We start from the raw sequence: 115,343 nt of genomic DNA, 5'->3' as shown, positions 1-115,343 counted from the left end.
GTCGTCATTTCACTTCAGCCTCCGTTACAGCCCTAGTGGCCCTCATGATTGCGAATCATTTTTATGACATTTTACCGCTTCCCAATCAATCATTGTTCTGGGCGGGAGTGCTAATCGTGCTTGGAGTAAGTATGCTGACTCATACTAACAGAACTTGGAATGGGAAAAAATGGTGGCATGATGGTGAAAAGACCATTCTGACAGACAAGGAAGTCGCTTTTGGAGCAGGTACATTTTACAAGCAAGACCAAGAATTAGTAGAAGACCAGTTTGAAGTCGGATTTGGGAATGCCAAAATCTATTATGATAATGCGGAGATGTTAGGAGATAGCGCAACCTTGAAGATAGAAGTCGGATTTGGGAATGCAGTTATCTATGTGCCCCAACACTGGAGAGTGGACCTAAAGGTGGAAACTTTTTGTGGTGCGGCCAAGGCAGATGCTCCTGTAGCCCCAACCAGCAAAACCTTGATTATCCGTGGAGACGTAGCTTTCGGGAAACTCGGTGTCGTCTACGTCAAATAAAAAAAGTCTTCCAATTCCCTTGCCAAAAATAAGAAAGTGTGATAACATAGTACGGTATGTGGTGCTAGCACATCCGCTATATTAGATCTAATAGGAGGAAAACACAATGGCTAAAGTATGTTACTTTACAGGTCGTAAGACTGTATCAGGAAACAACCGTTCACACGCGATGAACCAAACTAAACGTGCCGTAAAACCAAACCTTCAAAAAGTTACTGTTCTTATCGATGGTAAACCTAAAAAAGTTTGGGCTTCAGCTCGTGCTTTGAAATCAGGAAAAGTAGAACGCGTTTAATAAACATGAAAAGACCTACAGGGTCTTTTTCTTTTGCTCGAAAGCTGAAATCATTTGAAAAATCAAGCAAATATCCGATGATACATCATTCTGCTTTTACAGTTGGGCTGAAATATGATAAAATAGAGTATCAACTATTTGAGGTAAAAAAAATGACTGTAAAAATTAATACAAAAGATGGTCAAGTCGAACTGACAGATGATGTAATCGCTACTGTCGTAGGTGGTGCAGCAACTGAAATTTTTGGTGTAGTCGGTATGGCTAGTAAAAATGCCCTCAAAGATAATTTCCAAGCCCTTCTTGGTAAGGAAAATTATTCAAAAGGTGTAGTCGTTAAAGCAGCTGAAGACGGTAGTATTGCAGTTGATGTATATACTGTATTGAGCTACGGTACAAAAATCAGTGAAGTTTCAAAAAACATCCAAGAACGTGTTCGCTTTAGCCTAGAGAACCAACTTGGAATCACTGCTCAAACTGTGAATGTCTACATTCAAAATATCAAAGTTGTAGGAGAATAATCGTGTCAAATATTACTACAAGCTTATTTCAAGAAATGGTACAGGCTGCTTCAACTCGTTTGAACAAGCAAGCCGAATATGTCAATTCATTGAACGTCTTCCCAGTTCCAGACGGAGATACAGGAACAAACATGGGAATGACGATCGAAAATGGTGCTAAAGAAGTAGCAGACAAACCAGCTTCAACTGTTGGTGAGGCTGCAAGTATCTTGGCTAAAGGTCTTTTGATGGGTGCGCGTGGAAACTCAGGAGTTATCACTTCTCAGCTTTTCCGCGGATTTTCACAAGCCATCAAGACAAAAGAAGAGTTAACAGGAAAAGACCTAGCTCTTGCTTTCCAATCAGGTGTTGAGGTTGCCTACAAGGCTGTTATGAAGCCTGTTGAAGGAACAATCTTGACTGTATCACGTGGAGCTGCTATCGGTGCTAAGAAAAAAGCAGAACAGACAGATGACGCAGTTGAAGTTATGCGTGCAGCCTTGGAAGGAGCTAAAGCAGCCCTTGCTAAAACTCCAGAAATGCTTCCAGTATTGAAGGAAGTTGGAGTTGTGGACTCAGGTGGTCAAGGTTTGGTCTTCATCTATGAAGGATTCCTTTCAGCTCTTACTGGTGAATACAGTGCATCTGAAGACTTTGTAGCGACTCCAGCCAATATGGGTGAGATGATCAATGCAGAACACCACAAATCTGTAGCCGGACATGTAGCAACTGAAGACATTACCTTTGGTTACTGTACTGAAATCATGGTTGCCCTCAAGCAAGGTCCAACTTATGCTAAAGAGTTTGACTACGAAGAATTCCGTAACTACTTGAACGAACTTGGGGATTCTCTACTTGTTGTCAATGATGACGAAATCGTTAAAGTTCACGTCCATACAGAAGATCCAGGACTTGTTATGCAAGAAGGTCTTAAATATGGTAGCTTGGTCAAGGTTAAAGTAGATAACATGCGTAACCAACACGAAGCTCAAGTGGAAAAAGAAGCTCAAGTCAGCAAGCCAGCTGAAGAAAAAGAATATGCTCTTATCGCAGTAGTAGCTGGACAAGGATTGGCAGACATCTTCCGTGCTCAAGGTGTGGACTATGTCATCGAGGGTGGACAAACCATGAACCCTTCGACAGAAGACTTTGTCAAGGCTGTTGAGAAAGTTAATGCTCGTAACATCATCTTCTTGCCAAACAACAAAAACATCTTCATGGCAGCTCAATCTGCAGCTGAAGTATTGGAACAACCAGCTGTTGTAGTAGAAGCTCGTACAATTCCTCAAGGATTGACTAGCCTTCTAGCATTTGACCCAAGCAAGTCTATCGAAGAAAACCAAGAACGCATGACTGCAGCCCTTGGCGACGTTGTCAGCGGTAGTGTAACAACAGCCGTTCGTGACACGACTATCGATGGTCTAGAAATTCATGAAAATGACAATCTTGGTATGGTGGATGGTAAGATTCTCGTATCAAATCCTGATATGCACCAAACCTTGACTGAAACATTGAAACATATGTTGGACGAAGACAGTGAAATCGTAACTTTCTATGTCGGAGAAGACGGAAGTGAAGAATTGGCTAACCAAATTGCTCAAGAAATCGCAGAAGAATTCGAAGATGTCGAAGTAGAAATCCACCAAGGTCAACAACCGGTTTATCCATATCTTTTCAGTGTGGAATAAAGATTAAATAATAGAAAAAAGAAAGTTGAGAAATCAACTTTCTTTTTTTGTGACATTTGTCATATTTCCTCATGACAGAAGTTTCTAGTGATTCTACCTTCAAAGAATTATACTAGATGTATCAAATGGAGGAAGAAAAAATGAAAGATAAAGTAATTGTCGCAATGAGTTTAGTAGCAGCAGGAGTCATGACTTATCTCATGTTTTCAGGATTGGATGAAGGCTTCTATCATTTTCCTTGGGAGCTATTTGCAGGATTTGGAATCATGTCTTGGCTTATCCGAGAAGGTTTGAAATTAGTCTCAGATGTGAAAAAGGAGTTTGAAAAATGAAAAAAGCGATTCTCTATCTTTTTATTGGACTATCACTAGTGGTATGGTTGGTAGAAATGTTTACAGGTTGGTTTGATCAAGCCTTCCTTCACCAAGCCATTCGCGGTGCCTGGGGATTAGGATTTATGATTTTTATCGCCTTTCCGATGGGAAAGGAGTGGCTGAAAGGAGAATATCATGAACATGATTAAGGTAGAAAGCCTAAATAAAAACATCAAGGGCAAGGCTATTTTGAAGGATATTTCCTTTGAGGTAGCTGAAGGTGAATGCGTCGCTTTGATTGGGCCCAATGGTGCTGGAAAGACAACACTCTTAGACTGTTTGCTTGGAGATAAACTGGTCACCAGCGGTCAAGTATCCATCCAAGGCTTGCCAGTGACGAGTTCTCAGTTAGACTATATTAGAAGCTACCTGCCTCAAGAAAATGTCATCGTTCAGAAATTAAAGGTCAAAGAGTTGATTGCTTTCTTTCAAAGCATTTACCCAAATCCCTTGAGCAACCAGGAAATCGATCAACTATTGCAGTTTGACCAGCAACAAAAAGAGCAATTCGCAGAAAAATTGTCAGGTGGGCAAAAGCGTCTCTTCTCTTTTGTCTTGACCTTGATTGGCCGACCAAAGCTTGTCTTTTTAGATGAGCCGACTGCTGCCATGGATACTTCAACCCGTCAACGCTTTTGGGAAATTGTTCAGGATCTAAAAGCGCAGGGAGTAACTATTCTCTATTCGTCCCATTACATCGAAGAGGTAGAGCATACAGCGGACCGAATCTTGGTCTTGAATAAGGGAGAGTTGATTCGCGATACAACACCTCTAGCCATGCGCAGTGAGGAGATTGAAAAGCACTTTATCCTTCCTCTAGCATACAAGGAAGTTATTGAGCAGTCTAACTTGGTTGAAAACTGGTCACAAAAACAAGATGCTCTACAAGTAGTCACACGCGAAGCAGATGCTTTCTGGGAACTGTTAGTCCGAGCAGGATGTAGGATTCAAGAAATTGAAGTCAATAATCGTAGCTTGTTGGATACAATCTTTGAAGAAACACAAAAGGGAGATGACTAAGATGAAACGATGGATCGCACTAAACAAGATAGAATTTCTATTGACCAAACGGCAATTAGTCTATTATCTATTATCCGTAGGGATGCCGACAGCCTTCTATTTATTCTTTTCAGGCATGTACCAGGACACACCAGGTGGACCAGATAATTTTATGCGTGATTACCTCATCTCCATGACGGCTTTTTCCATGATGTCGACAGCTATGTTTTCATTCCCAGCTGTTTTACATACCGATAAAATCAACAACTGGCAGAAAACATTACGCCATACTCCGGTAAATATGGTAGAATATTATCTATCAAAGATAACAAGTATGATGGTTGATTATCTGGTCTCAATCCTGGTTGTTTTCTCAGTTGGGCACTTGGTCAGAGGTGTGGATATGCCTCTAGGAAGCTGGATTGGGGCTGCGTTCTTGCTGATAGTAGGAAGTATTGCCTTTGTAGCGCTTGGCTTGATCCTGACTCTCTTACCGTCCAGTCAGCTGATGTCTGTCGTGGGCAATCTTCTCTATCTAGGCTTGGCTGTTTTAGGCGGACTCTGGATGCCCATCTCTTTATTTCCAGACTGGATGCAAGCAATCGGAAAGTGCCTACCAACTTATCAGTTGATGGAGTTGCTCAAGACCTTCTTAAACGAGAGTGGCATCAATTTATCAGCCACAGTTTATCTACTTGTTTTTTCAGCAGTTTTATTTGGTTTGACTATTTACCTTCAAGGTCATAAGGAGAATGCTTAATGCTTGAAAGACTGAAAAGCATAGATTATATGTATTGGGCCAGTTTGATTTTTATGGTTTTTCCCATCGTTCCTGTAGTGACTGGGGAGCTTCCTAGCTGGCATTTGTTGATTGATATTCTATTTGTCTTGGCTTACTTAGGTGTTTTAACCACCAAGAGTCAGCGTTTATCCTGGCTCTGTTGGGTTATCATGCTAGCCTATGTAGCTGGCTATACTGCCTTTGTTGGTGTAAATTATATCTGGTTCTTCTTTTTCCTTGCCAATCTCTTAATTTATCATTTCGGCGTACGTAGTTTTAATTCTTTACATGTCCGAACTTTTCTCCTTGCTCAAGTCCTTGTTGTGGGGCAACTTTTGATTTTTCAGGAAGTTGAAGTTGAGTTTCTAGTCTATCTACTTGGAATTCTCACTTTTATCGATTTAATGACTTTTGGCTTGGTTCGGATTCGCATTGTGGAGGATTTGAAAGAAGCGCAGGCCAAGCAAAATGCCCAGATAAATCTCTTGTTAGCTGAAAATGAACGCAGTCGTATCGGTCAGGATTTGCATGATAGTCTGGGACATACCTTTGCGATGCTGAGTGTCAAGACAGATTTAGCCTTGCAGTTGTTTCAGATGGAGGCTTATCCACAGGTGGAAAAGGAATTAAAAGAAATTCACCAGATCAGCAAGGATTCCATGAATGAAGTGCGAACCATTGTGGAAAATCTGAAATCACGGACCCTAGCTTCAGAGCTTGAGACTGTTAAGAAGATGCTAGAAATTGCTGGGATTGAGGTTGAGGTTGATAATCAATTAGACAAGGCTAGTTTGACCCAGGATGTAGAGTCGACGGCTGCTATGATTTTGTTAGAACTGGCGACCAATATCATCAAGCATGCCAGAGCTGAAAAAGCCTATCTAAAACTGGAACGTACAGATCAGGAGTTGGTCCTGACAGTTAGAGATGATGGGAAAGGTTTTGCAACTGTAAAAGGGAATGAACTTCATACAGTCCGTGACCGTGCAGGAGCCTTCTCAGGTCAAGTAGAGCTGGTCAGTTTGAAAGATCCCACAGAGGTGCGCGTGCATCTGCCTTATAAGGAGAGAAAGTAGATGAAAGTATTAGTCGCAGAAGATCAAAGTATGCTTAGAGATGCCATGTGCCAGCTCTTAAGCTTTCAGCCAGATGTGGAGGCTGTCTTGCAGGCAAAAGATGGAGCCGAGGCTATTGAGGTTTTGGGGAAAGAAGCAGTAGACATTGCCATCCTTGACGTCGAAATGCCAGTAAAGACGGGACTAGAAGCGCTCGAGTGGATCAAACAAGAAGTGCCTAAAACAAAGGTGGTTATCGTTACGACCTTTAAACGCCCAGGTTATTTTGAACGAGCGGTCAAAGCAGGAGTCGACGCCTATGTCTTGAAAGAGCGAAGCATCGCCGAACTCATGCAAACCCTGCATACGGTGTTAGAGGGACGCAAGGAATATTCTCCAGAGCTGATGGAAGTCATGATGACCCATCCCAATCCCTTGACTGAGCAAGAAGTCGCTGTTTTGCATGGAGTTGCCCAAGGCCTCTCCAACCAAGAAATTGCGGATAAGCTCTACCTCTCAAACGGCACCGTCCGTAATTACATGACCAATATCCTCTCCAAACTAGGCGCCAGCAACCGAACCGAAGCAGCCAAAACTGCCGAAGAAGAAGGCTGGTTGTGAGGGGGGAGAAAGAAAACATCTCTTAGAAATAGATCTAAGAGATGTTTTTGTGTTATTCAAGTCTATTTGGCTACCCAGCCGATAGCATCGTGTGGTGGGTTTTCGGTGTCAATCCAGATAAATTCAATACCGATTTCACCATTTTTAAACTTGGTCAATCGAATGCCGTTGATTTCTAGTTCATTGAGTCTTTGACCTGTCAAAACTTCTCGTTCCTTCAACTGGAAAACACCACGCAAGATCCAATTTCCAAGAATTTCTTGCTTATCAGTTGACTGAATCGCCTTACCAGCTTCTTGGTTGATATAGGCATTGATGACATCACCAGAAGGTAAAAATCTTAGTTTAAAGGTTCTTTCCTCTTTGGATAGAGCTAGTTTTTTAGTCCCAGGTTCAAAAGTCCCAAATCCAGGGCCAAAGAAGTCGGGCCTTTCGTCATGGAAGTTCTTGGAGTCAGGTAGGGGAATGTAAACCTCGCTAACTGGACGATAAACTAGCTGTTCAATTTCTTTAATGAGTTTTTCATTGCCAGTATTATGGGCAAAGTGAATCAAGTTCTCACGAATCGCCTTCATCTTAGCTTTTTCTTCCTTGCTAGTCCATTTTTTCAAGAGGATTTCTTCTAGGGAGAAGGTCACAAAAGCTAGTTCTTCTGGAGCCAGACTGTCCTTAAATTTATCCTGAATCTTTAAAATTCGTGGGAGACGATCTTTTTTGGCTAGTTTTGAACCACCATTAAAGGCATTGAAACCAGAGTTTTCTTCTACATTTCCATGTTTGTCTGTGATTACCCAAGACACCGTTTCTAAGATATGGGATTGTTCCTTTTCAGCTGTTAGCAAATGAAGATTTTCAAAGAGAGAAAAAGGATCTTCGATGTAATGAACGTCCCAAGTATCTACCACAATGTCTTTATTGTTAAAAGTCATGTGGAGCTGGCTGTCAGCTGCTGTGTACTTGTAGTGGTGTTGCCCATCTGTAAATCGGAAATTAGTTGGATTGTTTTTGGTAGTTGATCCTTCAATGACCAGATTATCGATATCAACTGGTAAATAAGATGTTTCACCGACAAAAATCCTTGGATTTTCTCCCTTTGGTGTTGGCATTAGAACGTGATAAACAGCTTCAACATTGACTGAGTCAGAGTTGAATCCCTTGATTTGCGCCTTAGAAGATTCGATTCTCTGATTCCTCAAAGTCGCAATCTTTCGAGCTAACTCTTCATAGCGTTGATAATTTTCCTTGTCTGCAGCTTCTTTATCCGCTGAAATATCCGCATGAAACTTGATATCACCCAACAAGTCCGTCCATGATTGAGAATCTTTCTTAAACTGAGCGATTTTTTGGTCTCCTGAATTAATCCCAAAAGACTTGATACCCACTAGGTATTTATGATTTTCATCTACAACGACGGAAGCATCATAGGAAGTATTGGCAATATCTTCCCCTACGGCATTAAAGGCTTTTTGAAAAACAGTCTCCTGAAATTTGGAGTTGACAATCGGAGCCACATAATTCTCTGTTTGTTCCTCGTCTTCGGATTCTGCCTTTTGAGAGAAAGCCTGGCTCAAGCTAGCGAAGTTGGTAATTAAGGTTTTGTATTTGTCTTTTTGTTCAGACTTTAGATGTTCCCACATAAGCGCCCTCTTTTCTATTTTCAGTATATCAAAAGAAGATTAGTTTTTCACTAATCCTCTTATATATTCGTTAATTAATACTGTAAAATTCGAGTTTGCCTTGTTTTTTTACAAGTCTCAAATATTCTTCATCTGATAGAATTGCTAAACCATCGTCATAAGACTTGATTTTTTCAAGAGCCTGGTCATAACTATCCACAAAGTCCTTGACATAGGATTGGCCTTCAAATTGCCCATTCATCTTGGTGTAGATAATGGCAAATTTTCCAGAGCGGTCAAGCTGAGATTGTCCTCGGCTCTCATTTAAAGCCTTAGCAACTTTCTCTGCAATGCGTTTAATTACGGGAACAACGACACTGTTTCCAGCTTGCTTGTAGAGCTGACCGTTAGAAACCCCCTCTGGGATTTTAAAGGATTTAGGATATCCTTGAACGTTAAAAGTTTCTTTGGGAGTCAACTTACGAATCTCACCACTGTCCGTCAGGATCAGAGGAACATTGTGACCGCCTGTTCCCATATTAGCTGTCAAGGTAGGGACGACTCCGTTTTTATTTTCACGAACATATTGACGGCGCCATTGGTAGACCGTATCTTGACTGGTCACTTCAAACTTTAACTGGTCGTAGAAATTTTGCTTGCCTTCACGGTAGTAGTAGACCTCGTCTAGCTGATCACCAAAGTTAATCACATCCTGAAGAGTTGTAGTCAGCTTGATTTCCTCTGGGAATTCAAACAAGTCATAAGCTTCCTTGGTATCAAAGCCAACAATGTAAATCCGCTCACGGTTTTGTGGGATATTTCCATAGTCTTTCCCATTGAGAACCTTCCACTTAATGAAGTAGTTGTTCTCGGTCAAGGCTTCACGAATAACCTTAAAGGTATTGCCATGGTCATGACCGACCATATTCTTGACGTTTTCGATGAAAATGGCACGAGGTCTGCATCCCTCAATCATGCGAAGTAATTCAAAGAAAAGATCGCCACGATCATCATCAAAGCCCTTGCGATAACCCGCAATACTAAAGGCCTGACAAGGGAAACCTCCCATAATCACATCCACGCGCTCAGCTGGAATGTCTTCTGGCTGAACATCGTGAATATCACGACCATCCAAATAGATATCAGGATGGTTTAACTGATAAGTCTGACGCGCATACTTATCAAATTCATTGGCATACACCACTCTGAACTCGTTGGTCTGTTCAAATCCCAACTCAATTCCCCCAACACCTGAGAAGAAAGCTGCAATGTTGTACTTCTCAGAGCGGTTCGAACTTACAGAATTTGTCATGTAGTAACCTGCTTTCTAAAATAAAAGATATATGGCTCTATATAGTTTATAAAAAATATTGTTCTAATTCAAATTTTTCAATTCCTTGCTTTGAAAGTATGTACTCTCTTAAATGTTGATTTGCTCTTGGATTATAAAAATCATCAAACTCTATGTTTTGAATTTGGTTATCCTTTTTTAGCGTGTTATATAGATTTTTACTTAATCCTAGTTGCGAAATTTGCAACTCTTTTATGTCATTTGTTCCAAACATAAACAAATTATACAAATCATCAGAGATAATATTAAATTCTCTTAATGAATTTACTAATAAGCCAATTTCAAAATCTACAAATTCATCATCGATTTGTAGTTTAATAATGGCGATGTTATACATATCATATTCTCTAGTTTTATAGTCATTTAAATCTATATAGACTTTTGCCCTGGAATCATTATAATCATTCGACTGATATGCCTTTTCTCCAAATTGGCTACCAACATATTGCATGAAATTTTTATCATGATCCGAAGGAGAACTTAAAATATCTTTCCAATATGATACTAAATTATTTACTCTATCCTTTAGAGGAGAATAGGCGCTTGGAATAAAACCTGAATAATAATTAATCGTAGGTTCAAACCGCAAACGTTTGACATTGTTATTCGGATGAAAATACCTATAGTCTATATCTCTATCGACACCTTCAGAAACAAAATTATCAAAAAAAACTTCCTTAACTTTAAGCAAAATTTCTTTGTAGACATTATCAGCATTATGGATAATTTCTGTTTTATTTATAATTTTCTCTAATTTTATTAAACCTAAATCAGTATAATTTAATAGTTGCTGAGCTCCAGATCTCGTGAGACGAGAAATAAAACTAGGATTATCAAAATCATTAACTATATTACTTTCTAAAGCTAAAATTTTCTCAGAATTTTCTAAATTAGATCTATTTACTACAGAATTTTCTAACAGTGGATTTTTTACAGAATCCTTAATATTACTTCGTAAAGATTCAACTGTTTTCTTTAATTGACCATTTCTATTTTGAGGATAGCTATCAAGTTCCACAAAGTGTACAGGAACTAAGATTTTATTTAGTTCACCATTATTTGAAAAAATCTCATTTAATCTATTGACTCTACCAACTAAGTTTATTAGTTCATTAGTAGCTGAAAAACCTGAAATAAAGAATAAAGAGTCGATAGGCATATTCATACCAGCGAGAATAACTGAATTGGCAATTAAATGTTTAATTGAAGTATCATCTCTAAAACATTTCAGAAGATAATTCCTTATATTATTTGGTAGTCTACCATGTAAATATAGAATTCCTTTTGATAAAAATTCAATTAGCTTAAATTTAGGATGAACTATATACTTCAATTCTTCAATTAAATTACCGAGTGAATTTGGTAACTCATCATACTCAGGTAATTGGTCAAATAATTCTTTAGCGTAATGTTCTATATAAATAGGCCTATATAAATAATGCAAATTTTTTTTGTAATTTTTACTACAGTTAACAATATATTTTAAATTATTTTCCGTATTAGGTAATTTAAAAAAGTAACCCAGATATTGCTCGAAGACAAACTGTTCATTGGAATTACTAACATATCTTATATCTAAAACCTTCAAATTATTGTTAATTTTATACTGCTCTACATCCCCTTCTTCATTTTTTAACAATAAATTCTTAACATTTTGAATTAGAGGTGAAAAATAGTATATATTTAGTCCAGGATTTAGTTTCTTGTTGAGTTTAAGTAATCTTGCTAATAATAGGCTTCTATTTGCATGTTTCAAACCGAAATCAAAGTTAAACAGTTCATGCGCTTCGTCTATATAGAGAGAATCGAATATTAAGTTTTGTTCAATTAATCGCAACGCTCTCTCCTGTGTAACAATTGCAAGTACTCGTCGATCAGAATCATTATAATTCTGTTCATGAGTTATAATTTTCCTATTTAATTCTCTTAACTTTTTTGCTTCTCGGAGTACTTGGTCAATCAACGCTTTAGTAGGTACTATAATTCCAATATTGTCCAACTCATTATTTTTTAAAATATGTTGATAAATTATTTCGCTTTTTCCATATGATGTTGGAGCAATAAAAGCAAATGTTTTATTTTCTGAAGTAATTATTTCCTTAGATACTTTATCTTGTTCAAACGTGTTCATTTTATCACCATTTGAGAATTGAGCAAGTTTTAAATCCGAAAGAAAATAATTCAATATTCCTTCATCTACCAAACCACTTTTTAAAAGTTTTCGTGCAATTGGATAATAACCAAAATTAACTGAAAAATCGTATAGAGCTCTGTAATCTTTGATTTTAAAGCATGTTCTAACAATAATTGAATACGCAAACTCTATATAATAACTTCTGGATCTGTTTTTTTCAAATTCTTCAATAAATAACAATGATATTGCAAATAAATATTCTGCGTCTCGATTAGTTAATTTCTCTTTTATAAACAATAATTCTAAGATAGTATTTACAATCTCTTCTCTTTTAGAGAGTGTTGTCAATGTACTTTTTCCATCGCTACTCATCAATGATTTCCTCTAAGTATTCCAAAAATATTTCAATAGTTTGTAAATTAATTGCGATAATTATTTCATCTTTTGATTGATGATTTTTTATAAAATTATTTAAGGTAGAAATCTCAAAATTAATTTCATTAATATGATGGTTCCCTCTCTTATCTGGTATAATCGTCGATCCTATAATAACGTTATTATCCTCAATTTTAAAATAATTTCCATTAGTATAATCTGTTGATAATTCCGCAACTTTTTGAACTAAACTATGTGGTGATTGAGCAATCTTTGTATGATTATATGCATTCCGCCACGGATTATTGATTTTTTCATTTTCACCAGATAATTGCTTCTTTAACCCATTGTATGCTCTATATACTGTATTCCTATGACTGTTATTATGTCCTATCTGACTAGATTTACTCTCTAACAACCAGAATCTTTCACCCTCAAGTACAAGACCGTCAAACCCTTTTTTAGCAGAATTTTCCTCTAAATTTCTAAAGCAATATTCTTGAGAAAAACCTTTCGTTCTCAATAAACATATGACGACTAATTCCGCTATTGCTCCATTTCTTTTGTTAATGTCAATTCTTCTAAGATAATTTAGCAATTCTCTTGCTTCTTCCTTCAAAGATAAGGAACTTTCACGTCCCGAAATAATCGTTAACAAATTCTCTTTAATAAAAGTTTTATCCGTTTCAGATAACTGTTCAATAGCTAGTCTTAAATAACGGTAATTCTTCTCACTACGTTCAAACTCAATATCTGATATAGACAATTTAATAACCTACTTTAACACTTTATTTTCCATTATACCAAAAAAACACGGCATTCCGCCGTGTTTTGATAGATTAATATTATTTTTTTAAGGCATTAATAATGTTTCTCGTAAGTTTTTTACCCGCACCTTGATTTTTGGGATGAGTCCGTAGATATGCGTGGACTTTAGTACCAGTATCAGAACGAGTATATCCATTTGTATTGACAATTTTGTTTTGTAAGATTTTCTTAAGAATTCCCATTTTGCTTACCCTAAAAATTTCAAATTAGTTTCTTCATCTCATCAATACGCGCAACGGTCGCGTCGTATTTGGCTTGGTAGTCGGCTTGTTTGTCGCGTTCTTTTTGGACGACTTCTGGTTTGGCGTTGGCTACGAAGCGTTCGTTAGAGAGCTTCTTACCGACCATATCCAGTTCTTTTTGCCATTTAGCGAGTTCCTTGTCGAGACGAGCGAGTTCTTCTTCGACATTGAGGAGGTCTGCCAGTGGCAAGTAGATTTCTGCTCCTGTGATGACGCTTGACATAGCAAGTTCAGGTGCAGGGATGTTTGATGCGATTTCCAAGTGTTCTGGATTTGTGAAGCGTTTGATGTAGTTAACATTGCTGTTAAAGAAAGCTTCCAAGTCGCTATCGCTTGTCTTCACAAGGATGGTGATTGGCTTGCTTGGTGCAACATTTACTTCAGCACGCGCATTACGAACAGCACGGATCAAGTCTTTGAGACTTTCTACCCCAGTGTGGGCTACGAGGTCTTCAAAGGCTGGGTTTACAGTTGGGTATTCCGCTGTAACGATAGAGCCTTCTGAGATTTGTCCAAAGATTTCCTCTGTCACGAATGGCATGATTGGGTGAAGGAGACGAAGGATCTTGTCCAAAGTGTAAAGGAGAACAGAACGTGTGATGACTTTCTCTTCTTCGTTATCGCTATAAAGGACTTCCTTGGTCAACTCAACATACCAGTCCGCAAACTCGTCCCAGATGAAGTTGTAGAGGATGTGTCCAGCTACCCCAAATTCAAACTTGTCAAAGTTTTCAGTGACTTTTCCGATGGTTTCATTGAGGTTGTGGAGAATCCAACGGTCAGTGACATTTCCAGCTTCCTTGTTAACAACTTTTTCCACATTGGCAGTTGCTTGCTCAAGGGTCAAACCTTCGTTGTTCATGAGGATGTAGCGAGAGATGTTCCAGATCTTGTTGATGAAGTTCCAAGAAGCATCCATTTTCTCATAAGAGAAGCGCACGTCTTGACCTGGTGCAGAACCGTTTGAAAGGAACCAACGGAGGGCATCGGCACCATATTTCTCGATAACATCCATTGGGTCAATCCCGTTACCGAGTGACTTAGACATCTTGCGTCCTTGCTCGTCACGAATGAGACCGTGAATCAGGACGTTTTGGAATGGCTGACGACCAGTGAATTCCAAAGATTGGAAGATCATACGAGACACCCAGAAGAAGATGATATCATAACCAGTCACCAAGGTTGAAGTTGGGAAGTAACGTTTGAAGTCTTCTGAGTCGACATCAGGCCAGCCCATAGTTGAGAATGGCCAAAGGGCAGAACTGAACCAAGTATCCAAGACGTCTTCGTCTTGAGTCCATCCGTCGCCTTCTGGAGCTTCTTCGCCGACGTACATTTCACCCTCAGCATTGTACCAAGCAGGGATTTGGTGACCCCACCAGAGCTGACGAGAGATTACCCAGTCATGGACATTTTCCATCCATTGAAGGAAGGTATCGTTGAAACGAGGTGGGTAGAATTCGACCTTGTCCTCTGTGTCTTGGTTGGCAATAGCATTTTTCGCCAATTGGTCCATCTTGACAAACCATTGTGTAGACAAGCGTGGCTCAACCACAACACCTGTACGCTCTGAGTGACCAACACTGTGGACACGTTTTTCAATTTTAACGAGGGCACCGATTTCTTCCAACTTAGCAACGACTGCCTTACGAGCTTCGAAACGGTCCATGCCTGCAAATTCAAAGGCAAGCTCGTTCATAGTTCCGTCGTCGTTCATGACGTTGACTTGTGGCAAGTTGTGGCGTTGACCAACCAAGAAGTCGTTTGGATCATGGGCAGGCGTGATTTTCACGACACCAGTACCAAACTCAGGATCTGCGTGCTCATCTCCAACGATTGGGATGAGTTTATTAGCGATTGGAAGGACGACGTTTTTACCAATCAAGTCCTTGTAGCGTGGGTCTTCTGGATTGACTGCAACGGCAACGTCTCCAAACATAGTCTCAGGACGAGTAGTCGCCACTTCAAGGGCGCGTGAGCCATCTTCTAGCATGTAGTTCATGTGGTAGAAGGCACCTTCGACGTCCTTGTGGATCACCTCGATATCAGAAAGGGCTGTACGGGCTGCTGGGTCCCAGTTGATGATAAACTCACCACGGTAGATCCAGCCTTTCTTGTAAAGGTCCACAAAGACCTTGCGAACGGCTTTTGACAAACCTTCGTCAAGGGTGAAACGCTCACGAGAGTAGTCTACAGAAAGCCCCATCTTGCCCCATTGTTCCTTGATGGTAGTGGCATATTCGTCTTTCCATTCCCAGACTTTCTCAAGGAATTTTTCACGACCTAGGTCATAACGGCTGATGCCCTCACCACGCAAGCGCTCCTCAACCTTAGCCTGAGTCGCAATCCCCGCGTGGTCCATACCTGGAAGCCAAAGCGTATCAAAACCTTGCATGCGTTTTTGACGTATGATAATATCCTGCAAAGTCGTATCCCAAGCGTGACCAAGGTGAAGTTTACCAGTTACGTTTGGTGGTGGAATTACGATTGAATAAGGCTTAGCCTTTTGATCGCCTGAAGGCTTGAAAACATCCGCGTCAAGCCATTTTTGGTAACGACCAGCCTCAACCTCGGCTGGATTGTATTTAGGTGAAAGTTCTTTAGACATGTGTTTGTCCTTTCTCTATTATTTTTATTTTATTTTGAATCTGCTTAGCAACTTCTTCTGCAGACAAATTCGTATTATCAATTTTCAGGTAGTGGTGAAGACCACTCGGTTGCTTTTGAGAATTAAGTTGATCTGTTTTATCAGTCTCTAAAATTTCTCTTTCAGATACCTCAAAATTCCGTTTCAAGGGTTTGTATTTCAACCGATTCTCCGTCCGATTGCGACGTAAGCGCTCCTCAAGAGACGTTTCTAATTCAACAAAGAGAATCTCTTGATGATAATCATTTAATAAATCTTGAATATTCTTCAAATACATCAGATGGTATTGATTTGAAAAATCAGTTACACCTGTTAAAATCACCGACCGATGATGCCTGGCGCTTGTTCCAAGAAAAGAAAAGTTAACGCTACGAACAAATTCCCACATTTCTTCCGTAAAATCCTGATAGATTTCGAGTGCAAAATCAATGGGTTGATGGTTGAAAAAGAGAGTCGCACCGGTGAGTTTCGAAAGTTCCTGACCAATGGTCATTTTCCCTGCAGCTGGAGCCCCAATGATGAAAACATGCATCAATCCACCTCCCACTCACTCTTCAGCAATCCGTATCTCAAATCATCACAGCGATTCCCTTGGGCATCTTTGCGGTCTCGGATTCTAGCTTCAAGGGTAAAGCCAAGCTTCTCAGCGACACGTTGACTTTGGATATTGTAGCCAAAGCAAGACAATTCTACCTTATGAAGCCCCAGTTCTTTAAAAGCTAAATCAATCAAGGCACGCGCTGCTTCAGGAACATAACCGCGGCCCCAATAGTCTGGGTGCAAGGTATAGCCAATCTCTAGCACATCATCTTCGTGGCGATGGGGGAAATCGACAGAACCAATGATTTTATCGGTCCCTTTAATCACAATTCCATAGCCTGCTGGGAGATTATCCTTTTGATTACGCTCGGGAAGGATATGTTCTAGGTAATAAATCTCATCTTCCAAGGTTTTGACAGGTGGAAACCCTGCTGGGTAAGAGACTTCTGGACGACTGGCATAGCCAAAGATATCCTCAGCATCCTCCACAGTACGGACTCGTAAGACTAGACGCTTGGTTTCGATTCGTTCTGGCAGTTCAGCTCTTTTCATTCTTCTTCCTCGCTTTCTTGATAAAGCTCCCCATGGGATCGACTCGGTCATCTAGATAACGGTAAACGCGCTGATGGCCGTCCCCCATAAAGTAAGTCGGCGCAAAACGGTCATTTTTAAAATGCCCCTTGTCATCTAAGAGCTTTGGATCAGCCAGTCGCTCAAGAATCTTAGCAAAGATATGGCAGATGCCATCTTCCTCGATAATCCTATCCACCTGGCAATCCAATACGACTGGACAGGCCTCCAAAATCGGAGCCTGAGTCAGTTCAGAAATCTCATAGTCAAGCCCCAGGTGTTTCAATTTCTCCCGATGGCTGATGAAGCCAGCCTGCTCCATCTCAAGCATGAGGTTTTCATCAGGGATGTTTACGGTAAACTGTTGATAATGCTTAATCTGGTCGGCTGCATTTTCCTCAGCACCAACACCGATGACCAGCCAATCGCCCAGACTATAAGAGGAGCTGCAGGTTGTGATATTGTACCCAAAGTTCTGGTCCTGATACCCTAAGATGAAGATAGGAAAACCATAGTAGAGTTTACTTGTTTTGAAAGATTGTTTCATGACAACTTCCTTTGGCTAAGGGTGTAAAAGAAAAATCGCCCCTGTCATTAATCTGACAGGGACGAATGTGTTTATCCGCGGTACCACCCAATTTCGGGCAGATGCCCGCATCTCTTGTCTTTTAAACAAAAAGACATTTATATTTCAATTTTTAATTTCAACTCACTAGCAACCAGTTTTGACACATTTGTGGACTTCTCAGCTCCGCCACTTTCTGTAAAATGTGGGACTCAAAACACCTCTAATGGCTATATTTTAACAAGTTTTTGACGGAAATGCAAGGAACAAGAAAGATTACTTGAACTTGATGCCGTTTTCTTTTAATTTCTTGATTGTAGCTGGACCGATTCCTTTCAAAGCAAGGAGTTCTTTTTCTGTCCAGTTTTTGAAGTCAGCAGCAGACTTGATCCCTTCATCGTAGAAAGTTTTAGCACGGTCAAGTGGAAGTCCGCCTAGGTCAGCTGCGAAATCTTCAACAGAAGTTGTAAGCTTGTGGGCTTGCTCTTTAGTTGCTTCTACAGCTTTTTCTACTTGCTTAGAGACTGCTTTTCCAGCCTCGCTTGCTGCTTTTTCAGCATGCTTCACAACTTTTTTTGTTTCTTCGACAACCTTGTTCACAGCATTTGAAAGTGCGCCTGAACGACGAAGGCTGTTTCTTAATTGTTTTTTACGTTGTAGTTTTTTTGACATGATAAGATCCTTTCAATAAAAAACCCTTGTGACTGAACAAGGATAAATCTTTATGTTTTATTGTACCAACTTTCTCTGTGAAATGCAAGGCTTGTTAGTTTAGAAAGATAGGAGTTCTATATGGAATTCCGCCTTAGAATAAGAGAATATGATAGAAGAAAAGCGAAAAATATGGTATAATGAAACGATAGATTTTTGAATAGGAATACAATCATGTTTGGATTTTTAAAAAAAGATAAAGTAACAGAAACACCAGCAGTGGTGCCAGCACATATCGGAGTTATCATGGATGGTAATGGTCGTTGGGCTAAAAAACGGATGCAGCCACGTGTCTTTGGGCATAAGGCTGGGATGGATGCTCTGAGAACAGTAGCCATTGCTGCTAGTGATATGGGTGTCAAGGCTATGACAGTTTATGCCTTCTCGACTGAAAATTGGACACGTCCAGACCAGGAAGTCAAGTTTATCATGAACTTGCCTGTTGAATTTTATGATAAGTATGTTCCCGAATTGCACCAAAAGAACATGAAGATCCAAATGATTGGGGAAACCGATCGCTTGCCGAAACAGACTTTTGAAGCTTTGAAAAAGGCAGAGGAGTTGACTAAGTTGAACACAGGTTTGATTCTTAACTTTGCCCTTAATTATGGTGGACGAGCTGAGATTACACAAGCGGTCAAATTGATTGCACAGGATGTTTTGGATGCCAAGGTGAATCCAGGCGATATTACAGAAGAGTTGATTGGGGAATACCTCTTTACAGGGCATTTGCCTAAGGTCTTGCGTGATCCGGACTTAATCATTCGAACGAGTGGGGAGCTTCGCTTGAGCAATTTCTTGCCTTGGCAAGCAGCTTATAGTGAACTTTATTTCACAGATGTTTTGTGGCCTGACTTTGATGAGGAAGCTTTGAAAGAAGCTATTGCAGAGTATAATCGCCGCAATCGTCGATTTGGAGGAGTTTAGGAAGAAGTTATGAAAAAGGATTTATTAAAGAGAACCATATTTGCCGCTCTTGCTTTAGCAATCTTTATCCCGCTCTTGGTGATTGGTGGGCTTTGGTTACAGATTGCTATGGGACTTCTAGCTATGCTAGGGGTGCACGAGTTGCTTCAGATGAAAGGGTTAAACACCATGACACCTGAGGGTTTGCTGACCTTGTTAGCGACTTTTGCACTGACAATCCCCCTAGAAAACTACTTGACATTTTTACCTGTAGATGGGAATGTTGTCGCATATGGTGTTGTGATTTTTATCATGTTAGGTTGCACTGTTTTTAGCAAGAATTACACCATTGAGGATGCTGTATACCCGATTGCCATGAGTTTCTATGTTGGTTTTGGCTTTAATGCTTTAGTGGATGCTCGAATCGCAGGTTTGGATAAAGCCCTCTTGGCCCTCTGTATCGTATGGGCAACTGATAGTGGTGCTTACTTGGTCGGAATGAATTTCGGTAAGAGAAGATTGGCTCCGAGAGTCTCTCCGAACAAATCAATCGAGGGAGCCTTTGGTGGAATTTTAGCTGCCATGCTTGTTACTCTTATCTTTATGTTAGTGGATAATACAGTTGCCCTTCCTTATGGCATTTACAAAATGACGCTCTTTGCTATTTTCTTTAGTATTGCAGGGCAATTGGGTGACTTGATTGAGAGTGCCATGAAACGCCATTTTGGTGTCAAGGATTCGGGGAAATTTATCCCAGGACATGGTGGGGTGCTTGATCGCTTTGACTCTATGTTGGCTGTTTTCCCTATTATGCACCTCTTTGGCTTATTTTAAGGAAAGGTGAACAGAAATTAAATGTTAGGATTATTAACCTTTATCCTTGTTTTTGGAATTATTGTGGTGGTTCACGAGTTCGGACATTTCTACTTTGCTAAGAAGTCTGGCATTCTGGTTCGTGAATTTGCCATTGGTATGGGTCCGAAAATCTTTGCCCATATCGGGAAAGATGGGACAGCTTACACGATTCGTCTCCTACCGCTTGGTGGGTATGTCCGCATGGCAGGTTGGGGCGAGGATACCACAGAGATTAAGACAGGAACTCCTGTTAGTTTAACTTTGGCTGAAGATGGCAAGGTGAAGCGAATTAATCTTTCTGGTAAGAAGGTCGACCAAATGGCTCTTCCGATGCAGGTAACCCAATATGACTTTGAAGATAAACTCTTTATCACAGGTCTGGTCTTGGAAGAGGAAAAAACTTTTTCTGTAGACCATGATGCAACTATCGTGGAAGCTGATGGAACAGAAGTTCGTATCGCTCCGCTAGATGTTCAATATCAGAATGCGACTGTCTGGGGCAAGCTGATTACCAATTTTGCGGGCCCCATGAACAACTTTATTTTGGGAGTCATCGTCTTCTGGATTTTGATTTTCATGCAAGGTGGTGTTCGAGATACGCAAAGCAATAACTTTAGTATCATCCCTGATAGCGCGATTGCTAAGGCTGGTGTTGAAAATACAGCACAAATCACTAAAGTCGGTTCACACGAAATTAGTAACTGGCAAGATTTGATTCAGGCTGTTGAAGCAGAGACCAAAGACAAAACAGCACCGGTATTGGATGTAACAGTCTCTGAAAATGGAACTGAAAAACAAGTCAGTGTGACCCCTGAGGAAAACCAAGGTCGCTATATTCTAGGTGTTCAACCGAGACTCAAATCAGATATCTGGTCTATGTTTGTAGGTGGATTTACTAGTGCGGCTGACTCGGCCTTGCGCATTCTCAATGCCTTGAAGAGCTTGATTTTTCAGCCTGACTTGAATAAATTGGGTGGACCTGTTGCTATCTTTAAGGCAAGTAGTGATGCTGCTAAAAATGGTCTTGAGAATGTCTTGTTCTTCTTGGCTATGATTTCCATCAATATCGGTATTTTCAACTTAATTCCTATCCCGGCACTAGACGGTGGTAAAATCGTGCTCAACATCATCGAAGCTATTCGCCGTAAACCGCTGAAACAAGAAATTGAAACCTATGTGACTCTAGTTGGAGTTGTGATTATGGTTGTCTTGATGATCGCCGTGACTTGGAACGACATCATGCGTACCTTCTTTTAAGAATTAGAGGAAAAATATGAAACAAAGTAAAATGCTTATTCCAACGCTTCGCGAAATGCCAAGCGATGCTCAAGTTATCAGCCACGCCCTTATGTTGCGTGCTGGTTATGTTCGCCAAGTATCAGCAGGAGTCTATTCTTACCTGCCACTTGCTAACCGTGTTATCGAAAAAGCCAAGAACATCATGCGTCAAGAGTTTGACAAGATGGGTGCTGTTGAAATGTTGGCTCCAGCCCTTCTTAGTGCTGACCTTTGGCGTGAATCTGGCCGTTATGAAACCTACGGTGAAGATTTGTACAAATTGAAGAATCGTGAAAAATCTGACTTTATCTTGGGTCCGACTCACGAAGAAACCTTCACAGCGATTGTCCGTGATTCTGTCAAGTCTTACAAGCAATTGCCTTTGAACTTGTACCAAATCCAGCCTAAGTATCGTGATGAAAAACGTCCACGTAATGGACTTCTTCGGACACGTGAGTTCATCATGAAAGACGGCTATAGCTTCCACGCTAACTACGATAGCTTGGATGTAACCTATGATGAGTACAAGGCAGCTTACGAGCGTATCTTTACTCGTAGTGGCTTGGACTTCAAAGCCATCATCGGTGACGGTGGAGCCATGGGTGGTAAGGATAGCCAAGAATTTATGGCCATCACACCTGCTCGTACAGACCTTGACCGTTGGGTTGTTTTAGACAAGTCTGTCGCATCATTTGATGAGATTCCTGTAGATGTACAGAAAGAAATCAAGGCAGAATTGCTCAAATGGATGGTTTCTGGTGAAGATACCATTGCCTACTCAAGTGAGTCAAGCTATGCAGCTAACTTGGAAATGGCAACTAACGCCTACAAACCAAGCAACCGTGTTGTGACTGAAGATCAAGTGACTCGCGTGGAAACACCAGGTGTCAAATCGATTGATGAAGTCGCAGCCTTCTTGAATGTCTCTGAAGAGCAAACAATCAAGACCTTGGTTTATATCGCAGACGAGGAGCCAATTGTAGCTTTACTGGTTGGCAACGACCAACTCAACGAAGTTAAATTGAAAAACTATCTTGGAGCAGACTTCTTAGAACCTGCAACTGAGGCAGAAGTGAAAGAATTGTTGGGAGCGGACTTTGGTTCACTTGGCCCAGTCAATCTTCCAGAAAATGTCAAGATTATCGCAGACCGCAAGGTGCAAGATAGTCGCAATGCTGTTGTAGGTGCCAACGAAGATGGCTACCACTTGACTGGTGTAAACCCAGGTCGTGACTTCACTGCTGAGTATGTGGATATCCGTGAAGTTCGTGAAGGTGAAATTTCTCCTGACGGACAAGGTGTTCTCAACTTTGCGCGTGGTATTGAAATTGGTCACATTTTTAAACTTGGGACTCGCTACTCAGCAAGTATGGGAGCAGATGTCTTGGACGAAAATGGCCGCGCTGTACCAATCATCATGGGATGCTACGGTATCGGTGTCAGCCGTCTCCTTTCAGCAGTTATGGAGCAACATGCTCGCCTCTTTGTTAACAAAACTCCAAAGGGTGAATACCGTTACGCTTGGGGAATCAACTTCCCTAAAGAATTGGCGCCATTTGATGTGCACTTGATTCCAGTTAACGTCAAGGATGAAGAAAGTCTTGCATTGACAGATCGTATCGAAGAAGCCTTGGTCAACAAAGGTTACGAAGTTTTGACAGATGACCGTAACGAACGTGTCGGTGTTAAATTTAGCGATAGCGACTTGATTGGTCTTCCAATCCGTATCACTGTTGGGAAGAAAGCAGCTGATGGTATCGTAGAAGTCAAGATTAAGGCGACAGGAGATACAATCGAAGTTCATACAGATAACTTGCTTGAAACTCTTGAAATCCTAACAAACAAATAAAATCTATAATCAGAAGAAAAACAAGACAAAAATGTAACTAGTTTTTGCCTTGTTTTTTCTTTATAATGAGATAAAATAAAGATAAAAAGAGTAAATAAAGAGGTAGAGCTATGCTAATATTTCCAAAGGATTTTGTCTGGGGTTCCTCAACTTCTGGGCCACAGACAGAAGGGCGAGTGCCTGGTGACGGCAAGGGAGATAATCTCTGGGATTATTGGTACCAAGTAGAGCCAAATCGCTACTACAATGGGATTGGACCAGACAAAACATCGACCTTCTATGAAAATTGGGAGAAGGACATTGAACTTTTGTTAGAAACAGGTCATACAGCCTTTCGTACTTCTATCCAGTGGTCTCGTATTTTCCCACAGGGGCGTGGAGAAGTCAATCCTCAAGGTGTGGCTTTCTATCGTCAGGTCTTTGAAGCTATTAAGGCTAAGGGAATTCGCCTTTTAGTCAATCTTTATCACTTTGACCTGCCTTTTGCCCTTCAAGAAGATGGGGATGGTTGGGAAAATAAGGCGACCATTAAGGCCTATGAAGACTATGCTCGTTTCTGTTTTGAAACTTATGGAGACTTGGTGGACCAATGGATTACCTTTAATGAGCCTATCGTTCCTGTAGAGTTTGGCTATTTCTATGATGCCCATTATCCTCATAAGGTAGATGCCAAAGCAGCAGTTAAGGTTGCCTACCACACGCAACTAGCCAGCACTCTTGCGGTCAAAGCCTGCCATGAGGTCTTACCTGGTTCTAAGATTGGGATTGTCCTCAACTTGACTCCAGCTTATCCACGAAGCCAACATCCTGCGGATGTGAAAGCTGCACGCATTGCTGATCTATTCCAAGCTCAATCTTTCCTAGATCCGTCAGTTTTGGGAACTTATCCAGAAGAATTGGTGGAAATTTTAGCTGATCATGATTTGTTGCCAGATTCTACAGCAGAGGAGTTGGAGCTGATTCGTGAGCACACAGTAGATTTCCTTGGAGTCAACTACTACCAGCCTTTGCGTGTCATGGCGCCACGTTTTGCTAAGCATCCTGACAGCCCACTCTTGCCAGAGCATTTCTATGAACCTTACGTCATGCCTGGTCGTAAGATCAATCCGCACCGCGGTTGGGAAATCTACGAGCAAGGGATTTACCATATCGCTCAAAATATCAAGGAAAACTATGGCAATATCGAGTGGATGTTGACAGAGAATGGGATGGGCGTTGAAGGTGAAGATAAATTCCGCGAAAATGGAATGATTCAGGATGATTATCGTATTGACTTTGTCAAAGGTCATCTGGCTGAACTTCATCGCGCCATTGAAGACGGTGCTAACTGTAAAGGCTACTTGATCTGGACCTTTATCGACTGCTGGTCATGGCTCAACAGCTATAAAAACCGCTATGGTTTGGTCGAGCTTGACTTAGAAACACAAGAACGTCGCCTGAAGAAATCAGGCCACTGGTTCAAAGAACTCAGTGACAATAATGGATTTTAAGCTACTTTTCAAATAGATTCAAAAAACCATTGAAACTTCTCAATTTGAGAACTTCCAATGGTTTTTCTTGTTCTTAGAATAGTCCGATAAAAAGTAGTAGAGCTGATAAAGCAATAAAGGCTAGGGTTGCTAGACCACGTTGGACTGGGCTGTAAATTTTTCGTTCTCCTCGAACTGGGAAGACGATAGCCAGCAATGCACCACCAACAGCTCCACCTAGATGTCCAGCAAGGCTGATTCCAGGGATTAAGACACTACCTACTAGATTGATGACTAAGAGGGAGAGGTAGGATTGACCAAGTTGTTGGAGATAGGGATTGCGTGAAGCATACCGAAGTACGACAATAGATGCGAACATTCCGTAGAGGGCAGTTGAAGCACCTGCGGTAATGGCATCAGGGCTAAAAACTAGGACAAAGAGATTTCCCATCATACCTGATAGAAGGTAGATAAAGAAAAACTGTTTGGAGCCAAAGATTTGCTCCATCTGACGCCCCAAAAAGTAGAGGGATAGCATATTGACTAAAAAGTGCTGCAAGCCAATGTGGACAAATGTTGCGGAGAATAAGCGCCAGATTTGTTCAGGCATGGCCTTGATAGCAGGGGGATACACAGCTCCGAATTTATACAAGGTGGCTGCGCTGGTATAGTTGAAACCACTGGTTAGAAACATGAGCACAAAAACCAGGGTTGTTACGAGTAGAAAGAAGCTCGTGACAGGATACCGACGATCAAAAATTTCTTTCATAGATGAGTACCTCCTCAACAGGAATATCGTAGTGCTCAGGTTGAAAATTCTGAATCTGACATGGATAAATCGTACTAATAGTATGGCCTGGGAAATGCTCTAAGTAGCGGTCGTAATAGCCACCTCCATAGCCAACCCGATAGCCAGAAGTGTTGAAAGCCAAACCAGGAACATGAATCAGGTCAATCTGAGAGGGTTCAAGGATTGTGAAGTCTCCTTGAGGTTCAAGAAGTCCAAAAGAATTTCTTTCGAGTTTCTCTGGTTCATATAGAACAAAGTCCATTTTCCCATGTGGATAGGTTTTGGGAATGAGGAGTGTTTTACCATCTTTTTGAGCTTGTTCAATGAGTCTAGCTGTCTGAAATTCATGAGGAAAAGACAGGTAAGTGGCGATGGTTTTTGCTTCCTTGTAGAAGGGATGTAGAAGTAGTTGCTCAGTCAACCAAGCGTCCATGACTTCCTTTTCTTCGGCTGATAGAGATTTGAGTTCTTGCAAGACCTGCTTGCGTAGGGCTTTTTTCATTGTTTACTCCGCAGCTTTCTTTGCTAAAAAGCTTGATACAGCCTCGACACCGACAGCCAGAGCTTCTTCCTTAGGACTCATCTGTGGATGGTGAAGAGCATAGGGACTATCAATTCCGAGCCAGAACATGACACCAGGAACCTTGGAGAGAAGATAACCAAAGTCTTCTCCTGTCATGGCAGGTTCGATGTCGATTAGTTCAATTCCTTCTTTTTCATCAAAGAAGGTCATCAATTCCTGGGCTAATTCAGGGTTGTTTTCGACAGGTAGGTAACCTCCCTGTTTGAGTTCAACTTCCACATCCATATCAAAAGCAGCTGCGACACCTTCAGCGATGGCTTTGACACGTTTTTGAACTAAGAGGCTCATGCTATGTGTGAGAGCTCGAATGGTCCCATGCAAGAAAGCTGTATCAGCGATGACATTATTGGTTGTTCCAGCTTTAAAGACACCGAAAGTTACGACAGCTCCCTCGATAGGATCGACATTACGGCTGACAACCGACTGAACTTGAGTGACAAAATAGCTAGCTGCAACCAGAGCGTCGTTTGCTTGATGTGGAAAGGCGGCGTGACCACCTTTACCCTTGAAACGAATCTTGACTTCACAAGTTCCTGCAAAGAGTGTATGGGTATTGGTTGCAATCTGTCCAACTTTTAGGTCTGGACGAACATGAAGCCCATAGAATTGGTCAGGCAACCAGTCGCCAAAGGCTCCGTCTTCATACATGAGCATGCCACCTGCTTCATTTTCCTCGGCAGGTTGGAAGAGAAAGAGGAGATTGTTTTTAGGTTGGTTTTCTAGAGCACGTTCGAGACTTCCTAGGGCAATGGTCATGTGAAAGTCGTGCCCACAAGCATGCATACGGTCTGGGTGCTGAGAGGCAAAGACAAGACCTGTTTGTTCAACGATTGGGAGTCCGTCGATATCTGTCCGCCAACCGATGGTACGTTCTGGCTGACTTCCCTGTAAATAAACTAAAATACCTGTTTGCCAAGTACGAATCTGAACAAAATCCTTACCAGCTGTTAATTTCTCAATGACATTAAGCAAATAAGCTTGAGTCTTGACTTCTTCTAAACCGATCTCAGGAATTCGGTGAAGATCGCGTCGAGTTTGAATCAAATCTAACATATCTAATTTCCTTCTATTGATACGATAAAGAGGCTGGAAAAGTTTCCGCCTCTGTTACTAATTACAAGGTACGAAGCGCATCCTCTAGCGCTGTTTTTTGTTGGGTTTGGCTATCGATTTCTTTGATAACACGAGCTGGGACACCAGCAACCACAACATTTTCTGGGACATCTTGAGTGACGATGGCACCTGCAGCGACAACAGAACCGCTACCGATTTGAACACCTTCGATAACCACAGCGTTAGCACCGATAAGTACATTATCACCGACACGGACAGGCTCTGCACTAGCTGGTTCGATAACACCTGCAAGAACAGCACCCGCACCCACGTGACTATTTTTACCGACAATAGCACGTCCCCCAAGAATAGCACCCATGTCAATCATAGTACCAGCACCGATTTCAGCACCGATGTTGATCACAGCTCCCATCATGATAACAGCGTTGTCGCCAATCTCAACCTGGTCACGGATGATAGCCCCTGGCTCGATACGAGCGTTGATAGCACGTTTATCTAGCAAAGGAACTGCAGAATTACGAGCATCTTGCTCAACAACATAATCTTTATTTTCTGTTAGTCCATCAAGAAGTGGAGCGATATCTTTCCAGTCTCCAAAAAGAACATTCCCAAGCTTGATAACAGAGGCAGGGATAGCTCCGGCAAGTTGTCCTTCAAAGGTCACTTTTACACTTGTCTTTTTCTCAGCATTTGCGATAAATTGGATAATTTCTTGTGCATTCATTTTTGTAGCAGTCATAGGTGTCTCCTCACTCTTTGTAATGCTTACTATTCTACCAAAAAAGGCTTCAATTTTGAAGCCTTAAGTGTTAAAAGAAGATTCTTTCATTTTGTTTTTTGATTCTTCGATGGATAAGAAGATCATAGGAATAATAATCAAGATCATAGCCAGAAGCAGATACCCATCTAGGACCAGACCTAGAAATAGAACACTTAGAATAGCAGAGGATAGCGGTTCGCTTGCGCTGACAACGGATACTACTAATGGGGAAACGAGCGAGACAGCCTTCATGGATAGGAAGAAGGCAAAAGCTGTCCCCAGAAAGGCAATGGTCAAACAAATCAAGATGCTCACCCAATCCAGCTGAAAACTAATTCTATAAACAGGATAGAGAAAATTACTAAAGAGTCCAGCCAGCATCATTCCCCAACCAACAGTAGGAACAAAACCATATTTTCGAGCAAATGGCTGGGGCAAGATGACATTAAACATGACGCCCAGCGCACTGAGCAGTCCAGTTAATAAAGCGATAGGAGTGATGGATAACTTAGACAAGTCGCCTTTGGTAGCCATCAAAAAGACCCCAAACATTGCAGTTAAAACATAGAAGATTGCTTTTCTAGAAGCTTTTTTCTTGTAGATGATGCGGTTGTATATGAGAATGAAGACAGGACTGATAAATTGTAGGATGGTTGCAGTTGTCGCATTAGAGTATTCTACGCAGAGATAGAAGAAATACTGAACGGAGAAGATACCTAAGATGGCATAAGCCAGAAAAGGCAGGTAGTTTTTGCGCTTTCTCCAGATATCGAATAGCTTTGAGCGAAACTTAAAGCTAGACAAGATGAGCACGAAACCACCTGCAAGGCTTAGTCGCATGGAAGTAATCCAGCCGGATGATACTTGATAATGCGTAAAGAAGAATTCTCCTAAAATGCCACAAATACCCCATATTAACCCAGATAGGAGGGAGTAAATGGTTCCCTTAAAAATATTCTTTTGATACTGATTCATATAGAAAGGTTAGCGTTGTAGTCTATTTGACGAAGAGTCGTTACTTCCGTTGGTAATATTATTGTTATTATTACCGTTATTGTTGCTACTGTTGCTATTATTATTGCTATTGTTATTTCGATTATTGTTATTGTTGTTTGAATTATTATTGTTGGAATTAGATGATTTTGGCAGACTTCCTAAAATAGTATTCCAAGCATTTTGGTAGTCAGCATCGCTTCCACCAATAGCAAATCTGTAGGTAGTAGTTGGAGCACCAGCTTGGTTAGCCCAGTAACTTGTTACCATTTCTCCAGTTACTTCAATTTCTCTACCGTTAATAGTAACCTTACCTGGTTTCTGACCAGTCGATCTAAGGACTTGAGAAGAAGTGACGCTAGAGTCCAGGCTAAAGCGTTCAGAACCCCAAACAGAAGGAGAAGCTTGCTGAATAGCATTGACCAGATAAGCCATATATTTAGCATTGCGGTAGTGACCAGCTCCCTTTCCAAGAGGTCTATTGTCATCGTGACCAAGCCAACCGCCAAGTGTCAATCTTGGAGTTGAAAGCATGAGCCACATGTCACCATCTTCATTGGTTGTACCAGTTTTACCAATCCAGTCAGCACCTGCTAAACTTGGATTAATCGCAGCAAGGTCGCTCTGGAAGCTTGAAGTGACTCGTGACGAAATAACATCTCTCAACAAGCTCTGCATAATGGTTGCAGTCGCTTTAGAGTATACCTGAACAGGTTCGTCTTTGTGCTCATAGATAACCTCACCACTAGTTTTTTCGATTTTCGAAATCATGAATTTTTTATGATAAACACCGTTGTTGGCTAAGGTTTGGTATCCGTTTGTATGTTGAGCTACAGTAACATCGATTCCTCCACCCATAGGCAAACTTTCAATGTCGTATTCCGGGATTTCATAGCCCATTTTTTCCATGTAAGAGCGAACATCAACACCCTTTTCACGGAGTGTGCGGTAAGTCCAGTAGGCTGGGATGTTCCATGAATAATTGAGGGCTTCTTTCAAGCTCATCATGCCTGTACCAGGGCTATTGACATACATGATTGGGTTTCCGTTTGAGAAGTTAGTTGGATAGTTAGATAGGACACTTGCACTTCCCATCAAACCTTGGTCAATGGCAATACTGTAGGCTAGGATTGGTTTAGTAGTTGAAGCAGGAGAACGTTTGGTATTAAAAGCGTGGTTGTTTTGGTTACTTTGGTAATCACGGCCACCAACAAAACCTAAGATAGCTCCCGTTTGATTATCCATCAAAACATTTCCGACTTCAGGTTGACCGGTATTATCATCAACTAGATAGCCATAGTTGGCCACTGCATCTTGCATAGCAGTATGGATAGCTTTGTCGATTGTAGTAGTGATACGGTAACCACCATTTTGAATCTCTTTTTCAGCTAATTCACGATAGGATTTTTGGATAGACTCGTTTTTGAGTTCTTGGGCAGAGACGTTGTCTTTTTGTACCAAGTAGTCATACATGAGATTAGTTGCTTCATCGAGAGCAGTAAAGTAGAGATAGCCCCTAGAAGTTACGTTTACACTTTCAGCTGGTAAGAAATCTTGTTTGATGTCGTATGCTTTATAGGTTTCGTAATCTTCCTGACTGAGGACCCCTGTTCTGTACATATTGTAAAGAACATCTTGAGAGCGTTTGATACCAAGTGCCATATCCTCTTCGCTCTTCATCTCCCCAGTAGATTCATAAGGTGAGTAAGAGATAGGACTTTGTGGCAAACCTGCTATGAAGGCTGCTTGAGGTATCGTTAGCTGATAGGCATCAACACCGAAAATACCCTTGGCTGCTTGTTGAGCTCCTGCGATATTTTGCCCTTTATTGTTACGACCAAATGGAGCGACATTGAGATAGGTTGTCAAGATTTCGTCCTTGCTCATTGCTCTCTCTAAGGCCAAGGCATCCACGATTTCAGTAGCTTTACGGGTTAGTGTAGGAGCATCACCAACCACTTGTTGCTTGATGAGCTGCTGTGTTAGTGTAGAGCCTCCACTAGAAGAACCAAGCCCGATAAAATTTCCTAGACTGGCACGAATAACCGCTTTAGGAACGACTCCATTGTGTTCTGCGAAATGTTCATCCTCAGTCGCAACGATAGCCTGCTTGAGATTGTCTGAAATAGCATCCGATGCGACAGATGTCCGAAGGAGGTCGCTTTCAATAGCGCCAATCATGGAACCATCAGCATAGCGAATTTCAGAGATGGATGAAATATCGTTCACTTGTTTGACTAAATCTTCTGTTTGAGGGACGGTCACTTTGTCAAATAGAGAGACAGCATAACCGAAAACAACCCCAGTACCTAAAAGTCCACCAAGGAAGGCGATGATGAATAGGGTATTAAAGGTTGCCTTGATTCCCAGTAAGATATTGGCAAAGATAGTCCAAATATTCGCTTTGGTTTGCTTTTTCTTTTTAGAATTTTTAGGACCTTTTTTTCCTAGATGTATATTTTTTAGTTTTGTTTTAAGGGACTGAAGGAAAGCCAGTCCTTTTTCTTTCATAGATAGTAATTTATTCTTCATTTCTTTCCTCACTCCTTATTATTATACCATAAAAGCAATGATTGCAAGAAATTAGGCTTGGACTAGCTTTGGAGGTGTTTAGGCAACAAAAAAACCAGGTATTTTCAACCTGGTTTAAGGGCTTATTTTTCTCCTGAGAGTTCTTTCCCGAGGTTAATCAAATAAGTTTTCAAGTCATCTTTGACTTGAGGATGTCTAAGTGCGTAGTCGATTGAAGTTTTCATAAAGCCAAACTTGTCTCCAACATCATAACGAGCCCCCTTGAATTCACGAGCAAATACTCGTTGAGTTTTGTTGAGGGTATCAATAGCGTCTGTTAGCTGGATTTCATTTCCGGCACCAGGCGTTTGATTTTCAAGAATACCAAAAATCTCTGGTGTGAGGAGGTAACGACCGATGATCGCTAAATCACTTGGTGCGTCCTCAGGTGCTGGTTTTTCAACGAAGGTTTCAACGCTATAAAGTCCGTCTTTTCCTTCTCCTTGAGGAGCAATGACACCATAAGCAGAGACTTCTTCGTGTGGTACAGGCATTACGGCGATAGTAGAAGCGTGAGTCTCTTCGTAATCATTCATAAGTTGCTTAGTCAATGGGATAGCCTTGTCATCAGTGATATCCATGAGGTCATCTCCGAGCATCACCACAAAAGGTTCATTCCCAACGAATGCTTTGGCTTGTAAAACGGCATCTCCGAGTCCACGTGGGTGTGTTTGACGGATGAAGTGAAGGCGCATGCCAGTCGTTTCATCAACTAATTTTAAGAGATCTGTTTTTCCTTTTTCCTTAAGGTTATATTCTAGTTCAAAGTTTGAGTCAAAGTGGTCTTCGATAGAACGTTTTGACTTCCCTGTTACAACAAGAATGTCCTCAATTCCAGACTTAAGAGCTTCTTCAACGATAAACTGGATGGTTGGTTTATCCACGATTGGCAACATTTCTTTGGCCAAGGCTTTGGTTGCCGGGAGGAAACGAGTTCCAAGCCCCGCAGCAGGGATAACAGCTTTTCTAACTTTTTGCTTCATGAGCTTCCTTTCTAACGGTGATTATGACCACTCGTTTTCTGCCTTGAACTCGTTACTCATGAGTTCAGAAACAGCATCCTTAATATTAACATTTTCATAAATAACTTGGTAAATAGCCTGGGTAATAGGCATATAGACTCCAAGCTCTTGCGCCAATTCGTAAGCAGCTTTGGTTGTTGAAATTCCTTCGATGACCATTCCCATATTTGCTTCGATATCTGCCAAGGCTTCACCACGCCCAAGAGCATCACCTGCTCGCCAGTTACGTGAGTGGACAGAAGTTCCTGTAACGATTAAATCCCCAACTCCAGAAAGACCACTGTAAGTTAATGGATTTGCTCCAAGTTTAACCCCCAGACGAGTAATTTCCGCAAGCCCGCGCGTGATAATCGCCGCCTTAGCATTATCACCAAAGCCAAGTCCATGAAGGGCCCCTGCACCAACAGCGATGATATTTTTAAGAGCACCAGCCGTTTCCACTCCGATCACATCTGTATTGGTATAAAGACGGAAGTAGTGGTTACTAAAGAGTGTCTGAACATACTGAGCTGTCTCTAAATCCTTAGATGCGGCTGTAATCAAGGTAATGTCACGGACGATTGTTTCTTCTGCGTGACTAGGACCAGATACAACCACAATTTCACTGCGGAACTCTTCAGGGATTTCTTCTTCAAGAATGGTTGAAAGACGTTTGTGACTATTTGGCTCGAGACCTTTTGAAGCATGCATAATAACCACTTTATGATCAAGAACAGTAGCTACCTGTTGAGCTACCAATCTTGTCACCTTAGTTGGAACTACGAACAAGACAGCGTCAACGCCCTTCAAGACTTCTGCCAAATCATGATAGGCAACAATCTTTTCGTCTAATACAGTATCCTTAAAATAGCGTTTGTTGGTATGTTGTGTATTGATTTCGTCAATTTGGTCAGGAATATTTCCCCAGATACGTACTTCGTGTCCATTGTCATTTAAAACTTGTGACAGAGCAGTACCCCAAGAACCAGGCCCTAAAACAGCGATGGTTTGTTTGTTCATTTTCCCCTCCTTCTGAGAAAGCACTTTCCTATATTCTACCATAAAAAGCACTAACTTGCATTAATATTATTTATTAAGAATTGTTTGAATAGGAAATTATATAAATTGGAGAATTTTTAAAATTTATTTGTAAAATAGTTTAGTGTTCAAAGGGCGAAACGATAAAAAACACGAAAAGAGGAACAATATTTCCCCTAAAAATGGTATAATAGGAGCATCATGAAAATTGGAGAGACAGCATGAGTTTTTACAATCACAAAGAAATCGAGCCTAAGTGGCAGAAACACTGGGCGGACCATCACACCTTTAAGACAGGAACAGACGCTTCAAAACCGAAGTTTTATGCATTGGACATGTTCCCTTATCCATCTGGAGCAGGTCTGCACGTAGGGCACCCAGAAGGCTATACAGCGACTGATATCCTCAGCCGTTTCAAACGTGCACAAGGCTACAACGTCCTTCACCCAATGGGTTGGGATGCTTTTGGTTTGCCTGCAGAGCAGTATGCTATGGATACAGGGAATGACCCAGCGGAATTCACAGCGGAAAACATTGCCAACTTCAAACGCCAAATCAATGCGCTTGGATTCTCTTACGACTGGGATCGTGAAGTCAATACTACAGATCCAAACTACTACAAGTGGACGCAATGGATTTTCACTAAGCTTTACGAAAAAGGCTTGGCTTATGAAGCTGAAGTGCCAGTAAACTGGGTTGAAGAATTGGGAACAGCTATCGCCAACGAAGAAGTTCTTCCAGATGGAACATCTGAGCGTGGAGGCTATCCAGTTGTCCGCAAACCAATGCGCCAATGGATGCTCAAAATCACTGCCTATGCTGAGCGCTTGCTCAATGACTTGGATGATCTTGACTGGCCAGAGTCTATCAAGGATATGCAACGCAACTGGATTGGTAAATCAACTGGTGCCAATGTCACTTTCAAAGTGAAAGGAACAGACAAGGAATTCACCGTCTTTACGACACGTCCGGATACTCTTTTTGGTGCAACTTTCACTGTCTTGGCGCCTGAGCATGACTTGGTAGATGCTATCACAACACCTGAACAAGCTGAGGCTGTAGCTGATTACAAACACCAAGCCAGCTTGAAATCAGACTTGGCTCGTACAGACCTTGCCAAGGAAAAAACAGGGGTTTGGACTGGTGCTTATGCCATCAACCCTGTAAATGGCAAAGAAATTCCAATCTGGATTGCCGACTATGTTCTTTCTAGTTACGGAACAGGTGCTGTTATGGCTGTACCTGCCCATGACCAACGTGACTGGGAATTTGCCAAACAGTTTGGTCTTCCAATCGTAGAAGTGTTGGAAGGTGGAAATGTAGCAGAAGCTGCTTATACTGAAGATGGCCTTCACGTTAATTCAGAATTCCTAGATGGGCTAAACAAAGAAGATGCGATTGCCAAGATTGTCGCTTGGTTGGAAGAAGCAGGCTGTGGCCAAGAGAAGGTGACTTACCGCCTCCGCGACTGGCTCTTTAGTCGTCAACGTTACTGGGGTGAGCCAATCCCAATCATCCATTGGGAAGATGGAACTTCGACAGCCGTTCCAGAAAGCGACCTCCCACTTGTCTTGCCGGTAACCAAGGACATCCGCCCTTCAGGTACTGGGGAAAGCCCATTGGCTAACTTGACCGACTGGCTGGAAGTGACTCGTGAAGATGGCGTCAAAGGTCGTCGTGAAACCAACACTATGCCACAATGGGCTGGTTCAAGCTGGTACTACCTCCGTTACATTGATCCACATAACACAGAGAAATTGGCTGATGAGGATCTCCTCAAACAATGGTTGCCCGTGGATATCTACGTGGGTGGTGCAGAGCATGCCGTTCTCCACTTACTTTACGCTCGTTTCTGGCATAAATTCCTCTATGATATCGGTGTTGTTCCAACCAAAGAACCATTCCAAAAACTCTTTAACCAAGGAATGATCTTGGGAACTAGCTACCGTGACCACCGTGGTGCTCTTGTGGCGACTGACAAGGTTGAAAAACGTGATGGTTCATTCTTCCACATGGAAACAGGGGAAGAATTGGAGCAAGCACCGGCTAAGATGTCTAAATCCCTCAAGAACGTGGTGAACCCAGACGATGTGGTGGAACAATACGGTGCTGATACCCTTCGTGTCTATGAAATGTTCATGGGACCACTTGATGCTTCAATCGCTTGGTCAGAAGAAGGTCTAGAAGGAAGCCGTAAGTTCCTCGACCGTGTTTACCGTTTGATCACAAGTAAAGAAATCGTTGCGGAAAACAATGGTGCTCTAGACAAGGTTTATAACGAAACCGTTAAAGCTGTCACAGAGCAAATCGAGTCCATGAAATTCAACACAGCCATTGCCCAGCTCATGGTCTTTATCAACGCAGCTAACAAGGAAGACAAACTCTACGTGGATTACGCCAAAGGCTTTATCCAATTGATTGCCCCATTTGCGCCTCATTTGGCAGAAGAACTCTGGCAAACAGTGGCAGCAACAGGTGAGTCTATCTCTTACGTGGCTTGGCCAACTTGGGACGAAAGCAAATTGGTTGAAGACGAAATTGAAATCGTCGTCCAAATCAAAGGAAAAGTCCGTGCTAAACTCATGGTAGCAAAAGACCTTTCACGCGAAGAATTGCAAGAAATTGCTCTCTCTGACGAAAAAGTCAAAGCAGAAATTGATGGCAAAGACATCGTGAAAGTGATTAGTGTACCTAACAAGCTTGTAAATATCGTAACGAAATAAATTTAAAAGTCCTTCAGAGTAGAATCTGGAGGATTTTTGTATTGCTATATGCTATAATAGTTCCAACTAAGATAAAAACACAGTTCTGGTTGGTAGTCCAGACGTAGGCAAGCCTATCAGTAACCTTCCTCCTTGGTTGTCCATTCTTAGGGATAGATTTAAGGAGGTGCTGTCGTGGAAACAATTTCAATTGGATTGACAGTTTATTTTGAAGATGGATTTTGGCATGGTTTGTTCGAACAAGTGTATCGAGAAACTTATCAAGTTTGTCGTGTGACATTTGGTCAGGAGCCAAAAGATGATGAAATTCTAGAGATCTTACAGACTCAGTTTACTCAATTATCTTTTAGTCCAGAAGCTACAGTTAAGAAACATGTAAAAATCAAGAATCCTAAACGATTACAGCGAGCTGTGAAGAAACAAGTAAAGCAGAAAGTTTCTTCCAAGTCGAAAGAACTATTGCAGTTGCAGTATGAGGAAAGGAAAAAGATTTCAAAACATCAATCTAGTGTCCAAAAACAATTGCTCAAACAAGAGAAATTCGAACGCAAACAGCAAAAACGTAGAGAGAAGCACAAGGGGCATTAACTCACTCGTTTCCATATTTGATCAATCCTCCATAATCTGGAGGATTTTTTGTAGATTACCTGTGAGATGTGATATACTATTCACATCTTTAAACTTATAAGTGTGAGACAAGGAGAAAGCTATGCCAGTAAATGAATACGGTCAGATGGTTGGTGAACCTGTAGATGATACACCTGGAGTTTTGCCTTCACTTGTTCGGATAGAAGGGCGATATACGATTATAGAAGCTCTATCGGTGGAAAAGCATGCAGAGGATTTGCTGTCTGTTTATGGTCCAGATACTCCTCGGGAGATGTGGACCTACCTCTTTCAGGAGTCTGTGGAAGATATGAAGGAACTGGTCAACCTTTTAAATCAGATGTTGGCTCGTAAGGATCGTTTTTTCTATGCTATCTTGGATAGGGAGACGGGTAAGGTCTTGGGGACTTTTTCTCTCATGCGTATTGACCAAGCCAATCGCACCATTGAAGTTGGCGCGGTGACCTTTTCTCCGGCTCTCAAACAGACCAGGATGGGAACAGAGGCCCACTATTTGCTAGCTCGTTATGTATTTGAAGAACTCAACTACCGCCGCTACGAGTGGAAATGCGATGCTCTAAATCTGCCATCAAGACGAGCAGCAGAACGTTTGGGCTTTGTCTATGAAGGCACCTTCCGCCAAGCTGTTATCTATAAAGGTCGTACTAGAGACACGGATTGGATGTCTATGATCGATAAGGACTGGCCAAAGGTTAAAGCACGATTTGAAGCGTGGTTAAAATCTGAGAATTTTGATGAAAATGGGCAACAGTTGAAATCTCTTAGAGAATGTTAGAAAGGTTTGCTATGATTAAGATTACAAAAGAGTCCTCTGTTTCAATTGATGACGTTTTACATCTCTATCAGGCAGTTGGTTGGACAAACTATACCAATCAGTTACAGATGTTGGAGCAGGCCTTGTCTCATTCGCTAGCGACTTATCTTGCCCGTGATGGTGAGGCAATAGTTGGTTTGGTCCGTTTGGTTGGAGATGGTTTTTCATCGGTTTTTGTCCAGGATTTGATCGTTTTGCCTAGCTATCAGCGCCAAGGAATTGGTAGTAACTTGATGAAAGAAGCCTTGGCTGACTATAAGGATGCCTACCAAATACAACTAGTAACTGAACAGACAGAAAAAACCTTGGGTTTTTACCGTTCTCTGGGGTTTGAAACCTTATCTACTTATGATTGTACAGGAATGATTTGGGTGGATCGAAAAAAATTTAAATAATTCTTTTATCTTAAGTTAACTTTAAGTTTACTCATGTATCATGTAATCGTTAAGTAAAGACCTCCTAACTTTATTTAATAGAAATCCTATCTTTTCTTTTTCATAATAATCTCCCTAAAGAAGCCACCAAATCAGGTGGCTTTTTTTATGTTCAAATGCAGAAGTTTTAAGGTAGAATTGACCACATAATCATCCATTTCGACCACATAGCACCAAACTATATTTTTTCTTTTTCCTTTTTGTTAAACTGAAGGTGTAAAAAGGAGGAAGGAAATATGATTTTACAAGTAAAAGGCCTCACTAAGAACTATGGAGACTATACAGCAGTAAAAGATATAAATTTAGAGTTTAAAAAAGGAAGTTTTAACGCAATCTTAGGACCTAATGGGGCTGGCAAATCGACCACGATTTCAATGTTAATCGGACTTAAACGAGCTACTAATGGTCAAATCATCTATGCGCCCAATACTAGGATTGGAGTTGTTTTTCAAGCAAGTGTATTGGATGAAAAGTTGACGGTCAAAGAAAACCTAGCCATTCGTGCCCAGCAGTATAAAGGGATTAAGGGTGGTCGTGTGGAAGATTTAATCAATCAACTAGGATTGACTGCTTTTCAGAAACAACTTTATGGAACTTTATCAGGAGGACAGAAACGTCGAGTTGACATTGCTCGGGCTCTCCTATCCAATCCCGATATTTTATTTCTAGATGAGCCTACGACTGGACTAGATATTCAGACTCGCAAATCCATTTGGGATTTATTGTATCGTCTACAAAGAGATGAAGGGATGACTATTATCTTAACGACTCATTATCTGGATGAAGCAGATGAGGCAGATCAACTTTATATTATAGATCATGGAAAGGTTATTGCCCAAGGTTCTGCTACTGAAATTAAAAGTGAGTACGCTTCCAATCTTTTAAAAATTTGTTTTAAAGACAAGCAGGTGGAGAAATTCTTACCTAAAAATATGCCTGTGGAAAAGGAAAATGAGTTTGAGTATAGTCTTTATCCTAAGAGCCAATTGGAAGCTATTGATTATTTGACCCAAGTTCGTGAGAAGATTGCTAGCTTTGAATTTCGTCCAGGAACTATGGATGATGCCTTCATAGCCCTTACAGGAAGAGAGGTGCGCTAATGTTAGCCTTATTAAAACGTGATTTTTTATTGTATTTTCGTAATCGTTCAGGAGTCTTTTTCTCATTACTGGGAGCTTTGATTTCCTTTCTACTCTATATCATTTTTTTGCAGAAAAATTTGATGGATGCCTGGTCCCAACTTCCTGATAATAAGAGTCTATTAAATAACTGGCTGATGGGTGGAACCTTGGCTGTGACTGGGATTACAACCAGTTTTACAGCTTTGACCCAGATGGTACAAGATCGTGAAAATCAAGTGGATCAGGATCTCTTTTTGACAGACTTAGGGAGCTGGGGCTTGCAACTGTCTTATCTTATTAGTAGCCTTATCATTTCCTTTGTTATGCAAGCCTTTATGCTTATTGTTATGAGCCTTTATTTTCAAGAAATTCCAGCAATGAGTAAGCTATTTGAAATAAGTTTAATCATGCTGCTGAGTAGTCTCCTTTCAACATTGGTAAATGCACTCTTGATTTACCATTTCCAGTCAGTAGATAGTCTGGGTAAATTGGCTACCATTGTAGGTACAGCTTCAGGATTTTTAGTAGGAACTTATGTACCAATGGGAATTCTTCCTAACTTCGCTCAAGTTCTCATGAAGTGCACACCGGCTACCTATCTTGCTTCTCTCTATAGACAGGTCTTAATGAAGGAGCAATTAGAAACTACATTTATGGGGAATAGTAGCTTATTAGAAGAGTTTCAAGAAAAATTAGGAATCCGGCTTAATTGGCAGAACCTTTTAACAAAGGAAGAAACATACTTAATAGTGGTGAGTATCTGCCTCCTAACTTTTCTGCTTTGGTTGGTAGTAGTTAAAATCTCTAGCAAAAAAATAAAATTTATAGGTTAAGCAAACTTTAAGTCTTCTCTTGTATCATATAGTTATTAAGTAAAGACCTCCTAACTTTATTTAATAGAAATCCTAACTTTTCTTTTTCATAATAATCTCCCTAAAGAAGCCACCAAATCAGGTGGCTTTTTTGTTTGTAGGCTGGATTTTTGCTATAATAGGAGCATGAGTAGAATTTTAGATAATGAAATCATGGGTGATGAGGAGTTGGTAGAACGTACCCTCCGTCCCCAATATTTACGTGAATATATTGGACAAGACAAGGTCAAGGATCAGCTTCAAATCTTTATCGAGGCAGCAAAAATGCGTGATGAGGCGCTGGACCATGTCCTTTTGTTTGGTCCCCCAGGTCTCGGGAAAACAACCATGGCTTTTGTCATTGCCAATGAATTGGGAGTCAATCTTAAGCAAACGTCTGGTCCTGTTATCGAAAAAGCCGGTGATTTGGTAGCAATTTTGAATGACTTGGAGCCAGGAGATGTTCTTTTTATTGACGAGATTCATCGCTTGCCCATGTCGGTAGAAGAGGTTCTATACAGTGCCATGGAAGACTTCTACATTGACATCATGATTGGTGCAGGAGAAGCTAGCCGTAGTGTCCATCTAGATTTGCCACCGTTTACCTTGATTGGGGCGACGACACGAGCAGGGATGCTTTCAAATCCTCTTCGTGCCCGTTTTGGGATTACAGGCCACATGGAATATTATACCCATGCTGACTTGACAGAGATTGTCGAGCGGACGGCAGATATCTTTGAGATGGAAATCACTCATGAAGCTGCATCTGAGTTAGCTTTACGCAGTCGTGGAACTCCTCGTATTGCTAATCGTCTTCTCAAGCGCGTGCGTGACTTTGCGCAGATTATGGGCGATGGCTTGATTGATGATGTGATTACGGATAAGGCTTTGACCATGCTGGATGTAGACCATGAAGGTTTGGACTATGTGGACCAGAAAATTCTCCGTACCATGATTGAAATGTACGGTGGCGGTCCTGTCGGTCTAGGTACCCTTTCGGTTAATATCGCTGAAGAGCGTGAGACGGTAGAGGATATGTACGAACCTTACCTGATCCAGAAAGGCTTTATCATGCGAACTCGTTCAGGACGGGTCGCGACAGCCAAGGCTTATGAGCATTTAGGGTATGAATACATTGAAAAATGAGACTGAAATCTTAGACTCTTTCAGAGAAAATCCTGACATGATGCCTATTCTGACCATCATCCGTGACTTGGAGTTGAAAGATTCCTGGTTGGCGGCTGGATCGGTCCGAAATTTTATCTGGAATCTCTTGTCAGATAAGCCAGCCTTTGACCGTGAAACGGATGTGGATGTGATTTTCTTTGACCCAGATGTGAGTTATGAAGAAACGCTGGCAATAGAGAACAAGTTGAGAGAGGATTTTCCCCAGTACCAATGGGAATTGAAAAACCAAGTCTATATGCATCAGCATAGTCCCCATACGGAACCGTATGTGAATTCCTGTGACGCTATGAGTAAATATCCCGAACGTTGTACGGCGATAGGACTTCGCTTGCATACTGACGCAACTTTAGAGCTCTTTGCGCCTTATGGTTTGGTGGATATTTTGAACTTTCAGGTTTCTCCAACTCCCCATTTTTTTGAAAATGACGATCGAATGAAGCTTTATCAACAGCGTTTATCTAAGAAAAACTGGCGAGAAAAATGGAAAAATCTCACATTTAAAAATACTTAAGGAAACTTTAAGATAGGAGCTGTATACTTATCTCATAAGTTAAGAAGAACTTAACTTATACTCCTAAAACTTTTTCATAATAATCTCCCTATAAAAAAATTAAGTCGCCCAATCAGGCGGCTTTTTTTGTTGCGAACTCGATGTGAGAATGGTTGCTAATCAAGGGCAAACACCAGCGAAATGTTGACAAAGGGGAAAGATTTCTCTAGTATAAGAAGTGAGCTAGAGATTTTCTGAGATTAGAGTAAATTGAAGTCCATGGTTTGAGAAAGAGATGTTGAGCAATGACTAAAAGAATGAAAAATAATAGGAAGCTAGTTAATCTAGGATTGTATCAAAACAAAATAGTCTATTATGACTTAAAAGAAAAGAGACTTTACTTTTCAATTCTCGAAAGAACATCTAAGAATCACCATTACTACACTCTTGGACTCACTTTGCTATCTCTCCCCATTATTAGATTGCTGAATGGTTTAACCATTTTTGATATCCCTACTATCAAATATTCTAGCGTCATTCTATGTTCCTGTCTTTCCTTGCTCATAGGGAAATTTGTAGTTGACTATTATAACAAAGACTTGGATCTTTTTCCTGCATTGTTTACGGACCTTGAGTACTCAGAGTTTTTAGAAATAGCAAAGAAAAATGGAACTCTTGCTTTCTTATTTATTTGTATTAGTAGTATCAGTTTGATAGGTTCCTTGATAGCTTACCTAGTCTATGCAAAGTTTTTAGGATTGCTGATTTATTCTGTTCTTTTGTTCATTCTTTACATCTGTGTGGTAAATAATGTATATAGGCGGAATAAAGTGATTAAAAAACTAATTTGTTTGACGAATATCTAGTGAAGTTCTTCTGTATTTTCCATATGATTTGGTTGTGGAAGGTGAGAGATCATAGATAATTTATAAAAGGACTTAGAAAGAAGATAGAATTGGAACTAAGGGACACATTTTCAGATAAAAATAATATAAATGGACTAATTCAAGTTTTTCAAAAAGCTATTCAGGATTCTGAAAAAAGAATTCAAGCAATTGAACAGGATGAGAAAGAAGGAGTCCAAAAATTTTCTTTGGATAATAAAATTGTAATTTCTAATATAAGATCATCAATATATCGGTACCAAAAAGAAATTATGATAGCTACTTATACTGCAGGTTATTCAATTGAATACTTCAAGCGCGAGTATATTAAATATGTAAAGAGTTTACAAATATCTTGGCAAGGCAATTCTGGCTATGAACAAATGGTCTGGGCCCTCTCCATTGGGATTTTGTTAGATATTGATGAGGATATGTTTAATCAGCTAGTAGATTTGGTCAAGAAGGATGACCCAGAGGACTATTTGATTGACTATCTGATTCAATATCGTCGTCCAGAGTGGAAGATTCGACTGAATTATAATTTTCCAAAGCCTTATGGTTTTACCAGAAAAATTATTGAAGAAGAGGATTCTGAACAGGCACTCAAACTTCTCAGAGAATATGTAACCAAGAAATGGTACCAAGGGAGCAGAGATACAGGATGGTATAACTTACATCAAACCAATAACAGAAGTTATTATGGATACTGGTCCTTTGAATCAGGTGCTCTTTGCAAAATAAAGGGATTGGACTACAAGGAATTAGAAGGGCTTCCGTACTTTCCATATGATTTGGTTGCGGATGGTGAGACGGAAGAATCAGTCTCGTAGAGTGTTATTGATTAAATTTAAAAAAAGATTGGAGTAAATATGAGTAACAAAGTATCAATTATGCAAGAGATGTTTAAAAAAGAAGGCTCAGACGAACTCGTTCCTGCAGTAACCATTATATTGGATGGCCAAATTAGAAATATCATCGACGCCCTTTCAGAACAGAATGGCTATGAAGGCTATCCAGAAGCTATTTCAGAAATTCTTTTCAAAGGGATAGAAAGTATGATTAAAAAATAAATTGGAGAAAGATAATCCGAGAAAAAGAGAGCGAAAACCGCTCTCTTTTTGTGATATAATAGCCCTATGAGATTAGATAAATATTTAGTTGCCTGTGCTGTTGGTAGCCGGACGGAAGTCAAAAACTTTCTAAAGTCTGGGCGCGTGACGGTCAATGGGAAAAAGGAAAAATCTGCCAAACTGCAAATCAATGAAGACACGGACGAGATTTGTTTTGACGGGCAAAAGTTAGAGTACGAGGAGTTTGTTTACTATATGATGAACAAGCCCCAGGGGGTTATCTCAGCGACTGAAGACCCCAAACACAAGACTGTACTGGATTTGTTGGATGACTTGGCTCGTTCAAAGGAAGTTTTCCCAGTCGGTCGTTTGGATATTGATACGCATGGCCTCTTGCTCTTGACCAATGATGGCAAGCTAGCTCATGCTCTCCTTTCCCCTAAACGCCATGTGGATAAGACTTATCTGGCACAGGTCAAGGGGATTATGACCGATGCAGATGTTGAGGTCTTTGCGCAAGGGATTCCACTTAAAGACTTTACCTGCCAACCTGCTAAGCTGGAGCTTGTGTCTCTTGATACGGAAGAAAATCAAAGTCTGGTTCGCGTGACCATCGCAGAAGGGAAATTCCACCAGGTTAAACGGATGGTTGCCTACTGTGGTAAAGAAGTGGTGGACTTGCAACGTCTGACCATGGGAACTTTGACCTTGGATGAGGATTTGAAACGTGGAGAATGGCGTCGTTTAACCAAGAATGAGCTAGAAGCTTTGCTTGAGAGTGTTCAATAAACTGGATAATCGGAAAAGGAAGGGAGAATATCCCTGCCTTTTTCAGTTTTTGGTTGCTTCCTTTGTGAAAAGAGTTATAATAGACAGTAAGAAAAAAGGAGGATTTTATGAACGCGATTCAAGAATCATTTACAGATAAATTATTTGCCAACTATGAAGCAAATGTAAAGTACCAAGCTATCGAAAATGCTGCTAGCCATAACGGTATTTTTGCAGCCCTTGAGCGTCGTCAAAGTCATGTCGACAACACACCAGTTTTCTCACTTGATTTGACAAAGGACAAGGTCACTAACCAGAAAGCATCTGGTCGTTGCTGGATGTTTGCGGCCCTTAATACTTTCCGCCACAAACTCATCTCTCAATACAAACTTGAAAACTTTGAATTGTCACAAGCCCACACCTTCTTCTGGGACAAGTATGAAAAATCTAACTGGTTCTTGGAGCAAGTCATTGCGACTGCTGACCAAGAATTGACAAGCCGCAAGGTTAGCTTCCTACTCCAAACTCCACAACAAGATGGTGGTCAGTGGGATATGGTAGTTTCTCTCTTTGAGAAATACGGTGTCGTACCTAAGTCTGTTTATCCAGAGTCTGTTTCATCTAGTAGCAGCCGTGAGCTCAATGCAATTCTAAACAAATTGCTTCGTCAAGATGCTCAAATCTTGCGTGACCTCTTGGCTTCTGGCGCTGACCAAGCGACTGTTCAAGCTAAGAAAGAAGACCTCTTGCAAGAAATCTTTAATTTCCTTGCCATGTCACTAGGACTTCCACCACGTCAGTTTGACTTTGCTTATCGCGATAAGGATAACAACTACCAAAGCGAAAAGGGCATCACCCCACAAGAATTTTACAAGAAATACGTTGACCTTCCACTAGAAGACTACGTTTCTGTGATCAATGCTCCAACTGCTGATAAACCATACGGTAAATCATATACAGTTGAGATGTTGGGAAATGTCGTTGGAAGCCGTGCAGTTCGCTACATTAACGTACCGATGGAGCGCTTGAAAGAATTGGCGATTGCTCAAATGCAGACAGGAGAAACTGTTTGGTTTGGTTCAGATGTCGGCCAGCTCAGCAACCGTAAAGCTGGAATCCTTGCGACAGATGTTTATGACTTTGAATCAAGCATGGATATTCAACTCACTCAAGACAAGGCTGGACGTTTGGACTATAGCGAAAGCTTGATGACTCATGCTATGGTCTTGACAGGTGTTGATTTGGACGAAAATGGCAAATCAACTAAGTGGAAAGTTGAAAACTCATGGGGAGACAAGGTCGGTACAGATGGTTACTTTGTTGCCTCAGACGCTTGGATGGACGAATACACTTACCAAATCGTTGTCCGTAAAGAATTGCTGACAGCAGAAGAACGAGCTGCTTATGAAGCAGAACCAATCGTGCTTGCACCATGGGATCCAATGGGTGCTTTGGCAGAATAATTGAAAAAAAAGAATCAGATGATAAACCTGATTCTTTTTTTGTTTATACATTCTCACCGAGACTACATGATACCGAAGAAACGAGCTGCGATACCAACTGCAAAGAGGGCAAGGATGATTGTGATTGGAGATACTTTTTTCTTAAGCAACCACATGCAAAGGAAAGTAAGGAGAAGTCCCATCAATCCTGGAATCAATGAGTCCAACTGACCTTGAAGCGTTTGTGGTTGAACTCTATCTAGGCTCATGCCACTAAGCGCTTGACCAAGAATGCCCTTCAACTCAGCTCCTGTAACAGGACCTTCTGGGAAGTTGATGTAGGCACCTTCTGACAATTGTTTGCCTGGAAGGTTGATAGTGAAGTTGATGGATACCCAACGTTGTACAAGAACGGCAAGGATGAACATACCAAGGATAGATGCACCCTTAGTGATGTCTTTCAAGATACCACCTGACATGTCTTTAGTGATTTCAGATCCAGCCTTGTAACCAAACTCTTGTGTATACCAAAGGAATGACATACGGATTGCATTCCATCCAAAGAAGAAGAGAAGTGGTCCAACGATGTTACCAGTTGCAGCAAGTGATGCACCAAGGGCACCAAGGATCGGACGTACTGTAAACCAGAAGACTGGGTCACCGATACCAGCAAGAGGTCCCATCATACCGATCTTAACACCTTGGATAGCAGCGTCATCGATTTCAGTACCGTTTGCGCGTTCTTCTTCAAGTGCAAGAGTAACCCCCATGATTGGAGCAGCTACGTATGGGTGAGTGTTGAAGAACTCAAGGTGGCGCTCAAGAGCAGCAGCTTGGTCTTCTTTTTTAGTGTAAAGTTTCTTGATAGCTGGGATTAAAGAGTAAGCCCAACCCAAGTTTTGCATACGTTCGTAGTTCCATGAACCTTGAAGGAATTGTGAACGCCACCAAACTTTTTGGCGATCTGATTTTGATAATTGAATTTTTTCAGCCATGATTGTTCCCCTTTCTAGTAGTCTTCTAAGATATCACCAATTGGGTCGTTAGAAGTTGCAGCTCCTCCGCCACCGTTTCCACCTTGTTTAGAAAGGTTGAGGTAGATGAAGGCAAGGGCAACACCGATTACACCAAGGGCAATCAAAGTCAATTGAGAGATTGCTGCAAGAGCAAAACCGATAGCGAAGAATGGCCATACTTCACGAGTAGCCATCATGTTGATAACCAAAGCGTAACCAACGGCAACGACCATGGCACCACCAACAGCCATACCACCTTTAAGCCATTCTGGCATAAGTTCTAATACGCCTTGAACTGCTTCAGTTGGCATTGCAAGCAAGAGTGCAGCTGGGATAGCAATACGTAGACCTTGAAGAGCAAGGGCAAAGTAGTGAGCACGCTCAACAGCTGCAATATTTCCTTCTTTAGCAGCAGCATCTGCAGTGTGAACCAAACCAACTGAGATTGTACGAACAATCATAGTCAAGAAAAGTCCAGCTACGGCAAGCGGGATAGCAGTTGCAGTTGCGACTGCGATACCTTCAGTAGTAAAGTTACCACCTTTAATCATGATGATTGCAGCAGCAACAGAGGCAAGAGCAGCGTCGGGAGCAACTGCAGCACCGATGTTTGCCCAACCAAGGGCGATCATTTGAAGAGATCCACCAAGCATAACCCCTGCTTCGAGGTTACCAGTTACAAGACCGATCAGGGTACATGCTACGATTGGTTGATGGAATTGGAATTGGTCGAGGATACCTTCAAGACCTGCGAAGAAGGCAACAACTACAACCAAGATAGCAGAAATGATTGAAATATCTGACATGGTTTTATTCCTTTTCTATTTAATGTTAATTATTGAACGTTAGCTTTGCTAATCAAGTCAAACAAATCTTTTTTAGTGTCGTTTGGAACTTTACGTACGTCAAATTCAACACCGAGGTCACGCATTTTTTCAAATGTAGCAACGTCGTCTTTGTCCATTGACAATACGTTGTTGACCATTGTTTTACCAGTTGAGTGAGCCATTGATCCAACGTTAAGAGTCTTGATTGGCACACCGCCTTCGATAGCACGAAGAGCATCTTGAGGAGTTTCAAACAAGATAAGGGCGTGAGTATCACCAAAACGAGGGTCTTTTGCAACCTCAATCAATTTTTGGATTGGAACAACGTTAGCCTTCACTCCGTTTGGAGCCGCTTGTTTGATCAATTCTTTACGAAGGTCGTCCTTCGCTACGTTATCTGAAGCAACGATGATACGGTCTGCTTTTGAGTCTGGTGTCCAAGCAGTTGCGACTTGTCCGTGAAGAAGACGTGTGTCAAGACGTGCAAGGTTGATTTTCAATTTACCGTCTCCGATAACAGTTCCTTCTGGGATAGCAGCTTGGGCTGCAGGAGCAGCTGCAGCAGTTGCAACTTCCTCAGCTGGATTAAGCTCTTCTGGAAGAGCCTTGATGCCATCTTTGGCTTCTTTAATGATGTTCGCAGCGACTTTATCCACTCCTGCATTAGCATCCATCAGGCGCTCAGTGTAGGCTTGAATCAACATCGGCAAGTTAAGTCCAGTGATGATGGCAAATTTACGCTCAGGATTTTCTCCCATTACGCGGCTAGCTTGGTTAAATGGAGAACCACTCCAAAGGTCAGCCAAGACTAGAACCTCATCTTCTGCGTCAAATGCAGCCACAGCATTGTTGAATTTTGCGTATAAATCATCTGGGCCTTCGTTTGGCATAAAGGTTACAACTTGAACCTTTTCTTGTTCACCAAAGATCATAGATCCTGACTGATGAATACCCGCGGCAAATTCACCGTGGCTCGCAATAATGATTCCGATACTCATTATTGTCATTCCTCCTTATAAAATGATTGACTTGTAGTTTAAGATAACTTTAAGACTCTTTAAGTATAAACCGTTTTCAGTAAAAAATCAACTACTTATGATAAATCCAAAAAAGTAGCGTGACAAACCTATTAATATAGATGTTGATATATCAATATTTAGTAATTTTGTCTAGAGAATAGTAAAAAAATTTAATATAAAAAAGTCATAGTACAGAAATCGACGAACCAGAACTCTGTATCTTAGTTCCAGACCCTTATACTTCAACCATTGGATGCTTAAAGAATGTGGATAGAAAATGACGTTTTCGTCAATAGTGTTCTTGAGCGTTAAAAAAAGAACTTTAAGTTCAATAAATTGCTATGTCAAAATTTTATTGCTAAAAAACGAGGCGGGATCTTTTGTCCCTACCTCGTTTTGCTATTTATTATCTATCTTAATGAGTAAAGTCTAGAACCATGCGACCTTGGATGGTACCAGCAGCCATTTCATCAAAGACAGCAATGGCATCTTCGACAGGCCGTTTTTGAACGACTGGAACAACGAGACCTTCAGCACCAAATTGGAAAGCTTCTTCCAAATCTTTACGTGTACCAACAAGGGAACCGATGACCTGAATACCGTCAAGAACTGTTTTAACGATACTTAGATCCATCATTTCTGAAGGGAGTCCGACAGCTACTACACGACCACCTGCACGAACAGAGTCAACTGCTTGGTTGAAGGCAACTTTTGATACAGCTGTTACGACAGCTGAGTGAGCACCACCGTTTGTTTTTTCTTTGATAAGGCCTGGAACATCTTCGACTTCAAGACCATTAATCACGATATCAGCACCGACTTCTTTAGCTAGAGCAAGTTTATCGTTGTTAATATCTACTGCGATAACGTGAGCGTTGAATACTTTTTTAGCGTATTGAACAGCTAAGTTGCCAAGTCCTCCAGCACCATAGAGTACAACCCATTGGCCTGGCTCAACTTTTGCTTCTTTAATAGCCTTGTAGGTGGTAACACCGGCACAAGTGATTGAAGAGGCTTGGGCTGGATCGAGACCTTCTGGAACTTTAACAGCATAATCTGCAGTTACGATACATTGTTCAGCCATACCACCATCAACTGAGTAGCCAGCATTTTTTACTGTACGGCAAAGGGTTTCGCGTCCGGTTGTACAATATTCACACATGCCACAGCCTTCAAAGAACCAAGCTACGCTGACACGGTCGCCAACTTTTAGGCTCTTAACATCAGGAGCGATTTCTTTTACGATACCAATCCCTTCGTGACCGAGAACACGTCCTGGAACTTTTCCAAAGTCACCATGGGCAACGTGGAGGTCTGTATGGCAAACACCACAATACTCAACTTCAACAAGTGCTTCGCCAGTTTCGAGCGGACGGAGCACTTTTTCTTCAATAGCAACACCAGTGCTTTCTGGATTTACAACAACAGCTTTCATAGCTATCCTCCTTGGTTAGTAGTTGAGGCGCAGAGGAAAAGGGGCTTACCTTAAATCGTGATTCAAGTGAAGTCAAATTTGAACTGCCCTCTTTTTTGTTTATATGTGAATTATATCACGATATTTAATATAATACAAGGAGATTTATGCAAAAATATATGAAATCGCTTAACTGGTTGATAAGTATGTGAAATTTGAACAATAATATCTGGTGTTTTTATATAAAATTTCATATAAAGAGGAATTTGTTTGGTCTCAAATATAGGGAGCGAGGTTGCAAACAGATTTTCTAAGATCCATCTCTAGGAGTTTTTGGTATAATAGAGAGTAATTTATTTTCTAGTATGAGAAGTTAGAGTGAGAGGTATGTATGTCCCCTTCAATTCAGTTATTAAAAGATCGCTATTTAAAAAATATCAAAGAAAATCCAGATCTCTATATTGGGATAGAGTTGGAGTTTCCTATCGTTCATACGAAAGGCCAACCTACAGATATTGAAGTCAGCAAGGACTTGTTGCGCTTTTTGGTGGATGCTCTCAGTCTGGAAGTTGAAAAGGCAGACCAGGAGGGCAATCCGATTCAACTTGTAGAACCGACGAGTCAAGATCGAATTCTGTTTGAGGTTTCCTACACGACCTTGGAATTTGCCTTTGGTAGGGCTCAGAATATCCAAGAGGTTGAAGGGCGTTTTCTGGCCTATATGAAGGTAATCCAAGAAAGGCTAGGCGAAAAGGACCATGCTATCCAAGGTTGGGGGATTCACCCAAACTGGAATCAAAATGACAATCGACCTGTGGCTTATCCACGCTATCAGATGCTGATGGATTATCTGAGTATGGGGACTCACCAAGAAAGTGCGCATTTACATGACTTTCCGCAATACGGAGCCTTCATCTGCGGGAGTCAAGTCCAGTTGGATGTTTCGACCGATAACTACCTACGTGTCATCAATGCTTTCACACAGATAGAGGCAGCCAAAGCTTACCTGTTTGCCAATTCTGAGTTTTCTGGAGCGGACTGGGACACCCAGATTTCACGAGATATTTTTTGGGAAGACTCCATGCATGGGATTTATCCAGAGAATGTTGGTGTCAATACCAGACTCTTTAAAGATGAGGATGATTTCTTTGATTATTTAGACCATTCTGCGATTTTTACAGCAGAACGAGATGGAGAAACCTACTATTTTTCTCCGATTCGAGCTAGAGATTACCTAGCTACTGACGAGATTCCTGCCTATACTCTAAATGGGAAAGAAACACTTCTTGTCCCTCAAGAGAAGGATTTCCAAACGCACCGTAGCTACCAATTCCAAGATTTAACAACTCGAGGAACGGTCGAATTTCGGAGTGTTTGTACCCAGCCACTAGACCGCACTTTTGCTTCAGCAGCCTTTCATCTAGGTTTGTTGGTGAATCTTGACAAGCTTGAAGCTTACCTAGAAACAGCTCCTTTCTTTGAAAGTTTTGGTCGTGACTACAAGTCTTTGAGAAGACAATTTTCTAAGAAACACCTCACAGATGAAGAAACAGCTGGGATTGTCCAGTTCTCCAAAGACTTGCTAGCGATAGCAGAGAAAGGACTTGAGATGAGAGGGCAGAGTGAAACGACTTATTTAGAACCTTTGAAAGAAGAAATGGACGTATAAATTTCTTATAACGGAAGAATTTTCTGAAAAATCATGTTATAATGAATGAGACTATAGATAAAGGATAGAGATTTATGACATTAGTTTATCAATCAACGCGTGATGCGAACAATACAGTAACAGCTAGCCAAGCGATTTTGCAAGGCTTGGCAACAGATGGAGGCTTATTTACTCCAGTTAGTTATCCAAAGGTGGACTTGGATTTTGACACATTGAAAGACGCTTCTTACCAAGAAGTAGCTAAGCTTGTCTTGTCAGCCTTTTTGGATGACTTTACAGCAGAAGAGTTGGACTACTGTATCACCAACGCCTATGACAGCAAGTTTGATACACCAGCAATTGCCCCTCTTGTAAAACTTGATGGCCAATACAACTTGGAACTTTTCCACGGTTCAACCATTGCCTTCAAGGATATGGCCTTGTCTATCTTGCCTTACTTTATGACAACGGCAGCTAAGAAACACGGCTTGGAAAACAAGATTGTCATCTTGACAGCAACATCTGGAGATACTGGGAAAGCTGCTATGGCAGGATTCGCGGATGTCCCAGGTACTGAAATTATCGTTTTTTATCCAAAAGACGGTGTCAGCAAGGTACAAGAGTTGCAAATGACCACTCAAACGGGCGAAAATACCCATGTTATCGCTATTGATGGAAACTTTGACGATGCTCAGACTAATGTGAAACATATGTTCAATGATGTGGCTCTTCGTGAAAAATTAGCAGCCAACAAGCTCCAGTTCTCATCAGCTAACTCTATGAATATCGGTCGTTTGGTACCACAGATTGTCTACTATGTGTATGCCTACGCTCAGCTTGTTAAAACTGGTGAGATTAAGGCTGGTGACAAGGTTAACTTCACCGTACCGACAGGAAACTTTGGGAATATCTTGGCTGCCTTTTATGCGAAGCAAATTGGCCTACCAGTCGGCAAGTTAATTTGTGCTTCAAATGACAACAATGTCTTGACAGATTTCTTTAAAACTCGTGTTTATGACAAGAAGCGTGAGTTTAAGGTAACCACTAGCCCATCTATGGATATCTTAGTGTCTTCAAACTTGGAGCGCTTGATTTTCCATCTTTTGGGAAATGATGCGGTTAAGACAGCTGAACTTATGAATGCTTTGAATAACCAAGGTCAGTATGAATTGACAGATTTTGATGCAGAGATTCTTGACCTTTTTGCAGCAGAGTATGCGACTGAAGCAGAAACAGCAGCAGAAATCAAGCGTGTTTATGAGGCAGATGCTTATATTGAGGACCCTCATACAGCAGTTGCTTCGGCCGTATATAAAAAATACCAAGCGGCGACAGATGATGTGACTAAGACCGTGATTGCTTCAACAGCTAGTCCTTATAAATTCCCAGTAGTTGCAGTAGAAGCTGTAACAGGGAAATCAGGTTTGAGCGACTTTGAGGCCTTGGCTCAGTTGCACGAAATTTCAGGAGTGGCAGTGCCACCAGCAGTTGATGGCCTTGAAACAGCTCCAGTTCGTCACAAGACAACTGTTGCAGCGGCAGATATGCAGGTGGCAGTAGAATCTTATCTAGGACTTTAAGACAGAGGAAGTAAACTCGGTTGGGAAACTAACTGAGTTTCTTTTCATCAGGAGGAAGGATTGTTTAAGAAAAATAAGGATATTCTCAACATAGCTTTACCTGCCATGGGTGAAAATTTCTTGCAGATGCTCATGGGGATGGTAGATAGCTACTTGGTAGCTAATCTGGGGTTGATCGCCATTTCGGGTGTGTCTGTAGCTGGAAATATTATCACCATTTATCAGGCTATTTTTATTGCCTTGGGAGCAGCAATTTCTAGTGTTATATCAAAAAGTTTGGGACAGAAAGATCAGTCTAGACTAGCCTACCATGTGACAGAAGCACTTAAGATTACTCTGCTACTGAGTTTGGTTTTAGGTGTCTTATCCATCTTTGCAGGTCAAGAGATGATTGGTCTTTTAGGTACTGAACAGGCTGTGGCTGAAAGTGGTGGCTTATACCTATCTTTAGTTGGTGGGACAATCGTTCTCCTGGGCTTGATGACTAGTCTAGGAGCCTTGATTCGCGCTACCCACAATCCTCGACTGCCGCTTTATGTTAGTTTTTTATCCAATGCTTTAAATATTGTTTTTTCAAGTGTCGCCATTTTTATCCTTGATATGGGGATAGCTGGTGTAGCTTGGGGAACTATTTTGTCACGTTTGATCGGGGTTGTAATTTTGTGGTCACAATTAAAACTTCCATATATGAGACCGACGTTTGGACTGGATAAAGACCTTCTGACCTTGGCTTTACCTGCAGCGGGAGAACGTCTCATGATGAGGGCTGGTGATGTAGTCATAATTGCCTTGGTTGTTTCCTTTGGGACGGAGGCAGTCGCGGGAAATGCTATCGGTGAAGTTTTGACTCAGTTTAACTACATGCCCGCTTTTGGTGTTGCTACGGCTACAGTCATGCAGGTAGCTCGAGCAGTAGGGGAGAATGATTGGGCAAGGGTGGACAGACTAAGTAAGCAAACTTTTTGGCTGTCTTTCTTTCTCATGTTGCCTTTAACACTTAGTATCTATGCTCTCGGGACACCACTAAGCTATCTCTACACCAGCGATCCTGTGGCTATCAAAGCCAGTGTTTTAGTGACTCTTTTTTCACTTTTAGGGACTCCTATGACAACGGGGACGGTTATTTATACAGCTGTCTGGCAAGGTTTGGGAAATGCCCGACTTCCCTTTTATGCGACAAGTATTGGAATGTGGTGCATCCGTATTGGAACTGGTTACCTGATGGGAATTGTTCTTGGATGGGGTTTGCCTGGTATCTGGGCAGGAACGCTTTTGGATAATGGTTTCCGTTGGATTTTCCTACGCTATCGTTACAAATCTTATATGACATTGAAAGGATAAGAAATGCAAGAAACGGCTTTTATTTGGGATTTAGACGGGACCTTATTGGACTCCTATGAAGCTATTTTGTCAGGGATTGAGGAAACCTATGCACTGTTTTCCATTCCTTTTGACAAGGAAAAAGTTCGAGCTTTTATCTTGAAATACTCTGTCCAGGATTTACTAGTGCAAGTGGCAGAAGAAAGAGGCTTGGATGTTGATAGGCTCAATCAAGTCCGTGCTCAGAGCTTGGCTGAAAAGAATGCCCAGGTCATCTTGATGCCGGGGGCGCGCGAGGTTTTAGCCTGGGCAAATCAGCAAGGAATTCAGCAATTTGTCTACACCCACAAAGGCGATAATGCCTTGACTATTTTACGAGATTTGGGATTGGATGTTTATTTCACAGAAATTTTGACAAGCCAGAGCGGTTTTGCTCGTAAACCAAGTCCAGAAGCAGCGACCTACCTTATCAGCAAATACCATTTAAAACCAGAGCGCACCTATTATATAGGGGACCGTACTTTGGATATCGAGTTTGCTCAGAGTAGTAGCATTCAGAGTATCAATTTCCTTGGAACTCCGGTGGATTGCAATCATCAGATTTCTTGTTTAGCGGATATTCCTTCTCTCTCTTTATGAAAGAGAATATGTCAGCTTTGTGACAAAAATCATACAAACTATTTCAATTAATGTAGTTTGTTACAGAGCTTAGACAGTTTTATTAAATAGCCCCCAAAGGGCTTTTTTTCTTTTTTCTTTATGTTATGATAGAAAGGTACTACATTTGAAAAGGAGTTTGAATAGTATGAAGAAACGAATTATTTTAGCATCAACAGTAGCTCTATCACTTGCCCCTACCTTGGCGACTCAAGCAGAAGAAATTGTATGGTCACCACGTTCAGTTGAGCAAATTCAAAACGATGTTGCTAAAAGCGAAAATAAAACAAGTTACACAATTAAGTACGGAGATACCCTAAGCACGATTGCAGAGGCTTTGGGAGTAGACTTAAATGTCCTTGCAAACTTGAACAAAATCACAAATATTGACTTGATTTTTCCAGAAACTGTACTGACTACAACTGTGAACGACAATGAGGAAGTAACAGAGGTTGAGATTTATACACCTCAAGAAGTTGGTTCTGATGTAGCAAGTGCAACAGCAGATTTAACAACGAATCAAGTAACAGTAGATGAACAAACTGTTCAAGTCGAAGATTTGACACAACCAGTTGAAGAAACAACGACTACTGTTGAGGAGACAACTACAACAGAAGCAACAACTGGAGTTGTAGCAGAAACTACAGTATCGTCAGAAGCAACAACTGAAGCTGCGGCACCTGTCGTTGAAGAAACAACTACGGTCGCTGAACCAACAACTACAGTTGAGGAAACAACTACGGTCGCTGAACCAACAACTACAGTTGAGGAAACAACTACGGCTGCTGAACCAACTACAACAGTTGAGGAAACAACTACGGCCGCTGAAACAACTACAACAGTTGAAGAAACAACGACTACAGAAGCAACAACTGAGGCTGTAACAGAAGCTCAATCGGCTCCAGCAACTTACCAAGCTGAACCAAGTCAAGGTGCATCAGCAACTTATACAGCACCAGCGGCTCCTGATTATGCAACTATTGCAGCAACAAAATCTGAAAATGCAGGTCTTCAACCACAAACAGCTGCATTTAAAGAAGAAGTAGCTAACTTGTTTGGTATCACATCATTTAGTGGTTACCGTCCAGGAGATCCAGGTGACCACGGAAAAGGTCTAGCGATTGACTTCATGGTCCCAGTTAGCTCAGCTCTCGGTGACCAAATTGCAGATTATGCTATCCAAAATATGGCTAGCCGTGGAATCAACTACATCATCTGGAAACAACGTTTCTACGCACCATACGATAGCAAATACGGACCAGCCTACACTTGGAATCCAATGCCAGATCGTGGTAGCGTAACAGAAAACCACTATGACCACGTTCACGTATCAATGAACTAATAATGAATGAGAAGTTGGGAACTGATTCAGTTTCCACTTCTTTTTTCTATTTCGATTGCTTAGGTAGTGAAAAAATCCAGGCATAAATATAGATGAAAAGCCTTATAGAAACAAGACGAGGAAACTGTTTTATATTTTTGGAGAGTAGTTCTGGTTAAAATAAAAACAACCAGCACTTTCTATGAAGGTGCTGGTTTTTAATAACTGCTGTTAAACTTTTCTCCGCTTGATTTCAAGTAGTCTTTGATAGAAGAAGATTTGGCTACTATAGATATAAGGGAAGATAGAGATACTTGCGATTCCAAAGCTAATCCAGATAAGGATGTACCAAGGAAGTAGCTGTAAATCAAGGACAAAGCGTTGGAACTTATAGCCTTTCATGAGAAAGCGGCTGGTATGTAGCACGCGGCTCGGTTTGGCAATTCCGATTGCAAGGGTGTCACATAAAAGTAGTTCAACTTGGGAATAGGCATAATATTGTGGCAGATAGATAATGGTTCCCAAAATCATTACTAGGACGCTACCAAAGAAATAGAGAGCGAAAGTAAGTAGGAAGTGTTCGATATCTGGATTGGTGACGTCGACAGATGGAAATTCGGGATGAAGTTCCACAAATTTACGAGCCATGGCACTGCTATAAAAGAGCAAGTAGACTCCAAAAAGATTAGGGATGCTCCATAAAAAGAGGTAGAAACGCTTGAGTAAGAGTGTTAGAAATGTTTGGGTAAAGAAGCGGTTGTCAAGTAAGGACAGGCTATCTTTAAAGGAAAGCTCTATCTCAGAAATTCTGTAAAGATTAATCGTGGTAAAGAGGGCACCAGCTAGGATGATGGAACTTGTAAATCCAACGGCTATCGGAAAGAGAGCAGACTGGATTGTAATCCCTAGAAAACTCAAGAAGGACTGTTCAAGAATACCTTCATCAAGTAGGGATAAAGGTCTGATAAAGCTCGATAGAATCAAGAGAATACTTGGTAATAAAAAGACAAGCAGCAAGCGAGGATGCTCGGTTTGAAATTGTCTAGCCTGCTCGCGAACTTCTTTTAAATTAATTTTTGGGTACTTCATTCTTTCATTATACCATAGTTCGTGACAGTTCCTGTTTTTTTTGATAGAATCATACAGTATGCCCCTGGGCGCAAAGTAAGAACTGGGACTGTCTTTCCCAGCTTCGGAGGTAAAAAATGTCAGATTCGCCAATCAAATATCGATTGATTAAAAAAGAAAAACACACAGGAGCTCGTTTGGGTGAGATTATCACACCCCATGGAACCTTCCCGACGCCTATGTTTATGCCAGTAGGGACTCAGGCAACGGTCAAGACTCAGTCGCCAGAAGAATTGAAAGAGATGGGTTCAGGGATTATCCTATCCAACACCTATCACTTGTGGCTTCGCCCTGGGGATGAACTCATTGCCCGTGCTGGAGGTCTTCACAAGTTTATGAACTGGGACCAACCAATCTTGACAGATAGCGGCGGCTTCCAAGTGTACTCTCTAGCAGACAGCCGTAATATTACAGAAGAAGGGGTAACCTTCAAGAATCACCTCAACGGTTCTAAGATGTTCCTTTCACCTGAAAAAGCCATTTCTATTCAAAACAATCTGGGCTCAGACATTATGATGTCCTTTGACGAATGTCCCCAATTTTATCAACCCTATGATTATGTGAAAAAATCGATTGAACGTACTAGCCGTTGGGCAGAGCGTGGTTTAAAGGCTCACCGTCGTCCACAAGACCAAGGTTTATTTGGGATTGTACAGGGGGCAGGATTTGAAGATCTTCGTCGTCAGTCGGCGCATGATCTTGTTAGCATGGACTTCCCAGGCTACTCTATCGGAGGACTAGCAGTTGGAGAAACCCACGAAGAGATGAACGCAGTTTTGGACTTCACCACTCAACTCCTTCCTGAGAACAAACCTCGTTACTTGATGGGAGTAGGAGCGCCAGATAGCTTGATTGATGGTGTTATCCGTGGTGTCGATATGTTTGACTGTGTCTTGCCGACTCGTATCGCTCGTAACGGGACTTGTATGACCAGTCAAGGTCGCTTGGTAGTCAAGAATGCTCAGTTTGCGGAGGACTTTACACCACTTGATCCAGAGTGTGATTGCTATACATGTAAGAATTATACCCGTGCTTATCTACGCCATTTGCTTAAGGCAGATGAAACCTTTGGTATCCGCTTGACAAGTTACCATAATCTGTATTTCTTGATCAATCTGATGAAGCAGGTTCGCCAAGCTATCATGGATGATAATCTCCTGGAATTTCGTGAGCATTTTGTTGAAAAATATGGTTATAACAAGTCAGGGCGAAATTTCTAAATTTAGTTTGAGATCCACTAAAAATCCTAAGTTTTCTCTTAGGATTTTTCTGTTTTTTTTGATAAAATAAAGGTACTATGAATGAAAGTTAGATGGCTTTTTTTGCCAATCTAATGAATGGAGAATAGACTCGTATGCGTATTAAATGGTTTTCCTTGATTAGGATTACAGGTTTGCTTTTGGTACTCTTGTATCATTTCTTTCAAACGACTTTCCCAGGAGGTTTCTTTGGGGTTGACGTCTTCTTTACCTTCTCAGGTTTTCTGATCACATCGCTTTTATTAGAAGAATTTGGCCAAAAAGGGAAGATTGATATCTTAGGATTTTTTAGAAGACGTTTCTATCGAATTTTTCCACCGGTCGTTTTAATGATTCTTGTCATCATGCCATTCACCTTCTTGGTTCGCCAAGATTATGTGGCAGGAATTGGTGGGCAGATTGCTGGTGTTCTAGGATTTATGACTAACTTCTATGAAATGCTGACAGGAGGAAGTTATGAATCTCAGTTTATCCCTCACCTCTTTGTTCACAACTGGAGCTTAGCTGTTGAAGTTCATTATTATATCTTGTGGGGCTTGGCAGTCTGGTTCCTATCTAAGCGAGCGAAATCAAGCGGACAACTACGAGGAACAATCTTTCTACTTTCATCAGCTGCCTTTATCGTCAGCTTCCTTTCGATGTTTATCGGTAGTTTTATTGTAAGTTCTTACTCAACAGTATACTTTTCAAGCTTAACTCATGTTTATCCATTCTTCTTAGGTAGTGTGCTTGCTACCGTAATAGGGGTTCGTCATGCAACGCCACTTCTTAAACGTTTGAATAGAAGCTTGGATTTGAAGCAGACTTTGCTAGTCTTCGGAGCTGGACTAGGAGTCTTGCTCTTACTGACTTTCTTCGTGAAATTCACTTATCTCTTTGCCTATTTACTTGGCTTCTTGTTAGCAAGTTTAGCTGCACTTCTGATGATTGTTGCAGCACGCGTCTTGCATGAGAAAACACCGACGATCAAAGAGCCAAAGATTATCAGCTTTTTAGCGGATACCAGCTATGCTGTCTATCTTTTCCACTGGCCGTTTTATATTATTTTCTCACAGTTAATGGGAAATATTCCGGCAGTGATTTTAACCACCATCTTCTCTTATATTTTCGCAACCCTTTCTTTCTATGTTATCGAACCTTTAGTAGCAGGAAAATCTACTGATCTCTTGCAAAAGGCAAAAGAAATTCCGCACATTAAACCGGTCTTTGCTGGCAGTGCTGGAGTACTTGGTCTGATTACTGTTGTCGTGATACTGATAGCTCCTCAAGTAGGCGCATTTGAAACGGATTTGATGGTTAATGGTCTCAATCAGGCGCAAACCAATATGAACCGAACAAAAACCATGGCAGATCAAGCAGAAGCCAGTCGCTATAATATAGCTGAGGGTGTATCCATCATTGGAGATTCGGTCACCTTGCGTGCTTCAGAGGGACTAAAAGAAGTCTTGCCAGACGCACAGATTGATGGTCAGGTCAGTCGAACTACCAAACAGGCAAATGAATTGATGCTGAATTACAGTCAGAATAAAGCCTTGCCTAAAATTGTAGTCATTGCGACTGGTGTTAATAATCCTGAAAATTATAAAGCTGATTTGGATCTGCTGATAACAAACCTTCCAAAAGGACATCAACTTGTCCTTGTAACTCCATATGAGGGGGATACAACGCAGGAAACGCAACCTTATGTTGAGCAGTATGCAAGCTATGCGCGTGAACTGGCACAAAAATATCCATATATTGCACTTGCAGATTGGAACCAAGTCGCCAAAGATCATCCAGATATTTGGAAGGGAACAGACCAGGTTCACTTCGGTAGTGATACGACCAAGCAGGATGAAGGAGCAAAACTTTACGCAGAAACCATTAATGCTGCCGTTAAATCTCTCGCAGACAAACCTGTCAAATCAAAATAATCAATCAAAAGTAGAGATTGTATCTCTACTTTTTGCTTTAAAGAGAATTGGGAAAAACTTGCCAAATTGTCAGAATTATGAGAAAATAGGAGCAATCAAAAAATGGAGGGAATGCAATGAGAGAAGACATCAAGATTAATGACCGTGCTCTAGCATTGGAAGATCAAATCATTGAAGTACTCGAAAAAGTTTATGATACAGATGTAGAGTTAGATGTATACAATCTTGGATTGATTTATGAGATTCATTTAGATGAGGCTGGCCTTTGTACAGTTGTTATGACCTTCACTGATACTGCCTGTGACTGTGCAGAAAGTCTGCCAATCGAGATTGTGGCAGGTTTAAAACAAATTGATGGGATTGAGGAAGTCAAGGTTGAGGTGACCTGGTCTCCAGCATGGAAGATTACACGCATTAGTCGTTATGGGCGTATAGCTCTAGGACTACCTCCACGATAATGATTTATTTTGAAAATACAAAAAAGCAAGCCGTTTTTGGCTTGCTTTTGATTTGCTTATTTTTTACCAGATTGTTCCATATTCCAGAAATCTGTAACGGCACCACGTGATGCAGAAGATACGGTATGGGCATATTTACCGAGGACACCACGGCTATATAGTGGTGGCAAGGTTGTTTCTGCCTTGCGTTTTTCAAGTTCTTCATCGGAAACGTCCATGGAAATTTCTTTAGTATCTTGGTCAACCGTAACGATATCTCCTGTACGGAGGTAAGCAATTGGTCCACCATCCTGAGCTTCAGGAGCGATATGTCCAACAACCAATCCATAAGTACCACCAGAGAAGCGTCCGTCTGTCAAGAGGGCAACCTTGTCTCCTTGGCCTTTACCAACGATCATTGATGAAAGTGATAGCATTTCAGGCATACCAGGACCACCCTTAGGTCCAACGAAACGAACAACGACTACGTCGCCATCAACGATTTCATCTGACAAGACAGCTTGGATAGCATCTTCTTCTGAGTCAAAGACCTTAGCTGGACCAACGTGACGACGAACTTTAACACCGGACACCTTGGCAACTGCACCGTCAGGAGCAAGATTACCGTTCAAGATGATAAGCGGACCGTCCGCACGTTTAGGATTTTCAAGAGGCATGATGACTTTTTGACCTGGAGTAAGATCTGCAAAGTCAGCTAAGTTTTCAGCGACAGTCTTACCAGTACATGTGATGCGGTCTCCATGAAGGAATCCATTTGCCAACAAGTACTTCATAACCGCAGGCACACCACCAACTTCGTAGAGATCTTGGAAGACATACTGACCAGAAGGTTTCAAATCAGCCAAGTGAGGTACACGTTCTTGTATGGTATTAAAGTCCTCAAGTGACAAGTCAACATTAGCTGCGTGGGCAATAGCAAGCAAGTGAAGAGTGGCGTTAGTAGAACCACCTAGAGCCATTGTCACTGTAATGGCATCTTCAAAGGCTTCACGAGTCAAGATATCTGAAGGTTTGATACCAAGTTCAAGCATTTTGACAACTGCACGACCGGCTGCTTCGATGTCTTCTTTCTTCTCAGCAGATTCAGCTGGGTGAGAAGAAGAACCTGGCAAACTCAACCCCAAAACTTCGATAGCAGTAGCCATAGTATTGGCAGTATACATACCACCACAACCACCAGGGCCAGGGCAGGCATTACATTCCAGACGTTTCACGTCCTCAGCAGTCATATCGCCGTGATTCCACTTACCGATTCCTTCAAATACAGAAACCAAGTCGATGTCTTTGCCATCCAGTTTTCCAGGGGCGATAGTACCACCGTAAGCGAAAATAGCTGGGATATCCATATTGGCAATGGCAATCATAGAACCAGGCATGTTCTTATCACAGCCCCCGATAGCTACAAAGGCATCTACGTTATGACCACCCATAGCAGCTTCAATAGAGTCCGCGATGATATCACGAGACGTTAGGGAGAAGCGCATACCCGGTGTTCCCATGGCAATACCGTCGGCTACCGTAATGGTTCCAAACTGCACAGGCCAAGCACCAGCAGATTTAACACCTACTTTAGCCAATTTCCCAAAGTCATGCAAGTGAATATTACACGGTGTATTTTCTGCCCAAGTCGAAATGACCCCAACAATCGGTGTTTCAAAGTCCTTATCTGTCATACCAGTCGCACGAAGCATGGCACGGTTAGGTGATTTTACCATGCTGTCATAGATGCTGCTACGGTGACGTTTATCTAATTCTGTCATTCAAGTCCCTCCCATTTCAGTTTGTTCCATTATAGCACAATTTTCACATGAATAACAGAAGAAAATTTTTAAATTTTCAGACAATTCAGTAGTGTACGATAAAAAAATAAAACTTTTTTTGTCAAGTAACTTTACTTTACAAAAAAGTTTTGATATACTATTAAAGTTGATGAAAATCAAACCTAATTGAATTTATATCTTAAAAGGAGAAAAACGAAATGGCAGTACCTGCACGTCGCACATCAAAAGCGAAGAAAAACAAACGTCGTACTCACTACAAAGTAACAGCTCCATCTGTAAACTTTGACGAAACTACTGGAGATTACTCACGTTCTCACCGCGTATCACTTAAAGGATACTACAAAGGACGTAAGATCGCTAAAGCTGCATCAGCTGAATAATAGAAGGGAGATACCATGCGCGTAAATATTACACTTGAACACAAAGAATCTGGTGAACGCTTGTACCTTACTTCTAAAAACAAACGTAACACTCCAGACCGTCTTCAATTGAAGAAATACTCACCAAAACTTCGCAAACACGTTGTGTTTACAGAGGTTAAATAGTGGGTCATTACGTTTCAGTAGAAACGAAAAAACCTTGATTTAATGCGATTCTTGAATTTTCAAATTTCAATGTATTGCAATAAAAATCAACCGAATGACTACATTTTTGACTACATTTTTTGTGAAATAAATTAGATGTTCGGATATATAGAAAACGCTCTAGTCATATTGTCTAGAGCGTTTTTGTGTTGTTTAAGAAAATTAGATGTTGGTTTTAGATAACTACACATTTCAGATTTTTTTAAGCAAGATTTAATTGTTGATAACTAGAAAGGATTATTATGTTTACAAAAAACAAATTTCAATACTGTATTTACAATTATGAAAGACTAGAACTTCATGAGCTACAAAAGGAATATCAAAAGGATAAAGCTGGGACAAAACTTAAGTATGAAAACCAATTGTTTTGTCCTGGTTGTTACAAAGTGGATTTAGTGATAAACGAGAAAAAAGGAAAAATCTATTTGTCGAGCCATCCTAAAACACCTCATGCTGACGGATGTGAATATGCTTTGGAATCAGCTTCGAAAGTGGAATTGAAAGAATACTATGAGAAAATTGATGCAGATCTAGCTGAGCAACTCTTAAATCGTATTCTGGAAGAAAAGGCCCCTAGAGTAATCCAACCAAGAAGCTTCAATTTTCTGCAAAATAATAATGAGGTGTCTGATGTAAAATTTGTTTTAGAAAATAAAGTCGGTATCAGAAAATATTTACCTCGTAGATCCCTCCTCCTAAATGAATTAGAAGTATCTGACCATCTGACTATGTACTATGGAGAGTGTAAGGTGTTTCTAGGAAAAACTGATAAGAAGTACTACCTACGAATGTTTCGAAACAATGATCATGCAAAGTACATCTGTAATTTAGTAATTCCTGAAAGAGTGTATAGATATTTGGAAGATGAATTAAGATTTATCCCACAATCAGAAGATTTAAGTTTTAAACATTCAAGGGCCAATGCAGTTCCTGTAAAATTAGCTTTTGTTTCAACTATAAAGAAAAAACAAGAATATTATAATGGATACTTGAGTTTTTCAAAATTACTTAGAGTAAAACGTATGGACTAGTTAATTTTATCCCAATGCCTAGTTAGTTATACACAAAAAAATGTCAATATTGAGTAGAAGACTGAGCTTTTTTTAAAAAAATGGTCTACAATATAAATATAGACAAATAAGAAGGAGTAAAAAATTATGGTATATCTTCACAGATTTTTAGGGCAATGGTTAGATAAAAACCACTCTTCAGATAAAGCCTCGATTATCCGAAAAGCATTGTCTATCGGCAGTGGGGTTGACGAATACCTAAAACAAATAGAAGTGCGCAGACGGTTCACACAGGCAGTAAACCAAGGTAGATATTTTTATACCGTACCTAAAGAAGTTGAAATTGGAGATACCAGAGCAGATAGGTATTATCGTCTAGAACTGAAAGACTATGAGAGTGTGGCCTCTAATACTGTCTTTTATGGTAATGGAACATCTATTATTGTTAAGGCACTATTTGAGGGCAAAGGAGAGATAGTACGTATCTATGAGTATGAAACATTAGAAATGCTTATAGATGATTTAAGAGAAGAAGTAGCTATCACAATCAGTTGTCTCTATAAACCTTGCTATTTACTAGCAAGTGACTTTGAAGAGTTTCAGCCAAAACTTGAACTCGGCAAGATTTATTGCCACAACCCTCACGCACCTAGATATCGCAAACCAATTGCTGAAGTAGAAATTTAAAACTCTTATAATCAATTAGAATAGATATTTTTCTCAAGTTTTAAAGAGGAGTATTGCCATGGGACTTTCGTATGCACCAGATTATGTATGGACAGATCATTTTGTTGAAAGAGCTAATGAACGATTTGGAATTAAAGAAGAGCAACTTCCTAAATGGATTTCTAAGCAGATAAATAGCTTGACACCATATGATTCAAGCGAGGGACAAACTCCGGAAAAGCGAAAGTATATATCTGATAGTGGAATTATTTTTGTTTGTGATACGATTGAACATAGATTTATCACTTGTTATGAGGCTAATGATTGGATTGCTGATGGTAAAAAGATAACTATACATGATAATAATGTAGACTTGTTTAAGCAAGAAGTTGAAAAATTATCAAGGAAATACTACTTAAAAGATACGAAAGAAATGTTACTGAGTGTAAGAGATCATTTGACCGAATTTAATCAAATTGCTGAAAAATTAATGGCAGGAAGAGTCAGTCAACAAAATTTTGAGCTCATCAGTAAATTTATTGATGAGTTTCACGCAGTAAGAGCTGCTGTGAGAGTGATTGAAACCAAAAGGAATGATTTTAAACAATAGTTTTAGTGATACATTTCAATTTTAAGTTTTAATAGCAACAAAAAAGCATTGTCGGAGGAAGTGATCCGCACCCTCTAAATCGTATGTAAAAATAAAAGGTAGAACAAAAGTAGAAAATTTTTAATGAATTTTTGAAGAATTTGTTAAAATAAGCAAGACTGTAAAATAAAACCCAACCAAAATTTATTTTGGCTGGGTTTATTTGATATTCTTTACAATCTCATTAAATGAAGATATAATTTTTCCTTGCTTATCTTTGGGTAATTTTGTTAAGTTTTCAAAAAGTACTTCTGAAGAATCTTCTCGATCTGATTCAAATGATTGTAGGTTGAAGAACTCCTCGACCGTTAGATTTAGGGCTTTGATTACGGATTCAAGAGTTTTTATCTTAAAATCATACTTCATGTTCTCTATATTTTGAATCGCTTTAACACCTAGGCCAGCGATTTCAGATAATTTTTCTTGACTTAATCCCTGTGCTTTTCTACACTCACGTATGCGAAATGCGATATGCTTTTGTAATTTATTATATTCCATGTTATCTACCATTTTACTATCTGTTTTCTCTAAAAATAAGTATAATAAACTATCCAAAAACAATAAAAGTATGGTAAAATAGTACTATAGTTTAATAAAATGCATAGGGCATTGTACAAAAGGAGTTTATAAATGTCAAAAGCTACGGAAAATAGTCATAGTACTGCTAAAAAATTGTATACGGGTACGGTTATTTCTGCCATCGCAGCAACTGCAAGTCTTGTCGGCACAATCGGAACTGCTCACGCAGATACAGTAGAGATTCCATTGCCTACAACTGCTCAAACCGAACCAGCCTTGGTAGAGAAAGAAGCGCCTAAGAAAACTGAAGTGAAAGTTCCTACTAAGGAAGTCACAAAAGGTCAAGTTGACGAAGCCAAGGACAAACTTGACAAATCTAGCCAAGCAGTAGCAGACGCACAAGCCAAAAAAGACCAAGCGCAGACTGAAAAAGACAAGGCACAAACCGAAAAGGATAATGCTCAGTCTGAAGTAGATAAGGCGCAAGCAGTTAAGGATAAAGTAACACCAGAAAACATTGAAAAGCAAAAGCAAGAAGTTGCCAATGCTGAAACTGGTAAGACTAATGCTGAAAAGCAAGAAGAAAATGCTGAAAATGACCTCAACAAAGCTAATCAAGTAGCTAAAGACCAAGAAAAAGTGGTTAAGAAGTCTGAGGATAAGGTAGCAAGTGCTGAAACTGAAGTCAAAAACGCTCAGACTAACGTAGCTAACGCACAAGCTATCCTTGACGGTACAGGACAAGCGAAAGTTGTCGCTGAAAAGGATAATGCTGAACAAGCACAAGCACAAGCACAGACCAATGTATCAAATGCTGAAAATTCTTTGACACAAGCCAAGGCTGATGATAAGAAACTTGCTGAAGATATTTCAAGTGCTCAGAAAGAGTTGACACAAGCTAAGAATACCGTAGCAAGCACTCAAACTGCCTTGACAAACGCAACGAATAAGGCTAATCAGACTCAAACTGCTCTTGACAAAGCGCAGACCAATTTCTCTAAAGCTGAGAGCAACTATAAATCAATTAACACTTTCCAAGTCACTGATGAATATGTTAGTGCCTTGAAATCCTATGTAAATAATCCTTATAGTATTTTGGATGAACCTGCTAAGTGGGAAGAGCATAGAGAAAAAGTAGAGTCTATCTTAAAGTCGGTTAACCAAGAAAATTTGAATTTGAATAAATTCAAAGGAAATGCAAATGATAAAGCTATCAGTGTTGACGCTAATAACTTGACAACCGAACAAATGACAGAACTTTCTCTATTTGCGAGTGATCTACTTAACCAAATCCGTGAGCGTTTTGGAACCCCTAAGACTGTTGTAACAAAAGGCATGGTAAAAGTAGCTGATGAAGTGACTGACGGTTATGTAGCTGACGGTTGGGAGTATGGAAAAGGACATGATAGCAAAGCAGTAAATAACGTGGCTCGTAAGTATGGATTGCCTGCTTATGAAGATGATACTCAACAATACCTTGAAAACTTAAACAGTATCAATAGTGGTGATGAAATTCATACTATGTATGATGCTAAAAAATGGGTTTATGAAAGTGTTTCTGACTTACTATTTAATGGTTGGGAGTGGGCGCATGCTCAAAACCTAACAGGGTTATCGTCTGCCGGCGCTAATAAAGAATATCTAGGAGTGGATGTATCTAGTCGCCTTGGACGAACTAGCGCTCATTTCTTGACTGTATCAGACAAACAAGTATCTGGCAACAAGCTAGATAAGACTGAAGTACCTAATACTAAATCGGTAGAAAGCATTGTAAAAGCCTACAATACTGCTAAAACTGCCCTATTAAATGCTCAGACTGTAAATTCTCAAGCACAACGTGAGAAAACAAGTGCCTCAACAGAGAATATCAAAGCTAAAGGGAGACAAGCGACTATTGAGAAACGCTTGAACGCTCTTAAAGCGACACCACTTAAAACACCAACTGCTGAAAGTAATCTTGCAAATGCAAAAAATACGCTCGCTAGTGCGAATGAGCGCTTGAAAAACGCTAAAAAAGCACTAGAAGCCTTGACTGCTGACGTTAAAATCAAGCAACAAAACCTTGATAAAGCGAAACAAGAACTTGCTAATAAGCAAACTGCCCTTACTAACGCTAAAAACAACCTAGCAAATGAGAAAGCTAAGTTGGAAGAGTTGAAATCTCTAATCAAGATCGCCGAGAAAAATCTGGCGCTATCTAAAGAGAAAGTAGCACAAGCAACTAAAACTCTTGAACAATCCAAGGCTGACCTTGAAAACTTGCTCAATGCAGAGCCTAACTTAGTTAAAGCTAAGAATGTCCTTGCTCGGAAAGAAACTACTCTTAAAGAGAAAGCAACTGCTTTGAAAGAAGCACAAGCTATCCTTGATAAGTTGTTACAAGAGCAGAAAATCGACCAAGAAACTTATGACAAACTCTTTGCCTTATATAGCGCACAAGTAGAAGCTAAACGTTTAGCTGACCTTGAAGCACAGAAACAAGCTATCATCAGTTCTGGTGAAACACCTATCGAAGTCTATGACGAAACTGGTAAACTTGTAGCGTATGAAGTTAAACCTAAACCAGTCGCTCAATCACCTGTATCCTATAATGGTGCATGGACTAAGAAACAAGGTAAATCATTGCCAAACACAGGTGAAAATTTAAGTGTACTTGGATTAATTGGATTTTCAATTCTTAGTGTACTTGGTTTATCAGTAAATAAGCGAAAGAATAAATAAAAATGGTAAAGTAGTTCTAATCGAAAAATCGGGAAGACTCAGATATATCCATTTAGCATTTCGTAAAATTAAAGTGGACGCCTGTCCACTTTTTTTGCGCAACAAAATCAATTAACAAAACTAAGTTTTTTATCAACACTCTTAACAACCATATCGGACATCCTCTTCACTTTATGATATAATTTTATAGATAATATATTCGGAGTTTGGCCTGTTACAAAGCCAATGGTTGCGATTTCAAATAATGAACAATTTAGCAATCTGATTATTTGAAAGGCGTTAAAAAGGGGAGTTAAATGATTACATCAGAAGAAATTAAAGCACGTTTATGGAATGGTGCGAATGAATTACGTGGGTCCATGGATGCTAGTCGATATAAAGACTACATGTTGGGCCTTATGTTTTATAAATTTTTGAGTGACCAGACTCTAAAAACATTTGCGACAACCGCAGGTATTTCAAAAGAAGATAATTGGTTTGAAGAATATAAAAACGCCCATCAAGAATATGGTACTGAACTGGAAAAAATGATTCGGGACATCCTGGGATATTTTGTGCGCCCTGAACATCTATATCAAACATGGATCCAAGATATGAACGCCGGGAATTTTGAAGTTCAGAAAGTAATTGATAGCCTTAACCAATTCGAACGCAGCATTGCTGTTACCAAGGGTTCTAATGATTTCAAAGGACTTTTTTCAAGTTCAACACTGGATCTAACAGATACAGCTCTTGGCAGCAACCTTAATGAGCAGAATAAAAATATTCAAGCATTAATCCGTCTGTTTGAAGATTTGGACATGGTGGCTCTTCAAAATGGAGATGTACTTGGGGACGCCTATGAGTACTTGATTGGGCAATTTGCTATGGAATCTGGTAAGAAAGCTGGAGAATTCTACACGCCACATCAAGTCAGTGAAGTGATGGCGCAGATTGTCGCGACAAATCAAAATATTACTTCTATCTATGACCCAACAGTCGGTTCTGGTTCTCTTTTGTTAACTGTTAAAAAACATTTATCAGAAGAACTACAAAAAAGTCTCAATTACTACGGGCAAGAAAAGAACACTGCAACTTATAACTTGACTCGAATGAATCTCTTGCTTCATGGAGTTCGTCCAGAGAAGATGAGTATTAAAAATGGAGATACTCTTGGTCAAGACTGGCCGGAAGATCCGGAACGTCCAAATGAAGGAGTTCAGTTTGATGCGGTTGTTATGAACCCTCCTTATTCGATTAAGAATTGGAATCGTGATGGTCTAAAACCAAGTGACCCACGTTTTGAAATTGCAGGTGTCCTTCCTCCAGATTCAAAAGGAGATTTCGCCTTCCTTCTTCATGGGCTATATCATTTATCTACTACAGGAACTATGGCCATTGTTTTACCACACGGTGTCCTTTTCCGTGGTTCTGCAGAAGGTGAAATTCGAAAACGTCTATTAGAGAAAAATCAGATTGATGCCGTCATTGGTTTACCAAGTAACCTCTTTACAAACACAGGGATTCCAGTTTGTATTATCATCTTGAAGAAAAACCGTGAATTAAACGAGCCAGTTCTTTTCATCGATGCATCTCGTAACTTCATCAAAGTTGGAAAACAAAATGCTCTCCAAGAGAAAGATATTGCGAAAATCGTCGATGTGTACAAAAATCGTATCGAAGAAAAGGGCTATAGCCACTTAGCCAGTCGTCAAGAGTTGATTCAAAACGAGTTCAACATGAACATCCCTCGTTACGTGACAGCTATTGACGAAGAAATCCCACACGATGTGGATGCCCATCTATACGGGGGTATTCCAGAAAACAATATCAAGAATTTAGTAGCCCTTCATCAAGCTGTTCCAGAACTATTGAATCAGGCACTCACTGAGAAGCGCCCTGGTTACTTTGAATTGAATCAATCTATTGAAGAATTTTCAGAAGTAGTACTTTCTAGTCCAGTTGTGACAGAAGAGACGGTGCAAGTAATAGCTTCTATCCAAGAATATTTAGAAGAATACTGGGCAAAATTGCACCAATTGAACTCGGACATCAGTCCTCGACAATTAAGAGAAGAGATGTTGGCAGCTATCAAAGACCGCTTATCAGAATTTAAACAATTGAGTACCTATGATGGCTACCAAATCATGGCAGAGATTTGGACTAAGTACCTGTCTCATGATGTAGAGTTGATTGAACAACTAGGTTTTTATGAAGCTGGTCGAACTCGTGAACCAAACATGGTTACCAAGGGTAAAAACAAGGAAAAAGTTCAAGACGGATGGAACGGCGTTATCATTCCGAATGAACTAATCGCTAGTGAGTTCTATGGGGATGAGCTAGCTGATATCGAAGATCTAAAATCCCGTGTTTCTGAAATTGATAGCGAGTTGAGTGAGTTGGTAGAAAATGCCAAAATAGAAGACAGTGACGAGTATAATACTCTCTTTGACACTCTTAAAAAGAATGATGAGGGAGAAGCCCAAGATAGTTTTGAAAGTAAACTAGTGAAAGCTAGCTTGAAGGAAGCTGAAAAAGGCTCTGTTGACTATGAACTTCTCAAGAAAGTAGATGATTTAACCAAAGAAAAATCAACTGTCAATAAAGCTATTAAAACAAAAGAACTTGAAATGAAAGAGTTAGTTGCAGAACGTATCACACAATTGACAGATGCAGAAGTAGATCAAGTCCTTTATAAAAAATGGTTTGGTTCAGTTCTTGATAAAGTTGAAGAATTAGTCAAATCTCCTCTAAAAGCTGAAATTGCAGTCCTAGAAGAACTCAACAAACGTTACTCATATACCTTGGACAGTCTAGATGATGAAATTTCTAAACTGGAAAAAGATCTAGAAACGATGATGAAGGAATTGGTGGTGCTATAATGACAAATAATAGACATATACCAAAGAGACGCTTTAAAGAGTTTGAGTCGGATAGTGACTGGGAAGAGACAAAGCTAAGAGAACTTTTTCAATATATAGGGAATGCATTTGTTGGGACAGCTACACCGTATTATGTTGAAAGTGGTCATTTTTATCTGGAATCAAATAATATTAAAGATGGGCAAATAAATCACAATACAGAAGTTTTTATAAATGATGAGTTTTATCAAAAACAAAAGAATAAATGGTTGCAAACTGGTGATATTGTGATGGTACAATCAGGCCATGTTGGACATGCTGCTGTAATTCCTGAAAATCTTAACAATTCTGCAGCTCATGCTTTAATAATGTTTAGAAATCCTTCTGAAAATCTTGAATCACATTTTTTAAATTATCAGTATCAAACCACAAAAGCCAAGAAAAAAATCAAGACGATTACAACAGGGAATACGATACAACATATTCTTGCTTCAGACATGAAGGAGTATAAAGTTTACGTTTCGAATCTAGAAGAGCAGAAAAGAATTGGAAACTTCTTCCAAACTATAGATTCTCTCATCACCCTCCATCAGCATAAACTCGACAAACTGAAAAATCTCAAGAAATCTTATCTTGCTGAACTCTTCCCAGCAGAGGGAGAACGAGTACCAAAACGTCGTTTCCCTGGTTTTGAAGGGGAGTGGAAAGAGAAGAAGTTGGGAGAAGTTGTAGAGAAATTTGATAATCTACGTATTCCAGTTGCCTCTAAAGATCGTATAGCAGGTAATATTCCTTACTACGGTGCCAATGGAATTCAGGATTATGTTGAAGGTTTTACACACGATGGAGAATTTGTTTTACTGGCCGAAGATGGAGCAAATGACTTAAATGATTATCCTGTTCAATACGTAAATGGGAAAATATGGGTGAATAATCATGCTCACGTGATACAAGGGAAAAATAATTTGATAGATAATAAATTTTTATTATTCGCTATTAAACAAATACAGATGGAACCTTATCTAGTTGGTGGAGGACGTGCAAAGCTAAATGCTGAAATTATGATGAATTTACCTTTGACTGCCCCTGAAATTTCAGAACAGAGAATGATTGGAGCATTCTTGATGAAAGTTGAGAAACAAATTTCCCTCCAACAAGAAAAACTTGCCAAACTAAAAGATTTGAAAAAAGCATATTTGAATGAACTCTTTGTCTAAGGGAATAAGAAGTCGTTCTAGAAAGGAAACCTTATGGGTCGTACCAACAAAGATGCCTCTGAGAGACATTTTCAGGATGAATTTGTCAGAGAATTAACCAAATTCAGATGGCAAGCTCCAGATAAACTGAATGGTAATCTTCATAAAGTGACTGTTCAGGATTTGATTGAAAACTGGAGAAGTGAACTCAATCGTATTAATGCTGATGTCCTAGAAGGAGTAGCATTAACAGATAGTGAGTTTGAGCAAGTTATATCCAAAGTCAATCAAATCTCTAACAGTTATGAAGCTGCCAAGATTTTATCCATTGAAGGTTCAACTGGGAAGATTGATGGGATTTATCGTGATGATCATCCAGAAGTGACAAGAAAACAAATTACTCTAACCATTTTGAAAAAAGCGCAAGTGAGTGGTGGAGATTCAAGCTATCAAATTGCCCGTGAAGTATCAACACCCAACGGAAATCGTTTTGACCTTGTGCTCTTAATAAATGGACTTCCTTTGATTAATATTGAACAAAAACGAAGTGACAAGAGTCTAGATGAAGCTTTCGGTCAATTCAAACGTTATTATGCAGATGGAGAATACACCAATAACTTCATGGCCTTCTCTCAGATGATGGTCGTGACAACAGATATTGAAACTCGCTATTTTGCGACGCCTAAATCCATCAATGATTTCAATCCTGCTTTCGTTTTTCACTGGTCAGTAACCCAAAAAGGTCAAGATAATGGGAAACACTTGGGGCAACGTGTATTAACGGATTATAGAGAAGTCATTGAACACTTCTTAATGGTACCGATGGCCCATCAGATGGTGGGAGACTATCTCATTATTGATGAAGATCCTGACAATGAAGAAAATCGTCGCCATATGTTGATGCGCCCCTATCAGGTTTATGCTCTGCAGGCGGTCGAAAAGGCAGCATTTGGTTGGGATAATCCAAGTAAAATCCCGCATGGTGGCTTTGTATGGCACACAACAGGTTCAGGAAAAACCATTACTAGCTTTAAAACTGCTCAGTTCTTAGCTACTAGAACTGAGTTTGATAAAGTAGTATTCCTACTGGACAGACGAGATTTAGATGAACAAACTGCAAAAGCCTTTAAAGCTTATTCAGTCTATGAATCAGTAGAGGTCGATGGGACTAAGAGTACTTATCAGTTAAGAAAACAGCTCATGTCTCCAAAGAGCGGGATTGTAGTAACAACTACCTTTAAATTGAGTATATTGGTAAAAGAACTCCTTGAGGCTCAAGATACTAGTTTATCAGATAAGAAGATTGTCTTTATCATCGATGAAGCCCATCGGACAACAATGGGCGACATGATGGGACAGATTAAAGAGTATTTCTTTAAAAATAGCTTGTTCTTTGGTTTTACTGGAACTCCTTTATTTGATGAAAATAAGGTTAAAGGGAAGATTAATGAACGTAGTGAAGTCATTAATACCACTGAAAAACTGTTCGGCCCACTCTTACACCAATATACAATTGATGAAGCTATTGCAGATGGAAATGTCTTAGGTTTCCATGTCGACTACCTCAATACAGGTGAGTTTAGAAGTTATGAAGATCTTCGTGATCAACTAATTGATATTTTAGTTAAAAGGTATCCAAATAAAGAACAAAGAGAGATTGAACGACAAGTTCAACAATGGACTGAACTGGAAGTAGAAAAGAACGCTGTTAAAGAAGGTCTATTATTTTATCAAGATAAATATCATATTCCAAAAGTGGTAGATGAAATCCTATCTGGTTGGAATTCGCAATCTCAACAGGGAGAATTCAATGCGATTCTAACAGTTGCATATAAAGAACGTGTTATCAATTATTACCACGAATTTAAGAAGCAAATTACTGAAAAATTCCAGGAAGGTGATGCGAAACCTAATGTCGTAATGACTTTTAGTTTTGGAAACGAAAATGACCCTGACAATGTCGCTAATGAAGTTGTCGAGGAAATGTTTGAGGATTATGCTGGAATTACTGGCATCAAGTTCTTAGTTGGTGATAGAAATCGTGGTGAGAATGCCTATTTTGAAGATATTACTGCTCGTGCGAAACGAGGAGGAAGTGGCAGAAATCCTAAAAATATCGATATTTTAATAGTCGCAGACCAACTACTAACGGGATACGATGCCAAACGCTTAAATACTCTTTATGTGGATAGAGCGCTAGAACTTCAGAACTTGATTCAAGCTTATTCTCGTACGAATCGTGTATTCGGTTCCTCTAAGGAGTTTGGAACGATTATCAATTTCCAATATCCAAGAATAACAGAATCTCTAGTGAATGATGCCCTTCGCCTATATGGAAGTGGTGGGAAAAACAGTATAGTTCTAGTCAAAAAATATTTCGATGCAGTAATTGAATTAGCTGATAAATTTGCTTATTTAAAAGATGAGTTAGAAGATCCTACAAATTGGGCGTCTATTAAACATGATGAGGAGAAAAAGGCACTCTTTAAAAAAGGATTCATCGATGCAGCAACCCAGTTAGGCAAAGTAAAACAATATTATGAATTTTCTTGGGATGATGAAGCCTTTGGGATGACAGAGCATACATGGCTACAGTATGTAGGTGCTTATAAAAATCTATTTCCAAAAGAACCGAAACCGCCTGGAATATTAATTGATAATATTGTTGGGAATACAAAAATTCAAGGAACACAGGTTATTGATGCCCAAAGCATTTTTACGCTAATTGATAAGAAGACATCAAGTAAGGATGGAGTGTTAGTTATCAATGATAATAACCTAATTTTGATATTGGAACAAATACAAGAACTCAGTAATTTAGGAGAGAATGAATTAGCCGAGTCTCTTAAAATCTTTATTGATGAAGAATTACGTCCAGGGCATTTATCTGCAGACACAGACTTTGACACTGCCTTTAATGCATGGCAGGCACAGAGACAAATGAATTTTGTAGAAAAATTTGCGTCTGAGTGGGGACTGGATAGTCTACTATTAGCTAAATCACTAAAAGCTTATGACTTGAAGAAACCAGATGAAATTCCATTCCGTGAAGATATCGTCAAAACACTCGATGCAACTAAAGCAACAAATCAATTTGCAGGAAACAAACTTAAACTCAACATGGAATTGAATAAAGTTCTTCCAAATTGGATGCAAGAAGTGAAGCTGAAGTATAAGTGATTATATGAATTTAATAAATAAGGATTAAAGTAATATGAAAAACATAATTTCAAAAATGGTTGATTACTCTTGGTTAGGTTCGTGGGCAATCTGGGAAAATGATAAGGGTGAAGAAGGATTTTCTAAAAGTACAGATATCAGGGAAAATATAGACTTTAATAAGTATGAAAAAGAATTACAACAGAATAATTTTGTGATTTTGGCTATGAATCCTGGCGGAGAAAGCAATCTTAACAATTTAAACAATTTATCAAGAAAGAAACAAGTTACTAATCCTTGGAATAATTTCCATAATAAAGGAAGAAGTAATGATCACTTTCTTGCTTCCGCATTCAATAAAAGTAAATTACGTGGTTCCTATATAACAGATTTTTTACCGATAATTGGTAGCGAAAGTAATAAAATTTCAGAAATCATTAATGATTTAGAAAAAAATAACAAAAAAGTCCTAGAAAGATTCGTTAGAGAATTAGATACTGAAATATCTACTTTGCTTCCAGATTATGAGGAGGTTAATTTGATTTGTCTAGGAGAGAAAGCTGCAAGTTGGGCGAAAAAATTTCTATCAGATGAACAAAGTAGATTTAGTAACCTTGAGAAAAAATATAAGGTATATCAAATATATCACTACTCTTTCTTCGCAAGTACTGCTAGAAAAAAATATGCTGAAAAGCATAACATTGAAAACAATTATTCGATCATTGTAAAACACCAATTAAATGAGCAAGGGTTGAAAATTTAGATATGAAGATTGTAATAGTTTTTAGCTGTAGTTTTATAAAAGGAGAAATTTTATGAAATTTAACATAGTTATTGAATACAATGTAGAAAACGTTAATGATAAAGAACTCAATAAAGATATTGAGTTTGAATATCATAATCGTATCTATAAAGAAGATGGTGAGAAAAAAGCGAAAATATATTCTGACGCTGTAAAATTTAGAAAAAATAAAATTGAGATTGAATGTAAACGTACCACAGCAATTGATTTAAATAATTGTTGGAAAACAAAAAGAAGCAACTTTAAAAGATGTATAGTATCATCATTATTTTATGTCTATAATTTTTATAGACAGCCGATAGAAATTAAATCAATTATAATTAGTGATGGTAGTAAGAATAAAATTGCTATCCCATTTGTTCAAGAATTTGTGACACCACTTCCAGATAGTTTTGTTATTGATGAAAATATTAAATATTTATTTAAAATGATCAGCCACAAGGAAGTCTCGGATGTAATATATAGAGTTCTTCATTCACAAGTGCTATTTAATAAAAATAAAGATTTTTACAATGCCTATCGTTCTTTTAATACCATGTATACTTTTTATTATACTTTTCACAATAAATTTATTAATAAAATAAGTAATAAAAAGGTCGACAAAGATGCAATAATATGTTTACTACAATTAAAAAATATTGAGTTAAGTTTAACAAATTCAATTTCTTTTTCAGAAAGTTTTTTTGTAAATAATACTGATGAATTATTCAAACTAGTTCTTGTTTGGCTTATAAGTGAAAATGTTGAGAAAAATAGCTTCCAAGGTATAATAGGTAATCAATGTTTTAAATATGAGAACAAACATGTTTTAGAGTTATTGAAGAAAGTCTTAGAGAGTTATTATCAAGTTACTGATAATTATAACTCTGTTTTAGATGACTTCGAGAAAAGATATAAGAAAAAGAAGGAGTCTTGCAAAATCAATTTTTTACAACTGATTGCTCTTTATGCTCAGCATAGAAGGAACAAACTTTTACACGGTGAACATGTTGATCCTACATTTTTAATTCCTGACGTGAATGCTGATATTCTAGCCTATATCTCTGATATTGTATTTCAAGTTAGCATTGATTTAGTTAATAATATTGAGAAGAATGATTTTAGTGAAGCCAAGATTTTTTAAATAATATAAGTTATTTAATAATTTAATTAGAGTATAAAGAAAAAGGAAGTACCTATAAATAAAACTAGAATAAAGATGTAATCATTTTTAAATTATTACATTTTAATTAAAAATCTAAAAACAGGAGTATAAATTATGGTTTTGGAAACAGGCTTAAAGGTTGTAATAAGAGTGTACTACTCAAAAGCACATAAAGAGTTTTTGCAAACGGGTTATTGTGTTAAGGTTAATCAAGAAGAATTCAAGGATTTAGCTGGGATAAGCTGTAAGGATGAGAGTGTTGCAAAATTTGATACATTGAAAATAGCAGCGAGCGTTATACAAAGAAGCTTTAAAAACACCCCTGATATAAGATATGTTCCAATGTATGAATATGATGCTATTTGGTTAGATGAAAAGGAGAAAAAATTTAATAAATAGAATTAATGAAACTAAATTGAAGAAGCACTATCAGGTATGACATAAATTAACGTTAATTATGGATTAGAATAAGCATTTAATGAAACTATTTTACAAAAAGACCATTAAGAGAGCTCTTAATGGTCTTTTGATATATAAAACATTTTAGGTATCGAAAACTAATTTGAGCCCAGATAAGTAAATAGTTGTTTTTGTCAATATTCTTGGATAAAAATATCCTAATTTCTCCAATCTCTTAATCCTTCTTGAAGTTTAAGTCTAATCTTCTCAAATCTAGCTTTAGCTGTTTTATCGTTTATACCTAGTTCGGCGGCCAATTGTCTAAATGACTTATTATTCTCCACACGTTCTACAAAAAGTTTATATTCGCTAGGGCTTAAGCCCTTTAATGCTTTATATAGCATTGAATTTCTCTCTGTTTCCATTAAATTGTCTAATGAATTAGGAATACTATTTGGAATTAGGTCTATTAATTCAGTGTATTTTCCATCATTTGAAACGATCTTATTCAGACTAGTTAAATGATAACGAGAATCTTGTCGAAGTGAGTTTTCGAATTCTTGATCTAGAAGTTTCAACACGGTATCCCAGTCGTTTTGCTTTTTAGCTTGAAGTATTTTTTCTTCTCGTTTATTAATAATTTTTGACATTTTCTTGTCCTTTCCATAAGTGGTATAAAACGACGAAAAGAAACAAGAAAACATTGACCTTATATGACGGAGGAACAATGAATTTCACATGTCTCAATCCGCCTTTAGTAGTGGGTCAAACTTAAAATAATGGAGAAAGAATATCTTAATCTTCTTTCATAGATACAAACCTCCTTCTTATAAACGCGGTATTGATCATTAAAATTAGACACGAAAAAAAGGCCAACAATCTTTCTTTTGTTGGCCTTTTTCCTATTTATTGAAGATTCGAGAGCGCACTAAAAACACTTCCAATAGTTATTGTTAAAACATTGGTTTATTGGTCTATGAGCACATTATAATATAGAAGTGACAACTCTCTATATCTTCTCTGATATTCCTCCACTCTAATAATTAGAGCTCTATTTTCTTAAAAATTCCTCCTGCTCTATCTCTAGAGCTTTCACTGTAAGTATATAATCTAAAAAATTATATACAAAAAAGACCGATAATTTTTTCTTATCGGTCTTTTTTTCCTTACTTATAAAATAAAAGAGAGTACACAAAAAACATATCTAACAGTCACTTTTTTGACTGAGACTTAGTAATTCTTAGCCGCAATAGCTCTCTATATATTTCTATATTTCCTCCTGCCCTAGGTGGAAGAAGCCTAGGGTTTCTTATAGATTCATTATATCAGAACTAATAAGAATTGCAATATAAAACAGTTGACAACTTAATGACAAAAAAAATAATTTTAAAATTTTTTTCTAAATACCTCCGAATTTAATTAGAAATTGTCCTTATAGATAAGGAGGTGGTTGTTATGATTGTTTAATAAAATAAATCGAAGAATATGACTGGAGTACAATAAATAAGAAAGAGGTACATTACATGAAAACAAAAAATCGAAAAAATGGTTATTCAGCTAATACTGCAAAACAATATGTTGATCAAAAACAAGCAATTCACTGCTTGAGCACTGAATTTGAAGCACAAATCAAGTTTGAAGATGGTCAGCCAACTGGTGAGATTATTGGCCACAAAGCTTGGTTCTCACAGAAAGGATTGCCGCCATTCCAGGTTAAATTCGAATCTGAAGTAACTCTTCCATCGTATCTAGCAATGGTAGACTTTGATGGATTAGAAGCCTGTGAAGTTGGCTATAATGTCTATTTCCGTGCCAATAACATCAAAGAGGTCAAATAATGACTGATAAAGAGCTTGCCCAATACTTGCTCCAATCCCTAAATATGGGGCTTGGCAGTATTATGCAGGGAGAAACTAGCTATACTAACTCTTTTACTATAAAAAATATGCAAAATGGTTTTTTATTTATCCCACGATTACCGGCGGGATATATCATTGACGATGAACTTTATCAGAAAATTTTTCTGATTGCTAATGCTGCTCTCTACCCACGATACACAGTTCTTAAACAGAACTCTGCATACTTTCTTGCTCTTGAAACCGATGATATCCATGTTCAAAGAGGTTTGTTTTTCCCTTGGAAAGAAGGAATTTCTGAAAGGCTTATAATTTCGGATTTGGATCAGTTTGTTTTGAAAGAAAAAAAACATAAGATTCCGATTATGAAGAATCTAACTCTGGATTTTAATAAAGTAACTTCTGTAGCTATTGCAGGAAATAGTGGATCTGGGAAATCTTATGCTCTGACGTACTTTCTTAGCTTACTGAAAAATTTTTCGGACTTAATTATTGTCGACCCCAAATTTGATACACCATCAAGATGGGCTCGTGAAAATGAGATTGAAGTCATTCATCCTCAGCGCAATCGTTCAAAGTCTGATTTTGTATCAGAGATAAATGAAAATTTAAGCTCATGTTTGAATCTTATTCAAGAACGTCAAGAAATTCTCTATGACAATCCTGACCAAGAGTTTAAGCATTTAACTATTGTAATAGATGAAGTTCTCGCACTTTCTGAAGGGGTTAATAAAACGATAAAAGAATCTTTCTTTTCACTACTATCCCAAGTTGCACTTCTCGGACGAGCGACCAGAGTACATCTTTTATTAGTTAGCCAGCGTTTTGACCACAATACAATCCCGGTTTCCGTTAGAGAGCAACTGAATGTGTTGATTCAGATTGGAAACATCAATAAGAAGACAACACAATTTCTGTTCCCGGACCTTGATCCAGAAGGGATTGTGATTCCTATTGGCAAAGGTACCGGTTTGATACAAATCATTGATAATGAGCATCCCTATCAAATTCTTCCCCTGCTCTGTCCGACTTATTATACAAAGAAAGGTATTTTATGAATATCAAAAAGAATTTCTTTCAGAGAAGTTTTAATATTACAGTGACGATACTTATGTATGGCTTGTTTTTCCTTTGCTTGACAATTGGTCTTAGATTGCTGCAGGATTTGATGGCAAATGCTCAAAGTACATACTTATCTCATCTGTTTGATGCGATAAAGCAATGGGCTAGTAAAGGTGAGTACTATACAAATATTCTAGCAATTTTATTACCGTTAATCGCAGTATTTCTCATTATAGTTGAGTTGATTTTACGTGCTATTTATGACAAACCGAGTAATTACTTTAGATCTGCTTATCAAACACTGCGCCTCATTCAGTTTTTGAGACAAGACGAGAATTCTCAACTAGCCTTTTCAATCGATAATTCATCTACTGTAACCAGGTTCAATCCTATTCTTAGAAAATTCAATAGAGCTACATCTAAGTGCGTTGTTGATGTAAGAAAAGATTCTGTGACGATTTTGATTAAGTATCCAAAAACCCAGCAGTCTCAGAAATTACTAAGAGAAATGGAAAACTATATCAAAGAAGAAATTTCTAGTCGCAATCCAGAATATTATTTTTCTGCACCAAATAGGCAAGGTAATAAGCTCTGGTTTAAATCTACAAAAAGATAAAATGTTGGCGGTACTCGGTTCACGTAGTGAGGGCCGAAAGTACTGCCTTATCATGCAATCTAATTGACAGAACCAATGGGACTACTACGACCCATTGGTTCAATAATCAATAACCACACTAATTGCAGAAAAATTGAAAATGATTTTTGAAAGGAGATATTCATGGTCAAAGATAAACGTTCGAATAAATGGGCATTTCTGATTTATCAAGAAAGTACACCGGAAAATTATCTTGATATTCTAGAGGAAATGCATATTCCATTTGTATTGAGTCCTTGGCACGATAAGGATGTAAATAAAGCAACAGGAGAATTTAAAAAAGCGCATAAGCACGGAGTCCTATTTTTCGAATCACTTAAAAGCTATACGCAGGTCTCAGAGTTACTAACTGCAAAACTGCATGCACCTTCTCATGTAGAAGTAGTCATGTCACCAAAAGGTATGTATGATTATTTCATACACGCAGAGAATCCTGATAAAACACTCTACAATATCGATGAAATTGAATCAGGTTGTGGTTTTGAATTGGAGAAATTTCTAATCACTAACAATAACGAACAATTTCTTTCAACTGTGATTGATATTATCGAAGAACACAACTTTATTGAGTTTAACAATCTTGTTAGATATGCACGAGTTGAGAACCCCTTGCTTTTAAATATAATCATAAATAAAACATATTTCTTCGCAAAATATCTCGATTCACGTAGACACTCAAATCATAAAAAGGAGAGTGAACAATGACGAATAATGAACTTATAAAATTGAATCAAATCGAGCAGATTTTAAACTGTTTGCTGGCTTTGATACAGAAACAGGAAAATACTCAAAATCATGCAAGTATACTTACTCAGAAAGAGCTGCTTTCGATACTTAAGATTTCACCAAACACATTGAAGTCGTGGGAGAAGACAGGGCTCAAGCGTTTAGAACCACCAATCGAGGGGACTCGTACAGTCTACTACAGAATGGAGGATGTGCTGACTTACTTAACTCCTTAATTCTAAGAAATGTGCTAAAATAGTAATATCACATGAAATAGTGTGAGGTTGTTATTTTAGCCTTTTATATATCCGAACGTGAAAGGCTACTATGCAGAAAGAAACTATCATTCACAACAATCGAAAAATCATTAAAACTACTAAGAGTAACGGAACTATTAGCTATACGCAACGTGGTGTGTATATTGGTGTAGACGTTAAAACAGGGAAAAAAGTTACATCATCTATTACTGCTAAAACTCTGAAAAGTCTGGATAGGAAAATTATTCAAGCTCGGATTGATTTTGAAGCGAAAGGCTCAACTCTAAAAGAGACCTTGTTGATTAATAACTTCGAGGAGTTAGCTGAAGCCTGGTTTGTCAGTTTTGTAACTTGGGTCACTTCTCAAAATACCATCAATCGGGTTCGAAGCTACCTTGATACCTATATCATCCCTAAGTTTGGAGAATATAGGCCTGAAGAGATAAAATCTGCAGATATTCAGATTTGGGTTAATAAATTAGCTCAGCAATCTAAAAAGTCTGTTGAATCAGGTGTTAAAAAATCCAAAAAGGGACACGCAAAAGATTTCGGTGCAGTTATCTATAAGCTTAGTGATATTTTTGATTATGGAATCACGAATTTCGAACTTTCTCATAATCCAGCTCGAACAGTAAAAATCCCTCCAAAACCGAAGGTGGTAAAGGAGAGAATCATGGTTTTGCATGGAGAGGACTTGGCTACTTGGCTGAACTATCTTGATACTCTTCCAGACACACGAGCTAATCGAAGATTTAAAGTTATCTGTGATACACTATTAGCTTCTGCGCTTCGAATCAATGAACTTCTTGCTTTATCAATCCATGATCTCGATTTTGATTCCAATGAAATCATCGTTAACAAGACGTTGATGTGGAAAGCTGGGAATAAGAAACTTGGGATTAAGGGTGAGATTGTTTGTAAGAACAGTGCCAAAACTGATTCTGGTAACAGAAGAGTTGCAGTCCCGAGACAAGTCTTAGATGACTTGAAAGCTTTTCATGCTGAGATGAGTGATTACTTTATGAGTCATGATTTACCAACTGTGGACTTAATTTTCCCTACAATTTACGGGAACTATATGTGTGACAGAAATGAACGTGCAACGCTTAAAAAGCGTTTGACTGAATTAGGACTACCAAACTATGGATTCCACCTTTTCCGTCATACACATGCTTCTTTGATGCTGAATGCTGGCGCAAACTGGAAAGAACTCCAGATAAGAATGGGGCATAAGTCGATTAAAACAACAATGGATACTTATGCTGAATTGGCACCGAAAAAGAAAGCAGAAGCAGTTGAAATCTACCTCAAAGAAATTGCAAAATTGACGGCTTAGCAAAATGACTACATTTATGACTACATTTTCTATAGAACAATCTAAAAACGTTGATATAACAGCGTTTAAAGAGTGCTAAAATAACATTCACAACCTTTACAGAAGTGAAGTAAGCATTCAATACAAATTAATACATAAGAAAAACGCTGATTTTAAGCGTTTTTTCTTTTTTCCAATTTCAATACATTTCACTATATTTCAGTTCAATCTCTACCTTTTTCTCTACCTTTTTTAGATAAATATATCATCTGGATATTGAAGTTAAGCCCTGCTATCATTTCGATGGCAGGGCTTTTTAATGTTTGGTACACTACCTTCTTATCTATATTTTGATGGAGCTGAAGTTGACATCTACAAAGTTTAATGTTAAAATACATTCAAAAATATATTTGAATGAGGTATTTTATGGTTCAAAATGTTGTTACTTCAATAATTCTGTATTCTGGGACTGCCGTAGACTTACTTATTATCCTAATGTTATTTTTTGCAAAAAGAAAAAGCAGAAAAGACATCATTAACATCTATTTAGGACAATTTCTAGGCTCTGTTAGTCTAATATTGCTAAGTTTACTTTTTGCATTTGTCTTAAATTATATTCCTAGTAAAGAGATTTTAGGTTTGCTCGGTTTGATTCCAATTTTCCTAGGACTCAAAGTTTTGCTTTTAGGAGATTCTGATGGAGAAGCTATTGCAAAAGATGGTTTGCGCAAAGATGATAAAAACCTGATTTTTCTAGTCGCTATGATTACTTTTGCAAGTTGTGGTGCTGACAATATTGGTGTTTTTGTCCCATATTTTATTACCTTAAATTTAGCGAATTTGATAGTGGCTTTACTTACCTTTCTAGTCATGATTTATCTCTTGGTTTTTTCTGCCCAAAAATTGGCACAAGTCCCTTCTGTTGGAGAAACTTTGGAGAAATATAGCAGATGGTTTATTGCCGTTGTCTATTTAGGATTGGGGATGTATATCCTGATTGAAAACAACAGCTTTGACATGCTAAGAACTGTGTTCGGCTAGGAGAAAAAATTATGAAAAAAGATAGTATCTGCCAAGTGGATGTTATTAATCAACAAAATGTTACAACCGCAACGAACTACTTTGAAAAGGAAAAAGTCCAAAAATCACTTCGCATTTTATCAAAGTTTACCGATAATAAACAGATAAATATCATTTTTTATCTCCTTGCTGTTGAAGAACTCTGTGTCTGTGATATAGCCTGTTTACTAAATCTCAGTATGGCATCTGCCTCCCACCATCTTCGTAAACTAGCCAATCAAAACATCTTGGATACTAGAAGAGAGGGGAAAATTATATATTATTTTATAAAAGATGAGGAAATCAAAGACTTTTTTAATCAACTAGGATAACAACTATTTTTACTACTTTACCATTCACTCTACCTTTTATTATGTAGCATTCTAAAAACATTGATGTACCAACGTTTCTAACAGCTAAAATAGAAATTATTTAATCTTTTATAGAGGTTAAATAGTGGGTCATTACGTTTCATTAGAAACGAAACAACCTTGATTTAACGCGATTGTTGAATTTTTCAATTTCAATGTATTGCAATAAAAATTAACTGAATGACTACATTTTTTGTGAAATAAATTAGATGTTCGGATATAGAGAAAACGCTCTAGTCACAATGACTAGAGCGTTTTTGTATTGTTTTAAAATTTATTAAAGCACATATTCGTGAGCATATAATTTGAGTGCGCTCTCATATTTTGATATACTATATTTAACCCAGATATATAGGGGTAATGAAAGGAGGCGCATATTATGTTGTGGTCCATTATTGTAGGAGGCTTTATCGGCCTTGCAGCAGGGGCAATCACTAAAAAAGGTGGCTCAATGGGAGTAATTGCTAATATATTTGCCGGTTTAATCGGTTCATCAGTAGGTCAATCACTCCTTGGTACTTGGGGACCTTCACTAGCTGGTATGGCTATCATTCCATCTATTGTTGGTGCGGTGATTGTAGTTTCTGTGGTATCGTTCTTTTTGGGTAAAAAAGGTTGATTTTATACTCGAAAGCAGACTATAGTTTTTAATTTATAATGACGGGTAAAGCTATGGTTTGTTGCACTAATTGAAAGGATTTTAGATGTCAAAATCAAAGAAAATATTATTGCTTATTTTCTGTATTTTAATCTTGACAATTTTCCTTCCTATTTTGATAGACTACCACCAGGTTAGTGATTTAGGAATTCAATTGACTAGCTGGCGACAGACATCATTTGAATATTATCTCGCTAGATATGTATTTTGGGGGCTTCTAGGCCTGTCTATCTTCGTTTTATTATGGATGTTAGTAATCCTGTTTTATCCTAGACAATATCTGGAAATAAAACTTGGAACTAAAGATGATAATTTAAAACTAAAAAATTCAGCTATTGAAGGGTTTGTTCGATGTTTATTGGATGAACACAAGATGGTCAAAAATCCCAAAATTCAGGTACATACTCGGAAAAAGAAATGTTTCGTTTATGTAGAAGGTACAGCTGTTCTTTCAGATAACATTGCTAACAAATTTGAAGTAGTTCAAAACGAAATCACTCAAGGATTGAAAGAATTCTTTGGTATTGATCGAGAGGTTAAACTGGAAGTTTCAGTGAAAGAATATGACCCTCAAAAAGCAGCTAAGAAAATTGTTAGTCGTGTAAAGTAAGGAAGTAAAAAATGGAATGGTTTAAAAAATATCAATACCCAATTCTATGTGGTGTAGTAGGTATTATTCTAGCCTGCTTCATCCTATCCTTCGGTTTCTTTAAAACATTGTTCGTTTTAATCTGTGGAGCCCTAGGAATTTGGTTGGGATACTATGTACAGAAGAATTATTTAAATAAATAAAGGAGTTTCATATGTCAAACGTAGAAAAAAATGTAAATGTAAATACTGAAAAAAAAGATGTTGTTGTTTCTAAAGATGTTCGCGGAGAATTAACTTACGAAGATAAAGTTATTCAAAAAATCATCGGTCTTTCACTAGATAGAGTCCCAGGACTATTACATGTTGACGGTGGATTCTTCTCAAATCTTACAGAAAAACTTGTTAACACTAACGATGTAACACACGGTGTTAACGTTGAAGTTGGTAAAGAACAAGTAGCAGTTGACTTGAACGTTATCGTAGAGTACAGAAAAAACGTTCCAACTCTATACAAGGAAATCAAAGACGTTATCGTATCAGAAGTTGCGAAAATGACTGATCTAGAAGTAGTTGAAGTTAACGTTAACGTTGTTGACATCAAAACTAAAGAACAACATGAAGCAGACTCAGTTAGCCTTCAAGATCGTGTAACTGACGTGGCAGAATCAACAGGCGAATTCGCGTCAGAACAATTGTCTAGAGTGAAATCTGGTATCGGTTCAGGTGTCGCAGCAGCACAAGAAAAACTTGGCGAAGGCGCTGAATTCGTTCAAGAAAAAGTTGGCCAAGGCGTTGACAATGTTAAAGACGCTGCAGCCAAAGCAGAACCACGTGTTCACTAATTACTAATTTAGAAAAAATAAAAGGAGGACATACTTATGTCTACAGAAGAAAAATTCAACCAAGCAGCAGGATCTGTTAAAGAAGGCGTTGGCAAATTGATCGGCGACAAAGAACTTGAAAGCGAAGGAGCTGCTGAAAAAGTTGCTTCTAAAGTGAAAGAAGTCGCTGAAGATGCAAAAGACGCTATTGAAGGCGCTGTTGAAGGTGTTAAAAACATCTTTAAAAAAGATGACGCTAAATAGTAAAATATAGGTAATCTTGCTATTTTCCTTGAAAACACTCCCTAACTGGGGGTGTTTTTGTTATTTATTTTTATCAATGCACGTTTTATAGAGAAAAAAAGAATACAGGACAAACAAATTCCTGTATTCTTAAAATAACTTAGAGCCACATTAACAAAACAGCGACTAATATGATTATAGTGCAAATTATTTTTCCGATTTTTTCATGTTGCTTGAACAATTTTTCAGAGAAAAGAGTCAATATAAGCGCAACACACATCAACACATTGCTTAAAGTTTGAGTAGTCATGGTCCATACTCCTTTCGTTAGTTGTTAATCCAGTAAATAAGTTGAATAGTAATTATCTAATTTTCAAACATATCCATCTGCCCTGGTAAAGCCTTTGTTCTTTGATTATTAATCGGTATCTCTATCTATCTTTATTATAGTACAAACGTCATTATTAAACCAATAAATGTATTTATTTTTATTGCTCCTATTTTTGAGAGCGCTTGAAATATGTTATAATAAAACTAGATTAATGTATAGGAGGCAAACCGTGGGAAATTTCATTGAGCTAGTCTTTCATCGTTTCTTTTTGGGGATGATTGCGACGGCTTATTTTTGGTTATTGACACTAGCAGGAGGAGTGGTTTTTGGTATAGCACCCGCTAGTGCAACTCTCATGAGTTTATTTGCTGAAAATGGCTATTCTTACCGTGCTTATCGTTTCAAGGAAGCATGGGCTTTATTTAAGAGCAATTTTGTCAAAAGTAATCTCAGTTTCTACACTTTTATAGGGATTGACTTGATCTTGATTTATGGCTTGTATCTGATGATTCAGTTGCCAAACCAGACCATTATCCACTTGGCAGCAACATTTCTAAATATCTTTTTAGTAGCCTTGGTATTTTTGGCCTATACGGTATCTTTAAAGTTACAGGTTTACTTTGAATTGTCCTATAAAAACACCTTAAAGCTTGCCTTTATCGGAATTTTTATGAGTTTATCAGCAGTGGCCAAGGTTCTATTTGGTAGCGTCTTGTTAGCCATTATTGGTTTCTATATGCCAGCCCTCATCGCTTTTGTAGGTATTGGAATGTGGCATTTCTTTATTAGTGATTTATTGGAGCCTGTTTATGAAAGTATTCATGAAAAATTGGCAACCAAATAAGACCAAACAATTCCGCCTCCACTCACTCCTAAGAATCTATAGTCTGGTGATGATTATCATCATTTCCTGCTTTGCTCTCTTGATTTCTTATGCAGACTGGGATATGCGTGAAAGGGAAGCCAATCGTGTTGGTCAGCGTGTTCTCGCTCGAACAGTCGATGAGGTTGAATACTATTATCGAGAGTCAACCCGCCTAGCCCAGAGTTTAGTGGATAATCAAGCTCGGATTGAAGGAATTTACAAGTATTTTAGCCTCAGTACGCCGGATTATTTTTATTGGCAGTTAGAACGCAAGGCGTCACCCTATATTTCCGTTTCCATTTATGAAAATATCGATGATATTTACGTGCGAAACGATTTTGTGACAGGTATTTCGATTGTTCTACAGGATTCAACAGACGTATTTGTTTCCAAAAGAGGAAACAGAGGTGGACAGAAAATTCCAGCTGAGAGCTTTAAACCGGATGCTAATAGTTTCGCTGTTCCAGTGTCTGATCCCATCTCGGACCAGGCTCTAGGTGTCATTTATATTTCCGTAGAACCAGAAGTCCTCTATAAAGCGATTGACAACACTAGGGGAACAATTCCTGTAGCAGTAACAGTCATTGCACCATATGAAACAGATATGTTCTATATTGGAGCGAAGGGAACGAATGAGTCTTGGTTGGTAGGAACAACTGCCCATGGTTATCAAGTTCGAGTAGCTGTACCAAAGGATTATGTTTGGAGTGGGACTTTAGCGAGTTCAGCACTTATTTTAGGTTTGAGCACCCTCTTTATCATCATTTTATATATGACCTTAAGAAGGACTTTTTCTGACTATCAAAGTCAGGTTGTGGACTTGGTGGACTCTATCCAAGCCATTACTAAGGGAGAGCAGACCAAGAGAATCGACACAGATAAAAAGGACCAGGAATTGCTACTAATTGCTGAGTCGACAAATGATATGCTGGATCGACTAGAAAGTAATATTCACGATATTTATCAACTGGAACTCAATCAAAAAGATGCCAACATGCGAGCCTTACAAGCTCAAATTAATCCGCATTTCATGTACAATACTTTGGAATTTTTGCGGATGTACGCGGTGATGGAAAATCAAAATGAACTAGCAGATATCATCTATGAGTTCAGTAGCCTCCTACGCAATAATATCTCTGACGAGCGAGAAACGACACTCAAACAAGAAGTGGAGTTTTGTCGGAAGTACAGTTATCTCTGTATGGTTCGCTATCCAAAATCCATTGCCTATGGATTTAAGATTGACCCTGAATTGGAAGAAATGCGTATTCCAAAGTTCACCCTCCAACCGTTAGTGGAAAATTATTTTGCCCATGGAGTTGATCACAGAAGAACAGATAATGTTATCAGTATCAAGGCTTTGAAAAAAGATGGCTATGTCGAAATCTTAGTAACCGATAATGGTCGTGGGATGTCTGCTGAAAAACTAGCAGAAATTCAAGCTAAACTGGCTCAAAGAACCTTTGAACACACAGCAGATTATAAGGGGCAACGACAGTCTATTGGGATTGTTAATACCCACGAACGCTTTGTGCTCTACTTTGGAGACCGCTATAACATCAATGTAGAATCAGCTGAACAAAAAGGTGTTCAATATAGAATCACCATTCAGGATGAAGAGAAAGGATAAACATGTATAAAGTACTATTAGTTGACGATGAGTACATGATTACAGAAGGACTTAAGCGTTTGATCCCTTTTGAAAAATGGGATATGGAAGTCGTCGCAACAGCCAATCATGCTGACGACGCTTTGGACTATGTTCGAGAACATCCCGTAGATATCGTCATTTCTGATGTCAACATGCCTGGCAAGACAGGACTTGAAATGATTGGGGAAATGAAGGAACTCTTGCCAGAGGCTTACTATATCCTTCTTTCCGGCTATCAAGAATTTGACTATGTCAAGAAAGCTATGAACCTCAATGTTGTAGATTATCTTGTCAAACCAGTTGATAAGGTTGAACTGGAGCATTTACTTGAGAAAATCCTTGGTCAGCTTCGTGAGAAAGTGCATGAACCAGAAATGTTGAGCCAAAAGATAGACGACGAAGCATTTAAAGCACACCTGTCTCAAAAAGAAAACTGGTGGATTGGCCTTTCCCAAGAGAAACAAGGGGATTTTGTCATTCCTTACTATGTTTTAGGTCAGGACTGGCAGATTGTGATTGCAGCTCAGAAATTCGATGGTTTACTCGTCATGCCTTTTGAGTTGCCTTATCAGGCCAACTTTGAAAAATGGAAATTTGACGTTGAAAAAGCACTCTTCTATGGAACTGTAAACCTCGATCAGTCTGAAAGTCTCTTTTATTATTATGAACCCATTTATCGAGTTATTATCCAAGGAAATCTTCCGCAGATTATCGAAGAGTTGAATTTGCTTGAGAAGATTGTGTTAGAAAATACACCGAGGGTGTCCATTACCAAGCAACTCTTTACTCAGTTTGTGATGGATGTCTTCCACCTCTTTGAGCATCTGAAAGCAGATGATATGACAGATATTGTCAAAAGAATTCATGCCATTACAAACTTTGAAGATTTAGTGGCTTATACCAAGGAAACCTTGACGTCCTTCTTTGGTCAATACCGTATGAATGAAAATGTCGTCAGTGTACTCGAAGTCATTGGTAGAGACTATAAAAAAGAACTTTCTCTCAAGGATATCAGCAAGGATCTCTTTATCAATCCTGTGTACTTAGGTCAGTTAATCAAGAAGGAAACCAATTCAACCTTTGCTGAGCTTCTCAATAAGCAACGGATTAAGGCGGCCCAGCAACTTTTACTATCAACCAATGATAGTATTGAGGATATTTGCTATACGGTTGGTTATAGTAATGTAGGGTATTTCTACAAGGTCTTTCGAAAACTATGTGGAAAGTCTCCGAAGGCCTACCGCAAGCAGATTGAAGTCACCCTCTAACTTTTGTTATCCATCTTAAAATATGCTATAATAAATTCAAAATTATGAGGAGGTTGCTTTTATGAAAAAGAAACCAATCTATCTATGGGTTTTATTAGTCTTATCAGCGATTAATTCAGCCTTGGCAGTAGTTGGAATATTTACTCCAGTACCTAGTAAGGACGCCCTTCGTGCTAGCCAAGAAAATGTTGGGACACTTAGTGCTCAACAAATAGAAGATGCTGTTAACTATGCCCACCAAGTGTCAGAGTCATCTCACTCTATTTTTAACATGATACTCATTATTCTATCTGCTATCCTAGTTGTAGTAGCCTTTGTTTTCTTAATTCGTAAGAACTTGCAGTTGGCAAACTACACTTATGTTGGATATGCCTTGCTAGCTATTGTTGGACTAGTCCATGACAATATGAATTTACAAGATGCTATGCAATTGATTAAAGATGACACCCTACGTTTAGGAATGGAAGTCATGTCAAAAGTAACCACTATCATATTCATCGTCATCAATGTTATCTTTTTGGGAATCGTCTTCTATAAAATATGGCGTCAGCAAAAAGAATTAACAGAATCTCAAGAGGAAGAACTCGCCTAAGAGTTGACAAAGGATAACTATCAAGATACAATCTTGGTAGTTATTTTTTTGGATTCGAGAAAGAGGGAGGAAAAGATGAAAAAAATTTCCTTAGTTTATATCAGTCTAAGCGGCAACACGGAGAGTTTTGTAACACGTTTGAAAGCTTATTTGTTGGAGCAGTATGCGAACATTGAAGTAGAAAAAATTCATATTAAAGACTTGGTCAAGGAAGGAGAAGACTTCTTTGAGATGACCAACCCGTATGTGGCTTTTCTACCGACTTACCTCGAAGGTGGCAATGGAGTTGACAATGGAGATGTGGAAATCTTGACCACTCCAGTAGGTGACTTTATCGCATATGGTGATAATGCTAGCAAGTGTTTTGGTGTCGTAGGATCGGGTAACCGTAATTTCAATAACCAATACTGTTTGACCGCCAAGCAATACAGCCAGCGCTTTGGTTTTCCAGTCCTAGCTGACTTTGAAATGCGCGGAATGCTAGGAGATATCAAAAAGGTTGCAGGTATTATTGCTGAACTTTATGAGCTTGAATCCTTGTAAGAGGATAGAGTTGCTGGGCTAGATTTTTATCCCCTGGATCATAGAATTATTTCAAAAGAGAACAGTTCAAATGAGTAAACTACAGAGATCATTTTTAAAGTATATAAAACGCAAACCAAGCTTCAAGGATATTATGCTATGCAGTGCCTTGCTACTATTAGCGATTGCTCTGCTATTGTTCTCTGAGAAAATTTTTGATGAAAATGTAGCACCAGTTGGAACCATGGTATCCTTAGGGATTGTTATCTTGGTAGGAATCTTAGCTGTCAGAAATAAATAAAAAGACTCGAGAAATGTCATCTCGAGTCTTTTTGTTATTTGCGAATTTCGTCAACTATTTCTTTTGAAATTGGAATTCCTAAACGGTAACCTTTGTTGATGTAGTCAATGACATCATTGATGTTTTCTATCGTTTGGATTTTTTCTTCGATAGTTGCACGAAAAGCTGGATCTTTCAATAGTTGGTCTTGAAGCAGTCTTTGAAGTTTCTCTTTTTCATATTTATTGACAAGAAAGAGAAAAAGAAGACTGAGAACAACCAAGATATAAGCGTATTGGCTCATAAAAATTCTCCCTAAGTGATAAAGAAATAGGTGGCAAGAGAAAGGCGAAGTATCTTCCCCTTTCGAGTGATAATGCTATGAAGCAGTTAACTAGTCCGCATAAAATCGGCAAGCGTCTAACAATTAGGAACTTTAGTTCCAATGACTTTAAGATCACGACATGCATCCAAATAAGTCGATATTATTTACTTGGATGCATTAGTAAGGCGTTTAGGCAAATCGCCTCATTTACGACGTCGTGGCCCCTAAATCGATTATATTTAGGGGCCATGACTAGTGAAGCAGTTAGCTAGTCCGCATAAAAGCGGCTAGCGTCCAACAATTAGGAACTTTAGTTCCAATTGTTGGTACTGAATCACATCTTCTCTGGCGCCTCTACACCCAACAGACGAAGGGCTTCCTTGAGGACAACTGCTGTTGCATAGCTAAGGGCTAGACGACTGTCACGTTCTGGACTCTCATCCAAGATACGAGTGTGGGCATAGTATTTGTTAAAGGCTTGCGCTAAGCTGATTGCAAATTTAGCGATGATAGAAGGTTCGTAATTATCAGCTGCACGTTTAATAATACGTGGGAAGTCTTGGATTAGCTTGATGATTTCCCAGCTTTCAGCATCGTTCAAGCTATAGTTGGCACCTGCTTCAGGTTTGAAATCGGCTTTACGCAAGATTGATTGGATACGAGCGTAGGCATACTGAACATAAGGGCCAGTCTCCCCTTCGAAGGATACCATAGCTTCAAGGTCGAAGTCATATCCATTTGTACGGTCAGTTTTAAGGTCATAGAATTTAATGGCCCCAACTCCAACAGCATGAGCAACTTGGTCTTTGTTTTCAAGTTCAGGATTTTTGGCTTCGATTTGCGCCTTAGCACGGCTGATGGCTTCTGCGACAGTTGGCTCTAGCAAGATAACATTCCCTTTACGAGTAGAAAGTTTCTTTCCTTCTTTTGTTACCAATCCAAATGGAACATGGACAATATCTTGGCTCCAATCGTAACCCATTTCTTGCAAGACAGCCTTAAGTTGTTTAAAGTGAGCTGATTGTTCTTGACCAACGACATAGATAGATTTGGCAAATTGGTATTCGTTTTTGCGGTAGAGGGCTGCAGCTAAGTCACGTGTGATGTAGAGAGTTGCACCGTCAGATTTCTTAATAAGAGCTGGATGTTCAATTCCATATTTTTCAAGATTAACAACTTGAGCACCTTCTGATTCGACCAATAGTCCTTTTTCAGCTAGGATATCTACAACTGCATCCATTTTATCATTGTAGAAGGCTTCCCCGTTATAGCTGTCGAATTCAACCTGTAACTCATTGTAAAGGCGGTTAAATTCTACCAAACTTTCATCGCGGAACCATTGCCAAAGAGCAAGAGCTTCCTCATCTCCGTTTTCAAGCTTGCGGAACCATTCGCGTGCTTCTTCATCCAAGCTTGGATCATTCTCAGCTTCAGCATTGATGCGGACATAGAGTTTAAGGAGTTCATCGATTGGATGAGCTTTGACAGCTTCCTCGTTACCCCATTTTTTGTAGGCAACAATCAACATCCCAAACTGTTTACCCCAGTCTCCCAAGTGGTTGACCTTGACAGTTTTATAGCCGATTTTTTGGAAGATATGTGACAAGCTATCTCCGATAACTGTTGAACGAAGGTGACCGATCGAAAATGGTTTAGCGATGTTAGGGCTAGACATGTCGATCACGACATTTTCTTGCTGACCGATCTCTTGATCAGCGTAGTGCTCTTTTTCAGTGATAACGTCTTGGAGTACTTGACCAGAAATAGAAGCTTTGTCCAGGAAAAAGTTGACATAAGGTCCTGTCGCTACCACCTTTTCAAAGGCTTGACTATTAATCTTTTCAGCGATGTCAGCAGCGATCATTTGAGGAGCTTTACGCTCGACTTTTGCGAGGGAGAAAGCAGGGAAGGCGATATCTCCCATATCTGAGTTTTTAGGTGTTTCTAGTAAATTTAAAATAGCCTCTTGGTCCAGGCTATCAATGACGCTAGCCAACTCGCTAGCAATCAATTCTTTTGTATTCATTTAGGGCTCCTTTAGGGCTTTTCTACTATTTTATCACAATTTACTACATTTTTTTTGAAAGAAGAGATATTTTTTGAAATATCCAGTTTTTTTGATATAATGTTCTTATTAAAAAAATGTAAAATGTTATAAATATGCACTTGAAAGGATCTTATGAGAAAAAGAGAACGTCATCAGCTCATCAAACGAATGATTACAGAAGAAAAATTAGGAACTCAAAAGGAAATTCAAGATCGTTTAGAGGCTCGGAATGTCTTTGTAACCCAAACGACATTATCCCGTGATTTGCGAGAACTTGGCTTAACCAAGGTTAAGAAAAACGATGTTGTCTACTATGTGCTCGCAAATGAGACAGAGAAGATTGATTTGGCCGAATTCCTTTCACATCACTTAGAGGGTGTTGCAAGGGCCGAATTTACCTTGGTTCTTCACACGAAACTTGGAGAAGCATCTGTTTTAGCAAATGTAGTCGATTCAAATAAAGATGGTTGGATCTTAGGTACAGTTGCTGGAGCGAATACCCTTTTGGTTATCTGTAAAGATCAGCATGCTGCTAAAGTCATGGAAGAACGCTTGCTAGAGTTAATGGAAAATAGATAAGGTCTTGAGAGCTTCTCTCAGGACTATTTTTACAAGGAGAGAGAAAATGACTACTGAAAAATTATCACCTGGGATGCAACAGTATGTGGATATCAAAAAACAATATCCAGATGCTTTTTTGCTTTTTCGCATGGGTGATTTTTATGAGTTGTTTTATGAAGATGCCGTCAATGCTGCACAGATACTGGAAATCTCACTGACCAGTCGCAATAAAAATGCTGAAAATCCGATTCCCATGGCTGGAGTCCCTTATCATTCTGCCCAACAGTACATCGATGTCCTCGTTGAGCGTGGCTACAAGGTTGCTATTGCTGAACAGATGGAGGACCCTAAGCAAGCTGTTGGTGTTGTTAAGCGTGAGGTTGTTCAAGTCATTACACCAGGTACAGTGGTTGATAGTAGTAAGCCAGATAGCCAAAATAACTTTTTGGTAGCTATTGACCGTGATGAGTCTCGATATGGTCTAGCCTACATGGATTTGGTGACAGGTGATTTTTATGTGACAGGCTTATCTGATTTTACGCTAGTCTGTGGTGAAATCCGTAATCTCAAGGCCAGAGAAGTGGTGATTGGTTACGACTTGTCTGAAGCGGAAGAACAGATTCTCAGTCGTCAAATGAATCTAGTGCTTTCCTATGAACAAGAAACATATGAAGACGTTCATCTGTTGGATTCAAGATTGGCAACTGTTGAAGAAGCAGCTAGTGGAAAACTTCTTCAGTATGTTCATCGGACGCAGATGAGAGAGTTGAATCACTTAAAACCTGTTATTCGTTATGAAATCAAAGATTTTTTGCAGATGGATTTTGCGACCAAGGCTAGTCTTGATTTGGTTGAAAATGCTCGCTCAGGTAAGAAACAAGGTAGCCTGTTCTGGTTGCTAGATGAGACTAAAACTGCAATGGGTATGCGTCTTCTGCGTTCCTGGATTCAACGTCCTTTGATTGATAAGGACCGTATCCTTGAACGTCAGGAGGTTGTGCAAGTCTTTCTGGATTATTTCTTTGAGCGCAGTGATTTAACGGAAAGTCTCAAGGGAGTCTACGATATCGAGCGTCTGGCCAGTCGAGTGTCTTTTGGGAAAAGTAACCCTAAAGATCTTTTGCAATTAGCGACTACCTTGGGAAGTGTTCCACGAATTCGCGCTATTTTAGAAGGAATGGAGCAACCAGCTCTAGCTTATCTAATTGAACAACTAGATGCTATTCCTGAGTTGGAAAATCTCATTAGTGCAGCCATTGCTCCTGAGGCTCCCCACGTGATTACCGAAGGTGGTATTATCCGAACGGGCTTTGATGAGACCTTGGATAAATACCGTCGTGTGCTGAGAGAAGGGACTAGCTGGATTGCTGAAATCGAGGCCAAGGAAAGAGAAAACTCTGGCATCAATACTCTCAAGATTGACTACAATAAAAAAGACGGCTACTATTTCCATGTAACCAACTCGCAGCTAGGTAACGTACCAGCTCACTTTTTCCGTAAGGCTACGCTAAAAAACTCTGAACGTTTTGGAACAGAGGAGTTAGCGCGTATCGAGGGAGAAATGTTAGAGGCGCGTGAGAAATCCGCAAACCTAGAGTACGAAATCTTTATGCGAATCCGTGAGGAGGTTGGCAAGTATATCCAACGCCTGCAAGCCCTAGCTCAAGGAATCGCTACTGTCGATGTCTTGCAAGGCTTGGCAGTAGTTGCAGAAAAGCAGCACCTGATTCGACCAGAGTTTGGGCAAGATTCTAGAATTGATATCCGAAATGGTCGTCACGCTGTTGTTGAAAAGGTCATGGGAGCTCAGACCTATATTCCCAATAGTATCCAGATGGATGAAGATACTAGCATTCAACTAATTACAGGTCCGAACATGAGTGGGAAGTCAACCTACATGCGTCAACTAGCCATTACAGCGGTTATGGCTCAGATGGGTTCTTATGTCCCCGCAGAAACTGCTCGACTGCCAATTTTTGATGCGATTTTTACCCGTATCGGTGCGGCAGATGACTTGGTTTCAGGCCAGTCCACCTTTATGGTAGAGATGATGGAAGCTAATAATGCCATTAGTCATGCGACAAAGGATTCATTGATTCTTTTTGATGAGCTTGGTCGAGGAACCGCAACTTATGATGGGATGGCTCTAGCCCAGTCTATTATCGAGTATATCCATGAGCATATTGGTGCCAAGACTCTCTTTGCCACGCACTACCATGAATTAACCAGTCTAGAAGCTAGTCTTGAACATCTAGTAAATGTACATGTGGCTACGCTTGAGCAAAATGGCCAGGTTACCTTCCTTCATAAGATTGAACCAGGTCCAGCAGACAAATCGTACGGTATTCACGTTGCTAAGATTGCAGGATTGCCAGCAGACTTGCTAAAAAGAGCGGATGCGATTCTAACTCAACTAGAGAGCCAAGGTCAGGAAAATCCAATTTCTATCAACCAAAGGAATGTTGTCAATGAGCAAATGTCTCTCTTTGATGAAAAAGAAGAAAATCCTATCCTAGCAGAATTGGCCCAAGTAGATGTGTACAATATGACACCGATGCAAGCCATGAATCTCTTATCAGAGTTGAAACAAAAATTATAAGCAAAAACCCACTCACAAAACGGAGTGGGTTTTTAGGTCTTATTTTTTCTGAGCTAATAGTTGGTTGATGTGGGCAACCTTTTTTGATTCTATCTTGTAGAGAATCGTCCAGATGATGAGGTAGACGATGGCAAACTCTGGGATGAGTTGAAGGATGAAAATCCAGTGAAGAGGGAACCAGCCTGCTAGGATTGCTAAAGGAACAAAACCTAATAGCATAAGGAAGAAGTGAGTGACAGTCGCACGAAGAAGGCTCCAATCTTGAGCGAATAGACGGCTACCAAAACTAAAGAGGACTCCGATAGCTGCCCAGATAATCGTAGAGTAAAGCAAGACTAGAGAACCATGGACTTGATGCTCTCTCATGAATTGACCAACGGGCGATTCATAGCTTAGAGGTGCGTAGTAGCTTGGCGAATAGATAAACGAAAAGATAATGGATAGGATGAGACCGATGAGGATACCGGTTGTGGCATCGTGAAATACTTGTTTTTTCATAGTTCTAATTTCTCCTTAATAGTTTTAAGATAACGGCGTGAAGAGTAGGTAAAACTGTCGTTTTTAAGATAGATTTCAATCAAGCCGTTAGAGGTTAGTTTTAGATGACTAATCGCATCAATGTTGACAATTTCCGATTGGGAAATTTGGATAAAGGAAGCAGGTAGAATTTCACTTGCTTGGTAGAGACGAATGTCGAGTGCATAGGTTTGGCTATCCGTTTCGGCCAGAACCTTCCGATTTTCAATGTAGACACGCTGAATCTTGCTAATCTGAATCAGGTAAACCTGATCTTGGAATTTTCCTTTGATGGTCTCCTTTTGATCCAGAGATTGGACAAAGTCTTGGACTTTTTGAACTCTAGGGGACAAGGTTGGCGCTTCGATGATGATTTGTTCTTCAGTATGTTGTGTATCAATGTCAAGTCTGACTTTCATAATTTCTCCTTTATAAAATTGTAATAGAGATCTCTTACTTACAAATCTATTAAACACCATTTTGTCGACAAATACAAGAAGCTTTGTCTATGTGGTCGGTTGAAGAGTCTATCTGGTAGGCGAGCGTTTTCAACTAAATTTAAGAGCAAAGAAGTCAAAAAATAAGAAGAAATATATTGACAAAAATAGAAAAAACGTGGTACAATGTTAGACGGTACTTTTTACTTTTGGTCTCTCAAGAGTGTACAGGGACGTGCTGACAAATGTTGCAAAAGTACACACAGATGATAGCTGTCACCAAGTGTATCATCACCAAAAATAAAAAAACACAGGAGAATGTAGATGCCTACAATTAACCAATTGGTTCGCAAACCGCGTAAATCAAAAGTAGAAAAATCTAAATCACCAGCTTTGAACGTTGGTTACAACAGTCATAAAAAAGTTCAAACAAACGTTTCTTCACCACAAAAACGTGGTGTAGCAACTCGTGTTGGAACTATGACACCTAAAAAACCTAACTCTGCCCTTCGTAAATTTGCTCGTGTACGTTTGAGCAACTTGATCGAAGTTACTGCCTACATCCCAGGTATCGGACACAACTTGCAAGAGCACAGCGTGGTGCTTCTTCGTGGTGGACGTGTAAAAGACCTTCCAGGGGTACGTTACCATATCGTCCGTGGTGCACTTGATACTGCAGGTGTTAACGATCGTAAACAAGGCCGTTCTAAATACGGTACTAAACGTCCAAAAGCATAAGGAAAGGGGATAAAGAGAAATGAGTCGTAAAAATAGAGCTCCAAAACGTGAAGTATTGCCAGATCCGCTTTACAATTCACAATTAGTTACTCGTCTTATCAACCGCGTTATGCTTGATGGTAAACGTGGTACAGCTGCTTCAATCGTTTACGGTGCTTTTGAGCAAATCAAAGAAGCTACTGGTAACGATGCACTTGAAGTATTTGAAACAGCTATGGAAAACATCATGCCTGTACTTGAAGTACGTGCACGTCGTGTTGGTGGATCAAACTACCAAGTCCCAGTTGAAGTTCGTCCAGAACGTCGTACAACACTTGGACTTCGTTGGTTGGTAACAATTGCTCGCCTTCGTGGTGAACACACAATGCAAGACCGTCTTGCAAAAGAAATCTTGGATGCTGCTAACAACACTGGTGCAGCAGTTAAGAAACGTGAAGACACTCACCGTATGGCTGAAGCTAACCGTGCCTTCGCACACTTCCGTTGGTAATAAAATGATGCTAGGAACGGTAAGGATGCAAGGTGAAAATAGGAAACTGACGCAGTATTCGACGAATACAAGGAAGTTTATCTTTTTCACACAGCATCCCGTTCCGGCTCAAATCGGCTAACTAACTATAGCCCGAGTACAATTCAACTTCCCATCTCACGAGTTGAAACCAACTAAACAAGATAAACATTGAGAACGGGTGGGTCCTGCCTATCCGTTTTTATTGAAATCGTGTTATAATAGAATAGAAATAAAAAATATAGGAGAAACAAACCTCATGGCACGCGAATTTTCACTTGAAAAAACTCGTAATATCGGTATCATGGCCCACGTCGATGCTGGTAAAACAACTACAACTGAGCGTATTCTTTACTACACTGGTAAAATCCACAAAATCGGTGAAACTCACGAAGGTGCGTCTCAAATGGACTGGATGGAGCAAGAGCAAGAACGTGGTATCACTATCACATCTGCTGCGACAACAGCTCAATGGAACAACCACCGCGTAAACATCATCGACACACCAGGACACGTGGACTTCACAATCGAAGTACAACGTTCTCTTCGTGTATTGGACGGTGCGGTTACAGTTCTTGACTCACAATCAGGTGTTGAGCCTCAAACTGAAACAGTTTGGCGTCAAGCAACTGAGTACGGAGTTCCACGTATCGTATTTGCCAACAAAATGGACAAAATCGGTGCTGACTTCCTTTACTCAGTAAGCACACTTCACGATCGTCTTCAAGCAAATGCACACCCAATTCAATTGCCAATCGGTGCTGAAGATGACTTCCGTGGAATCATCGACTTAATCAAGATGAAAGCTGAAATCTATACTAACGACCTTGGTACAGATATCCTTGAAGAAGATATTCCAGCTGAATACCTTGAACAAGCTCAAGAATACCGTGAAAAATTGGTTGAAGCAGTTGCTGAAACTGACGAAGAATTGATGATGAAATATCTCGAAGGTGAAGAAATCACTAACGAGGAATTGAAAGCTGGTATCCGTAAAGCGACTATCAACGTTGAATTCTACCCAGTACTTTGTGGTTCTGCCTTCAAGAACAAGGGTGTTCAATTGATGCTTGATGCGGTTATCGACTACCTTCCAAGCCCACTTGATATCCCTGCGATCAAAGGTATCAACCCAGATACAGATGAAGAAGAAACTCGTCCAGCATCTGATGAAGAGCCATTTGCAGCTCTTGCCTTCAAGATCATGACTGACCCATTCGTAGGTCGTTTGACATTCTTCCGTGTTTACTCAGGTGTTCTTCAATCAGGTTCTTACGTATTGAATACTTCTAAAGGTAAACGTGAACGTATCGGACGTATCCTTCAAATGCACGCTAACAGCCGTCAAGAAATCGACACTGTTTACTCAGGTGATATCGCTGCTGCCGTTGGTTTGAAAGACACTACAACTGGTGACTCATTGACAGATGAAAAAGCTAAAATCATCCTTGAGTCAATCAACGTTCCAGAACCAGTTATCCAATTGATGGTTGAGCCTAAATCCAAAGCAGACCAAGACAAGATGGGTATCGCCCTTCAAAAATTGGCTGAAGAAGATCCAACATTCCGCGTTGAAACAAACGTTGAAACTGGTGAAACAGTTATCTCTGGTATGGGTGAGCTTCACCTTGACGTCCTTGTTGACCGTATGCGTCGTGAGTTCAAAGTTGAAGCGAACGTAGGTGCTCCTCAAGTATCTTACCGTGAAACATTCCGCGCTTCTACTCAAGCACGTGGATTCTTCAAACGTCAGTCTGGTGGTAAAGGTCAATTCGGTGATGTATGGATTGAATTTACTCCAAACGAAGAAGGAAAAGGATTCGAATTCGAAAACGCAATCGTCGGTGGTGTGGTTCCTCGTGAATTTATCCCAGCGGTTGAAAAAGGTTTGGTAGAATCTATGGCTAACGGTGTTCTTGCAGGTTACCCAATGGTTGACGTTAAAGCTAAGCTTTACGATGGTTCATACCACGATGTCGACTCATCTGAAACTGCCTTCAAGATCGCTGCTTCACTTGCTCTTAAAGAAGCTGCTAAGACTGCACAACCAGCTATCCTTGAGCCAATGATGCTTGTAACAATCACTGTTCCAGAAGAAAACCTTGGTGACGTTATGGGTCACGTAACTGCTCGTCGTGGACGTGTAGATGGTATGGAAGCACACGGTAACAGCCAAATCGTTCGTGCTTACGTTCCGCTTGCTGAAATGTTTGGTTACGCAACAGTTCTTCGTTCTGCATCTCAAGGACGTGGTACTTTCATGATGGTATTCGACCACTACGAAGATGTACCTAAGTCAGTACAAGAAGAAATCATTAAGAAAAACAAAGGTGAAGACTAATACGTCGTCACTCTAAAAGGAAGTCACTTAGTGACTTCCTTTTTCTGTTTGGTAAAATAGCTAAAATTGCCTCAAATATGGTAAAATAGAGGGAGTATATTGTGAGGAAAATGGATGTCAACCACTTTTGAAATTTTAATGAATCAGTTGGGAATTCCTGCTGAGATAAGAAATCATGAGGCCTTCTCCCAGGCTGAAATTGAACAAGTTATCGTACACAAACAAAGTAACATTTGGGAGTTTCGTTTTGTATTTGAGAATATTCTTCCCTTTGAACTCTTTTTAGCACTGAAGAAGGGATTGAAAGAAGAATTTTCAAAAACGGGAAATCAAGCGACTTTCGAGATTAAAACGAAAAATCAAGATTTTTCAAGAGAGCTTTTACAGGCCTACTATCATGAGGCTTTTTCAGATGGGCCTTGTTCTAGTCAAGGATTTCGGGCCATGTATCAGGATTTTCAAGTCCGTTTTGAAAATGATCAATTGATTATTGAGGCTTCTGAAGCAGCAGATACTGAGCATTTCAGAAAAAACCATTTGCCAAATCTTAGCAAACAACTTGAACTATTTGGATTTCCTAAGTTAACGTGTCTCTTAGAGAAAAATGAAGATTTGACCAAGGAAGAACAGGACGCTTTTCATTCTGAAAATCAAATGATTGTTGAGGCTGCCAATGAAGAGACTCTTCGTGCTATGGAGCAGTTAGAACAGATGGCACCGCCTCCAGTAGAGGATAAGCCTGTCTTTGATTTTCAAGCTAAGAAGGCAGCTGCCAAGCCAAAACTAGACAAGGCAGAAATTACTCCAATGATTGAGGTCAATACTGAGGAGAACCGTCTAGTCTTTGAAGGAGTTGTCTTTGATGTTGAGCAGAAGGTGACTAGAACGGGTCGTGTTTTGATTAATTTCAAGATGACGGACTATACATCTAGTTTCTCCATGCAAAAGTGGGTTAAAAATGAAGAAGAAGCTCAGAAATTTGACATGATCAAGAAAAATTCTTGGCTCCGTGTTCGAGGAAATGTCGAGGTCAATAATTTTACACGAGATTTGACCATGAATGTTCAGGACGTGCAGGAAGTTGTTCACTATGAACGTAAGGACTTGATGCCAGAAGGTGAGCGTCGCGTTGAGTTTCATGCCCATACCAACATGTCGACCATGGATGCTCTGCCTGAAGTTGAAGAACTCGTTGCGAAAGCAGCTAAATGGGGTCATAAAGCGGTAGCAATCACGGACCATGGGAATGTTCAATCCTTCCCTCATGGTTATAAGGCAGCCAAGAAAGCTGGCATCCAGCTGATCTATGGGATGGAAGCCAATATCGTTGAAGACCGTGTTCCTATCGTCTATAACGAAGTGGAAATGGACCTTTCTGAAGCGACCTATGTAGTCTTTGACGTGGAAACGACAGGACTTTCAGCTATCTATAATGACTTGATCCAGGTTGCGGCTTCCAAGATGTATAAGGGGAATATCATCGCTGAGTTTGATGAATTTATCAATCCAGGGCATCCCTTATCAGCTTTTACAACTGAATTGACTGGGATTACTGATGACCATGTAAAAAATGCTAAACCTTTGGTTCAAGTTCTGAAAGAATTCCAAGAATTCTGTAAAGATACAGTCCTTGTAGCCCATAATGCAAGCTTTGACGTTGGTTTTATGAATGCCAACTATGAGCGTCACGGTCTTCCAAAAATTACTCAACCTGTCATCGATACGCTAGAGTTCGCTAGAAATCTCTATCCAGAGTACAAACGCCATGGTTTGGGACCTTTGACCAAACGTTTTGGTGTAGCTCTAGAACACCACCATATGGCCAACTATGATGCGGAAGCAACTGGCCGTCTGCTCTTTATCTTTATCAAAGAAGTAGCAGAAAAACACGGTGTGACGGACTTAGCACGATTAAACCTTGATTTAATCAGTCCGGATTCTTATAAGAAAGCTCGTGTCAAGCATGCGACCATCTATGTGAAAAATCAAGTAGGCTTGAAAAATATCTTTAAGCTGGTTTCCCTCTCTAATACCCAGTATTTTGAAGGAGTTCCACGGATTCCACGTACGGTACTAGATGCCCATCGAGAAGGTTTGATCTTAGGTTCAGCCTGTACGGAAGGGGAAGTCTTTGATGCAGTCGTATCACAAGGTGTAGATGCGGCAGTCGAAGTAGCTAAATACTATGATTTTATCGAGGTCATGCCACCAGCTATCTATGCACCTCTGATTGCCAAAGAGCAAGTTAAGGACATGGAGGAGCTTCAGACCATTATCAAGAGCTTGATAGAGGTCGGAGACCGTCTCGGTAAGCCAGTTCTTGCGACAGGAAATGTCCACTATATCGAACCTGAAGATGAAATTTATCGAGAAATCATCGTCCGTAGTCTAGGTCAGGGAGCCATGATTAACCGAACGATCGGTCATGGAGAAGCTGCCCAACCAGCTCCGCTACCAAAGGCACATTTTAGAACGACCAATGAAATGTTGGATGAATTTGCCTTTCTAGGGGAAGACTTGGCTCGTAAGATTGTCATTGAAAATACCAATGCCTTGGCAGAAATCTTTGAGCCTGTTGAGGTCGTTAAAGGCGACTTGTATACACCTTTCATTGACCAAGCCGAGGAAACGGTCGCCGAGTTGACCTATAAAAAAGCTTTTGAAATCTATGGCAATCCACTCCCAGATATCGTTGATTTACGAATTGAAAAGGAACTTACCTCTATCTTGGGGAATGGATTTGCCGTGATTTATCTGGCTTCACAGATGCTAGTGCATCGTTCTAATGAACGAGGCTACTTGGTTGGTTCCCGTGGGTCTGTTGGCTCTAGTTTCGTTGCGACCATGATTGGGATCACCGAGGTCAATCCTCTCTCTCCTCACTATGTCTGTGGGCAGTGTAAATACAGTGAGTTTATCACAGATGGTTCTTACGGTTCAGGTTTTGATATGCCAAATAAGGACTGTCCAAATTGCGGTCACAAGCTCAGCAAAAATGGCCAGGATATTCCTTTCGAGACCTTCCTTGGTTTTGATGGAGATAAGGTACCCGATATCGATTTGAACTTCTCAGGTGAGGACCAGCCAAGCGCCCACTTGGATGTCCGTGATATCTTTGGTGAGGAATATGCCTTCCGTGCAGGAACGGTTGGTACGGTGGCTGCCAAAACAGCCTATGGATTTGTCAAGGGTTACGAGCGTGACTATGGCAAATTCTACCGAGAAGCTGAAGTAGAGCGCCTAGCCCAAGGAGCTGCTGGTGTTAAACGGACGACCGGTCAGCACCCAGGAGGAATCGTTGTTATCCCTAACTATATGGATGTCTATGACTTTACTCCAGTACAGTATCCTGCAGATGATGTCACTGCTGAATGGCAGACCACTCACTTTAACTTCCACGATATCGATGAGAACGTCCTTAAGCTCGATGTCCTTGGTCATGATGATCCGACCATGATTCGCAAGCTCCAGGACTTGTCAGGCATTGATCCAAATGATATTCCTATGGATGATCCTGGTGTCATGGACCTTTTCTCAGGTACAGATATCCTTGGAGTGACACCTGAACAAATCGGGACTTCAACTGGTATGCTTGGAATTCCAGAGTTTGGAACTAACTTTGTTCGAGGCATGGTGGATGAAACCCATCCGACGACCTTTGCAGAGTTGCTTCAGCTTTCTGGTTTGTCTCACGGGACAGACGTATGGTTGGGAAATGCCCAGGATTTAATTAAGACTGGAATTGCAGACCTATCAACCGTTATCGGATGTCGGGATGACATCATGGTTTACCTCATGCACGCAGGTCTAGATCCAAAGATGGCCTTTACCATCATGGAGCGAGTGCGTAAGGGATTGTGGCTTAAAATCTCAGAAGAAGAGCGCAATGGTTATATCGAAGCCATGAAGGCTAATAATGTGCCTGAGTGGTATATCGAATCTTGTGGAAAAATCAAGTACATGTTCCCTAAAGCCCATGCGGCAGCCTACGTTATGATGGCCCTTCGCGTGGCCTACTTCAAGGTTCACCATCCGATTTATTATTATTGTGCTTACTTCTCCATCCGTGCCAAGGCCTTTGATATCAAAACTATGGGGGCAGGCTTGGATGCTATTAAACGCAAGATGCAAGAAATTGCTGAAAAACGCAAGAACAATGAAGCTTCTAATGTAGAAATTGACCTTTACACAACACTTGAAATCGTCAATGAGATGTGGGAACGTGGCTTTAAGTTCGGCAAATTGGACCTCTATCGCAGTGATGCGACCGAATTTATCATTGATGGAGACACCCTCATCCCACCATTTGTTGCTATGGATGGACTGGGAGAGAACGTTGCCAAGCAACTGGTTCGTGCCCGTCAAGAGGGAGAATTTCTCTCTAAAACTGAACTCCGCAAGCGTGGAGGACTTTCCTCAACCTTGGTTGAAAAAATGGATGAAATGGGAATTCTCGGCAATATGCCAGAGGATAACCAGTTGAGCTTGTTTGATGATTTGTTTTAATAGGGCAGATTATCCCCAATCTTACAGAGATGTTTGATAATTAAAAAAATAACAGGACATTAGACAATCCTGTTATTTTTTATTGTGAACATAAATATATAACGGCTATATTACTAATCCTCTAAGACTATATCCTCTTTTTTTAGGTCTTCTATCAGTTTCTGCTTGTAATGAGTGAGAGAAAGTATTTTTTGGCCTACCCAAGATTTTTTAAATAAGTCAAATAATTCTTCATTTTCAATGATATCTTCTGGTCCGATAGGTTGTTCAATTAAATGGTTATCTTTGCAAAATGATATTAGGGGATTATTATCTATTGTACGGTAGGATGTATAATTAATAGTATTGTCAAAAAAATAATAAATAAAACTCTGAAAGTTATCTTGGGTGTGTATGAATCCTAATCCAAGAGATGAGTCGCTAGGACTAGGAGAAATTTCAATTTTTACGGGAAAATTGAGAATGTAATATTCAAATAAGTCTTCTTCATCAGATTTAGATTCTTCAAATTTATCTAATAATGGAATCAATATGTTGCTATTGAAGCGTAGGGTATTCATATCCTCTAACATAAAAAATACAGAATCTGCACTGGCCCTAAATTTTCCTGATTCTATTAAACGAAAACTATAGTCACGCATCTTACTATCCGTTTGTATATTTAGAAAGTAAGCAACAAAATATTCTTGGAAAGAACGATGGGAGAACTTGTATCTGTTTCCTTCTTTGTATAGTACACACAGACAGTTTTCTAAATCGTGGATAAAACTGCCTATATTGAGTACGTTTTTAATTCGAGGAGGAAATTTTTTAAAAATTTCTTCAATCTCTGGGAAGGTAAACTCTGTTTTTGCTTTTTGGTATGTCAGAAGACAGAAGATTGCAAAACACTCTTTAAAAGTATCTGAACTTAAATCTGATAACATTTTTCGTCGATAACTTTTCGTAGCATCGTGCTTTGATAACATGGTATCAAAGGCTTGATAGTAGAATAGGTGTAATTTTTGCGGAATTTCTGCATAGTCATTGTAAGTGGAGAGCATAATATTTAGTAACAGAGGATTTGAAGCAAAGGATTCATGTCTATCATATAAACCACTCTCTAGATCACGAATAAATTTATTTTTGAGTTCTTCATCGGGATATTCAATTTTAGTAATAAGACTAATGGCTTGTTCTTTATTAAAAGGAACAGCTTTTAAAACTGTGAAACGTTGAAATTCAATGAATTCGGATTCGCTATAAGGTCTGGACGAAAGGATATAATGGTTTTCAGGATATTTGTCACAAAAATCATTTAACTTCTTGAAAAATTCTTTTTGGTTTTCGCTATACAATTCATCATAGCCATCCAATAGGAATAAAAAGCATCCAGATTGAAGTGCATAATCTAAATATTCTTCTTGAAATTTATTGTGAAATTGATTTAGTTTTTTTAACAGTAATTTTTCAAGATCTAAATGCTCCTCTTCGTTGAAATCTTTTAATTCAATAAAAATAGGAATATAGTCTTTTAATTCTAATTCACTTAGAAAAAGGTGTTTCATGAGAGTGGATTTACCAATTCCACCAGAACCTTCAATGATTAAAAATTTTGAGATATCAGTTAGTACTCTTGTTTTTGTGGGCTTGATGAGTTCGGAACCTTTTTCTAAAAAAGGAACTTCAAAAAAATCATACAGTCTTTTGGGCTCAATTCCGTAGATAATCGTTTTAATTCTACTGTATTTATCATAAGATTTTGTCAAATAAGCTTGGAATGGAATTTCTAGATCAATTTTTACCTCATTATAGGTAATTTTTAGTTTATTAGCTATTTTTGAAATTAGAGGTGAGAGATACTCATCAAAAATGGCATTCATAAATTTACTTGCTAAGTCATTGTTAAAGTTTTCGTCCATCATTTTTTGCTCCTATGTATTTTTTAGTGTATATCTATAGAATATCACCCCATCTTTCTTATGTCAATATAATTATAAGAAGAACGTCAATATAGTTGTATATTGCATTTTCAATTCTTGAATATGTAATTAAAAACAAGCTTTATTAGGCTTGTTTTTAAATTTATATCATATGTGATATACTAGTAAGGGAAGAATTTTGAGTAAGACAAATATGCTCAAAGATTTGAAATAAAAATAGAAAAGAGAAACAAGATGGTTTTACCAAATTTTAAAGAAAATCTAGAAAAATATGCTAAGCTTTTGGTTGCAAATGGAGTGAACGTGCAACCTGGTCATACCTTGGCTCTCTCTATCGATGTGGAGCAACGCGAGTTGGCTCACTTAATCGTCAAAGAAGCTTATGCACTTGGAGCACACGAAGTTATCGTTCAATGGGCAGATGACTTTGTAAACCGTGAGAAATTCCTTCACGCGCCACTAGAACGCTTGGACAATGTGCCAGAATACAAGATTGCTGAGATGAACTACCTTCTTGAAAACAAAGCAAGTCGTCTCGGTGTTCGTTCTTCTGACCCAGGTGCCTTGAACGGAGTGGATGCAGAAAAGCTCTCTGCTTCTGCCAAAGCGATGGGAATCGCCATGAAGCCGATGCGTATCGCAACTCAATCTAACAAGGTTAGCTGGACTGTAGCAGCAGCTGCTGGACTAGAATGGGCTAAGAAAGTCTTTCCGAATGCTGCAAGCGACGAAGAAGCAGTCGATCTCCTTTGGGACCAAATCTTCAAAACTTGCCGTATCTACGAAGAAGATCCAGTTAAGGCTTGGGAAGAACATGCTGCTATTCTCAAGAGCAAGGCGGAAATGCTCAATAAAGAACAATTCTCAGCTCTTCACTACACTGCTCCTGGAACAGACTTGACACTTGGCTTGCCTAAGAACCACGTTTGGGAATCTGCCGGAGCAATCAATGCTCAAGGCGAAGGTTTCTTGCCAAATATGCCAACAGAAGAAGTCTTTACAGCCCCTGATTTCCGTTGCGCAGATGGTTATGTAACGTCTACAAAACCTCTTAGCTACAATGGAAATATTATCGAAGGCATCAAGGTGACCTTTGAAAATGGTCAAATCGTTGATATCACAGCTGAAAAGGGTGATCAGGTTATGAAGGACCTCGTCTTTAAGAATGCTGGTGCGCGTGCCTTGGGTGAGTGTGCCTTGGTACCAGATCCAAGTCCAATTTCTCAGTCAGGGATTACCTTCTTTAACACTCTTTTCGATGAAAATGCTTCTAACCACTTGGCTATTGGTGCAGCCTATGCAACGAGCGTTGTTGGTGGAGCTGAGATGAGCGAAGAAGAGCTGGAAGCTGCAGGACTTAACCGTTCAGATGTTCACGTTGACTTTATGATTGGTTCGAACCAAATGGATATCGATGGTATCCGTGAGGATGGAACACGCGTACCACTCTTCCGCAATGGAGATTGGGCAATTTAAGGAGAAACTATGCTTGGAAGTATGTTTGTCGGTCTTTTGATCGGACTATTAGCAGGAGCTATCACCAATCGTGGAGAACGGATGGGATGCTTCGGAAAAATGTTCTTGGGTTGGATTGGTGCTTTCCTGGGTCAAATGCTTTTTGGAACTTGGGGCCCTATCTTAGCTGATACGGCTATTATCCCATCAGTTTTAGGAGCCATGATTTTATTAGCCATCTTTTGGAGAAAAGACAGCTAGTTTTAACTTGCTAGAACAGAAAAAGCGGTTGGAAATCTTCCAACCTCTTTTTTTATGAGCTGTAAAAAGACTGATATGCGACTAGCTTGGCTTTCAGTGACTGTTCCTTTTTATATTGCCTCAAGTATGGTACAATAAAAACATGAGAATTCAACAATTACACTATATTATCAAAATCGTAGAGACTGGTTCGATGAATGAGGCTGCCAAGCAACTTTTCATTACACAACCGAGTCTATCAAATGCTGTTCGTGACCTAGAAAATGAGATGGGAATTGAGATTTTTATCCGAAATCCTAAGGGAATTACCCTTACACGTGATGGGATGGAGTTTCTATCCTATGCCCGTCAGGTTGTCGAACAAACGCAACTTCTAGAAGAACGTTATAAGAATCCAATCGCTCATCGCGAGCTTTTTAGTGTGTCTTCGCAACACTATGCCTTTGTGGTCAATGCTTTTGTTTCCTTGCTCAAGAAAAGCGATATGGAAAAGTACGAGCTTTTTTTGCGTGAAACCAGAACTTGGGAGATTATCGATGATGTCAAGAACTTCCGAAGTGAAGTGGGAGTTCTCTTTTTAAATAGCTATAACCGGGACGTTCTTTCAAAGATGTTAGACGACAACCATCTAGTTGCCCACCATCTCTTTACAGCCCAACCCCATATCTTTGTCAGCAAGACCAACCCTCTTGCTAAGAGAGACAAGGTGCGATTGGTAGATCTAGAAGACTTCCCATACTTGAGCTATGACCAAGGTACCCATAATTCCTTCTATTTCTCAGAGGAGATTTTGTCTCAGGAACACCACAAGAAATCCATCGTTGTTAGTGACCGTGCGACCTTGTTCAATCTCTTGATTGGTTTGGACGGCTATACCATCGCAACTGGTATCCTTAATAGTAACCTCAATGGAGACAATATCGTTTCGATTCCACTTGATATTGATGATCCCATTGAACTGGTTTATATCCAGCATGAGAAAACTAGCTTGTCTAAGATGGGTGAACGCTTCATCGAGTACCTACTTGAAGAAGTTCGCTTTGATAAGTAATTTGAATAAATGAGAAGAGAAAAGAAGAATGACGACATTAAATACAAATGATTTTGATTTTCACTTACCAGAGGAATTGATTGCTCAGACTCCTTTGGAAAAGCGCGATGCCTCTAAACTCTTGATGGTCAATCGCAAAACAGGTGAATTTCAAGACCGCCACTTTCACTCCATTATCGAAATGTTAGAGCCAGGTGATGCCCTGGTTATGAATGATACCCGTGTATTGCCAGCTCGACTTCATGGTCAAAAAGAAGAAACAGGGGGCCATGTTGAACTCTTGCTTTTGAAAAATACAGCTGGAGATGAGTGGGAAGTCTTGGCTAAACCAGCTAAACGTCTCAAGGTCGGCACCCGTGTTATCTTTGGTGATGGTCGACTTAGCGCAGTCGTGACTGAGGAATTAACCCATGGCGGTCGTATTGTCCGTTTTGAGTATGAAGGAATTTTCTTAGAAGTACTTGAAAGTCTTGGAGAAATGCCTTTACCTCCTTATATTCACGAAAAATTGGATGACCGTGAACGTTACCAGACAGTCTATGCCAAGGAGAGTGGATCAGCCGCTGCCCCAACTGCAGGTTTGCATTTTACCAAAGAATTACTAGAAGAAATCCAGCAAAAAGGCGTTCATCTAGTCTACCTGACCTTGCACGTTGGACTTGGGACCTTTAGACCTGTTTCAGTAGATAATTTGGATGAGCATGAGATGCACTCAGAGTTTTATCAATTGTCTGAGGAAGCAGCAGCGACCTTGCGTCGGGTCAAAGAAAATGGTGGCCGTGTCATTGCTGTGGGGACTACCTCTATCCGTACGTTAGAAACCATCGGAAGCAAGTTTGATGGGCAAATCCAGGCTGACTCTGGCTGGACTAATATCTTTATCAAGCCAGGCTATGACTGGAAGGTGGTGGATGCTTTTTCTACTAATTTCCATTTGCCGAAGTCTACCTTGGTCATGCTTGTCTCAGCTTTTGCAGGCCGTGAATTGGTCCTCAAAGCCTACCAGCATGCTATCGATGAAAAATACCGTTTCTTTAGTTTTGGCGATGCCATGTTTATCTACTAAAAAGCGAGCAAATCAAAACTAGAAATAAAAGGGCTAATTCCTACTTGGATTAGCCTTTTTTCGATATATGATAGCTGTTGAATTAAAAGCAAATAAATGATACACTGAAGACTACGATACAGCCGTCAAATATATGCAAAATCTGACGAGCTACTTTTATCTGAGTCTATTTCAAAGGAGATTTTTATGAAAAACAAAACATTGCGCTATACGAGCCTATCAGTCCTGACCTTGTTGGCTGCCTTGACCTTGGTTGCCTGTGGTGGAAAGACTGACAAGAATACGTCATCTTCAAACCAAAAGGTGACAACAAGCAAGGTAACTACAGAGTCCGCAAGTAAAACTGAAGCAGGCCAAAAAGAGGAGCAGAAGTCAGAAACAAATAGTGCGACAGAAGCTACAACCACTCAAGCAGAACAAAAGGAAGATAAGCAAAAATCACAAGAGGCTTACGCTAAATTTGTAGGGACTTGGGAAAACTACGCGGGAACAACTGCAACAGTCACAGCAGATGGAATTGTAACGATCCAAAGTTCAAATGGAACCTTTAAATACGAGATGGGTCAAGTAGAGGAAAAAGACGGCTACTACTCAACAGGTATTCATCTTGTCGGTGGTGGACAAGGGGCACGACTGATCTTTACCCCAGCTGGTGTCCAAAACGAAGTGACAGGTACAGATGGCAGTCAAGATGTCTTGTCTATCGGTCAATCTGTAAGCGACAAAGATAACCAGTTTTACCGTAACTAAGAACATCAATCAGAAGTAAGGGTGGAGAAATGTCCTTGCTTTTCTATGTTCTCAAAGCATAAATTTTTTATCATTCAACTATACACGACGTTTAAGTTGGACGATAAACCTGCCC

General features: G+C 39.6%; 108 protein-coding genes (1 of these 108 cut by a window edge). 77 read left to right on the top strand and 31 right to left on the bottom strand.

Going from position 1 to position 115,343, the window contains the following annotated elements; genetic code table 11:
- The 10 genes from AB2B47_RS03880 to AB2B47_RS03835 all read left to right on the top strand — a co-directional run.
- Positions 1–524, top strand: partial view of a LiaF transmembrane domain-containing protein gene (locus tag AB2B47_RS03880; RefSeq protein WP_320693674.1) — the 3' portion only. It extends 151 nt beyond the left edge of the window; only the last 524 of its 675 coding nucleotides appear in the window; its start codon lies off the left edge, out of view; the stop codon is at positions 522–524.
- Between the two features lie 106 nt (positions 525–630).
- Positions 631–819, top strand: a complete 189-nt coding sequence (gene rpmB, locus AB2B47_RS03875; protein WP_001140948.1) for a 50S ribosomal protein L28 — start codon at positions 631–633, stop codon at positions 817–819.
- Between the two features lie 152 nt (positions 820–971).
- Positions 972–1,337 (top strand): Asp23/Gls24 family envelope stress response protein, encoded by a 366-nt coding sequence (locus AB2B47_RS03870; RefSeq protein WP_000216443.1) that lies wholly within the window; start codon positions 972–974, stop codon positions 1,335–1,337.
- Between the two features lie 2 nt (positions 1,338–1,339).
- On the top strand, positions 1,340–3,004 hold the full coding sequence (locus AB2B47_RS03865) for a DAK2 domain-containing protein (protein ID WP_006152972.1): 1,665 nt from the start codon (positions 1,340–1,342) through the stop codon (positions 3,002–3,004).
- Between the two features lie 125 nt (positions 3,005–3,129).
- The gene (locus AB2B47_RS03860) at positions 3,130–3,336 is read left to right on the top strand and encodes a hypothetical protein (protein WP_320693673.1); all 207 of its coding nucleotides are present in this window, start codon (positions 3,130–3,132) and stop codon (positions 3,334–3,336) included.
- Positions 3,333–3,527, top strand: coding sequence for a hypothetical protein (locus AB2B47_RS03855; protein ID WP_006154913.1), 195 nt, complete (start codon positions 3,333–3,335; stop codon positions 3,525–3,527). The genes AB2B47_RS03860 and AB2B47_RS03855 overlap by 4 nt, the downstream gene beginning before the upstream one ends.
- Entirely contained in the window at positions 3,514–4,398 is an 885-nt protein-coding gene (locus AB2B47_RS03850) for an ABC transporter ATP-binding protein (RefSeq protein WP_320693672.1), read from the top strand. Before AB2B47_RS03855 ends, AB2B47_RS03850 begins: the two co-directional genes overlap by 14 nt.
- A 1-nt stretch (position 4,399) precedes the next feature.
- On the top strand, positions 4,400–5,137 hold the full coding sequence (locus tag AB2B47_RS03845) for an ABC transporter permease (RefSeq protein ID WP_320693671.1): 738 nt from the start codon (positions 4,400–4,402) through the stop codon (positions 5,135–5,137).
- Positions 5,137–6,234: a sensor histidine kinase gene (locus tag AB2B47_RS03840; protein WP_320693670.1), complete on the top strand. Its 1,098-nt coding sequence runs from the start codon at positions 5,137–5,139 to the stop codon at positions 6,232–6,234. Before AB2B47_RS03845 ends, AB2B47_RS03840 begins: the two co-directional genes overlap by 1 nt.
- Entirely contained in the window at positions 6,235–6,834 is a 600-nt protein-coding gene (locus AB2B47_RS03835; protein WP_320693669.1) for a response regulator transcription factor, read from the top strand.
- A gap of 62 nt (positions 6,835–6,896) precedes the next feature.
- Here the strand turns inward: AB2B47_RS03835 and AB2B47_RS03830 are convergent, their stop codons facing one another.
- The 9 genes from AB2B47_RS03830 to AB2B47_RS03790 all read right to left on the bottom strand — a co-directional run bounded on the left by AB2B47_RS03830 (position 6,897) and on the right by AB2B47_RS03790 (position 18,374).
- Positions 6,897–8,471: a hypothetical protein gene (locus AB2B47_RS03830; protein ID WP_320693668.1), complete on the bottom strand. Its 1,575-nt coding sequence runs from the start codon at positions 8,469–8,471 to the stop codon at positions 6,897–6,899.
- A 70-nt stretch (positions 8,472–8,541) separates the two neighbouring features.
- A complete protein-coding gene (gene dcm, locus AB2B47_RS03825) occupies positions 8,542–9,762 on the bottom strand; it encodes a DNA cytosine methyltransferase (RefSeq protein ID WP_320693667.1) in 1,221 nt (406 codons plus the stop codon).
- Between the two features lie 46 nt (positions 9,763–9,808).
- The gene (locus tag AB2B47_RS03820) at positions 9,809–12,307 is read right to left on the bottom strand and encodes a DEAD/DEAH box helicase (protein ID WP_320693666.1); all 2,499 of its coding nucleotides are present in this window, start codon (positions 12,305–12,307) and stop codon (positions 9,809–9,811) included.
- Positions 12,300–13,076 (bottom strand): hypothetical protein, encoded by a 777-nt coding sequence (locus tag AB2B47_RS03815; RefSeq protein ID WP_150905454.1) that lies wholly within the window; start codon positions 13,074–13,076, stop codon positions 12,300–12,302. Before AB2B47_RS03815 ends, AB2B47_RS03820 begins: the two co-directional genes overlap by 8 nt.
- A gap of 263 nt (positions 13,077–13,339) precedes the next feature.
- A complete protein-coding gene (locus AB2B47_RS03810; RefSeq protein WP_320693665.1) occupies positions 13,340–15,988 on the bottom strand; it encodes a valine--tRNA ligase in 2,649 nt (882 codons plus the stop codon).
- On the bottom strand, positions 15,981–16,559 hold the full coding sequence (locus AB2B47_RS03805) for an AAA family ATPase (RefSeq protein ID WP_320693664.1): 579 nt from the start codon (positions 16,557–16,559) through the stop codon (positions 15,981–15,983). The genes AB2B47_RS03810 and AB2B47_RS03805 overlap by 8 nt, the downstream gene beginning before the upstream one ends.
- Positions 16,559–17,119, bottom strand: a complete 561-nt coding sequence (locus tag AB2B47_RS03800) for a GNAT family N-acetyltransferase (protein ID WP_006153024.1) — start codon at positions 17,117–17,119, stop codon at positions 16,559–16,561. The genes AB2B47_RS03805 and AB2B47_RS03800 overlap by 1 nt, the downstream gene beginning before the upstream one ends.
- Positions 17,106–17,684 (bottom strand): flavin reductase family protein, encoded by a 579-nt coding sequence (locus AB2B47_RS03795; protein ID WP_320693663.1) that lies wholly within the window; start codon positions 17,682–17,684, stop codon positions 17,106–17,108. Before AB2B47_RS03795 ends, AB2B47_RS03800 begins: the two co-directional genes overlap by 14 nt.
- 294 nt (positions 17,685–17,978) lie before the next feature.
- A complete protein-coding gene (locus AB2B47_RS03790; protein ID WP_004250587.1) occupies positions 17,979–18,374 on the bottom strand; it encodes a helix-hairpin-helix domain-containing protein in 396 nt (131 codons plus the stop codon).
- A 213-nt stretch (positions 18,375–18,587) separates the two neighbouring features.
- Between AB2B47_RS03790 and AB2B47_RS03785 the strand changes: the two genes are divergently transcribed.
- The 5 genes from AB2B47_RS03785 (at position 18,588) to AB2B47_RS03765 (ending at position 24,791) form a co-directional block, all read left to right on the top strand.
- Complete coding sequence (locus AB2B47_RS03785) at positions 18,588–19,340, top strand: isoprenyl transferase (RefSeq protein ID WP_223334059.1); 753 nt, start codon at positions 18,588–18,590, stop codon at positions 19,338–19,340.
- A 9-nt stretch (positions 19,341–19,349) separates the two neighbouring features.
- The gene (locus AB2B47_RS03780; protein WP_006153025.1) at positions 19,350–20,153 is read left to right on the top strand and encodes a phosphatidate cytidylyltransferase; all 804 of its coding nucleotides are present in this window, start codon (positions 19,350–19,352) and stop codon (positions 20,151–20,153) included.
- 21 nt (positions 20,154–20,174) lie between these two features.
- Entirely contained in the window at positions 20,175–21,431 is a 1,257-nt protein-coding gene (gene rseP, locus AB2B47_RS03775; RefSeq protein ID WP_006152863.1) for an RIP metalloprotease RseP, read from the top strand.
- A 16-nt stretch (positions 21,432–21,447) separates the two neighbouring features.
- Positions 21,448–23,301, top strand: a complete 1,854-nt coding sequence (locus AB2B47_RS03770; protein ID WP_006152839.1) for a proline--tRNA ligase — start codon at positions 21,448–21,450, stop codon at positions 23,299–23,301.
- Positions 23,302–23,411: 110 nt separating this feature from the next.
- Complete coding sequence (locus AB2B47_RS03765; protein WP_006152951.1) at positions 23,412–24,791, top strand: glycoside hydrolase family 1 protein; 1,380 nt, start codon at positions 23,412–23,414, stop codon at positions 24,789–24,791.
- A gap of 73 nt (positions 24,792–24,864) precedes the next feature.
- On the opposite strand, the gene AB2B47_RS03760 is transcribed toward AB2B47_RS03765, so the two are convergent.
- The 8 genes from AB2B47_RS03760 to AB2B47_RS03725 form a co-directional block, all read right to left on the bottom strand.
- Entirely contained in the window at positions 24,865–25,539 is a 675-nt protein-coding gene (locus AB2B47_RS03760) for a rhomboid family intramembrane serine protease (RefSeq protein ID WP_025170391.1), read from the bottom strand.
- Positions 25,523–26,062, bottom strand: coding sequence for a 5-formyltetrahydrofolate cyclo-ligase (locus tag AB2B47_RS03755; protein WP_006152959.1), 540 nt, complete (start codon positions 26,060–26,062; stop codon positions 25,523–25,525). The genes AB2B47_RS03760 and AB2B47_RS03755 overlap by 17 nt, the downstream gene beginning before the upstream one ends.
- Before the next feature lie 3 nt (positions 26,063–26,065).
- Positions 26,066–27,196 carry an N-acetyldiaminopimelate deacetylase gene (locus tag AB2B47_RS03750; protein WP_006152945.1) on the bottom strand — a complete coding sequence of 377 codons (1,131 nt, stop codon included), beginning with the start codon at positions 27,194–27,196 and terminating at the stop codon, positions 26,066–26,068.
- Between the two features lie 61 nt (positions 27,197–27,257).
- Entirely contained in the window at positions 27,258–27,956 is a 699-nt protein-coding gene (gene dapD, locus AB2B47_RS03745) for a 2,3,4,5-tetrahydropyridine-2,6-dicarboxylate N-acetyltransferase (RefSeq protein ID WP_006152864.1), read from the bottom strand.
- A 63-nt stretch (positions 27,957–28,019) separates the two neighbouring features.
- A complete protein-coding gene (locus AB2B47_RS03740) occupies positions 28,020–28,952 on the bottom strand; it encodes a DMT family transporter (protein ID WP_320693662.1) in 933 nt (310 codons plus the stop codon).
- Positions 28,953–28,961: 9 nt separating this feature from the next.
- The gene (gene pbp1b, locus AB2B47_RS03735; RefSeq protein ID WP_320693661.1) at positions 28,962–31,502 is read right to left on the bottom strand and encodes a penicillin-binding protein PBP1B; all 2,541 of its coding nucleotides are present in this window, start codon (positions 31,500–31,502) and stop codon (positions 28,962–28,964) included.
- A 122-nt stretch (positions 31,503–31,624) separates the two neighbouring features.
- Positions 31,625–32,524: a UTP--glucose-1-phosphate uridylyltransferase GalU gene (gene galU / locus AB2B47_RS03730; RefSeq protein ID WP_320693660.1), complete on the bottom strand. Its 900-nt coding sequence runs from the start codon at positions 32,522–32,524 to the stop codon at positions 31,625–31,627.
- A 21-nt stretch (positions 32,525–32,545) separates the two neighbouring features.
- A complete protein-coding gene (locus AB2B47_RS03725; RefSeq protein WP_006152884.1) occupies positions 32,546–33,562 on the bottom strand; it encodes an NAD(P)H-dependent glycerol-3-phosphate dehydrogenase in 1,017 nt (338 codons plus the stop codon).
- A 239-nt stretch (positions 33,563–33,801) separates the two neighbouring features.
- Between AB2B47_RS03725 and leuS the strand changes: the two genes are divergently transcribed.
- From leuS to pepC, 12 genes are all read left to right on the top strand, one after another.
- Entirely contained in the window at positions 33,802–36,303 is a 2,502-nt protein-coding gene (gene leuS, locus AB2B47_RS03720; RefSeq protein WP_320693659.1) for a leucine--tRNA ligase, read from the top strand.
- Positions 36,304–36,477: 174 nt separating this feature from the next.
- Positions 36,478–36,891: a YjdF family protein gene (locus tag AB2B47_RS03715; protein WP_320693658.1), complete on the top strand. Its 414-nt coding sequence runs from the start codon at positions 36,478–36,480 to the stop codon at positions 36,889–36,891.
- 121 nt (positions 36,892–37,012) lie between these two features.
- Complete coding sequence (locus tag AB2B47_RS03710; RefSeq protein ID WP_006152826.1) at positions 37,013–37,705, top strand: GNAT family N-acetyltransferase; 693 nt, start codon at positions 37,013–37,015, stop codon at positions 37,703–37,705.
- A gap of 11 nt (positions 37,706–37,716) precedes the next feature.
- The gene (locus AB2B47_RS03705) at positions 37,717–38,139 is read left to right on the top strand and encodes a GNAT family N-acetyltransferase (protein ID WP_320693657.1); all 423 of its coding nucleotides are present in this window, start codon (positions 37,717–37,719) and stop codon (positions 38,137–38,139) included.
- Positions 38,140–38,414: 275 nt separating this feature from the next.
- On the top strand, positions 38,415–39,278 hold the full coding sequence (locus tag AB2B47_RS03700; protein WP_006153021.1) for an ABC transporter ATP-binding protein: 864 nt from the start codon (positions 38,415–38,417) through the stop codon (positions 39,276–39,278).
- On the top strand, positions 39,278–40,132 hold the full coding sequence (locus AB2B47_RS03695; protein ID WP_006153138.1) for an ABC transporter permease: 855 nt from the start codon (positions 39,278–39,280) through the stop codon (positions 40,130–40,132). Before AB2B47_RS03700 ends, AB2B47_RS03695 begins: the two co-directional genes overlap by 1 nt.
- Before the next feature lie 165 nt (positions 40,133–40,297).
- Positions 40,298–41,296 carry a Holliday junction branch migration DNA helicase RuvB gene (gene ruvB / locus AB2B47_RS03690; RefSeq protein ID WP_006153029.1) on the top strand — a complete coding sequence of 333 codons (999 nt, stop codon included), beginning with the start codon at positions 40,298–40,300 and terminating at the stop codon, positions 41,294–41,296.
- Complete coding sequence (locus AB2B47_RS03685) at positions 41,277–41,849, top strand: nucleotidyltransferase family protein (RefSeq protein ID WP_006152933.1); 573 nt, start codon at positions 41,277–41,279, stop codon at positions 41,847–41,849. Before ruvB ends, AB2B47_RS03685 begins: the two co-directional genes overlap by 20 nt.
- 934 nt (positions 41,850–42,783) lie before the next feature.
- Positions 42,784–43,542 carry a PoNe immunity protein domain-containing protein gene (locus tag AB2B47_RS03680; protein ID WP_320693656.1) on the top strand — a complete coding sequence of 253 codons (759 nt, stop codon included), beginning with the start codon at positions 42,784–42,786 and terminating at the stop codon, positions 43,540–43,542.
- 39 nt (positions 43,543–43,581) lie between these two features.
- Positions 43,582–43,782, top strand: a complete 201-nt coding sequence (locus AB2B47_RS03675) for a hypothetical protein (RefSeq protein WP_006153032.1) — start codon at positions 43,582–43,584, stop codon at positions 43,780–43,782.
- Between the two features lie 66 nt (positions 43,783–43,848).
- Positions 43,849–44,571 (top strand): pseudouridine synthase, encoded by a 723-nt coding sequence (locus tag AB2B47_RS03670; RefSeq protein ID WP_006152919.1) that lies wholly within the window; start codon positions 43,849–43,851, stop codon positions 44,569–44,571.
- Between the two features lie 107 nt (positions 44,572–44,678).
- Complete coding sequence (gene pepC, locus AB2B47_RS03665; RefSeq protein ID WP_006152794.1) at positions 44,679–46,013, top strand: aminopeptidase C; 1,335 nt, start codon at positions 44,679–44,681, stop codon at positions 46,011–46,013.
- A gap of 62 nt (positions 46,014–46,075) precedes the next feature.
- On the opposite strand, the gene AB2B47_RS03660 is transcribed toward pepC, so the two are convergent.
- The 4 genes from AB2B47_RS03660 to adhP all read right to left on the bottom strand — a co-directional run bounded on the left by AB2B47_RS03660 (position 46,076) and on the right by adhP (position 50,289).
- Positions 46,076–46,987, bottom strand: coding sequence for a PTS system mannose/fructose/sorbose family transporter subunit IID (locus tag AB2B47_RS03660; RefSeq protein ID WP_006152880.1), 912 nt, complete (start codon positions 46,985–46,987; stop codon positions 46,076–46,078).
- 14 nt (positions 46,988–47,001) lie between these two features.
- Entirely contained in the window at positions 47,002–47,814 is an 813-nt protein-coding gene (locus AB2B47_RS03655) for a PTS mannose/fructose/sorbose transporter subunit IIC (RefSeq protein WP_006151319.1), read from the bottom strand.
- Positions 47,815–47,843: 29 nt separating this feature from the next.
- On the bottom strand, positions 47,844–48,833 hold the full coding sequence (locus AB2B47_RS03650; RefSeq protein WP_006152940.1) for a PTS sugar transporter subunit IIB: 990 nt from the start codon (positions 48,831–48,833) through the stop codon (positions 47,844–47,846).
- Between the two features lie 436 nt (positions 48,834–49,269).
- Complete coding sequence (gene adhP, locus AB2B47_RS03645) at positions 49,270–50,289, bottom strand: alcohol dehydrogenase AdhP (RefSeq protein WP_251937337.1); 1,020 nt, start codon at positions 50,287–50,289, stop codon at positions 49,270–49,272.
- A gap of 370 nt (positions 50,290–50,659) precedes the next feature.
- Here adhP and AB2B47_RS03640 point away from each other — a divergent pair, with 370 nt between their 5' ends.
- The 5 genes from AB2B47_RS03640 (at position 50,660) to AB2B47_RS03620 (ending at position 56,815) form a co-directional block, all read left to right on the top strand.
- Positions 50,660–51,937: a hypothetical protein gene (locus AB2B47_RS03640; RefSeq protein ID WP_006152988.1), complete on the top strand. Its 1,278-nt coding sequence runs from the start codon at positions 50,660–50,662 to the stop codon at positions 51,935–51,937.
- 74 nt (positions 51,938–52,011) lie between these two features.
- Complete coding sequence (gene thrC / locus AB2B47_RS03635) at positions 52,012–53,496, top strand: threonine synthase (RefSeq protein ID WP_006152891.1); 1,485 nt, start codon at positions 52,012–52,014, stop codon at positions 53,494–53,496.
- 60 nt (positions 53,497–53,556) lie between these two features.
- Entirely contained in the window at positions 53,557–54,837 is a 1,281-nt protein-coding gene (locus AB2B47_RS03630) for an MATE family efflux transporter (RefSeq protein ID WP_006152832.1), read from the top strand.
- A 3-nt stretch (positions 54,838–54,840) separates the two neighbouring features.
- Positions 54,841–55,455, top strand: a complete 615-nt coding sequence (locus AB2B47_RS03625; RefSeq protein WP_006153136.1) for an HAD family hydrolase — start codon at positions 54,841–54,843, stop codon at positions 55,453–55,455.
- Between the two features lie 166 nt (positions 55,456–55,621).
- Positions 55,622–56,815, top strand: a complete 1,194-nt coding sequence (locus tag AB2B47_RS03620) for a LysM peptidoglycan-binding domain-containing protein (RefSeq protein WP_006152904.1) — start codon at positions 55,622–55,624, stop codon at positions 56,813–56,815.
- Between the two features lie 210 nt (positions 56,816–57,025).
- Here AB2B47_RS03620 and AB2B47_RS03615 read toward each other — a convergent pair whose 3' ends face one another.
- Entirely contained in the window at positions 57,026–57,883 is an 858-nt protein-coding gene (locus tag AB2B47_RS03615; protein WP_320693655.1) for a DUF975 family protein, read from the bottom strand.
- Positions 57,884–57,999: 116 nt separating this feature from the next.
- Here AB2B47_RS03615 and tgt point away from each other — a divergent pair, with 116 nt between their 5' ends.
- From tgt to AB2B47_RS03600, 3 genes are all read left to right on the top strand, one after another.
- On the top strand, positions 58,000–59,142 hold the full coding sequence (gene tgt / locus AB2B47_RS03610) for a tRNA guanosine(34) transglycosylase Tgt (protein ID WP_320693654.1): 1,143 nt from the start codon (positions 58,000–58,002) through the stop codon (positions 59,140–59,142).
- A 134-nt stretch (positions 59,143–59,276) separates the two neighbouring features.
- A complete protein-coding gene (locus AB2B47_RS03605) occupies positions 59,277–61,094 on the top strand; it encodes an acyltransferase family protein (RefSeq protein ID WP_320693653.1) in 1,818 nt (605 codons plus the stop codon).
- 116 nt (positions 61,095–61,210) lie between these two features.
- Positions 61,211–61,552 carry a metal-sulfur cluster assembly factor gene (locus AB2B47_RS03600; protein WP_320693652.1) on the top strand — a complete coding sequence of 114 codons (342 nt, stop codon included), beginning with the start codon at positions 61,211–61,213 and terminating at the stop codon, positions 61,550–61,552.
- A 56-nt stretch (positions 61,553–61,608) separates the two neighbouring features.
- On the opposite strand, the gene ilvD is transcribed toward AB2B47_RS03600, so the two are convergent.
- Positions 61,609–63,312: a dihydroxy-acid dehydratase gene (ilvD, locus tag AB2B47_RS03595; RefSeq protein ID WP_320693651.1), complete on the bottom strand. Its 1,704-nt coding sequence runs from the start codon at positions 63,310–63,312 to the stop codon at positions 61,609–61,611.
- A 218-nt stretch (positions 63,313–63,530) separates the two neighbouring features.
- Between ilvD and rpmF the strand changes: the two genes are divergently transcribed.
- The 5 genes from rpmF to AB2B47_RS03570 all read left to right on the top strand — a co-directional run bounded on the left by rpmF (position 63,531) and on the right by AB2B47_RS03570 (position 66,203).
- Complete coding sequence (gene rpmF / locus AB2B47_RS03590; RefSeq protein WP_000290417.1) at positions 63,531–63,713, top strand: 50S ribosomal protein L32; 183 nt, start codon at positions 63,531–63,533, stop codon at positions 63,711–63,713.
- Positions 63,714–63,728: 15 nt separating this feature from the next.
- Positions 63,729–63,878: a 50S ribosomal protein L33 gene (rpmG, locus tag AB2B47_RS03585; protein WP_001265622.1), complete on the top strand. Its 150-nt coding sequence runs from the start codon at positions 63,729–63,731 to the stop codon at positions 63,876–63,878.
- Positions 63,879–64,159: 281 nt separating this feature from the next.
- Positions 64,160–64,948 carry a hypothetical protein gene (locus AB2B47_RS03580; RefSeq protein ID WP_320693650.1) on the top strand — a complete coding sequence of 263 codons (789 nt, stop codon included), beginning with the start codon at positions 64,160–64,162 and terminating at the stop codon, positions 64,946–64,948.
- A gap of 126 nt (positions 64,949–65,074) precedes the next feature.
- Positions 65,075–65,614: a hypothetical protein gene (locus AB2B47_RS03575; protein WP_320693649.1), complete on the top strand. Its 540-nt coding sequence runs from the start codon at positions 65,075–65,077 to the stop codon at positions 65,612–65,614.
- A 58-nt stretch (positions 65,615–65,672) separates the two neighbouring features.
- Positions 65,673–66,203 carry a hypothetical protein gene (locus AB2B47_RS03570; RefSeq protein WP_320693648.1) on the top strand — a complete coding sequence of 177 codons (531 nt, stop codon included), beginning with the start codon at positions 65,673–65,675 and terminating at the stop codon, positions 66,201–66,203.
- A 198-nt stretch (positions 66,204–66,401) separates the two neighbouring features.
- On the opposite strand, the gene AB2B47_RS03565 is transcribed toward AB2B47_RS03570, so the two are convergent.
- Positions 66,402–66,740, bottom strand: coding sequence for a helix-turn-helix domain-containing protein (locus tag AB2B47_RS03565; protein WP_025169343.1), 339 nt, complete (start codon positions 66,738–66,740; stop codon positions 66,402–66,404).
- 132 nt (positions 66,741–66,872) lie between these two features.
- Here AB2B47_RS03565 and AB2B47_RS03560 point away from each other — a divergent pair, with 132 nt between their 5' ends.
- The 7 genes from AB2B47_RS03560 to AB2B47_RS03530 all read left to right on the top strand — a co-directional run bounded on the left by AB2B47_RS03560 (position 66,873) and on the right by AB2B47_RS03530 (position 79,022).
- Positions 66,873–69,482, top strand: coding sequence for an SEC10/PgrA surface exclusion domain-containing protein (locus AB2B47_RS03560; protein ID WP_320693646.1), 2,610 nt, complete (start codon positions 66,873–66,875; stop codon positions 69,480–69,482).
- A gap of 296 nt (positions 69,483–69,778) precedes the next feature.
- A complete protein-coding gene (locus AB2B47_RS03555; protein ID WP_320693645.1) occupies positions 69,779–72,343 on the top strand; it encodes a type I restriction-modification system subunit M in 2,565 nt (854 codons plus the stop codon).
- Positions 72,343–73,539 carry a restriction endonuclease subunit S gene (locus AB2B47_RS03550; RefSeq protein WP_320693644.1) on the top strand — a complete coding sequence of 399 codons (1,197 nt, stop codon included), beginning with the start codon at positions 72,343–72,345 and terminating at the stop codon, positions 73,537–73,539. Before AB2B47_RS03555 ends, AB2B47_RS03550 begins: the two co-directional genes overlap by 1 nt.
- 33 nt (positions 73,540–73,572) lie before the next feature.
- Complete coding sequence (locus tag AB2B47_RS03545) at positions 73,573–76,698, top strand: type I restriction endonuclease subunit R (RefSeq protein ID WP_320693643.1); 3,126 nt, start codon at positions 73,573–73,575, stop codon at positions 76,696–76,698.
- A gap of 34 nt (positions 76,699–76,732) precedes the next feature.
- Entirely contained in the window at positions 76,733–77,440 is a 708-nt protein-coding gene (locus AB2B47_RS03540; RefSeq protein ID WP_320693642.1) for a hypothetical protein, read from the top strand.
- A gap of 52 nt (positions 77,441–77,492) precedes the next feature.
- The gene (locus tag AB2B47_RS03535) at positions 77,493–78,602 is read left to right on the top strand and encodes a hypothetical protein (protein ID WP_320693641.1); all 1,110 of its coding nucleotides are present in this window, start codon (positions 77,493–77,495) and stop codon (positions 78,600–78,602) included.
- Positions 78,603–78,737: 135 nt separating this feature from the next.
- On the top strand, positions 78,738–79,022 hold the full coding sequence (locus tag AB2B47_RS03530; protein ID WP_320693640.1) for a hypothetical protein: 285 nt from the start codon (positions 78,738–78,740) through the stop codon (positions 79,020–79,022).
- 218 nt (positions 79,023–79,240) lie between these two features.
- Here AB2B47_RS03530 and AB2B47_RS03525 read toward each other — a convergent pair whose 3' ends face one another.
- Positions 79,241–79,672, bottom strand: a complete 432-nt coding sequence (locus AB2B47_RS03525; protein ID WP_320693639.1) for a sigma-70 family RNA polymerase sigma factor — start codon at positions 79,670–79,672, stop codon at positions 79,241–79,243.
- Between the two features lie 873 nt (positions 79,673–80,545).
- Between AB2B47_RS03525 and AB2B47_RS03520 the strand changes: the two genes are divergently transcribed.
- The 6 genes from AB2B47_RS03520 to AB2B47_RS03495 all read left to right on the top strand — a co-directional run bounded on the left by AB2B47_RS03520 (position 80,546) and on the right by AB2B47_RS03495 (position 84,914).
- Entirely contained in the window at positions 80,546–80,860 is a 315-nt protein-coding gene (locus tag AB2B47_RS03520) for a hypothetical protein (RefSeq protein ID WP_153225144.1), read from the top strand.
- Positions 80,860–81,936, top strand: coding sequence for an ATP-binding protein (locus AB2B47_RS03515; RefSeq protein WP_320693638.1), 1,077 nt, complete (start codon positions 80,860–80,862; stop codon positions 81,934–81,936). The genes AB2B47_RS03520 and AB2B47_RS03515 overlap by 1 nt, the downstream gene beginning before the upstream one ends.
- Positions 81,933–82,556, top strand: coding sequence for a hypothetical protein (locus AB2B47_RS03510; protein WP_414170503.1), 624 nt, complete (start codon positions 81,933–81,935; stop codon positions 82,554–82,556). Before AB2B47_RS03515 ends, AB2B47_RS03510 begins: the two co-directional genes overlap by 4 nt.
- Positions 82,557–82,718: 162 nt before the next feature.
- Positions 82,719–83,300, top strand: coding sequence for a replication protein (locus tag AB2B47_RS03505; RefSeq protein WP_320693637.1), 582 nt, complete (start codon positions 82,719–82,721; stop codon positions 83,298–83,300).
- The gene (locus AB2B47_RS03500) at positions 83,297–83,557 is read left to right on the top strand and encodes a helix-turn-helix transcriptional regulator (RefSeq protein ID WP_320693636.1); all 261 of its coding nucleotides are present in this window, start codon (positions 83,297–83,299) and stop codon (positions 83,555–83,557) included. Before AB2B47_RS03505 ends, AB2B47_RS03500 begins: the two co-directional genes overlap by 4 nt.
- Positions 83,558–83,648: 91 nt before the next feature.
- On the top strand, positions 83,649–84,914 hold the full coding sequence (locus AB2B47_RS03495; protein ID WP_320693635.1) for a tyrosine-type recombinase/integrase: 1,266 nt from the start codon (positions 83,649–83,651) through the stop codon (positions 84,912–84,914).
- 203 nt (positions 84,915–85,117) lie between these two features.
- On the opposite strand, the gene AB2B47_RS03490 is transcribed toward AB2B47_RS03495, so the two are convergent.
- The gene (locus AB2B47_RS03490; RefSeq protein WP_320693634.1) at positions 85,118–85,291 is read right to left on the bottom strand and encodes a FanG protein; all 174 of its coding nucleotides are present in this window, start codon (positions 85,289–85,291) and stop codon (positions 85,118–85,120) included.
- A gap of 28 nt (positions 85,292–85,319) precedes the next feature.
- On the opposite strand from AB2B47_RS03490, the gene AB2B47_RS03485 reads away from it, so the two are divergent.
- The 13 genes from AB2B47_RS03485 (at position 85,320) to AB2B47_RS03425 (ending at position 94,166) form a co-directional block, all read left to right on the top strand.
- The gene (locus AB2B47_RS03485) at positions 85,320–85,934 is read left to right on the top strand and encodes a CadD family cadmium resistance transporter (protein WP_006152989.1); all 615 of its coding nucleotides are present in this window, start codon (positions 85,320–85,322) and stop codon (positions 85,932–85,934) included.
- Positions 85,935–85,945: 11 nt separating this feature from the next.
- Entirely contained in the window at positions 85,946–86,284 is a 339-nt protein-coding gene (gene cadX, locus AB2B47_RS03480) for a Cd(II)/Zn(II)-sensing metalloregulatory transcriptional regulator CadX (RefSeq protein ID WP_261274324.1), read from the top strand.
- A 418-nt stretch (positions 86,285–86,702) separates the two neighbouring features.
- Positions 86,703–86,942 carry a GlsB/YeaQ/YmgE family stress response membrane protein gene (locus tag AB2B47_RS03475; RefSeq protein ID WP_006149342.1) on the top strand — a complete coding sequence of 80 codons (240 nt, stop codon included), beginning with the start codon at positions 86,703–86,705 and terminating at the stop codon, positions 86,940–86,942.
- 85 nt (positions 86,943–87,027) lie between these two features.
- The gene (gene amaP / locus AB2B47_RS03470) at positions 87,028–87,591 is read left to right on the top strand and encodes an alkaline shock response membrane anchor protein AmaP (protein WP_036756616.1); all 564 of its coding nucleotides are present in this window, start codon (positions 87,028–87,030) and stop codon (positions 87,589–87,591) included.
- A gap of 11 nt (positions 87,592–87,602) precedes the next feature.
- Entirely contained in the window at positions 87,603–87,773 is a 171-nt protein-coding gene (locus AB2B47_RS03465; protein WP_004250679.1) for a DUF2273 domain-containing protein, read from the top strand.
- An 11-nt stretch (positions 87,774–87,784) separates the two neighbouring features.
- Entirely contained in the window at positions 87,785–88,414 is a 630-nt protein-coding gene (locus AB2B47_RS03460) for an Asp23/Gls24 family envelope stress response protein (protein ID WP_036756620.1), read from the top strand.
- A gap of 36 nt (positions 88,415–88,450) precedes the next feature.
- Entirely contained in the window at positions 88,451–88,657 is a 207-nt protein-coding gene (locus AB2B47_RS03455) for a CsbD family protein (protein WP_006149345.1), read from the top strand.
- Positions 88,658–89,178: 521 nt separating this feature from the next.
- Positions 89,179–89,811, top strand: a complete 633-nt coding sequence (locus AB2B47_RS03450) for a YesL family protein (protein ID WP_414170499.1) — start codon at positions 89,179–89,181, stop codon at positions 89,809–89,811.
- Positions 89,789–91,462, top strand: coding sequence for a sensor histidine kinase (locus AB2B47_RS03445; protein WP_320693717.1), 1,674 nt, complete (start codon positions 89,789–89,791; stop codon positions 91,460–91,462). The genes AB2B47_RS03450 and AB2B47_RS03445 overlap by 23 nt, the downstream gene beginning before the upstream one ends.
- Before the next feature lie 2 nt (positions 91,463–91,464).
- Positions 91,465–92,751, top strand: coding sequence for a response regulator transcription factor (locus AB2B47_RS03440; protein WP_320693633.1), 1,287 nt, complete (start codon positions 91,465–91,467; stop codon positions 92,749–92,751).
- A gap of 61 nt (positions 92,752–92,812) precedes the next feature.
- Positions 92,813–93,343 carry an ABC transporter permease gene (locus AB2B47_RS03435; RefSeq protein WP_036756627.1) on the top strand — a complete coding sequence of 177 codons (531 nt, stop codon included), beginning with the start codon at positions 92,813–92,815 and terminating at the stop codon, positions 93,341–93,343.
- A gap of 75 nt (positions 93,344–93,418) precedes the next feature.
- Positions 93,419–93,886 (top strand): class Ib ribonucleoside-diphosphate reductase assembly flavoprotein NrdI, encoded by a 468-nt coding sequence (nrdI, locus tag AB2B47_RS03430; protein ID WP_223333922.1) that lies wholly within the window; start codon positions 93,419–93,421, stop codon positions 93,884–93,886.
- A 70-nt stretch (positions 93,887–93,956) separates the two neighbouring features.
- Complete coding sequence (locus AB2B47_RS03425) at positions 93,957–94,166, top strand: hypothetical protein (protein ID WP_004250709.1); 210 nt, start codon at positions 93,957–93,959, stop codon at positions 94,164–94,166.
- Between the two features lie 34 nt (positions 94,167–94,200).
- Here AB2B47_RS03425 and AB2B47_RS03420 read toward each other — a convergent pair whose 3' ends face one another.
- Both AB2B47_RS03420 and argS read right to left on the bottom strand, forming a co-directional pair.
- Positions 94,201–94,449, bottom strand: coding sequence for a MarR family transcriptional regulator (locus AB2B47_RS03420; protein WP_320693632.1), 249 nt, complete (start codon positions 94,447–94,449; stop codon positions 94,201–94,203).
- A 355-nt stretch (positions 94,450–94,804) separates the two neighbouring features.
- Entirely contained in the window at positions 94,805–96,496 is a 1,692-nt protein-coding gene (argS, locus tag AB2B47_RS03415) for an arginine--tRNA ligase (protein ID WP_320693631.1), read from the bottom strand.
- A 153-nt stretch (positions 96,497–96,649) separates the two neighbouring features.
- Here argS and argR point away from each other — a divergent pair, with 153 nt between their 5' ends.
- The gene (argR, locus tag AB2B47_RS03410; RefSeq protein ID WP_320693630.1) at positions 96,650–97,096 is read left to right on the top strand and encodes an arginine repressor; all 447 of its coding nucleotides are present in this window, start codon (positions 96,650–96,652) and stop codon (positions 97,094–97,096) included.
- 46 nt (positions 97,097–97,142) lie between these two features.
- On the top strand, positions 97,143–99,677 hold the full coding sequence (gene mutS / locus AB2B47_RS03405) for a DNA mismatch repair protein MutS (RefSeq protein WP_320693629.1): 2,535 nt from the start codon (positions 97,143–97,145) through the stop codon (positions 99,675–99,677).
- A gap of 39 nt (positions 99,678–99,716) precedes the next feature.
- Here mutS and AB2B47_RS03400 read toward each other — a convergent pair whose 3' ends face one another.
- Complete coding sequence (locus AB2B47_RS03400) at positions 99,717–100,175, bottom strand: DUF3021 domain-containing protein (protein WP_320693628.1); 459 nt, start codon at positions 100,173–100,175, stop codon at positions 99,717–99,719.
- On the bottom strand, positions 100,172–100,612 hold the full coding sequence (locus AB2B47_RS03395) for a LytTR family DNA-binding domain-containing protein (protein WP_320693627.1): 441 nt from the start codon (positions 100,610–100,612) through the stop codon (positions 100,172–100,174). The genes AB2B47_RS03400 and AB2B47_RS03395 overlap by 4 nt, the downstream gene beginning before the upstream one ends.
- Before the next feature lie 342 nt (positions 100,613–100,954).
- On the opposite strand from AB2B47_RS03395, the gene rpsL reads away from it, so the two are divergent.
- The 4 genes from rpsL (at position 100,955) to AB2B47_RS03375 (ending at position 108,723) form a co-directional block, all read left to right on the top strand.
- Positions 100,955–101,368: a 30S ribosomal protein S12 gene (gene rpsL, locus AB2B47_RS03390; protein ID WP_001142332.1), complete on the top strand. Its 414-nt coding sequence runs from the start codon at positions 100,955–100,957 to the stop codon at positions 101,366–101,368.
- A 19-nt stretch (positions 101,369–101,387) separates the two neighbouring features.
- A complete protein-coding gene (rpsG, locus tag AB2B47_RS03385; protein ID WP_004250722.1) occupies positions 101,388–101,858 on the top strand; it encodes a 30S ribosomal protein S7 in 471 nt (156 codons plus the stop codon).
- A 277-nt stretch (positions 101,859–102,135) separates the two neighbouring features.
- A complete protein-coding gene (fusA, locus tag AB2B47_RS03380; RefSeq protein ID WP_006152851.1) occupies positions 102,136–104,217 on the top strand; it encodes an elongation factor G in 2,082 nt (693 codons plus the stop codon).
- Between the two features lie 114 nt (positions 104,218–104,331).
- Complete coding sequence (locus AB2B47_RS03375; protein WP_006153067.1) at positions 104,332–108,723, top strand: PolC-type DNA polymerase III; 4,392 nt, start codon at positions 104,332–104,334, stop codon at positions 108,721–108,723.
- 113 nt (positions 108,724–108,836) lie between these two features.
- Here the strand turns inward: AB2B47_RS03375 and AB2B47_RS03370 are convergent, their stop codons facing one another.
- Positions 108,837–110,627 (bottom strand): NACHT domain-containing protein, encoded by a 1,791-nt coding sequence (locus tag AB2B47_RS03370; protein ID WP_320693626.1) that lies wholly within the window; start codon positions 110,625–110,627, stop codon positions 108,837–108,839.
- Between the two features lie 252 nt (positions 110,628–110,879).
- Between AB2B47_RS03370 and AB2B47_RS03365 the strand changes: the two genes are divergently transcribed.
- The 5 genes from AB2B47_RS03365 (at position 110,880) to AB2B47_RS03345 (ending at position 115,228) form a co-directional block, all read left to right on the top strand.
- Positions 110,880–112,121 carry an aminopeptidase gene (locus AB2B47_RS03365; protein WP_320693625.1) on the top strand — a complete coding sequence of 414 codons (1,242 nt, stop codon included), beginning with the start codon at positions 110,880–110,882 and terminating at the stop codon, positions 112,119–112,121.
- A gap of 9 nt (positions 112,122–112,130) precedes the next feature.
- Positions 112,131–112,361, top strand: a complete 231-nt coding sequence (locus AB2B47_RS03360) for a GlsB/YeaQ/YmgE family stress response membrane protein (RefSeq protein WP_006153144.1) — start codon at positions 112,131–112,133, stop codon at positions 112,359–112,361.
- Between the two features lie 142 nt (positions 112,362–112,503).
- Positions 112,504–113,412: a LysR family transcriptional regulator gene (locus tag AB2B47_RS03355; protein WP_036756668.1), complete on the top strand. Its 909-nt coding sequence runs from the start codon at positions 112,504–112,506 to the stop codon at positions 113,410–113,412.
- A gap of 28 nt (positions 113,413–113,440) precedes the next feature.
- The gene (gene queA / locus AB2B47_RS03350; RefSeq protein ID WP_320693624.1) at positions 113,441–114,478 is read left to right on the top strand and encodes a tRNA preQ1(34) S-adenosylmethionine ribosyltransferase-isomerase QueA; all 1,038 of its coding nucleotides are present in this window, start codon (positions 113,441–113,443) and stop codon (positions 114,476–114,478) included.
- 186 nt (positions 114,479–114,664) lie between these two features.
- Positions 114,665–115,228: a hypothetical protein gene (locus tag AB2B47_RS03345; RefSeq protein WP_016466263.1), complete on the top strand. Its 564-nt coding sequence runs from the start codon at positions 114,665–114,667 to the stop codon at positions 115,226–115,228.
- Positions 115,229–115,343 lie beyond the last annotated feature (115 nt).

The sequence above is a fragment of the Streptococcus wuxiensis genome, assembly GCF_040888245.1.
GTDB lineage: Bacteria > Bacillota > Bacilli > Lactobacillales > Streptococcaceae > Streptococcus > Streptococcus wuxiensis.
Note: the sequence above shows the minus strand (reverse complement) of the source record. Positions and strands in the feature narration are given on the sequence as shown.

Excerpts from the sequence above, each read along its gene's own strand:
- AB2B47_RS03675 (WP_006153032.1), top strand. The coding sequence starts at position 43,582 with ATGAGTAACAAAGTATCAATTATGCAAGAGATGTTTAAAAAAGAAGGC.
- pepC (WP_006152794.1), top strand. The coding sequence starts at position 44,679 with ATGAACGCGATTCAAGAATCATTTACAGATAAATTATTTGCCAACTAT.
- pbp1b (WP_320693661.1), bottom strand. The coding sequence starts at position 31,502 with ATGAAGAATAAATTACTATCTATGAAAGAAAAAGGACTGGCTTTCCTT.
- AB2B47_RS03685 (WP_006152933.1), top strand. The coding sequence starts at position 41,277 with ATGAATACATTGAAAAATGAGACTGAAATCTTAGACTCTTTCAGAGAA.
- galU (WP_320693660.1), bottom strand. The coding sequence starts at position 32,524 with ATGAAGCAAAAAGTTAGAAAAGCTGTTATCCCTGCTGCGGGGCTTGGA.
- AB2B47_RS03445 (WP_320693717.1), top strand. The coding sequence starts at position 89,789 with ATGAAAAATTGGCAACCAAATAAGACCAAACAATTCCGCCTCCACTCA.
- AB2B47_RS03625 (WP_006153136.1), top strand. The coding sequence starts at position 54,841 with ATGCAAGAAACGGCTTTTATTTGGGATTTAGACGGGACCTTATTGGAC.
- AB2B47_RS03545 (WP_320693643.1), top strand. The coding sequence starts at position 73,573 with ATGGGTCGTACCAACAAAGATGCCTCTGAGAGACATTTTCAGGATGAA.
- AB2B47_RS03845 (WP_320693671.1), top strand. The coding sequence starts at position 4,400 with ATGAAACGATGGATCGCACTAAACAAGATAGAATTTCTATTGACCAAA.
- AB2B47_RS03695 (WP_006153138.1), top strand. The coding sequence starts at position 39,278 with ATGTTAGCCTTATTAAAACGTGATTTTTTATTGTATTTTCGTAATCGT.
- cadX (WP_261274324.1), top strand. The coding sequence starts at position 85,946 with ATGAAAAAAGATAGTATCTGCCAAGTGGATGTTATTAATCAACAAAAT.
- argS (WP_320693631.1), bottom strand. The coding sequence starts at position 96,496 with ATGAATACAAAAGAATTGATTGCTAGCGAGTTGGCTAGCGTCATTGAT.
- AB2B47_RS03670 (WP_006152919.1), top strand. The coding sequence starts at position 43,849 with ATGAGATTAGATAAATATTTAGTTGCCTGTGCTGTTGGTAGCCGGACG.
- AB2B47_RS03705 (WP_320693657.1), top strand. The coding sequence starts at position 37,717 with ATGATTAAGATTACAAAAGAGTCCTCTGTTTCAATTGATGACGTTTTA.
- AB2B47_RS03555 (WP_320693645.1), top strand. The coding sequence starts at position 69,779 with ATGATTACATCAGAAGAAATTAAAGCACGTTTATGGAATGGTGCGAAT.
- ilvD (WP_320693651.1), bottom strand. The coding sequence starts at position 63,312 with ATGACAGAATTAGATAAACGTCACCGTAGCAGCATCTATGACAGCATG.
- AB2B47_RS03355 (WP_036756668.1), top strand. The coding sequence starts at position 112,504 with ATGAGAATTCAACAATTACACTATATTATCAAAATCGTAGAGACTGGT.
- AB2B47_RS03475 (WP_006149342.1), top strand. The coding sequence starts at position 86,703 with ATGTTGTGGTCCATTATTGTAGGAGGCTTTATCGGCCTTGCAGCAGGG.
- AB2B47_RS03505 (WP_320693637.1), top strand. The coding sequence starts at position 82,719 with ATGGTCAAAGATAAACGTTCGAATAAATGGGCATTTCTGATTTATCAA.
- AB2B47_RS03370 (WP_320693626.1), bottom strand. The coding sequence starts at position 110,627 with ATGATGGACGAAAACTTTAACAATGACTTAGCAAGTAAATTTATGAAT.
- AB2B47_RS03530 (WP_320693640.1), top strand. The coding sequence starts at position 78,738 with ATGGTTTTGGAAACAGGCTTAAAGGTTGTAATAAGAGTGTACTACTCA.
- AB2B47_RS03495 (WP_320693635.1), top strand. The coding sequence starts at position 83,649 with ATGCAGAAAGAAACTATCATTCACAACAATCGAAAAATCATTAAAACT.
- AB2B47_RS03750 (WP_006152945.1), bottom strand. The coding sequence starts at position 27,196 with ATGTTAGATTTGATTCAAACTCGACGCGATCTTCACCGAATTCCTGAG.
- amaP (WP_036756616.1), top strand. The coding sequence starts at position 87,028 with ATGTCAAAATCAAAGAAAATATTATTGCTTATTTTCTGTATTTTAATC.
- AB2B47_RS03345 (WP_016466263.1), top strand. The coding sequence starts at position 114,665 with ATGAAAAACAAAACATTGCGCTATACGAGCCTATCAGTCCTGACCTTG.
- AB2B47_RS03600 (WP_320693652.1), top strand. The coding sequence starts at position 61,211 with ATGAGAGAAGACATCAAGATTAATGACCGTGCTCTAGCATTGGAAGAT.
- AB2B47_RS03375 (WP_006153067.1), top strand. The coding sequence starts at position 104,332 with ATGTCAACCACTTTTGAAATTTTAATGAATCAGTTGGGAATTCCTGCT.
- AB2B47_RS03615 (WP_320693655.1), bottom strand. The coding sequence starts at position 57,883 with ATGAAGTACCCAAAAATTAATTTAAAAGAAGTTCGCGAGCAGGCTAGA.
- AB2B47_RS03395 (WP_320693627.1), bottom strand. The coding sequence starts at position 100,612 with ATGAAAGTCAGACTTGACATTGATACACAACATACTGAAGAACAAATC.
- AB2B47_RS03425 (WP_004250709.1), top strand. The coding sequence starts at position 93,957 with ATGAGTAAACTACAGAGATCATTTTTAAAGTATATAAAACGCAAACCA.
- AB2B47_RS03360 (WP_006153144.1), top strand. The coding sequence starts at position 112,131 with ATGCTTGGAAGTATGTTTGTCGGTCTTTTGATCGGACTATTAGCAGGA.
- AB2B47_RS03500 (WP_320693636.1), top strand. The coding sequence starts at position 83,297 with ATGACGAATAATGAACTTATAAAATTGAATCAAATCGAGCAGATTTTA.
- mutS (WP_320693629.1), top strand. The coding sequence starts at position 97,143 with ATGACTACTGAAAAATTATCACCTGGGATGCAACAGTATGTGGATATC.
- AB2B47_RS03575 (WP_320693649.1), top strand. The coding sequence starts at position 65,075 with ATGGTATATCTTCACAGATTTTTAGGGCAATGGTTAGATAAAAACCAC.
- AB2B47_RS03520 (WP_153225144.1), top strand. The coding sequence starts at position 80,546 with ATGAAAACAAAAAATCGAAAAAATGGTTATTCAGCTAATACTGCAAAA.
- AB2B47_RS03855 (WP_006154913.1), top strand. The coding sequence starts at position 3,333 with ATGAAAAAAGCGATTCTCTATCTTTTTATTGGACTATCACTAGTGGTA.
- AB2B47_RS03525 (WP_320693639.1), bottom strand. The coding sequence starts at position 79,672 with ATGTCAAAAATTATTAATAAACGAGAAGAAAAAATACTTCAAGCTAAA.
- queA (WP_320693624.1), top strand. The coding sequence starts at position 113,441 with ATGACGACATTAAATACAAATGATTTTGATTTTCACTTACCAGAGGAA.
- AB2B47_RS03725 (WP_006152884.1), bottom strand. The coding sequence starts at position 33,562 with ATGAACAAACAAACCATCGCTGTTTTAGGGCCTGGTTCTTGGGGTACT.
- AB2B47_RS03800 (WP_006153024.1), bottom strand. The coding sequence starts at position 17,119 with ATGAAAAGAGCTGAACTGCCAGAACGAATCGAAACCAAGCGTCTAGTC.
- AB2B47_RS03760 (WP_025170391.1), bottom strand. The coding sequence starts at position 25,539 with ATGAAAGAAATTTTTGATCGTCGGTATCCTGTCACGAGCTTCTTTCTA.
- AB2B47_RS03605 (WP_320693653.1), top strand. The coding sequence starts at position 59,277 with ATGCGTATTAAATGGTTTTCCTTGATTAGGATTACAGGTTTGCTTTTG.
- AB2B47_RS03640 (WP_006152988.1), top strand. The coding sequence starts at position 50,660 with ATGTCCCCTTCAATTCAGTTATTAAAAGATCGCTATTTAAAAAATATC.
- AB2B47_RS03515 (WP_320693638.1), top strand. The coding sequence starts at position 80,860 with ATGACTGATAAAGAGCTTGCCCAATACTTGCTCCAATCCCTAAATATG.
- AB2B47_RS03805 (WP_320693664.1), bottom strand. The coding sequence starts at position 16,559 with ATGCATGTTTTCATCATTGGGGCTCCAGCTGCAGGGAAAATGACCATT.
- AB2B47_RS03860 (WP_320693673.1), top strand. The coding sequence starts at position 3,130 with ATGGAGGAAGAAAAAATGAAAGATAAAGTAATTGTCGCAATGAGTTTA.
- AB2B47_RS03840 (WP_320693670.1), top strand. The coding sequence starts at position 5,137 with ATGCTTGAAAGACTGAAAAGCATAGATTATATGTATTGGGCCAGTTTG.
- AB2B47_RS03570 (WP_320693648.1), top strand. The coding sequence starts at position 65,673 with ATGGGACTTTCGTATGCACCAGATTATGTATGGACAGATCATTTTGTT.
- thrC (WP_006152891.1), top strand. The coding sequence starts at position 52,012 with ATGACATTAGTTTATCAATCAACGCGTGATGCGAACAATACAGTAACA.
- AB2B47_RS03620 (WP_006152904.1), top strand. The coding sequence starts at position 55,622 with ATGAAGAAACGAATTATTTTAGCATCAACAGTAGCTCTATCACTTGCC.
- AB2B47_RS03565 (WP_025169343.1), bottom strand. The coding sequence starts at position 66,740 with ATGGAATATAATAAATTACAAAAGCATATCGCATTTCGCATACGTGAG.
- AB2B47_RS03450 (WP_414170499.1), top strand. The coding sequence starts at position 89,179 with ATGTATAGGAGGCAAACCGTGGGAAATTTCATTGAGCTAGTCTTTCAT.
- AB2B47_RS03560 (WP_320693646.1), top strand. The coding sequence starts at position 66,873 with ATGTCAAAAGCTACGGAAAATAGTCATAGTACTGCTAAAAAATTGTAT.
- AB2B47_RS03510 (WP_414170503.1), top strand. The coding sequence starts at position 81,933 with ATGAATATCAAAAAGAATTTCTTTCAGAGAAGTTTTAATATTACAGTG.
- fusA (WP_006152851.1), top strand. The coding sequence starts at position 102,136 with ATGGCACGCGAATTTTCACTTGAAAAAACTCGTAATATCGGTATCATG.
- AB2B47_RS03540 (WP_320693642.1), top strand. The coding sequence starts at position 76,733 with ATGAAAAACATAATTTCAAAAATGGTTGATTACTCTTGGTTAGGTTCG.
- AB2B47_RS03535 (WP_320693641.1), top strand. The coding sequence starts at position 77,493 with ATGAAATTTAACATAGTTATTGAATACAATGTAGAAAACGTTAATGAT.
- adhP (WP_251937337.1), bottom strand. The coding sequence starts at position 50,289 with ATGAAAGCTGTTGTTGTAAATCCAGAAAGCACTGGTGTTGCTATTGAA.
- AB2B47_RS03870 (WP_000216443.1), top strand. The coding sequence starts at position 972 with ATGACTGTAAAAATTAATACAAAAGATGGTCAAGTCGAACTGACAGAT.
- AB2B47_RS03490 (WP_320693634.1), bottom strand. The coding sequence starts at position 85,291 with ATGTATTTTAACATTAAACTTTGTAGATGTCAACTTCAGCTCCATCAA.
- AB2B47_RS03780 (WP_006153025.1), top strand. The coding sequence starts at position 19,350 with ATGAAAAAGGATTTATTAAAGAGAACCATATTTGCCGCTCTTGCTTTA.
- rpmB (WP_001140948.1), top strand. The coding sequence starts at position 631 with ATGGCTAAAGTATGTTACTTTACAGGTCGTAAGACTGTATCAGGAAAC.
- dcm (WP_320693667.1), bottom strand. The coding sequence starts at position 9,762 with ATGACAAATTCTGTAAGTTCGAACCGCTCTGAGAAGTACAACATTGCA.
- AB2B47_RS03365 (WP_320693625.1), top strand. The coding sequence starts at position 110,880 with ATGGTTTTACCAAATTTTAAAGAAAATCTAGAAAAATATGCTAAGCTT.
- AB2B47_RS03755 (WP_006152959.1), bottom strand. The coding sequence starts at position 26,062 with ATGAAAAAAGCCCTACGCAAGCAGGTCTTGCAAGAACTCAAATCTCTA.
- rpmG (WP_001265622.1), top strand. The coding sequence starts at position 63,729 with ATGCGCGTAAATATTACACTTGAACACAAAGAATCTGGTGAACGCTTG.
- AB2B47_RS03790 (WP_004250587.1), bottom strand. The coding sequence starts at position 18,374 with ATGTCAAAAAAACTACAACGTAAAAAACAATTAAGAAACAGCCTTCGT.
- AB2B47_RS03660 (WP_006152880.1), bottom strand. The coding sequence starts at position 46,987 with ATGGCTGAAAAAATTCAATTATCAAAATCAGATCGCCAAAAAGTTTGG.
- AB2B47_RS03465 (WP_004250679.1), top strand. The coding sequence starts at position 87,603 with ATGGAATGGTTTAAAAAATATCAATACCCAATTCTATGTGGTGTAGTA.
- AB2B47_RS03400 (WP_320693628.1), bottom strand. The coding sequence starts at position 100,175 with ATGAAAAAACAAGTATTTCACGATGCCACAACCGGTATCCTCATCGGT.
- AB2B47_RS03485 (WP_006152989.1), top strand. The coding sequence starts at position 85,320 with ATGGTTCAAAATGTTGTTACTTCAATAATTCTGTATTCTGGGACTGCC.
- dapD (WP_006152864.1), bottom strand. The coding sequence starts at position 27,956 with ATGACTGCTACAAAAATGAATGCACAAGAAATTATCCAATTTATCGCA.
- AB2B47_RS03820 (WP_320693666.1), bottom strand. The coding sequence starts at position 12,307 with ATGAGTAGCGATGGAAAAAGTACATTGACAACACTCTCTAAAAGAGAA.
- AB2B47_RS03795 (WP_320693663.1), bottom strand. The coding sequence starts at position 17,684 with ATGAAACAATCTTTCAAAACAAGTAAACTCTACTATGGTTTTCCTATC.
- AB2B47_RS03710 (WP_006152826.1), top strand. The coding sequence starts at position 37,013 with ATGCCAGTAAATGAATACGGTCAGATGGTTGGTGAACCTGTAGATGAT.
- AB2B47_RS03655 (WP_006151319.1), bottom strand. The coding sequence starts at position 47,814 with ATGTCAGATATTTCAATCATTTCTGCTATCTTGGTTGTAGTTGTTGCC.
- rpsL (WP_001142332.1), top strand. The coding sequence starts at position 100,955 with ATGCCTACAATTAACCAATTGGTTCGCAAACCGCGTAAATCAAAAGTA.
- leuS (WP_320693659.1), top strand. The coding sequence starts at position 33,802 with ATGAGTTTTTACAATCACAAAGAAATCGAGCCTAAGTGGCAGAAACAC.
- rseP (WP_006152863.1), top strand. The coding sequence starts at position 20,175 with ATGTTAGGATTATTAACCTTTATCCTTGTTTTTGGAATTATTGTGGTG.
- rpsG (WP_004250722.1), top strand. The coding sequence starts at position 101,388 with ATGAGTCGTAAAAATAGAGCTCCAAAACGTGAAGTATTGCCAGATCCG.
- AB2B47_RS03700 (WP_006153021.1), top strand. The coding sequence starts at position 38,415 with ATGATTTTACAAGTAAAAGGCCTCACTAAGAACTATGGAGACTATACA.
- AB2B47_RS03850 (WP_320693672.1), top strand. The coding sequence starts at position 3,514 with ATGAACATGATTAAGGTAGAAAGCCTAAATAAAAACATCAAGGGCAAG.
- ruvB (WP_006153029.1), top strand. The coding sequence starts at position 40,298 with ATGAGTAGAATTTTAGATAATGAAATCATGGGTGATGAGGAGTTGGTA.
- AB2B47_RS03810 (WP_320693665.1), bottom strand. The coding sequence starts at position 15,988 with ATGTCTAAAGAACTTTCACCTAAATACAATCCAGCCGAGGTTGAGGCT.
- AB2B47_RS03460 (WP_036756620.1), top strand. The coding sequence starts at position 87,785 with ATGTCAAACGTAGAAAAAAATGTAAATGTAAATACTGAAAAAAAAGAT.
- AB2B47_RS03835 (WP_320693669.1), top strand. The coding sequence starts at position 6,235 with ATGAAAGTATTAGTCGCAGAAGATCAAAGTATGCTTAGAGATGCCATG.
- rpmF (WP_000290417.1), top strand. The coding sequence starts at position 63,531 with ATGGCAGTACCTGCACGTCGCACATCAAAAGCGAAGAAAAACAAACGT.
- AB2B47_RS03650 (WP_006152940.1), bottom strand. The coding sequence starts at position 48,833 with ATGAGTATCGGAATCATTATTGCGAGCCACGGTGAATTTGCCGCGGGT.
- AB2B47_RS03770 (WP_006152839.1), top strand. The coding sequence starts at position 21,448 with ATGAAACAAAGTAAAATGCTTATTCCAACGCTTCGCGAAATGCCAAGC.
- AB2B47_RS03420 (WP_320693632.1), bottom strand. The coding sequence starts at position 94,449 with ATGAGCCAATACGCTTATATCTTGGTTGTTCTCAGTCTTCTTTTTCTC.
- AB2B47_RS03435 (WP_036756627.1), top strand. The coding sequence starts at position 92,813 with ATGAAAAAGAAACCAATCTATCTATGGGTTTTATTAGTCTTATCAGCG.
- AB2B47_RS03550 (WP_320693644.1), top strand. The coding sequence starts at position 72,343 with ATGACAAATAATAGACATATACCAAAGAGACGCTTTAAAGAGTTTGAG.
- AB2B47_RS03830 (WP_320693668.1), bottom strand. The coding sequence starts at position 8,471 with ATGTGGGAACATCTAAAGTCTGAACAAAAAGACAAATACAAAACCTTA.
- argR (WP_320693630.1), top strand. The coding sequence starts at position 96,650 with ATGAGAAAAAGAGAACGTCATCAGCTCATCAAACGAATGATTACAGAA.
- AB2B47_RS03580 (WP_320693650.1), top strand. The coding sequence starts at position 64,160 with ATGTTTACAAAAAACAAATTTCAATACTGTATTTACAATTATGAAAGA.
- AB2B47_RS03740 (WP_320693662.1), bottom strand. The coding sequence starts at position 28,952 with ATGAATCAGTATCAAAAGAATATTTTTAAGGGAACCATTTACTCCCTC.
- tgt (WP_320693654.1), top strand. The coding sequence starts at position 58,000 with ATGTCAGATTCGCCAATCAAATATCGATTGATTAAAAAAGAAAAACAC.
- AB2B47_RS03765 (WP_006152951.1), top strand. The coding sequence starts at position 23,412 with ATGCTAATATTTCCAAAGGATTTTGTCTGGGGTTCCTCAACTTCTGGG.
- AB2B47_RS03455 (WP_006149345.1), top strand. The coding sequence starts at position 88,451 with ATGTCTACAGAAGAAAAATTCAACCAAGCAGCAGGATCTGTTAAAGAA.
- nrdI (WP_223333922.1), top strand. The coding sequence starts at position 93,419 with ATGAAAAAAATTTCCTTAGTTTATATCAGTCTAAGCGGCAACACGGAG.
- AB2B47_RS03785 (WP_223334059.1), top strand. The coding sequence starts at position 18,588 with ATGTTTGGATTTTTAAAAAAAGATAAAGTAACAGAAACACCAGCAGTG.
- AB2B47_RS03440 (WP_320693633.1), top strand. The coding sequence starts at position 91,465 with ATGTATAAAGTACTATTAGTTGACGATGAGTACATGATTACAGAAGGA.